The organism is Paenibacillus sp. FSL R5-0486 (assembly GCF_037975155.1).
GTDB lineage: Bacteria > Bacillota > Bacilli > Paenibacillales > Paenibacillaceae > Paenibacillus > Paenibacillus amylolyticus.
Window position 1 is genome coordinate 980,412 of sequence record NZ_CP150237.1, and the last position, 115,343, is coordinate 1,095,754.

The following is a 115,343-nucleotide window of genomic DNA, read 5'->3' on the forward strand; positions in this document are numbered from 1 at the left end:
TCTGGATACCACTAGCCGATTCATTGTAATAAATGGAAAGGGTAAGTGTACCATAGTTGTATTCGAAACCTTCCACACCAAGAATCAATGGATTCTGGTACATCACTTTCAAAACAACATCTGAGAGTGTCGTGAAATTTTGAGCTTCGGGGAAAGCTTTTAACGAAATTTTATCTTGTGCCGCAATCATGTTCTTGGCTAAAACTTCTTCCAATGCGGAATCTGCATTGATCATTGCATCGCCTGTAGCAGGCTGAGGCACGGTTTCCTCATTACCTTGTTCTACATTTTGCTGTGTATTCGATTTCTGTTCATCTACCAGGTTGTCTTCTTCAGCTTCGGGAGCTGGAGCAGGTGTTTCATTGGAAGTTTCTTCAGAAGCCATATCTGAAGAATTATCAGAAGTATCATCGGAAGCCTCAGTAGATAGAGGATCAGTTGCATCTTCTGACGTTCCAGTATCGGTTGTAGACTCTGTAGTTGAAGTTTCCGAAGCCGGTGCTTCCTCTGTTTCCGTTGCAGACTCAGGTGCATCATGATTGTTAATGATCGTTGGCACATCAGGTGCAGGAACGTAAGGTGTGTCATTCTTTGGTTCCACCAGTCCGTTGCTGGAATCGGCTACGGTTTGCTGAGCAAGTCTGTCCAGGTCTGCTTGGGTCACATTTTCTACGCGCACGTAACTTTTCAAAGCTGTTCCTTTAACGTGAAAAGGAATATTCGTTTCATTGAACTCTGAAATTTCTACGCTTTTGGTATCATAGACAATGGTTTCACGAGCTAGAGAGCCGTCATTGTACTCAACTGTTGCTTTCTGAGGAAGTACATCTATATTCTTTAATTTCTCCCTATACAATTGTTCTTTCAGAGATGTTGGCAACTGGGAAGCAAGCGGAGCTGTAGGGACACCTCTGCTAAAATTGGATTCTTTGCCTCCGCCGATTGCAGTGACGTAATATTCTCCTCGTATACCATGGTTCTGAGTGGTAGTTATCATTTCATTATAAGTGCCTAGCCCGCCTTTTCCGTCTCTCAAAAAATCATTGAAAGACGTCTCTGTCGTTACCGCAATATCTAAAGGCAGACTATTACTGAACGCGTCCTCTGCGCCAGTTAGAGGTACATTTGTATCGAAGTTGGTTAGGTCAGAACGTTTATAAATTTTATATTCTGTGGCACCTTCAACCTTGTCCCAGACCAACTTGAACCGTCTATCTTTGTCAATTTCGTATCTTAGGTTAGGTACGGGTAACTCCGATTTTACTGTAAACGGAATAATGATGGGCTGATCGAGTAGTGTTAGCTTCTCAGCATCTGGATCATAATTCAGACGAATGTAATAAATGGGGGCACCGCCCCAAGAACTTTGATCCTTGTTCATCATGGAATCTGAACTTAAAACGCCCCATCCAAGAGGTCTAATAGAAATACTATTGTCATGAATATCTGATAATAAAGGTACTTCACTTGCTTTGAGTGCTTTAATATCGGTATGTACGGATATGGTATCTCTCAGGGACCAATTAGATTTTCCTAAATCTGCTTTAAACTTGAACGTAAATTCTTCATCCTGAGCTACGTTGTACATCGGCATGATCGCTTGTTCCGATTCAGAGCCGTATTTCTGCTTCAAACTTAAAATGGTAGAACCTTCTACTACTTCTGTAGGGTTATTTTCGGACGGACTACTCTCCTGTTCAGTACTCTGGCATCCAGCCAGTAACAGGGTGAGTGCAAACATAATGAAAAATAGACGTTTCATGATACACCGCTTTCTTGTTTTTCTGAGTTGCTCTAATGCTACGTTTCTACACACCGAAAGACTATCAAAATTGGTTAAAACCCATACACGAACCTCTTAACAGCCAAACCTCCTATTAATTTCCTAATATCCTTTGCTAGTTTATGGTCATATTGACGCATTGTCAAGGTGAGAGGGTAGGTTTTAAGTCCTGTAGAACAATAGAACAGTTGTAATTCCATAGCGGGGGGACCATGTTAAAATACAAGAGTTACTACATATTTATATATATAACAGAAGAATAATTGAGGAGGCTGGATTGGCGTATGACAGCAGAACAGATTGTCAGAACCTTTTTTGAAGAAGTCCGATCAGGCCGGAATCCTGATTATGCAAGCAGCGTGATGGCGGAACAAGTACTGGCTCATCAAGTAATATCCGAAGCTGAGGTCACGGTCACCCGAACACCTTCCGATTATACGGATCATGTGCGAGAGATGATTGAAGCATACGGGGAGTTTTCACTCGAAATTCTGGAGTTGCTGACGCAAGGCGATAAAGTCTATGTGCGCTGGAGACAAACCGGTACCCATGTTGGCGAAGTGGACGGATACAGCCCAACCAAACTCCCGGTTATTGAAATTGCCAGTGCGGTATACCGAGTGGAAAACGAACGAATTGCAGAGTATTGGATACAGATCGACAGGTTGGGCATCGAGAAACAATTGGAACGTAATCGGAGCTGAGTTTCTCAGCTCTTTTTTAGTTTTCAGTTCTTTGTAAGCGTTCCCGTGTTATAATGGACAAAGTTGTATACAAGTTACCTAAAACGTTTTCTGTCTTTTAACTCCATAATCTGAAAGTGAGGTTCAGTGATGATTAAAGCAACGGAAGATAATCAATATGTTGAACTAACAAGCCCGACAAGTTTACCGAAGGCATCCGGATTCCTTTGGAATGAAAAGATGATGATTCATGTGAATTGCCGGGGGTACGCGGTGGCCCAATTCATGCAGCCCGAACCTGCTAAATACTCGTATGCGCCCAACCTGGAAGCCAAGACGTTTATGCAACCGGAGCAGCCATACTATGCCCACCATCCGGGACGGTTTGTCTACATTAAAGATGAAATAAGTGGCGAAATTTTCTCAGCCCCGTATGAACCGGTTCGCAAGCAGGCGGATAGCTATACGTTCGCTGTCGGTAAACACGATATTCATTGGAAAGTGATTCAGGACGACATTTGCATCGAGATGTCCCTGCGTCTGCCGAAGGAAGATGTCATGGAGCTATGGCGTGTGAAGGTAACCAATCTGTCTTCGAGAAAACGCAAGCTGAGTATCTACCCGTATTATACGGTCGGTTATATGTCCTGGATGAACCAATCCGGTTCATATGTGGAAGATTTGCAGGGCATTGTCTGCTCGGCGATTACGCCGTATCAGAAATATCAGGATTATAGCAAAATCAAAAATTACAGCGACAAAACCTATCTGCTTGCAGATCACCAACCGACTGGCTGGGAAGTAAATCATGAGACTTTTGAAGGCGAAGGTGGGCTACATAATCCTTCGGCCCTGCAGTCGGAGACACTGGCTGGTGGAGATGCACGGTACGAGACACCTGTAGCTGTATTGCAATATAGAGTCGAACTGGAAGCAGGAGCGGAGCAGGCGTATCGATTCATCTTTGGTCCGGCTCATGATGAGACAGAGATTGAGGGCATTCGTCAGCATTATTTTGTGAAGCAGAATAAGGATGGACAGGATGGTTTCGTCGCAGCCGAACAGGAGTATGCTGAGTATATTGCGGAAGGGCAAGGGAACATCCAGATTCAGACACCGGACAGCTGGTTAGATAATGTCGTGAATCACTGGCTACCTCGTCAGATGTACTATCATGGCAAAACCAATCGTCTGACAACCGATCCGCAGACGCGGAATTATTTGCAGGATAACATGGGTATGAGCTACATTCAGCCGCAGATTGCACGAGCTGCGTTCTTGACCGCTCTCTCTCAGCAGCATATAAGCGGCGCGATGCCAGACGGCATTATTTTGCACCCGGACGCAGAACTGAAATATATTAACCAGGTTCCTCATACCGATCACTGCATCTGGCTTCCGGTCTGTATGAAGACCTATTTGGATGAAACGAATGACTATAGCATTTTGGAGGAACAGGTTGCTTTTACAGACAGTGAACAAAAGGTTTCCGTACTGGAGCATATGAATCTTGCGATGCGCTGGTTGATCCATGAGCGTGATGCGCGTGGGTTGAACTATATCAATCAGGGTGACTGGTGTGATCCGATGAACATGGTGGGGTACAAAGGCAAAGGGGTATCCGGCTGGTTAACCATTGCGTCGGCATATGCGTTCAATGTGTGGGCAGAACTTGGTGAACAGGCAGGGCATGGCGAGGTTACAGCGGAATTCCGTCAGGAAGCCACTCAGACCAATGCGGTAGCCAATGAGTATCTGTGGGATGGGGACTGGTATGCCCGCGGAATTACGGATGATAACGTAGTGTTTGGTGTAAGCAAAGACGTGGAAGGGCGCATCTATATCAATCCTCAGAGCTGGGCACTTATGAGCGGTGCTGCGGATCAAGATAAACAGGAGAAGTTAATTCGTGCGGTAGAGGAGCAATTGGAGACGCCATATGGTGTCGAGAAGCTCGCGCCGTCTTTCACCGCCATGCGGGAGGATGTAGGTCGTGTCACGCAGAAACATCCGGGAAGTGCAGAGAATGGTGCCGTGTACAATCACGCGGCGGCGTTCTATATTTACGCGTTGTACCTGGTGGGCGAGAAGGAGAAGGCGTATCGTTTGCTACGTAAAATGATTCCTGGCCCCGATGGCGAGGATATTCTCCAGCGGGGTCAGCTACCCGTATTTATCCCGAATTATTATCGCGGAGCCTATCGTCAATTCCCACGTACAGCTGGGCGCTCCAGTCATCTGTTCAACACCGGCACGGTGCCGTGGGTGTATCGTTGCCTGATCGACGGATTGTTTGGACTGCAAGGTCATGCACAAGGACTTCAAGTGCGGCCGCAGTTACCAGAAGATTGGAACAAGGCATCAGTTACGCGGTTGTTCCGCGGGGCTGAGCTGAATGTAAACATGAAGAAGGATGCAACTGTCCAGACGATTGAAGTGCATGTTGACGGCCAAGGGATTGAAGGCGACATCATCAAGAACATACAAGCCGGTATGAAATATGAGGTGCTGGTGAAGCTGCCTCTGTAGAAAAGCGCAGGGGGTACTGCTGAACGATGTGAAGAGTTTTGGACAATCACTAAGAAAAATTAAAAACTGCCTTTCCTTCATAGGAGGAGGGCAGTTTTGCTTTCAAGATGTTGTTTTGAATTAATCTGTTTGTCAGACTGAATATGATAAAATCCACAAGCTAAGCTTGATTAGCAAACACTCTATTCTTTGACTCTGTACCAATAGCTATAAATCTCTGAATAACCCAGCTTGGCGTAAAGCTTCAAGGCAGGTGCATTATTCGCAACGACTTGCAGATAACTAGACGTAGCGCCATTCCTTTTTGCCCAATGCAGGAGATGCAAGATCATCTGTTCAGCAAGTCCCCGATTCCGGAAGTTAGCGTCTGTTATGATGTCATACAATCCAATGTAGCCACGTTCGATGACACCGAACCCACAAGCGACGACTTGCCCGTCAATCAACAGCGAAATGAAACCTACCTTTGTCCGGATGTTGTCCAACATTAATTCGGTCGTTTCCCGTTGCAGATCATTCACCTGATTCAACCGGCAAAAGTGATCCAGCCATGTTGTGGTCAACTGTTCGTCGATCTGTACAGATTGGTGCACAGGCTCTTTGATCTCTTCCAGACTCCGAGTCTGGATGCGGGTCAGATCGACAAAGCCATACCCTTTCTCTTGCAAAAGTTGGTCGAGATGATCCGGCTGAATAAACGGTGTGATTTTGAATATGGTATTTAACTGATTGGAAGCATAGATGCGCTCACATTCCTCAATCTTTTCATACACATCCAGAGTGGAGTAGTGGATCGGTTGAACGGAGTTGGCACGTTTGGTATATCCTTTGGCAAAACGCAGTACCCAGCCGTCATACAGTAAGGTGGACAAGGGTTGCCAGTGGTTAAGCGATAGTTCTTCAATGGTTTTGTGTTCTGAATCTATGGTATGCGTCATATCCAACCTCCGATTTTATGATTAAATAATAATACATAATTCTGTATAAAAATACAATATAAACATATATATCGTCGAACAGTATGCATTATGGTCGGAGATGGTATACAATTTGATTTGATTGAATGATTAACTTCAGGAGCGGAGCGCATTATGTTAACTATAGAATTAAATAATCACAGCATTAACTGTCATATCCAATACGGCAAACGCAAGAAAGTTTCCATCACGATGGACTTGCCTTATATGGTAACAATCAAAGCACCCAATGGTACCAGTGAAGACATGATCCGGCAACTTGTAGAGCAGCACGGGGATGTAATTTTGAAGAAATCTGCACTGATGCAGCGGGTGCTCGAAGGTCCTCAAGCCAAGGAATACGAAGATGAGGGCAAGGGGAAGTTTCTGCTTTTTGGCAAGGAGCATGCATTGCATGACTTAATCCCTGTAGAGGGTCTGACAGAAGAAGAGCTGCGAGCGAATCTGAAGAAGTTTTATTTTGCCGAGTGTAAACGTATGATTGGGGAGCGCATCGGTCGCTATCAGCAGGAGTTGAAGGTGAAGCCGAAGTCAGTAGAGATCGTAGATTCTCCCACCAAGTGGGGCAGTTGCAGCTGGGACAAAAAACTTACGTTCAATTATCGTCTGGCGATGGCGCCACTGGAAGTGATGGATTATGTCATCATTCATGAACTGTGCCATATTCACCACATGAATCATGATCGCTCCTTCTGGCGGCGGATCGGTAGCATCATGCCGGATTACAAAACAAAAGAAGATTACCTGATGCGCAATGGTCGGGCTATGACACTATAATTCCAGACCCAAGTTTGTACTTGATACGATAGATCCCTCCATTATAATTCGTAAAATCCGCGATGGTCCCACTGTTTGCAGTGAGCGGCTTCGCGGATTTTTTGTTATGTCTGGATCAGGAGTGGGTTACTTGAACGCCGTATTGTGTGAAAAAATGAGTAACCGCATCCATGTCCATTCGATCATCAAACAGATGCTCAGGATAATAGATGCCTGGAGCCAGAGGCTCATCCGTAGGCATCATCAGTATTTTCTCGGCTTGCACCGCAGCGCCGAGTGCAGTCATGTGGGTCTGACCGAGTGGGTCAGAGACCGTCATCGTTCGTTCAACCTGATTACCTTTCGCATCCAGCCCTTTCAATTGAATGACCAGATGATGTGCACTCCCGGTTCCCGGATTATAGAGCAATTTCCGCCGGAATGGCTGGAAACGTTCACCACTGATCATCTTCCATACTCCGGTTTTGACCAATCCGGCGAGAGCATATGTAGATACTTTACTATCGAATGAGATACGGAAACTGGCGGAATCAATATGGCTGGTATTAGGCAAAGTGACGTGATCGGGGGTGTCCAGTCTGTAACATGGGGTCGTATACCCGTTCGGGAAATGAACTTTAATCGGATCTGTCATGGGATAGACGAGTCGATGTGTATTGGCTTCGGTTATCTGAAAAGGAATACTCATCCGGTCCATGAAGGCTGCCGAATCAGGGCCGGCCTTATCCCGCAACGACCATAGGGCATGAATGTTTACTTCGACATGTTGCAGAGAGTTAGAAAGTATCATGGCAAAGAGTGACGCCGTTCCTGCCATCCATCCAGAGGACAGCACTACCGGAGCATGAAGCTCTTCCTGCTCTATTGTACGGATCGCTTGATTGAACACCTCAGTCCAGCGTGTTACATCGATAAGTGGTATTTTTCTCCGCACCGCCGATACCAGTAACCGATCATCCAGATCGTTCACTGCATTAATGATTAGCGATATATTCTCTCCTGCGTGAATCAGTGGATCGTCTGCATGGGTATCAACAACAACCGTTTGGACACGATTGGATGGAAAAGGTGCTGCTTTACCCGCAGAACGGCCTCCCAGTACCAATTCCAGATCAGGATGCCTGTCATGCAAAATGCGGGCAAGCTGTGCACCTACAGCACCATAACCTCCAGCGATAAGAACTCTTTTTCTATTCATTCGATATACCTCCGTTGATATGTTTATGTACTTATATGTTTAAACCATTAAACCGATAAGGGTGAAGAAAAGGAATGCAGTTCACCAGCGCGATATGCGCTAGCTCTGACATTCCACTTCTACGAGATGAACGAGCTGTTTGAGTAATTCGATCGCATCGTTGAACTCCAGCTTGTAATACATCTCCGTACCTTTTTTCTGAACCGATAACAGCCCGGATTGACGCAATATTTTCAAGTGATGAGAGACCGTAGGGCGTGACATGGGGACATGCTCTGCAATCTGCGATACGTTCATGCTCTCTTGATCAATGAGCAGCGATATGATTCGCTGGCGAACGGGATCTCCCAAACCTTGAAGATAAGGACTTAGATTCTCGAAAATATCAATAACTTTTTGGTTACCTATCGACTCGTTCATGGCTCACTCCGTTATAATGTTTAATTGTTTAAACGTATTATAAGGCTTAGTTCACTTAAAAATCAAATTTAACATTCCAAGTTGCAGGAAATAGCTGTTCCGCTTGTCCATTTGAAGTACAATATAAGCAAATATGCCCGTACCACGAATCCATTGATGTATCCGTGGTGGAAGGAGTCCAAGATGGCTGAGAGTAACCATTATTCGGTGCTGGTAGATGAATATATCTCGGAGTTTGCACCTGATGTACAGGTGAGATTACAGGCAATAAGACAGATTATTCGTGAAGCGGCTCCGAACGCCGAAGAGAAGATCAGTTACAAGATGCCTACGTATGCACAGCATGGGAATCTGGTTCATTTTGCCGCATACCAGCATCATATTGGATTTTACCCTGCTCCTAGGGGAATTCAAGCTTTCAAAGAGGAACTCTCCAAGTACAAAGGGGCTAAGGGATCTGTCCAGTTTCCGCTGGACCAGCCATTGCCGGAGGATCTGATCCGCCGGATTGTGGAGTTTCGGGTGAAAGAAAATGTGGAAAAAGCTCGGGAGAAGAAGCAGAAGAAGTAGTAAATGGTAAAAACCTGTTAGTCTACTGAAGGGGAAGTACAGATGAACAAAGCACTAATCGTGTTGGATGTGCAGTATGGGATCACGTCATTGAAGGATTTCACAGTTCAGTTGGGCAAGATTGAAGCGGTTATCGCTGATTTTGAACAGCAACATGAGCCAATCATATACATGAAACATGTAGATTACGATCAGGAGGGTTCTTCACTGTTCTATAAAAATGTTGAGAACCTGGAAATTATAATGGGTACGGGTCAGTATCCTGTTATGGAGAAAAGCAAACCAAGTGCCTTCAGCAATCCGGAGCTAAGAACTTGGCTACATGAGCATCAGGTAGAACATGTATTTATTGTTGGATTCAACATGGAATATTGTTGTCTGTTTACGGCAATTACTGCAGAATACGAAGGGTTTAAGGTAACCTTGATTGAGGACGCAACAGGTTCAGTGAACACAGCGGAGACGTATGAGATGCCGGGTCTGGACATTCAGGATTTTGTCGGTTCGATTCTGAATTGGTCGAATTGTATTGAAGTTTTATATGTGGATGAGTATAAAGAAATGTATCGTATCTAGCGTGGTTTACAAGTGACGCCGGAGATTTGAGTAGGGTATAATAAGAGCAGATGAGACGTAAAATGCAAAGAGAGCCGCGCTGGTAACACGACTCCTCCGAGCAATAGCCGCTTTTAAGGGCGGTGGGCTTCGCTTAGAAAGATGATCAACAATAGACCGCATCCTTTTGCGAGGGGGGCGGTCTATTTGTGTGTATTGGACAGAATAAGGCATCCTTTGTCAACATCACAGTGTGCATTTTAGTTTGGAGGGGAATTCGTATGATCAAGGTTCATTTATCTCGTATTATGGGTGAGAAAAGAATTAATATTGCTGATTTATCCCGACTAACCGGATTACATAGAAATGGGATTGCCAAGTTATATAATGAAGAAACCGATGGTGTGAAGTTCGATACGCTGAATCGAATATGTGAGGCTTTGGATTGTGACATCCAGGATATCATTGAGTTTATTAAGGACGAGAAGTGATCTTCAACATTTAGCTAAGGCCCTATACTTTTAAAAAATTGGACATATAGACCGTTACCTTATCGAAGGGACGGTTTTTTTTCTGTTTGTATACACATACTGATCCGCACCGATCGCAAGCGTTACTCCTTTTCAGCGATTTTTCAGCCAGAGCCATTATAATACTCACGGAATCCTGTAATCGAAAAGGAGTTTTTGCATGTCTAAGGTGCTGCATAAGTCGTTTTATCTCATTTTGCTCGTGTTTGTTGCGGTGTTTATTGCTTCGTCCTTGTTGGTACGGGCACAGTACAACTATGCCTTGTATGGGGACAATCCCATTTTGGGCATGCAGCAGTGGAGTATTTTTCTCCCGGTCATTCTTTTGCTTCTTGGTTCAGGTGTCGGGTTATATGCTCTATGTCTGAAGCTGGACAAATACAGCCCGAAGGTTGTCATTCCGATTGTGCTGTTATGTTCTCTCGTCATTCAGATCATCATCATTTTTGTATTTCCGAGAGTGCCCACCGATGATTCACAGACCGTTCTTTCACTTGCTATGAACATGCTGTATGACCAAGACTACTCTTCGTTTGAAACGGGTGGTTATCTGCACATGTTCCCGTTTAACTATTCGATCGTGTTGTATCTGAAGACATTGCTGTACCTGTTCCCGGACAACTATCTGGTCATCAAACTATTTAATATTTTGTTTTCAACGTTAACAACGTTCATGATTTATCTTATCTACAAACAAGTGAACGACAGATCCACGGAACGTGATTACGGTGTGTTGATCTTTGCAGCCACGTACCTGCCTTCCTTATTCCTGAACAACCTGATCTATAACGATGTGATTGCTACTGCATTTCTGACATCGTGCCTATACTTTGTTCTTCGTTTTGTACGTGAAAAGTCTTGGAAAACCATCGTCATTGCCGCCGTTTTTCTCGCGATGGGCAATTACTTCCGAAGCATTGGCGTGATCGTGCTGATCGCTGCCATCATATATATCCTGCTAAATTTACGGAGCATTGGAATGAAGAAAGTCATCATTTCCATCGGTGTGCTGGGTATGTTGTTTAATGTACCAACCTGGACTCAGAATGCGGTTCTTCAATCCTCCGGTGTTGTGAGCGAATCTGTCGGAGAGAATGCTGCACCGGTCTATATGTGGCTGAATATGGGCATTAATCTGGAGCGTTTTGGCTTCTGGGACAATATGGAGAGTTATCAGATCTATCAGAGGCAGGCCAACTACAATAAGGCTGAGAGCGCAACATTGTTCAAACAAGAGATCAGCAACAAGCTGTCTGAAGCAAGTGCAAGTGACTTGGTGCAGATGTATTACAAAAAGATTATATGGACCTGGACCGAAGGAACGTACCAAATGGACCGATACGGAATCGGCAATGAAAGTTCCTTGGGTGCCGGAAGAGGAAGGGGAGGTGGAATCGCAGGCTCCTACAGTTACACCAATGCGATAACAGAACTGTTGCAAGGGGATTCGGCTTATCGGACAGGTTTGCTCTGGATTGTATATGTGATGAATTTCTTGATGTACTGTTTTATTTTCATCCGGTTGGTCGGTGGAATTCGTCATAAACGGTATGATGAAGTCTCCTTAATCCTGGTCATTCTCGGATTCATCGGATTTTATATTCTGTGGGAGATTAAGTCCAGATACATCTACCCTGTATATCCGTTGTTGGTTGTGCTGTCCTATATGGGTTTCAAAGATACGTATGACTTCATATTGCATCGTAAAGGTACCTTGGAGAAATATTCCCTGAGAAAAAGGTGATCATATGCGAAAAAATAAATATTTCACATCGGTTACAATACTCCTTTTGCTAGGGTGCTCGGTTATGCTTACGGCCTGCGATGTGATAACCGCTCAGAATATTACCAAGACCGGTTCTGCACAAGGCATGAACGGTGGCGGTATGCCGAATGGTGGCGGACTGGGCATGAATGGAGGAACACCGAGAGGTGGAAGAGGCACCGCGGGCATGAATGATCGAACAGGCAGTCCTGGCATGACGCAGGGGATGATGAATGCCGACATTACTGGTAGAGTCATCTCCGTGAATGGAAACACAGTTACGCTGGCGTTACTTAAGGTGCAGGACAACTCATCCCCAAGCATGGAATGGAAGGATACCGGAATGGAGATGAGATTGAATTTAAGTGATGATGTTACTATCACTGAAGGCATGGGGACGCCGGGTTCGGGCAATCCCAGCCCACGTACGAATTCGTCCATTCAGGTGTCTGATCTTCAAAAAGAAAACATCGTGATGGTGTGGTATAAGGACAACACCAAGACGGTGGAACGGGTGATGGTTGTCCAGTAAAAAATGATGGGATTATCGTCATTTTGTAATTGCTTACATTTGGCTTATCGGCTATTATGGTAACAACTGGTTTTTTGAAGGGAGTGAGCGTCATGAAACGACGGTCTAAGATGGTATGTTCCATTACTACAATGAAGGTAAGCATAAACTGAATAATTCCGGCAGACCATTCAGATGCAGGGTGGAAACATCCAGTTTCCCAGTCCGGTCTGAGATCTGTCGATATATAGGGATGTAACTGCTCATTTTTTCTGGCGTATGCGAGGTTTATTTGCTTGTGCAAATTTCTCATACACTCAGAATTTTTAAAAGCCGCAGGCATAGCCTGCGGCTTTTTGCGCGCAAAAATAGACATTCGTTGCCTACAAGCAATGCACATAAAACGATAAAAAAGGAGAACTGCCCATGTTAAAATTAAAATATTTATTTCAACATAATGATCTTGCCGAGATGATTTTAAAGAATTGGAACTATGATCCTGAGTCGCTGGATATGTTTCAGTATTATCGCATATCCTCCAATGCCGTGTATCCGTTCAGAGATCAGGGGGAAGTGAGATTGCTTCGTTTTGCCCCGGTAGAGGAGAAAAATCAAATCAATCTTGGCGCTGAACTGGAGTTCCTGCGTTATCTTCAAACGAATCATTATGGAGCCATGGAGGCTGTACCTTCTCATTCAGGGACAGAACTCATAGAGGCTCACACCCCATGGGGAGTGTACTATGCTTCCGTATTCAAGCGAGTACCTGGATCGCAGTTAGGAAGCATTGATTTGAATGACTCCATCCTGTACAGCTATGGTCAGGCATTGGGTGAGCTGCATCATTTATCACGTACATTCATGCCTGAGCAAAAGGAGAAACGCTGGACCTATACGGATGTTTTGGATTGGATGCAGGAGATCCTGAAGGGTTTTCCTGGTGAAACGGTTGCTTTGAATGAGGTGGAGTTTCTTCGAACGTATTTTGCGACTTGGCCGATGACCCAGCAAAATTTCGGACTCATCCACTACGATTTTGAACTGGACAATGTTTTCTATGACGAAGGTAGCCAGTCTTGTTATGCCATTGATTTTGATGACGCGATGTATCACTGGTACGCAATGGACGTGGAACAGAGTCTGGATAGTTTACGTGAGGAGATCGAGCCTGAACAATGGGAGCAGAAGAAACAATTGTTCCTGAACGGGTACTGGTCCAAGGCAGGAGAACGTTATGATCTGGAGAGTATGTTCCCCGCTTGTCGCCGTTTTGCCAACTTGTACGGTTATGTGCGTATGCTTCGATCTGTTGCAGAGCAGTGGTCACATGAGCCGGAGTGGATGAGCGGACTAAGAGCGAGGTTAACGAGGATAATGACAGAAAAGGCAGAGCAATTCGGTCATCCGATTTAATTTCTAGTGCAGACCGACGCTCCTCCAATTCAATAAAAACATGTCATGTTCACACCAGAATAATATGTTTCGAGAAAAAACAAACCAGCTGGGAATTCAATGTAGAATTCCTAAGCTGGTTTTTACATGTTACTCGGTATAATCACTTATCGCAGTTCGCCCCGCCTCTACACTGATCCAGTAGGCATAATCTTCGCGCACGTCCACATAGAGGTTAAGTTCCTTTGCATCAAGGTTACTTACCGTGAGTTTAAAATTGCCATAAGCATCTGTTGTAACCTGCTGCGTTTGGATATGCTCTACAGCAGGCGAAGGACCATGGATTTTGATCGGCATCGTCTGGTTGGCATACGCCGGGAACGTACCTTGAAGGACCAGCGTGTGATCGGCAGAATATACAGCTTTCATGGTCTGATCCGGTAGTCCGCCGTTCTTTTCATTCTCGGTAGCTTCAGTGGCATTTTTCGGTCTGCTCCATAGTTCGAAGCCTTTTTCTTTCAGGTTCTGGAGAAAAACAACGGCCTCTGCCCGGGTCAAGGATTCTTGTCCCGCATAACCTTGCACCGTAGCTGCTGTTTTGCCTGAAGAGTATCCCATGTTCAGCAGATACCGGATGGCATCGTCATCATGGGTATAATTTTTACCGCCAAGCCCCGCCACGATTACGGCTACTTCTGTTCGGTTCAAGGCATGATTGCGCATCTTCGGATTCTGTTTGCTGGCATCCAGATTTAGATTCAACGCGGAAGCATAGGTATAATAACGATCACTCCAGATGTTTCCTTTGATAGCTTGTCCCTGTGCAGCATCGATGCTCTGAATGACATGGGAATTCGCATACAGCTTAAACACCATGGAGAGGAATTCGGCTTCACTCACCTGATTGTTGGGTTTGAACGTTCCATCCTCGTATCCACTGACCATCTCCTGTTGAACGGCCCATTGAATGGCATCTTTCGCCCAATGTGTACGGACATCAGTTAATTGGGGAATTCCCGTTACCGTAACAGAGACAACCGCTTCTTTCCCTTCAAAACGAATCCGAATTTCGGCTTTACCGGCCTGAAGTCCGACTATTTTTCCATCCTTGATGGCAATGCGATCTGACGTCGTGGTGAAGGAAACGTTAGACTGTGGAACATAGGATGTTCCGTTATCATTCACGGCAGTGATTGAAGGTAGATCAATCTGTTCTCCTGCTCGGACTTTCAGGTTTGGTTGTCCTGGCGTTATACGGGTAAGCGTTGCATCTTGTACACCGTCCACATGGAAGAAACGTGTGGAGTATGAGATTTCCGCTGCTGTACCGTTTTTCTTTTGCAGACCTGTAATTCGAATGTTGAACGTATCGCCGTTCTTTAACAATTGCACATCGTCGGGACGGAAGATAATGGCGTAGCCATATCCATATCCACCTGTCTCTACATTGAAATAGGCTTGATTAAACCATTGTTTATCCGCAGGGTCCACGTTGTAATAACCGGTTGGAAAGCCACTGTTCTGATTCTTGGCATTAAAGGTCCATGTACGTTGATCGGAAGTCCGAGTCATCTCGACCTGTACCTCAGACAGTGATGGCTTCGCGAATACATCTGTATTCAGTTGAACAGACCAGGCCTGTGTACTGCCAAAAGCTTCGATTGGAAAAGCTCCCTGATTCGGGAACAGGCTGTAGTTGAACGAAGTTCCCCCCGTTCTGCTTTTATCAAATACCTGCATGGCACTATAGTACTGATCATATGTCTTGCCTGCTTCACTACGAGTGGCGAGTCCAAATCCGATTCGTTGCAGTTGTGGACTCAAAATCCAGCGCCGATGACCGAGTCGATCAATATTGGAGGCGTCTGAATCATTCATGTAGGCCTGTATGCTTTTTGTCAGGACGTTATTCTTTGCACTGCTGGTAACGTACAGATTGGAGCTGCTGGCAGACTTTGAACCGGTGTCAAAGAAATCCTTTGGCATATCTCCTGGCTGTTTTGGAGAATGGGACAGGTATCCACCCGTGGAGACCACAACAGCCCCATGCTGGGCTTGACGATTCAATGCCGGATCAAGGACAAGATCGCCCTGTAGCCCCGTGATAAAACGATAAAAGTTGGCTGCATTCAGCCCTTGTTCCAGATAGGCGTCACTTACCACACCAGCAGAGTAGGGAGCACTTGTCGAAGGTGTCTTTGTATACAGGGGAGATGTATCATTGCCATTCATCCACTGATTCCACTTTTGGACAATCTCCTGCTGACTTCGCTCAGGTAACAAACTGTCGACCTGTTCCGCATGTGCCGCTTGAGCACCCCATAACAGAAACAGCAAACCTGCCAAGGGCAGAGTGAACAGTGAATGTATTTTATTTTTCCGGTAAACCATGTTTCCAACCCCTCTCATATCTGAACGTACGAAGAACATATGCATGTTCAGCATTATGGTATATTCATCGACATTACAGCTTGTTTTGCTTAGAGCCAGGCATGGGAGCATAAGGCCGAGCGTATGAAGGAGGGGGAAATTAGGCAGTTGGTGATTCATTTGTGAAAAAAAGAGCACAGGCTACCCCGCTGATTCGGGACAGCTTATGCTCTTTCTACATATGTATCTACTTTTTAGTCGAGACTCAGGTCGAAATCAGGCTCACACATATAATCTAATGGGTACAGATCATCTCGTGCCGAGATTAATGCACGGAAATGAAGATAAAGATTATTGGGTTGTACCACAATGCCACCAACACGATGGGGCATAAGTTCAGCCACGACGAAGACATCCTCGGCATTGTTACATTTAAAAAGAACATTTTTCGGATGAATGACTTCCTCCAGGTAACTATACGTCATCACGTGAAATGTTTGTCCGCGCCAGTTTGTCTTGATCACTTTATAGGATTGCGTTCGCACCAGATCCAAATAACGTTCCAGCTGGAACGTATGCTCGAATTGCGTAATATAACCTTTTTTATCTACATCAATCGTAAATTCGACATCATAGCTCACATGCATTTCATCTTTATAAGTTCCATTCATAACCTTCATGGTCTCAAAGTGTAATCCGAATTCCGGATCTTCTACATAGGGAATGGTAACGAGTTCGGGATCAACATATTCTGTGATCTTACTGTTCATGGAAGGTGGGGTGTAATACTTCGATGGCTGAAGATCAATCGATCCAATCATGCTTCCAGGAAAACCGGGGCTACAAGTTATTCGCATAGTCATCTCCTTAGTTGTTGGTCAGTAGTTAGACGAACGAGTAGGGAGAAAGTTGCACCAGAATAAGGAAATGAAGGATGAAGCCAGTAGTTCGCACGCCTGAGAAAATTTAAAACTGAGTCAATGTATCAATACTTCTTTTTTGGAATTTTGTTATATTCAGAAAAATATACTTCTATGCTTTTGATCTTTTACTATCCAAATTTCGTTAATTGTTTATAGAGGGGGTGAGGGAGCGTTGAATGATGAAGAGCTTATTCAAGAGATTCGCGAAGGTAGCCGTGCTGCCATGGAAGTACTGGTGAAGCGGCACTATCAGTCGATATTTGCTTATGTTTACCGGAAAACCGGAGAGTACCATACTGCTTATGATCTAACACAAGAGGTATTTGTAAAAATGATGAATTCCTTGGACAAGTATCAGAACACAGGTAAATTCAGTCACTGGCTACTGAAGATTGCAGTGAACCATTGTAGAGATTATTATCGTGGGCGGGAGTTCAAGCAGCAACAAAGAGAGAGTGAATTAACTGAGGATGCGTTCCCTGCCAGTGAACAACAGAATGTTTGGAATATTTTTCATAAGCGATTTCAGAATGAGCAAGTCAGGCGCGCAGTATTAAGTTTGCCTGATCACCAGCGAGATGCAGTCATTCTAAACTATTACAATGGATTGAAGATCAGGGAAGTTGCTGAACTTACGGGAACCAACGAATCGACCGTGAAGTCGCGCATTCGATTGGGGATAACGAAATTAAAGGAGATTATTGTGGGAGGTGAACGGGATGAAAAGCAGAGGAAACGGAGATGAACTGAATCCTGTAACAGAGTTGGAAATAGAAGAGTACAACGAAATTGCTTCATATCTGGATGAGTATCCGGTCGAATTTCCATCCGAGATGGAGATTGACAAGACAATTAGAATACTGGATACATATATGCCAGATCACATGAATGCTCACCTGAAACAAAAATCATCTGGGAATTCAGTCAAGGAATTGTTCCAGTTAGTTTATGGTGAGGTTGCTGTCTTCCACAAATCTTACTGGTTAGTTTGTTCAATGCTCTTGTTGTTCGGCTATTGGCTAGGTACTCACAGTACGACAGACCCGTACATGAGTGTGCTCTTTATAGTTCCTGTTCCATTTGTACTTGGTTTGCTAGAAGTTTTTAAAGGTCGAGATCAAGGATTAATGGAAATCGAACTGACCTGCAAAATCACGGCACAGCAACTGATGCTTACCCGTCTAATCGTAGTACTTATTGGGAATATGGCGTTTGTTGTTTTACTTAATTTACTTATATCAAGCGAAAAAGATGTTTCCATATCATGGAGTGCTATCGGCCTCTCGTATACACAGCTTATGATAGCAGCAGGTACAAGTCTATGGCTTGCGATGCGTGTCAGAGGTGGGACAGCCGTCAGTATCTTTTTAATTGTATGGTTCGCGCTGGTTTGGCTTGTACTAAGTAATCCCGAATTGAAGACTCTACTTCAATCGATCCAGCCCACAGTACTTATAGCGATGGCTCTATGCGGAGTTTTACTATTAATCAGTCAGATCTATGAGATGGCAAGGAAATATACATCACAGACAGAAAGAGGTTACTCCTTTGATACTGACCATGGATAACGTATCCAAGAAATACAGGAACAAGTTGGCTGTAAAAGAAGTCTCACTAGAACTATCCAGTGGTGGTGTTTACGGTCTTCTTGGGCCGAATGGAGCAGGGAAGACAACATTGCTTCGCATGATTGTAGACATTTCCAAGCCCACGTCTGGACAAATTTTGTTGAACGGGCAGTCTATCCAAAACATGGGAGACCGTTATCGAAGTTTGTTGGGCTACATGCCCCAGCGATTTGGATTTTATAACCGATTCAGTGCTTATAAATTTCTCATGTATATGTGCTCTTTGAAAGGGATCGGTATTAGTCAAGCTTCAGCACGTGTGCAGGAAACGCTAGTGACGGTGGGCCTTGAAAATCAAGCACAACATAAAATCCGCACATTCTCCGAAGGAATGAAGCAGCGATTGGGAATTGCCCAAGCTTTGTTGAATGATCCACAAATTTTGATTCTTGACGAACCTACAGCTGGATTGGACCCCAAAGAGCGCATTCGATTTCGTAACATTATCGGCGAGCTGGGAAGAGATCGTATTGTAATGTTATCTACGCATATCATTTCTGATTTGGAGTTTTCATGTAAGGAGATGATTTTGTTGAATGAAGGGCAACTCATCGCCCATAATACTCCGGAAGAGATTATGAACCGGATGAAAAATAACGTATGGAAAGCGAAATTAAATCCGCAGCAACTTGCTGATCTTACCTCTCATTTCAAAGTAAGTGGTTTGTCTTATGAGTCTGATGGAATCGTAGCCAGAATACTGGCCAAAGAACAGCCTGTCCCGCAAGCCGTACGAGAATCACCTCGGCTTGAAGATGTATATATGCACTATTTTGGAGAGGAGACGAAGTCTTGATTCGTTTAACTCAATTCGAGTTTTATAAAATTATAACGCGTAAAAGTATTGGCATAGCATTGTCTATTTTAATTGTTTTTCTAGTCGTATACTCATTTTGGAGGCATCCTGGGATAATGGATGGTTCCGCCTTTTACAAACCTTATGAAGGTCCTATTACAACAGAGAAGGTAAAAGTCGCACATAATCAATATGATTCCATTTGGGATAGTACCAAAGGTAGATACCAATATGGTGCATTGTACGATATTGTGTTTTTTTCTCCAGAGGCGATTAAGAACAGTACACGATATGATGATCATGGCAACATCATGGAGCGAACAGTGAATGTATCCGAAATTTATTATAATAAACCTTGGGGTTACCTACTGGAATACATTGATCAATTCGGTGTAGTTTTTATGATGATTATGATTCTGCTAGGGTTGGCTCCAGTATTTACCGAAGAATATGTACTAGGTACAGCATCATTACTGCGTAGCAGCAAAAGAGGCAAAAGCAAGCTTGTATCAGCAAAATGCATTGCTTCCATATTGTACGTTGTGATGTGTGCCGTTTTATTTACTGGGGTAAACTTGGTTTTATATTGGTTAAGGTTTGGTAATCTGGCTGGGGCGGATACTTCCATACAGAGCGTGGGCATGTATGTTTACAGCTTTGATTATGAGTTCTCACCATATACGTTTACTGCTTTTCAATATTATTTAGTTCAATTGTTTACTCATATAGCAGGTAGCTTGGTCTTTGCATCTATTGTTTTACTGGTATCGGTCCTCAGTTCTACATCCTTTATAGCTATAATTACGAATACTGTGATAGTAGGTCTGCCATACTTGGCCTTTGACGTATTAAATTTGAATTCCGGGTCATTAAATTGGGTCGAAAAATTTTCGATAAGTACCATGATACGGGTAACAGGGCTTTATCAAACACCAATAAACTATTCCTTATTCGGACTGAATATGTCTTATTTAACCTTATATATAGTTGTGATGGCTTTCATTACTGTTACGACTATACTTGCCACATATCGTATATTCCATAGCCGGGAAGTGTTTTCTTGAGTGAAGCTATGAGTGATTCCTTTTAGAGATATGGTTCGCAGTCACTGCGGACTTTTTTTATTTGCAGGAGTACTGGCACTATTTCCAATCTACTTACTCTTTTGATACAGTAACTGTAGGACATATCGGAGGTATATATCATGTATGGGACAATGTTTTCATGAATGGGTCATGGAGAACCGTGCCCCATATCGCTCTCGGAGAGGAGTCCATCTAATGAATGTGAATGAACATGTGATCGAACAACAGTCTCTTACCTTTGTGGGTATCAAACGAACGTTCTCTTGTGTGGATGGTGAGAATTTAATAGAAATTCCTAAGATGTGGCAGGATGCTTTGGCAGACGGCATTGAGGAACGTTTAAACGGGTTCAATAACGGAGCTATTCCCGGTCTGGTGGGCATCTGTGTAGATCAGAGAGAGCTGAAGGATAATCAAATGGAGTATTGGATTGCTACCTCTTACTCAGGTGAAGTGCCTGAAGGTTTGGTGTCCATCGAACTTCCTGCGTCCCATTGGGTCGTATTTGAAGCTGATGAACTAGAGCCGGAAGCGATACAACGGTTGTGGCACTATATTATGACAGAGTGGTTTCCTTCCACTTCATATCAGCATGCAGGGATTCCAGAACTTGAAGTGTACAAAGGTGATGGCACACCTCCCCAAGTCTGGATACCTGTAAAATCACTATAAGAGGTTGTTCAAAAAGTCCGCTTTTGATTACGAAGGATGCCTAGAGGCATCATCAGCATTGAATATGGAATTCAGCCGAAATGTCCGTTGCTCACGTAGTTTCCCTACGCTCCGCTACTCCATTTCTAGCTTCATCCCATCTTCTCGGTACTGAAAACCAATCTTTTTGAACAGGTATTATGAGCAAAATTGAATTAGGAGGTCTGCGATGTTATCCCATAAAGTGATTGATCATTGCCAGGAGCAAGGCTGGTGGCATGAAGATGTTCCAGCAGCCTACGAAGTAGCATTGCAAAAGCTGGAGATCGATCTTCAATCGGATTTTGCACAATTTTATTTACATGCAGAGGATGGACCAACTTTCTACAGCAGGCATCAGGAGTTGTATCAGATCTGCTGGTTTATGGAGAACACCGTATATATGGAAGACATGGATGTAGCACAGCTTACACTGGGACTTCCCGAGGCGTATATTCCACTGGACAGTTTTGAAGGTGAAGGTGGATTTTTCTACAACCGTCAGACGGGAGAAGTGGTACTGGTGGAACTGGGCGAATCGATTGAACGGTTTCTTAATGGCGAGAGTGAGCCGCAGTGGGCTGATTTCAATGCTTTTCTGGAGTGGTATTTCGTTCTGGAGGAGGATACGGTGCAATGAAAGATCTAACACCGGAACATGCCGAACTGGAGCGACAAATTGTAGAAACGGTAGAAGCCGGTAATGTGCTGGATGAGACGCAACAACATGAACAAGCACTTATCTATTATGATCAGGCATGGGGCATGTTGCCCGAGCCGAAGATGGAATGGGAGATTGCAAGCTGGATCGCATCCTGTCATGCGAATGCACATATCGATCTGAAGCAGTATGGACTGGCCAAGCCGTGGGCTGAGATATCGTTAAGTACGCGGAGTTCGGATAGAAGTACAAGTCCGTTGATCGATCTCGGCATGATCTGCATGAGACTTGAACAGCATGACGAGGCGTATTCGTATTTGCATCAGGCGTATGAGTTCGGCAGAGAGCGTGCATTTCAGGGAAGTCCGAGGGACGTGTTGAGTTATTACATTGATGAGCGGGCTAAGCGCAAATAGAATGATTCCGACCAGACCATGAAACAAAAAGGGTACCCCGGTTTGGCCAAAACATGACCACAGGAGTACCCTTTCGAGTTGAATATTCGTTTATTACAGGATGTTTGACTTCATTTAATCCGAAATGTTACGCGTATAGTATTCAATAATATCCTTACGACGGATAATACCGAGGAAGACACGATCGACATCCACCACGGGCACAAAATTTTGGTCTGCTGCAAGTGTCAGCATATCCTCCATTTCAGCCTCAATGAATACACATTCATTATATACCCGATTGTTAATCTCATGGACCTGAACCTGATCCATCGTATCAAAAGTCAATCCGGGTGTATTTCGCATTTTCCATAACAAATCGCCTTCGGACAGGGTAGCAACATATTTTCCATCCTGGTCAATCACGGGAACGGCGGTGTAGTGTTGCGATTCCAATTGCTCAATAGCATCTTTCATGGAAGCGGTAGACTTGATATAGGCCACTTCGGCTTTGGGGAGTAAAAAATAGCTGATTTCCATCATCGGGCTCCTTTTCAGCCTTTTGCATAGCAAAAAAGCTTTAGTATGTAATCTCACTCTCCTTATTTAAACATATTATGTGAGCTTTCGGCTATTTTTAATGATAAATTCGTCAGATTTGTTTCATTGTTTAAATGGCTCTGGAAATCTATAGTGTATATTAGAGGTGATGTAACCATGAAATCAAAACGTAAATTAATGTACGGACTGCTACCCATCTTGTTTGCAGGTGGAATCGGAATGTATCTATACATGCAGAATAACAAAGAAGCAGAGGCTAAGCCCCAGACTACCGTGAATCAATACATAGAGCATCTGCAAAAAAAAGAATTTGACCAGTTGTACACCTTGATGACACCTGCTTCGCTGCAAGAGTCGGGCATGAACAAGGAACAATTTGTTGAGAAATACAATGCGATCTATTCGGGTATGGAAGTATCCACCGTCAAGGCGGCGGTTAAACCTGTGGATGTTGCCGAAACGGCTTCCGATGGCAGTAAGACCGATGCAGAGAAACAAAACCCGGATACCTATGAGGTGGATTACAACCTGCAACTGACAACTTTTTTGGGTGAAGTCAGTGAGACGCATACATTAAAACTGGTCCGGCAGGAGCTTGAGGACGGGGGCAAAAACTGGAAAATTAACTGGCAGCCTTCACTGATCCTGAATGACATGGTTAAGGGCAGTAAGGTACGAGTGAGGACACTGTTCCCGGATCGTGGAGACATTGTGGATCGTGATGGTTTGCCGCTCGCTACCAAGGGCACGATGAATGAATGGGGCATTGTACCTGAGAAACTTGGGGATAACCCGGACCAGATGATTGCCCGAATCGCGAGCCATTATCAGGTTTCGGAAGATGCCATTCACAAGGCGCTTGCGCAGACATGGGTGAAGCCAGAGTATTTTGTCCCGATTGGTTCAACGGAGGAGTTTGACGTGGCAGAATCTTTAAGCGGGGTTACGATGCAAAGCAAGGAAATCCGCTATTATCCACTCGGCAATGCGGCTGCACACCTGATTGGATACGTGCGCAAAGCCACCAAGGAAGATCTGGATAAGGATACGGAAGGATATTATCGCGCAGAAGATTGGATTGGCAAAGCGGGTTTGGAGCAGTCCATGGAGAAGCAGCTGCGTGGTGAACGTGGTGGTCTGATTGAAATCACCGATGAATCCGGTAACTCCCGTTCTGAGCTTATTCGTAAGGATGCTGTAGATGGACAGAATGTTCAACTGACGATTAGCTCCAAACAACAAAAGAAATTGTATCAGACATTATCCAGTGGTGGAGATGCCGGTGCAATGGTTCTGATGGATCCGACGGACGGCAACCTGTTAGCGTTGGTCAGTGCGCCTTCCTATAACCCGAACAAGATGGTTACAGGACTTACTCAGGTAGAGTGGGATGCTTATTCGGCGAATGAGAAGCTTCCTTTTATCAACAGAGTCACTACCCGGTATGCACCAGGATCAACTTTCAAAGCGATTACAGCCGCAGCGGGACTGATGGAGAAGGTAACCACAGCGGACAAAACCCATGATATCTCTGGCTTGCAATGGCGCAAAGACGATAGCTGGGGCGGTTATTATGTTAAGCGTGTGAAGAGTTTATCCCCGGTTAATATGGTCGATGCTCTGGTGTACTCGGACAATATTTACTTTGCCATGGAAGCGATTGAGATGGGCAGCACCAAGTTTATTGATGGGATCCAGAAGTTTGGTTTTGGCGATAACTTTGGACTGGATGAACTGTATCTGAAGCCAAGCCAATATGCCAACGAAGCACATCTGGATCTGTCTTCTGAGGTGTTGCTCGCTGATACGTCCTACGGGCAAGGGGAGATGTTGATGTCCCCGATTCATCTGGCATCGTCATTTACACCTTTTATTAATGAAGGGAAGCTGGTGAAACCTGTTCTGATTGAGGGAAAAGAAAGCACTGAGCCTGAGGTAATTATTACTCCGGAAGCCGCAAATACGGTTAAGGATGCTTTGGGAGAAGTTGTTTCCCGGCAGGGAGGCACCGCCCACACCTTGAATTCAATTCCTGGAGGACTCGCGGGCAAGACGGGAACAGCGGAGCTGAAAGCAAAAAAGGGAGAGAAGGGGCAGGAAAACGGATTTTTCGTAGTATTTGATACTGATTCTCCGACCTTCCTGTTATCCGCTGTAATTGAAGAGGTGAACGGCCGAGGTGGAAGCCACTATGTCGTGGATAAATTGAAGCCTTTCTTGGAGAAGTTGGAGATTAGTAATAATTCTGAATTAGAAGAAGAGTAGTTTTTTACAGTTTATAAAAGCTAGTAAGAGTGACTAGTTATCATTAGAAGTTGACAACTAGTCACTCTTATCAAATTACTTTGGGGAATTTAATCTATATAAAGAAAGTGCGATGTCTACAGTTTATTTAAATTTTAATCTTCAAAAAATTCTTCATGCCTGATTATGCAGTATGAACCCTCGAAACTACAACCTTCCATAAACTTAACCTTCTCAAAGTCAACCTTTGTCAAGTCTGCTCCTTCAAAAATCACATTATTTAATACTGCATTATCAAAACAAGAATGTGATAAATTAGCTTTGTGAAATTTTGTGTTTTTCAATACTGCATTTGTAAAATTACAACCACGAAGTAAAGAATTTGAAAAATCTGTATATTCTAATTCTGTGCTTGAAAATATTATTCTATCAAATTTCAGATGACTTTTAGAATTGAGATTTTTCAAATTCGCCTGATAGAAGTTAGAATTGGATAAATCAGTTTTGTAAATAGTTGCATGCTCCAATTGTGCCCAACTAAAATAGGCATGTTGAGCGTAAGCTTGATATAATTGAACTCCCTTCATATTACAATTATTAAAATGAGTTCTTTCTAATTGAGAATAACTTAATTTGGCTTCTTTGAAGTTTGCCCCATCACAGATAGACCGAACTAAATTAGAGTAGTGCATTGCTCCAGACTCAAAGTTTATTGAGGATAAGTCAGCTCTATATAAATCTGCCATGTCAAGACATTGATAAGATATGTCTAAATGTCTTAAATTTGACATAACAATTGCGTTTGCTGCACCTGCACGCTGCCCAGTAATCATTTTTAATACAGTTCCAAAACTAGTCTCTAAATCCCAATTAATTTTCAGTAATTGGCCTATATGACTAGAAGTTAAACTAAGTAAAATAATTAAAGATTCAAAAGTATTGTTAGAGTATATCCTTTCTAAGGAGAAGGCTGGTCTTGGATCAAGTCTATCGACAGGTACGTCAAACTTAATACAGTAATTTAACAACTCTCCTAATGTCACTTGGAGTTTTTGTATTTCCTCCACACTTAAAAAATCAAGCTCTCCTTTTATAAAATTGATTAAATAAGTGTCAATCTTAGCTGACCCACATAAATTAATAAAGTAAACAGCTGCTGATTTAGCATCCCATCCATCATCAGGATCGTCTGCTCTTCTAGAAAGCATTTTATTTATATGTTTCAATGATAAGATAATTCTACGAGAAGCTAAATACTCTCCGAAACTCTTATGAGTGAATTCAAAAGTGTTATCGCCCATATTATTTGCGCCTGATTCTCTGAAATAGAATGCAGTTAGGAGCCTTGTGACTCCATTTGAGGCACCCTCTTGAAATCTATTTAGTAAATCTTTTAATCCATTATTTTGTGAGTAGTTTTCTATATCTCTTATAGTAGTAGTCCGACCTGAACCGTGCCAAACAGAGACGGCTATAACCTCTAAGATACGAATGAATTGTTCTAGGCTAGTATCTTTTATTGAGGGGTGCTTATTATTGGCCCAACCTCGATCGTACACTGCTTGCAATAAATCATTGTATATTGCGTTTAAATTATTGTTGTTATTGAAGTCGATCTTGTCTCTCATAAAACTTAACGCCACTAAATAATTTAGTAAGGGTTGGGAAGTTATTTCTTCGAGATTTTCTCCCTTTAAGGTTTCAGGTATAGAGGTATAGTTCTGTCCACTCGCTAATCCGTAAAGTTCCCACCAAGTCTCCCTCTGATCTATTTCTAGTAAACCCTTAGGATCATAGTAATCATTCTTATCTGTGCGGCTAACATAGTATGGAAGTATTTCAAATATTTGATTAGGTCTTCTAAACTGATCTTTACTTTGCTGAATGCTGAGTTCTCTACCTGTCATTATTACCTGAATTCTTATATCGTGCATGTTAAAGCGATCTACTTTACGCTGTACTTCCTCAACAAATTGTCTAGCTATCTCATTTGCTAACTTCCCTTGTCTTGATAATTCGTCTAAACCATCAAAAAAAACAATTATTCTGTCCTCTCCATTTTGTGGATCAAGGGGGTTATGACTAAGGTATTTATCAAATTTCACAAATCTTCCGACTGCTTCAACTAAGTCATCAGTCAACTCAAAATGATGCAATGGAATAAACAAAACAGGTATACTTTGATTTTCTGCTAATTTTGCTGAGTAAATTTTTGCGAAAGACGATTTTCCCGATCCAGGACCTCCACTTATAACTCGAATAGCATCATTCTTATCAGCAGTATGTAACCATTTGTCTAATTCTTCCTCTAAATTAATAACAACTTTCTGATTGTGTAAAGGTGAAAAATCAACATCGCCTAGCTTTGAATTTTCTTGATTTTTTTTATTATAGTAAGCCCGTAAAGGTACGTATATTTTCCTTAAACTGAAGGCTTCATCAAACATTCTTTTTTCAGTTTCTTTTCGTAAATATGTAGCGTAACGTAACCAAGAGAGTTGTCTTTCATTAGCCCTCATAAAAGGAGAATCAAAATATTCTGAGATGCACTTATACTCTTCGGGCCTTCTTTTCCACTCTTCATGGAGAGCAAAGACGAAAAACACAGGTAATCGATCAATTATTGACCTAATTTGACTTTCTGACAGTCCAAATCCATCTAACCATTGTGCAAAAGGTATTTTCACAGCAGTTAATATTTTCAAGGACTTAGGATTATGAAAAAAGTTTTTATCAAGCTCAAATATCTCATCCTCTAAAGAAAGATCAATTCTCATACTCAGACTTTCTATATCTATTTCTGTGACATCAAGTAATTCAATACTTTCTTCAACTATATTTTTGATTGCTTCTGTGAGAGATCTATATATTAGAAGCCACGTGACATGTGTTACTTCCTTCTCAAACCCAAGTGAAAGTAAAGCCTCGTAACTGTTGCCTATAACCTCTTTAGAATCTAAGAATACCCCTCCAATTGCTGCTCTCCCTAAAGACTGGAAGAATTTTTTTAAATCAACCTTCATTGATTGGTTCAGATGTTTAATTTTCTTTTTGACAACCAAAGTTTCCATATTCATGCCTCCACCAAGTAATTATAGAAATTATACCATTTAAAGTTTACAAGAACCTATGTAACAATATAACCGAATTTATAAATCGATTAAATTATCTTAATATCATAAGATATTATAAATTTTAGGATCTGTTGTTTTATTGAATAGTAGAAGTTCATGTTAAGATTATATTCAATTGACAGCGTATTCGCGAGGTGTTATTTTGAGGTGGAATGTATTCTATGAGTTCGAGGTGATCGATGGTGGCTATTCGTGCTAAGCAGATTTTTGTTAATTTACCTGTCCAAGATTTGAAGAAATCTGTTGAGTTTTTTACCAAGGTGGGATTTGAGTTTAATGCCAATTTTACGGACGAGTCTGCTACTTGTATGATCATCGGGGAAAATATTTACGCCATGCTTCTGGTGGAGGAACGTTTCCAATCCTTCATTTCAAAAAAAATCTCCAATGCCGCCGATACAACCGAAGTCATCGTTGCCCTGTCTGTAGATAGCCGTGAGCAGGTAGATGTGATTGTACAAGCTGCCCTCGATGCAGGAGGGAAGCCATCCAACGAACCACAGGATCACGGATTTATGTACGGATGGAGTTTTCAGGATCTGGATGATCACCTGTGGGAAGTTTCCTATATGGATCTCAGCGCTTTTCCTTCGGAGTAATAAAATGAAAATAACTAGAGCCTTCCTAGATTAATAGGAAGGCTTTTTTGCATCCAGTATGACTCGTTTAAACATGATATCTACAGAACATATGGTGTAATATTCCTTTTTGCTATATGATAATTATCGATTCATGTTGGTGTTTTTTAGCAATTGATGCGATAGGCGAACCCCGGGAAAGCGAAGTATACATATGTTCTTAAGTGGAGGGATCAGGGTGTATTGTCATGTATGTGGGACCAAAAACAGTCCGGCGGATAACACGTGCAGAAAGTGTAGAACCAAATTGAAAGAAACAAGCTCTACAGAGGAACAGATCTGGGCAGAAACAGCCATTGACTTGGATAAAGGAACGCAAAAAGCAATTGATTCGTTGTCCCGTCAGCAGCAACCAGCTTCCAAACAGGGAAATACGGGTCAAGGCCTTGCATTTAGCTGGATTATTCCCATACTTCTGGCAGTAGTTGTAGGAGCTTTGCTAACGTATTATTACAAGCAGGAAACAGGTATAAATGCAGAGGTTAAATCACTGCACCAACAGGCGGAACAGGCTGCACTAGAGGGAAAATATAAAGAGGCTCTCCAACTGCTGGACAGCGCTCTAACGAAACGACCGAACTATGATGCACTTATACAGGATCGGCAAATTACGGCGAAGGCGTTCAACTTGATGAATCAGTTGGATGAGGCGTCCACAAGTCTGAAGACAGGAAAGCTGTCCGCAGGAGACAAGACCATTCAGGCTGTAGCCAAAGCGTTGATGGAGCGGGAAGAACCTGTTTTTGCCAAAGTGCGTGCCGCATTCAACAACAGAAAGGTAACACTGGCCGTATTGAAGGTGAAAAAGGAAATCGACAGTTTGACAACAATTGAGGCACTAGCCGAGAAGTTGGACACCATATCAGACTTGAAAGGCAAGGAAGCTGAGACAGTAGAGAAGCAAATTGTCGACAAGCTCGCAAGCATAAGTTATAAAGAGGCGGAACAGCAAGTAAAGCAAAAGAATTTCACAATTGCGTTACAAACGGTCGACCAGGGATTGTCCTATGCGCCGGAAAATGAAAAACTGACTTCGTATCGTGAACGGGTTCTCAGTGAAAAAAAGGCATTTGAAAAAGCGGAAGCGGATCGGATTCAACTGGCGGAGCAACAGGCTGCAGAAGAAGATCTGATGAATCGAACGGCGGCAGTAAGTGTCGTGAACGTTGATGCGACGCTTGATATGTACGGGGATCTTTATATTAGCGGTTCATTGATCAATAATGCAACTCGTCCGATCTCTTCCATTACAGTGTTGATTGATATTTATAATATAGACGGTATATATCTGGGCCAAACTTATGCAGATGTGTATCCAAGCTGGCTGGATGTGGGGGAAGAAGGTTTTTTTGAAACCTATTATTATGGTGTGTACGAGGAAGCGGAAATCTCTGTTGTGAATGCAACGTGGTATCTCGAATAGGAGGACAGGTTGGAATGACCAAACGAACATGGAGTATGATCATATCCAGTGCTATTATCATTGGTGCTGGAGCAGGGGGCGTGTTCTGGATACACCAGCATTCAGCAGATCAGTTGCAGGATGGGCCCAGACTGGCAGTTGTTGCCGCGAAGGAAACGGAAAATGCGGCAGCCACGACTGCCTCCAAGCAACCTGTGAAGAAGACACGCAAACAGATTATAGAAGAAAGCCAGAAGAAAGTTGTAACGATCGAGAGTAGCAGCGGATTGGGCTCCGGTTTTCTCTACAATGATCAGGGAGATGTCGTGACCAATGCCCATGTAGTGGAGGGGGCGAATGAAGTAACTATTCGGACCTTGAACCATGAGGAATATAAGGGGACGGTTATTGGTATTGGTGATGAAACAGACGTAGCTGTAGTCAGAGTTCCTGATTTGAAAAAAGTTAAGCCGTTAATCATCGCCAAATCCAAAGCTGAGACCGGAGACGAGATTCTGGCATTGGGTAGTCCACTTGGGCTAGAGAACACCGTAACAACCGGAATCATCAGTGGGTTGGGGCGTAGCTTTGAAATAGCGCCTTACATCTATAGTAACCTCTATCAGATCTCGGCACCAATAACCCATGGCAACAGTGGTGGACCACTCATTAGTGCGGAGACTGGTGAAGTGATCGGCATTAATTCGGCGGTCGTGGAACAGGAGGGGGGAATAGGATTCAGTATTCCGATGACTAGTGTGCTCAAGCAGGTTCAGGCATGGTCCAAAAATCCTTCTGGCACAACGTCGGTGCGGACGGCTGGAGATACTCACTTGGGTTCAGCCACTAAGACATTGCAAGCAGAAGGAATTGTAACGGACTTTTATACAAGTCTTAATCTGAGTGATTATGTCACCGCTTATGCACTGCTCGGAAGCGAGTGGCAGAGTGCTACAACATATGCCAAGTTCAGAGAAGGATATCTGAATACAAGTGAGGTGACCATCAGTGAGGTATCCTCAGTCAATAAAGGCGATGACGAGATGGAAGTGAAGGCAATGATTACAGCAAATGAACGCAAAGATGGGGAATATATACTATCGCAATATCGGGTCGAGTATCAGTTGGGTTATGAGAATGGTCAACTGAAAATATTGCATGGTAAAGGTAAAAAAGTGAAATGATTGTTGAGGGAGAGTAGGCATGCGTGCCAATTCTCCTTTTTCATTGCTTATATTGGGTGCATCTGTTAAAATACAGAACGAATGTTCAGTATGTATGGGACGGAGTGAAATGGAATGAATATGAATAAAAAGCAACTTCAAACCGAGCAGACCAAGAAAAAACTTGCGGATGCTTCCAAAGCCCTTTTTGTACAAAAAGGTTATAAAGCAACGTCCATTGAGGATATTGTAGCTGCGACGGGCAGCAGCAAAGGCAATATATATTACCATTTTAAAAGTAAGGAAGGTCTGTTCCTCTATCTAATCGATGAGTGGGACCGGGAGTGGGAAGAGAGTTGGGCGGCCAAAGAACATCTCTATCGCACCTCCACGGAGAAAATTTATGGTTTGGCGGAACAACTCGTCATGGATGATATGAATCACCCGCTGACGAAGGCAGCTGATGAGTTCTTCACAGGGGAAAAGAAAGAAAATGATATTGAGGAGCGGATCTCCTTAATGTTTGAGCGGCATATTCAATTTAATAAACAAATGATAGAGCAAGGCATTGAGAGCGGTGAGTTCAAAGCAGACAATGTAGATAATCTCGCGCTCATATTGGAAAGTACCATTATTGGCCTTAGTCAGATGTCACGGGGGATGGAGCCTGATCAGGCTCTTGCGTTATACCGCCAGGCCGCTAGTGTATTCTTGCACGGGATTGCAAAAGATAAAGCTTAAGCAACATTTTGACAACTACGGAGGATGGAATCATGGCATTACTAACACGGAACAGGGGCGCACTGCTGCTGTTAATGTTTAATATTTTTCTCGTTTTTACGGGTATTGGTCTGGTTGTACCGATCATGCCTGCGTATATGGATCTACTGCATATCACCGGATTCACGGTTGGATTGCTGGTAGCGGCATTTTCCTTCACCCAGTTTCTGTTCTCCCCGCTTGCGGGTCGTTGGTCGGATACATGGGGACGTAAAAAAATTATCGTTGGCGGCATGCTGATCTTTGCCGTATCCGAGTTTATGTTTGGTGCGGTCAATGCACCAGTCTTGCTCTTCGCAGCCCGGATGTTAGGCGGTATTGGTGCGGCGATGATCTTCCCGGCGGTTATGGCTTACACCGCAGATATTACAACAGAGGAAGAACGCGGCAAAGGTATGGGCTTGATTAATGCAGCGATTACAACCGGATTTATCATCGGTCCGGGAATTGGTGGATACATTGCGGACTTTGGCATTCGAATTCCATTCTACGCCGCTGGGGTTGCCGGTTTGCTGGCATCCATCATTACATTGATTATTTTGCCGGAATCTGCACGAAGTACAGGAGAACAAAGTAAACCTATCCCTGGTTTAACGAAGGCCAAAGCTCCGGGTATGGTATCCCAATTGCTGAATTCATACCGTGAACCGTACTTTTTCAGTTTGATTATTGTATTTGTTATGGCATTTGGTCTAGCGAACTATGAGACGGTATTTTCACTATATGTGGATCACAAGTTTGGCTTCACGACCAAAGACATTGCATTTATTATTACATTTGGTTCCATCGCAGGTGCGGTTGTGCAAGTATCCCTGATCGGTTGGTTGCTCAATCGATTTGGTGAAAAGATGGTCATTTCAGTCTGTCTGTTATTTGTAGCCGTATTTGTACTGTTGACCTTGTTTGTAAGTACGTACTGGATGATTCTTGTCGTAACGTTTATCGTCTTTCTGGGTATGGATATTTTACGTCCGGCGATCAGTACACAGATGTCCAAACTGGCACAAGAACAACAGGGCTTTGTGGCCGGACTGAACTCGGCGTATACCAGTTTGGGGAATATCGCAGGTCCAATCGTAGCTGGAGCGCTGTTCGATGTGAATATTAACTATCCTTATGTTTCGGCAGCTGCCGTTCTGGCGATCTGTTTCCTGTTATCCCTACGAGTACTCAGAGGGGCCAAAGCGGTAAAACAACCGAAGGCTGAAATGTAATTTTATAATTGGAAAAGAAAGCTTCCATATCAATGCATCAACACCAAAAAAGTCGAGTACACATGTTTCATGTGCAGTCGACTTTTTTATTAGTGCGTGTATTAACGAATTTCTCCATTCGTTTCAATCAGTTTTTGATACCAGTGGAAACTCTGTTTGCGGATACGTCTCAATTCCTTGATATCGAATTCCTCACGATCCACATAGATGAATCCATAACGTTTGCTCGACCCTTGATGTGTGCTGACCAGATCGATCGCAGACCAAGGGCAGAAGCCAAATACATCCACGCCGTCCGTAATCGCCAGTTGAATCTGTTCGATATGTTTATTGAAGAATTCAATACGATATGGATCGTTAACCACGTCGCCTTCCTCCAGTTTATCAAAGGCACCCAGACCATTTTCCGTAACAATCAATGGCAGGTGATAACGGGAGTAGATCTGGCGCAGGGTAGAGCGGAAGCCCACGGGATCAATTTCCCAACCAAACTCCGTTTTTTGCAAATTGGGATTCACAGATCCTCTATATGCGCCCGGTTCACCTACGATTTCATGCTGGTCTCCTGTATGGGAGAAGTCATTACCATCGTTCAGACTTTCACCAACCGTTTGGGAAGTATAATAGTTAAACGCAATAAAGTCAGGGTTTCCTTGAGCCAGGATGTCCATATCTCCGTCTTCAATGACAGGCGTATATCCTTTCTCTTCGAGATAACTCCAGGCAATATGGTTATAACGTCCATATACCGCCATATCGAGATAGAGCCAGTTACGAATGGCAGCATAGTTATCAGCCGCGAGTGTGTCTTCTGGTTTGGAACTCGCCGGGTAAATTACACCGATATTGGGAGCTGGGCCAATCTTGGCTTCAGGCAGCATTTCATGACACAGTACCATAGCTTTAGCTTGAGCAACCAGCATGTGGTGATTTTGCTGATACAGTGTTTTTTGCGGATCAACAAGTGTTGTATCCAGTGTACCCAGAGAGCCAGGATGCAGGATTAGCATATTTTGTTCGTTGATGGTCAGCCAATATTTAACCCGATCTCCGTAGTTCTCATATAGGGTCTTGGCATATTGTTCAAAAGCATCAATCGTTGCTCGGTTGGACCAGCCGCCTTTTTCTTCAAGCACATAAGGAAGATCGAAGTGATACATCGTCACAATGGGTTCAATACCGTATTTAATTAACTCATTAATGAGAGAATCGTAAAAGGCGAGTCCCTTCGGATTCACCTCACCCGCTCCTTGCGGATAGATGCGTGTCCATGCGATGGAGAAACGGTAGGCTTTGAAGCCCATTTCGGCGAGCAACGCCACATCTTCTTTGTACATATGATAGTGATCACTGGTTACCTTGAAGTCGGTTACGCCTTCCACATGATTCCCCATGTCGATGACAGAAGGGCCTTTACCATCTTCATTCCAGGCTCCCTCAATCTGATAGGCAGAGGTTGAACCTCCCCAGAAAAAATCTTTAGGAAATGGTTTCAGTTGAGTATGTTTCATAGTTAGTTCCTCCTAAATTAAATTCGTATAATATAAGTTGGGTCAGACTACGAGAGTCAGCAGGACATCATTTTTCTGTACCTGTTCCTGAGTTGTTTCGAACACATCCACTTCTTGTTGCGTTAGAGTGACAATGACAGGTGTTACGGTTTCGTATCCGGCTTCCTTGATCTTATCGATGTCAAACTGGATCAACAGATCGCCCTGTCTTACGATATCACCTTCTTGAACGACAGGAGAGAAGTGTTTTCCCTTCAGCGCTACTGTGTTGATGCCAACATGAATCAGGATTTCCGTTCCTGCGTTGGTGGTTAGTCCAATGGCATGTCCAGTCGGGAAGAGGGAAGTGACAACACCGTCTACCGGAGCGACAACTTCACCAATCTCAGGGACAATCGCCAAACCTTTGCCCATAGCACCAGTTGAAAAGGCTGGGTCGTTAATGGTACTCAGTGCTACGGCTTTACCTGTGAGCGGGCTATAAATTTGTTCTTTCTTGATCTCCGTTGTTTTGGTCTCAGGTACGACAGGAAGTTCTGCTGGTGTACTTTCAGCCGATGTGGAGACAGATTCGTTTGTCTCGGTAACTGTATCTTTGGTTTTGCTTTCATAACCAAACATCACCGTTAATACTGCTGCTACCGCAAAGGAGCAGGCAATCGCAATCACGTAGACAACCGTTGGTGTATAGACAGGAATGGCAAATATATTGTGGAACACATAAGCAGTCATTTTAACACCAAAGTGACCATTGATGGCACCGCCGATCGCACCTGCGATAACCACGATAGGAATCACACGTTTATAACGCAGGATCAAACCGTATACAATTGGTTCAGTGACTCCTGCAAGTAAACCTGTAAGGCTGGTTGAGCCAGCAAGAGTGCGCAGGGTTTTGTTCTTTTTGGCTTTCAGGAAAATACCGAAGGCTACACCGATTTGTGCAAATACAGCTGCAGCAGCCATGGCTTCAATCGGATCGCCGCCAACCCCGATATTCTGTATCGTGATTGGAGTGAAGCCCCAGTGGAGTCCGAACACAACCATGAAGGTCATGAATCCACCGAGTACAACCCCTGATAATATACCGCTGACCCCAATGAGCCAAGTTACGCCGGAGGAGATCCAGTCACCTACCGTGGTACCGAATGGTCCAAAGGCCATTGCGGACAGCGGAACCATAATCATCAAAGCAATCATTGGTACAAGGAACAATTGCAGGTCTTTCAAAATGATTTTTTTGAGTAACTTATCGAGAACAGCGTAGATACTAATGGATATGAAGATTGGGAATACGCTGGCTGAATAATTCATCATGACAACCGGTATACCCAGGAACGATACATCTGAGCCCTTATCCATCAGCCCGGTGAAGCTCGGTTCCATCAGAGCGGCACCAATTACGCCAGCTACATAAGGATTGGCTTTCAGCTTCATACCCAGTGTGATGCCAAGGAAGATAGGCAAGAAATAAAATACAGCGTTGCCGGCAGCGGATAAAATCAGGTATGTGTCACTTGTATCCGACATCCATCCGAGCATGGTCAGGACAGTCAGCAAAGCTTTTAACATACCTGATCCTGCCATAGCCGGGATTAACGGTGAGAAACTTCCGGATATAATTTCAAAAACTTTGGATAATAGCGAGGTTTTTTCCCCTGTGGACTCAGCCGATGAGGAGGAATCTCCTCCGAAATCTCGGTTTTTCATGATCTCCGCATATACATGAGCCACGTTACTACCGATGACAACCTGGAACTGGCCGCCGCTTTCGACAACGGTAATAATACCATCGTGTTTTTCCAGCGTTTCGCGTTCGGCCTTTTTCGAATCTTTCAGGTCGAATCTCAGCCGGGTCGCACAGTGGACAAGACCGTTGATATTGGCTTCTCCGCCGACGAGACGAACGATGTCATCCCCCATTTTTTTATGATCCATGTTCATTCTCCTTTGTTGTTAAGATTGCCTGAAAACAAAAAAATACCTAAACGAATGGCTATGATCATCGGAAAGATGACCTGTTGCCAATCATTTAGGTATCGCCTGCTTGAGCAGTAACAATCCTTGTCGTTAAGTTGTGAGACCTACTATATATGACGCCGAAATCGTTTGCAAGCTTTTTTTATTCCGTGTCCAGCAACTCGTTACGGGAAGTGACACGTTGAATATGGATCGTCAAATACACCTTTTCATCAATGGACATGGCACTTTCAAACTTGTCTTCAAGGTACTGATTGATCCGTTGTGTGCATTCAAATGCCTTGCTATATTTGTCCTTCACCTGTTCATACAGAAAGTTATCTCCAGAAGCAAATTGCTCCTGTTCATTACTCAACATTCGCTGCACAAAGTATTGCAGGTGGGTAATAAACCGGGAATAATTAAATGAATTCTCATCCAGGGCGATGTGGTAATGGTTGGTCACAATGTTGAAGATATCATCAATAACTTCTGTAATTTCAACGGTTTGTTTCATGCCTTGAGCATCTTGACGAGCGTTTACAAAATGCATCGCAATAAAGCTGGCTTCATGTTCATCCATTTGGATGCCGAATTGTTCCTGGATCAGCTCCACAGCGTTCATGCCAATCCCAAACTCCTTCTTGTAAAACTTCTTGATCTGCCACAAAAGGGAATTCTTCAGCCCGACGGATTTACGGTACCGGGTAATGGCAAACTGAATATGATCGATCAATGATATATAGATATTATCACTAAAAATATCGCCCATTTCCTTTTTGGCATGGCCCACAATTTCGTCCGCTAACTTCAAATATTCGACCGATGTTTCCCCAATCAGATCGATTAATTTTTGTGGTATTTTATCCGATTTCAGCACAAAGGTTTTTTCGATTTTATCCTCATCCACGGGCTGTCCGTTTTTCTTTTTGAAGCCAAGACCGTTGCCAATGACAACAAATTCGTGACCAACCTGGTTCTCAGCCCGGATGACATTGTTGTTAAAAATCTGACGGATGATCATATATGTGTTTCACCTCAATTGGTCGTAATAAAAACAAAAAACCCAAACTAAGGCTTAATAGACAGCCTTGGTTTGGGTATCGCCTGCTTACCAGTAACAATCCCGAAGAAGACGTAGCTTCCTCTTTCAATTATGTCCACTATACCGCTTTCATAACAGAATAACAATACAATGATTTATGGAAATGGACGTAAAGACGTGGATTTTTGGTATAATAAGAAATGCTGGAAGTGAATTAGATGGGCTGGGTTGCATAATAAGTTACCGAGGACGGTCATTTTTAAGCATATACAGGATTATTGGAGTGATAACATGAGCAATGCAAAAGGAAAAGGCGGCACCGGCCGTGGTACAGGTAAAAAAGGCTGGAACCGTTGGCAAGCCGCTGCTAACCGGGCGAAAAGTGCACCGAAGCCTTATAAAAGTAAAGGCACAAAGAAGAAGGACGATACCGAAACTTCAAGTGGCAAGCCCGAGTAAGTATGGCTTGACGATGCCAGAGGAGAGAGCTGCCTGACTAACGGGTGGGTCTCTTTTTGCTTGAAAAGATAAAAAATTAAATTGACAGTAATGTAAATATGGTAATAATATAGAGCTTACGCAAATTAGATGGTAGTGCTACTATATAGAGAAAGGAGCAACAGCATGCCTGTTAATATGGATGAAAATCCACTTGGACTGATTCTGTCACGGACGTATCTGGCATACAAAAAAACAACAACCAGAAATCTGAGTGAACAGGATATTACTCCGGAACAATTTGCAGTCTTGAATGAATTGAGCAAGGCTGGAAGTCATATATCACAGAAAAAACTGGCTGAATTAACAGTGCGGGACCAGACAACGGTAGGCAAAATTATAGACAAGTTGATTCGCAAAGGTCTGGTGACAAGAGAAGAAGATCCACAGGATCGCAGAGCGGTTTTGCTTTGTTTGACGGCGGAAGGACTGGAAATGAATAACGTTCTGACACCAAAGGCAAAACAGCAAGAGCAAGAGGCACTCGCCGAATGTTCTCCTGAAGAGCTTGAAGCATTCATGAATGTGATGAATCGTATCTATGAAAAGATGAAATAAATTTTTTTGAGCAATTATGTGCATGTGCATATATATGTAGTGCAATTATTTTAATTTTAACTAATGGGAGTCGTGAACGAATGAGAAGCTTCAAAGATTTTCTTAAAGTGCCACAGACAAAAATAGGGTTGGTTTTTGCATTGATTGTTCCGCTGTTATTTGTTGTGATCTGGATGACGGGTTATCATCAAGCCACGGAGAGAGTGGATCAACTTCAAGTTGCTCTGGTGAACGAAGACGGGACACAGGGAAAAGAGGTGCAGAAGCAGATTGAAACGCTCGCGCCTTTCCATGTCAATGTACTGGGTTCTGCCGAGGAAGCTGAGCAACAGATGAATGCAGGTAACTATGCGATGGTTATTGTTATTCCGGAAGGATTCACTGACCAGATTGCAGGAGGCACAGAGGCGAGCTTACCCTTTTATATCAATCAGGGAAATGCCGATGTAGCCAAATCCATTGTGGAACATGCTGCGACCGGAATGACTGCACAAATGGGTCAAGGGATTCTGGAATCCAAGGTTCAAGTGACACTCAATAACGATAGTATAAATAGCGATGAACTGAGTGCAGCTATTGGACAAGCGATGGCGAAGATGAATGAAGGGCCTGTGAAGGCTGAAATTAATAAAACGAACAGCGTGAGTGATTTTGCAACATCGATGCTGCCCATGATTCTGGGTTTTATCACCTATATTGCTTCGATGACTATGAATATTCAGTTTAATATTACGTCGAATATCATGAAGCGTACCCATTCCAAATGGGAAATCTTCTGGGGACGGCAATTGCTGTTATTGTGTATAGCTTTGATTGTTCCCCTAATTGTGGATACAGTAGCTCTTCAGTTCACAGATGTTGCGAGCTCCTTCGGCGCTTTGTATCTGTATCATGTGCTGGTGAGTCTGGCTTGTATCTGTTTTACACAAATGAGTTTTGCCCTGTTTGGCAATGCAGGTCCTCTATTTAATGTAGCGATGGTTCCGCTCCAGTTGATGACAGCAGGAAATATCATTCCAGCCGAGATGCTGGCGCCATTCTACCGTTACATCGGAAACTTTCTACCCGCTTCCAATGGGGTACAGGGATTTATGCGTTTGATCTATAGTGGAGAAGCTGTGGGTGGATTCATGGTTCATCTTCTGTTGATCTCGATTATTACGTGGGGAATTACGTTGCTGCGAGTTGGCATGCAAAAAGCAGGTAATGGACAAATGACGATGACGCCTCCAGCATCAGCACAGGCACAACATTAAGAGTTTCCTTCTATATATAATGTAATAACACACAAGGAAGTGGTTCACGTATAGTTATATGCGTGCATCACTTTTTTTGTTTTCTTCAATAATACCTCTACTTATACTCGTGGTAACTTAAAGTGCCCTCAGTAATCTTGCATGACCTTGATAAAAGGACAACCTAAATTGAGCATATTAATGAAGCTAAAATATAAGAGAGGAGATGTAGGCTAATAAGTTTAAAATCAATTAGACATGTATTGCGATGTATGAATGGAAAAAATGTCATTTAAGCTATAATAAACTTTACACTGGGATAGAGGAGAGCAACACAGTAAGAGTAGTTTATTTGTAGTAAATGAATTTTATTAAATTAAGTATTGTAATTAATATCTATACGTGATATATTATTAATCCGGCCAAGAAAACACGGTTTACACGGTGCGGCAAGCGATTGAAATAAGCTTCGAAAGAAACTTAAAAAAAAGAGCTTGCAAAGTTGGTTCGGACATGATATTATATAAGAGTTGCTGAAGAGAACAACATTCGGTAACGAAACGAGTTTGATCTTTGAAAACTGAACAACGAGTGAGTAAACATTCTGCTTGCAGAATGAACGCAAAAGTTTGAGACAAGCCTTGGCTTGGATCGACTGGAGCACAAATGAGATTTTTAATCTCGTCAGATTCAAAATGAGCTTATCGCTCTTTTCAATACTTTATTGGAGAGTTTGATCCTGGCTCAGGACGAACGCTGGCGGCATGCCTAATACATGCAAGTCGAGCGGAGTTGATAGGAAGCTTGCTTTCTTGATACTTAGCGGCGGACGGGTGAGTAACACGTAGGCAACCTGCCCTCAAGTTTGGGACAACTACCGGAAACGGTAGCTAATACCGAATAGTTGTTTTCTTCGCCTGAAGGAAACTGGAAAGACGGAGCAATCTGTCACTTGGGGATGGGCCTGCGGCGCATTAGCTAGTTGGTGAGGTAACGGCTCACCAAGGCGACGATGCGTAGCCGACCTGAGAGGGTGATCGGCCACACTGGGACTGAGACACGGCCCAGACTCCTACGGGAGGCAGCAGTAGGGAATCTTCCGCAATGGGCGAAAGCCTGACGGAGCAATGCCGCGTGAGTGATGAAGGTTTTCGGATCGTAAAGCTCTGTTGCCAGGGAAGAACGCTTGGGAGAGTAACTGCTCTCAAGGTGACGGTACCTGAGAAGAAAGCCCCGGCTAACTACGTGCCAGCAGCCGCGGTAATACGTAGGGGGCAAGCGTTGTCCGGAATTATTGGGCGTAAAGCGCGCGCAGGCGGTCATTTAAGTCTGGTGTTTAATCCCGGGGCTCAACCCCGGATCGCACTGGAAACTGGGTGACTTGAGTGCAGAAGAGGAGAGTGGAATTCCACGTGTAGCGGTGAAATGCGTAGATATGTGGAGGAACACCAGTGGCGAAGGCGACTCTCTGGGCTGTAACTGACGCTGAGGCGCGAAAGCGTGGGGAGCAAACAGGATTAGATACCCTGGTAGTCCACGCCGTAAACGATGAGTGCTAGGTGTTAGGGGTTTCGATACCCTTGGTGCCGAAGTTAACACATTAAGCACTCCGCCTGGGGAGTACGGTCGCAAGACTGAAACTCAAAGGAATTGACGGGGACCCGCACAAGCAGTGGAGTATGTGGTTTAATTCGAAGCAACGCGAAGAACCTTACCAGGTCTTGACATCCCTCTGATCGATGCAGAGATGTATCTTTCCTTCGGGACAGAGGAGACAGGTGGTGCATGGTTGTCGTCAGCTCGTGTCGTGAGATGTTGGGTTAAGTCCCGCAACGAGCGCAACCCTTATATTTAGTTGCCAGCATTTCGGATGGGCACTCTAGATAGACTGCCGGTGACAAACCGGAGGAAGGTGGGGATGACGTCAAATCATCATGCCCCTTATGACCTGGGCTACACACGTACTACAATGGCCGGTACAACGGGCTGCGAAATCGCGAGATGGAGCCAATCCCAACAAAGCCGGTCTCAGTTCGGATTGCAGGCTGCAACTCGCCTGCATGAAGTCGGAATTGCTAGTAATCGCGGATCAGCATGCCGCGGTGAATACGTTCCCGGGTCTTGTACACACCGCCCGTCACACCACGAGAGTTTATAACACCCGAAGTCGGTGGGGTAACCGCAAGGAGCCAGCCGCCGAAGGTGGGATAGATGATTGGGGTGAAGTCGTAACAAGGTAGCCGTATCGGAAGGTGCGGCTGGATCACCTCCTTTCTATGGAGAATCGTTTCCTGCAACGGAAACATTCAAATATGCAGCTTAGCTGCAAAACACTCACTCGTTGTTCGGTTTTGAGAGCTCAAACTCTCAAAACAGCTTGCTTTTGCATGGAGCTTGTTCTTTGAAAACTAGATATCGAAACGAAACAAACGCGAATTAGAACATTCCTTTAAGCTGAACTTGTGCAAACAAGTCAAGTGTATAAAGGTAGTTAAATTGCTTTTGTGAGGGTATCGGGTGAGAGCGACTTTTGGCTTTGCGCAAGCAAAACAAGGGAAGCGAGCGACCGAAACCGGAACAAAATGGTTAAGCTACTAAGAGCACACGGAGGATGCCTAGGCGCTAGGAGCCGATGAAGGACGTGGCGAACAACGAAACTGCCTCGGGGAGCTGTAAGCAAGCTTTGATCCGGGGGTGTCCGAATGGGGAAACCCAGCTGGGGTAATTTCCAGTTACTCATAACTGAATACATAGGTTATGCAGAGGCATACCAGGGGAACTGAAACATCTAAGTACCCTGAGGAAGAGAAAACAATAGTGATTCCGTCAGTAGCGGCGAGCGAACGCGGAGAAGCCCAAACCAGAGAGCTTGCTCTTTGGGGTTGTGGGACGTCTCACATGGAGTTACAAAGGAACCGGTTAAGCGAAGAGGTCTGGAAAGGCCCGCCAAAGAAGGTAAAAGCCCTGTAGTTGAAAGTCTGTTCCCTCCGAGACGGATCCCGAGTAGTGCGGGGCACGTGAAACCCCGTATGAATCCGGCAGGACCATCTGCCAAGGCTAAATACTTCCTAGCGACCGATAGTGAAGCAGTACCGTGAGGGAAAGGTGAAAAGCACCCCGGAAGGGGAGTGAAATAGAACCTGAAACCGTGTGCTTACAAAAAGTCAGAGCCCGTTTTAGGGGTGATGGCGTGCCTTTTGTAGAATGAACCGGCGAGTTACGTTCCCGTGCAAGGTTAAGGTGAAGAGCCGGAGCCGCAGCGAAAGCGAGTCTGAATAGGGCGACTTAGTACGTGGACGTAGACCCGAAACCGGGTGATCTACCCCTGTCCAGGGTGAAGGTGCGGTAACACGCACTGGAGGCCCGAACCCACGCATGTTGAAAAATGCGGGGATGAGGTGGGGGTAGCGGAGAAATTCCAATCGAACTCGGAGATAGCTGGTTCTCCCCGAAATAGCTTTAGGGCTAGCCTCGGAAAACAGAGTCGTGGAGGTAGAGCACTGATTGGGTGCGGGGCCCGCAAGGGTTACCAAGCTCAGTCAAACTCCGAATGCCATAGACTTACTTCCGGGAGTCAGACAGTGAGTGCTAAGATCCATTGTCAAAAGGGAAACAGCCCAGACCATCAGCTAAGGTCCCCAAGTGTGTGTTAAGTGGGAAAGGATGTGGAGTTGCACAGACAACCAGGATGTTGGCTTAGAAGCAGCCATCATTGAAAGAGTGCGTAATAGCTCACTGGTCGAGTGACTCTGCGCCGAAAATGTAACGGGGCTAAACACACCACCGAAGCTATGGCTTGATGCTTTGCATCAGGGGTAGGGGAGCGTTGTATAAGGGTTGAAGGTGTACCGTAAGGAGCGCTGGACATTATACAAGTGAGAATGCCGGTATGAGTAACGAAAAGATCAGTGAGAATCTGATCCGCCGAAAGCCTAAGGGTTCCTGAGGAAGGCTCGTCCGCTCAGGGTAAGTCGGGACCTAAGGCGAGGCCGAAAGGCGTAGTCGAAGGACAACAGGTCGAAATTCCTGTACCACCGTAAGCCGTTATGAGCAATGGGGGGACGCAGTAGGGTAGTGACGCGGACTGATGGATGTCCGTCTAAGCAGTAAGGCTGATGTGTAGGCAAATCCGCACATTGTAAGGCTGAGCTGTGATGGGGAGCGAAAATTATAGTAGCGAAGGTCATGATCTCACACTGCCAAGAAAAGCCTCTAGCCAGGTGATGGTGCCCGTACCGCAAACCGACACAGGTAGGCGAGAAGAGTATTCTAAGGCGCGCGGAAGAACTCTCGTTAAGGAACTCGGCAAAATGACCCCGTAACTTCGGGAGAAGGGGTGCCCCGGTAGTGTGAATAGCACGAGGGGGCCGCAGTGAAAAGGCCCAAGCGACTGTTTAGCAAAAACACAGGTCTGTGCGAAGCCGTAAGGCGAAGTATACGGGCTGACGCCTGCCCGGTGCTGGAAGGTTAAGGGGAGTGGTTAGGAGCAATCCGAAGCTGTGAACCGAAGCCCCAGTAAACGGCGGCCGTAACTATAACGGTCCTAAGGTAGCGAAATTCCTTGTCAGGTAAATTCTGACCCGCACGAATGGCGTAACGACTTGGGCGCTGTCTCAACGAGAGATCCGGTGAAATTTTAATACCTGTGAAGATGCAGGTTACCCGCGACAAGACGGAAAGACCCCATGGAGCTTTACTGCAGCTTGATATTGAATTTGGGTACGATCTGTACAGGATAGGTGGGAGCCTTTGAAGCATGAGCGCCAGCTTGTGTGGAGGCAACGTTGGGATACCACCCTGATCGTATCTAGGTTCTAACCTGGTACCGTAATCCGGTGCGGGGACAGTGTCAGGTGGGCAGTTTGACTGGGGCGGTCGCCTCCTAAAGAGTAACGGAGGCGCCCAAAGGTTCCCTCAGAATGGTTGGAAATCATTCGAAGAGTGCAAAGGCATAAGGGAGCTTGACTGCGAGACCTACAAGTCGAGCAGGGACGAAAGTCGGGCTTAGTGATCCGGTGGTACCGCATGGAAGGGCCATCGCTCAACGGATAAAAGCTACCCTGGGGATAACAGGCTTATCTCCCCCAAGAGTCCACATCGACGGGGAGGTTTGGCACCTCGATGTCGGCTCATCGCATCCTGGGGCTGAAGTAGGTCCCAAGGGTTGGGCTGTTCGCCCATTAAAGCGGTACGCGAGCTGGGTTCAGAACGTCGTGAGACAGTTCGGTCCCTATCTGTCGTGGGCGTAGGAAATTTGAGAGGAGCTGTCCTTAGTACGAGAGGACCGGGATGGACGTACCGCTGGTGTACCAGTTGTTCCGCCAGGAGCACCGCTGGGTAGCTATGTACGGACGGGATAAACGCTGAAAGCATCTAAGCGTGAAGCCCCCCTCAAGATGAGATTTCCCAGTATGTAAGACCCCTTGAAGACGACGAGGTAGATAGGCTGGGGGTGGAAGTGCAGCAATGCATGGAGCTGACCAGTACTAATCGGTCGAGGGCTTATCCAATAGCAAGTTGTAATTCGCATGTCTCGTTTCGAATCTAGTTTTCAGAGAACAACAACTCTGAAATGTAAGCTAAGCTATGCGTTTGGTGGCGATGGCGGAGGGGTTCCACACGTACCCATCCCGAACACGACCGTTAAGCCCTCTAGCGCCGATGGTACTTGGACCGCAGGGTCCTGGGAGAGTAGGACGCCGCCAAGCAACAGGAAGACACACTTGATGATATCGAGTGTGTCTTTTTTATTTTAATGTAAATCATTTTATGTAATTCATTAGTTCTGATTTGACTTGTTATATACATAAAATACTGGCGTTCCAATCCTTAAAGCTGTGATACAATAGGTGAGGTCTATATAGAAAACGGAAACACGCATAAGTACGAGGAGGAACAGTGAACACGATGAAATCAGCCCCGTTTATTGCCGTGGAAGGTCCGATCGGAGCGGGGAAAACAACGCTGGCAACGATGCTTTCCCATGAATTGAATCTTCCGTTAGTTAAAGAAATCGTAGAAGAGAATCCATTTCTGGCTTCCTTTTATCAGGATATCGACGAGTGGAGTTTCCAATTGGAAATGTTTTTTCTGTGTAATCGGTTTAAACAGCTGGAAGACACGGGCGCTCATTATGTAGAGCAGAATACCCCAGTCATTTCAGACTATCATATCTATAAAAACATGATTTTTGCCGATCGTACCTTAAAGGGAACGAAACGGGATAAATATCGTCAAATCTATCATCTGTTAACAGATGATCTGCCAAAGCCCAACCTGGTGCTCTATATTGAAGCTGAACTCGATACGTTGATGTACCGCATTAACAAGCGTGGACGCTCATTTGAGCAGGATATGGACCCGGCATATATGGAACAACTGATCGCCGATTACAAAACAGGCATGGACTATCTGGCAAATAGCTCAAATCCGCCAGTAATCATTAAGGTCAATGCAGAGCAACTCGACTTTGTGGAACATCCTGAACACTTCAGGCAAATTGTTAATCAGGTAAAGGAGTATATCATATGAATAACTATGGCATTCCAACGAATGCATTAATTACGGTAGCAGGTACGGTTGGGGTGGGCAAATCCACGTTAACGGCTGCACTTGCGCAGCGTTTGAACTTCAAGACCTCTCTAGAGCAAGTTGATCATAATCCATATTTGGAGAAGTTCTATCATGACTTTGAGCGTTGGAGCTTCCATCTGCAGATTTATTTCCTGGCAGAGCGATTCAAGGAACAGAAAAAGATTTTTGAACTGGGTGGCGGATTCGTACAGGATCGTTCTATCTATGAAGATACGGGCATTTTTGCACAAATGCATGCAGATCAAGGAACCATGTCTGCTACAGATTTCGAGACATACAGCAGTTTATTTGAAGCGATGGTAATGACACCGTATTTCCCACATCCAGACGTGCTGATCTATCTGGAAGGCAGTCTGCCTTCGATTTTAAACCGTATTACGGAACGCGGACGCGAGATGGAGATTCAGACGGACCGTTCGTACTGGGAACACATGCACGAGCGCTATTCCGTGTGGATTGATCAGTTTACAGCTTGCCCTGTGCTGCGTCTGAACATTGATGAGTATGATGTGCATGATCCGGCATCGGTGGATGCCATTTTGGCACAGATTGCAGCTGTCATTCAGCCTTCCAAGGAAGTGCAAAGGTAAGATAGAGAGAGCTTTTCAATGTAGTTTTCTCGGTTACATTGGTTATATCTATGATACAGATATGGACAACATCCCTTCTACGGCTATTATGCTGTTGGAGGGGTGTTTTTTTATGTACCAAGGGAATGATTATGAGAGGTTTGTGGACAAAACTAAAATGATATTCGAGCGAATAAGGAAATGGATGCTTAATATATCTTTTCTATTATGTAAATACATGGCACCAAAAGTAGAAAAATGTTGAATAATAAGTCTTTTTGTGGTTTCATAGGAAAGGTGAATTCTGGAAAAGAAGCATATGCATGACTCAGGAGGGAAAGACAACGTGGAAGAGAAACAAGGAGTTAAAATCGGTATGCCGATCATTGGTGGCTTAATTGCAGCCATTCTGGGAGGCATCGTATGGGCAGCTATTGCTGCAATGACCGATTATGAGGTGGGATTAATTGCGATTCTGATTGGAGCGCTCACAGGTTACGCAGTTGTGTTGTTCTCCAATAAACAAATTGCGACGGTACATAAGATTATTGCCGTACTGTTTGCACTTGTCGGCATTTTGTTGGGGAAATATCTGACGGTGGTTTATTTTACTTCTGAACTGTTTGGTGATGTCGGCGTGATGGAACTTGTGTTTGATAGCGAGATGATCAGTGCGTTTGTGGAAACCTTCCAGGAGTACTTCAGTCAACCGATTGATTTGTTATTCATCGTGCTTGCGATTGTGTCTGCATGGCAGATTCCTGGCCGGATGGCGAGAACCAGTCTAGCTACGGATGCATCTTCATCGGATCACGCACCAAGAGCTTAATCGGATAGACGGTGGACGCTTGGCAGTAAAATGAAGAACGTTTGACAGAAGAAACTTAATGCTCATCATCCTAAGCACTTGTGAAAAGGTTATATCGAAGGACTGGGAGCAGAAGAAAAACGTAGTAAAGAGCATCTACTTTAAAAGATATTTATAAAGTACTCAGAGTGAGCAGCAGTTAGGCTTGTTCACATTGCGGCTGAGATACTTACATACATAGGGACGATACGCCTGAGGGTGTACGTCCCTTTTGTGTATACACCAGGTAGGGGGATATTGCTCATAACTTTTGCAACAATTCGGATCGATTTAAATTACTTACCACATAACCCTAGTAAATATCCAGCATGTTCATAAGGTTAATTACAAGAAAGATATGTTCACCCCAAAAGGTAGGTTCAGTTATCCGAAGGGTCATTTACTGTGAATAAAGCTGATGACGAGGGATTACTTTTATCACTAGAGGACAGAGCTCTAAGTTCAAGACTATCGTTTACAGTACACATCTGACGACAATGAGAATTAAATAAAACTGTATGTGGTTGAATACAGGGTTATATTATTTGTTTTGGTCAGCAAATACAGCCATAGCATCTCTCATAAATACTGCCAAACCATCGCCAAACTGATCAATATTACGCGTGAAGCGATCATCGTCCACGTACATCTGACCAAGTCCTCTGAAGGCTTCAGGCGAGTAGCTTCCCATCTGATTCAGCCAGGTGTACCATTCTTGAATACCGGCCTGTGCCTCGGCAGATGCTGGTTCTGTGTGACGAAGTGCGGCTAGACGCTTGTAGATTTCGTTCATTTGATTGGATAGAGCCTTCTGATCTGTGGTTGATTTACTGTGCAGCTTCTGATTTGCGTGATCGACGGCATGGTCTCCCCAACGTTCCCGCGCTTCTTGTTCATACGGATTCTGGCTAAAATCAAATCCTTCGAATTGTTCTTTGGCTGTCATTTTAATTTCTCCTCTCACGTGTAAAACCGTTCTATCAATGGTAGCAATCATCTGGTCCAAGCGTTGGCGCTTCTCCAGCAGTATAAGTCGATGCATTTTAAGTGCTTCTTCCGGATTGAAGGAGGGGTTGGTTATAATGTTTTTGATCTCCTTCAGAGAGAAGTCGAGTTCCTTGAAAAACAATATTTGCTGCAACCGTTCCAGGTTGGCATCTGAATATAATCGATATCCGGCAGAAGTTACTTCGTCCGGTGTTAACAATCCGATCTCATCATAGTGATGCAGTGTGCGCACACTGATCGAGGCAAGTTCGGCAACTTCTTTTACCTTCATGGCCATGTGTGAAACCTCCTTACAACACCGATTGTACAGTGTCACGTTACGTGAGAGTCAACCGTTGAAAATGAAAAAACAAGATGCGAGCATGGAAGCTGCATCTTGATCATGGATTGATGACAGGATGTGACTGGATATGACTGAATTATTATAACATTCAGTCACTGTAGGGGAGCGGCTGTGCTTCTATGTCGAAGACATGGGTTGCTGCCGCGCCGCGGGGGTGTTTTGAGGCTCCTCTGTTATGGAGAGGAGCGTGAGCAGTTGTGGGTTGCACCATGTATGCGGTGCAGCCCACGGGGCTGGCAGTGCAGGGAGAGCAGGGCTACGCCTGCATCCCGCGAACTGCCGCAGCGAACTGCGCAGCCGCTGCGCGCACGTCGGCCGCGCCCGCGATGGCGGAGATGACGGCTACGCCGTCGGCTCCAGCCGCCATCACGGCGGCCGTGGTATCGGGCGTAATGCCGCCGATACCCACAATCGGAACTGCGATGCCTGCGGCGCGCAGTTCCGCCACCCCTGCGGGGCCCAGCACAGCATGGGCATCCGCTTTGGAGCGCGTCGGGTACATGGGCCCGACGCCAAGGTAGTCGGCGCCCGCCTGCAACGCACGGCGCGCCTCATCCACAGAGTGGGCGGATACGCCAAGCATCCGCCCATCTCCAATGCGGGCGCGTACTAGCGCCGCGTCCGCATCATCCTGGCCGACATGCATGCCGTCGGCCTCCACCGCTACAGCCAGCTCCACATCATCGTTCACGATGAACGGGACCCCGTGCTGGCTGCACACCTCGCGAAGCCGCATTGCAAGCGTGATGCAAGCTTCGCCGACCAGGGCGCCAGTTCCCTTTTCACGGAACTGGAACAGCGTAATGCCGCCAGCAATGGCCTGGCGCAGCACTTCCACAGGGTCTTGCTTTGTATTGACGCTGCCCATCACTAAATATACCTGCATCGCGCGTCGTACCGCTTCTGCATCCCAAGGGCGCATCACTGCTCACCCCGCTGTCTGCGCTGATACGCAAAATGATTTGTCGGCCCATGTCCGGCCCCAATCCCCAGCTCATCTTCGATGGCTGCCTGAATGAATGCTCGCGCGGTCGTAACGGCAGCCAGAACAGGTGAACCCTTGGCTAACTCTGCGGTGATGGCAGCAGAGTATGTGCACCCCGTTCCGTGTGTATGACGGGTTACCACACGAACATTCTCCAGATAATGAAAAGACTGCCCATCGTAGAGCACATCCACGATCATGCCACTTCCTTCATCATGACCACCTTTGACCAAAGCATACGTTGAGCCCATCTGTACAATCCGTCTTGCGGCTTCTTCCCGCTGGCTCAGATTGGTGATAGACATCCCGGTAAGCAGTTCCACTTCCGGGATATTGGGTGTTGTGATCAGGGCATGGGGCAACAGATCCGTAACCAACGCCTTTACAGCTTCCTGCTGGAGAAGGGGGGCGCCACCTTTGGCTACCATCACAGGGTCGATGACCAGATTAGCCCAACGGTATTGCTGCCATTTCTCAGCGACTAGACGAATAATCTCGGCACTATATAACATGCCGGTCTTCGTTGCGGTTGGTTGAAAGTCTTCGCCGGTCGAGTCCAATTGCTGGGCAATGCCATCGTAAGGGATGGGAAAAACGCCCTGCACACCAGTTGTATTTTGGGCAGCAATAGCGGTGATAACGGTCATGCCGTATACACCAAGTTCTTGGAATGTTTTCAGATCGGCCTGAATGCCTGCGCCGCCCCCGTTATCGGAGCCTGCAATGGTTAGCGCTTGAGCAATACTCATACTGCACCTCCACGGATCTGACGGATCTGTGCGCGTTCTGCCAAGAGGTCTGGTGTTACTTGTGCCAGTTGATTCAACAATTCAATCTGGAAGCTACCCGGCCCCTGATGAGCTGTCCGCTCTGCCGCCAGTTCAGCTGCTACACCATAAAACGCTAGCGCTTCAACAACACTGCCTAGAAGATCGGCTCCTGATTCCGCTATGGCTGTAAAAGCGCCAATCACTGAACTGAGCAGACAGCCAGCACCTGTGACCTGAGTGAGCAGGGCATGACCATTACTCGTGAGGAATGTGGATTGTCCATCAGTAATAATATCTTCTTTTCCGGTAATGACCACGACACAGCCAAGTTTATGCGCTGCCCGCTCCGCAATGCCGATTCGGTCGCCCTCACCTGATCCTGCGTCCACACCTTTAATACTCCAACTCTCACCGATGACATTAGCGACCTCTGCCACATTGCCGCGCAGTACCGTGAGACGAAGTTCACGAATGAGCATCTGCACGGTTTCCGTGCGATAGGTGGTTGCGCCAGCTCCAACCGGATCAAGCACCACAGGCACGTGATGCGCATTAGCCGATTGGCCTGCCAGACGGATTGCCTGAACGACTTTGTCATCGAGTGTACCGATGTTGAGTACCACGGCTCCTGACATCTTGGCGACATCAGCGACCTCTTCATGAGCATAGGCCATAAAAGGGGACGCACCGAGTGCAAGCAGACCATTGGCTGTGAAGGGAGCCACGACAAGGTTAGTGATATTGTGTACCAGCGGATTTTGCGTACGAACACGTTCCAGATAAGACATATAATTTCCTCCTTGTTTTGAAGTAACCCGATCGGCGGAAGTCCGATATCTGGAGTCACTCAACAGAATAATTGGATATGAGTTCCCTTGTTGAGTTGGGGCGCAGAGTCTAACAACAGCCAGATGCATTAATGCGGGAAAAGCAGAAACGTAAAATCTAAATCAATTTCATAACTCACTAAAATGGATTTTTGGAACTGGATATAGACAAATTGAATCATTCTGATCGATATCTAGCGAAACAGTAAAAAACGAAACGATACAAAATACAGAAAGTGAACCCAGGGTATTTCTCCAAACTCAGGCAAGCAATACTGTGATGGATGTTAGCATCCAACCAGTGTCTTGAAGTCCAGGCTGGTCGATACCCAACTGATTGGGGCACGATCGATCGGGGCACGACTGGTCAGACGATGTTTCTAAAGAACACAGGACGTCTTATTTGGCTGTCAGGTCCTCCTTTTGAAATGTAAGGAACATCAGACACGTTATTCCCAGAATCTCCTGACCAAAACGCTGCAAACAGCTATTTATTCTGATATAACATGTTTCAGGTTCTTTAGATTTCTGCAACCGCTCCAAATCCCTGAATAGGACGCCTCAGATTCGTTAGCGGTCGTAGCATGCTCTGTTTCGATCAAGTTAAGGAGCGTTTCAGCTCCCAGTAGGCTTGAAGATAAGCGCTAATTACATTACCAAATACATATCAACAAGCCACCCAAACGCATATCAATCTGCCCAGATGCACATCAAGCCACTTAGGATTGTTATAAATTCTGATCCTCCGATGCTTGCTTCAGGCCAATTCCATTTCGCAAAACTTCATGCATTCGATCCTACGTTTTGCTAACTTTGCTTTTAATCACATTGCTTTCATTCCCTTTATGTTCAATCACTTTTCCTTTATTCGCGTTGCTCTCCTTTATTTACTCTCCTTGCAGAGTAATAAAAGTATCCTCGGCTTTCACCGATTCAGGAATCAAATCCTGTTCAACGAGCCATGTACGTACATTTTCCCACGATTCCATTTCCTGCCGACCAAATGGTTGGCCTTCTTCATTCATGAGTGGTAGCAGAATTGCCAGGCTTTTGGTTTCGATCTCCGGGTCAAGCGGTGATGTTTCATTCTCATGAGCGAGCAGAATACTCAAGGCTTCTTCTGGATGCTCAGTCACATATTTCTGTCCTTCCTGGACCGCTTTGACGAACCGGGTAAGTTGGTCTTTTTTTGCTTCAATGCCAGCTTCACTTGCAGTCAGGACCAATTCATAATAATCAGGCACACCATAATCGACGGGGTTAATCGATTTCATGGCATGTCCTTCTTTCTCCAAAATCAATTGTTCATGGTTAATAAAACCACCCATAATCGCATCCGCTTGTCCGGAAGCCAGCGAAGGAATCAGATCGAACCCAACGTCGACCAGATTTATGTTGTCGGGATTGCCGCCATCCTTACTGATCATCGTGCGTACCATCGCTTCGTACAGAGGAATGGAGGAATAACCAACAGTCTTTTCTTCAAGATCTTTGGGTGAACTTACGTTGCCATTCGCTTCGGTCAACAGATGCACAAGCGGGTGCCGAACAACAGCAGCAATGGAACGTACAGGAATGTTCTCGCCACGCGCGAGCAAGATTTGGGGCTGGTAACTTAGGGCCAGATCAATTTTTCCGGCAGCAACAAGTTTGAGCGAATCATTGGTATCCGCAGGCATCTGAATATCGAGATCCAGACCTTGGTCTGCAAAGTATCCTTTTTCCTGAGCCACATAGATGAAGGAGTGTACTGCATTCGGGTACCAGTCGAGCATGATAGACAGTTTATCTTTGGCGTCTGATGCAGGTTCGGTTGCAGACGGATCTGTTTGCTGTGTATTGGTTGCCGAATCTGTTGTTGGCGTATTTTGGCTATTGTCTGTGGTGCTGCATCCGCTAACGATCAGCAAAAGGCTAATGAGTATGATGGGAAGCAGGGAGTATATACCTTTGTTATTCATAAATGAAGTTCCTCATTTCATCGTTTTGATTTGTAGAAAATGGGCAACAGCATGTTAACGATAATGTGACAATGAACTGATTGAAGATGTTGCTGAAATTGTGCATAAGATATGTTTTGTTTTGAAGATTGTAACTACTGTATTTACATCTAATTTCTGTCTAAGTATTATCCAACCTTTCTTTTGCCTCCATGACGATGACGCCGTATGCTAAACCGTTTCTCCAGCCAGGTAATCAGTACAAACAAAACGATCCCAAGCAGGGATAACAGCAAAATGGCGGCAAACATCGCATCCGTGTTCATGTTGCTGGACATACGACGGCTGAAGTACCCTAGACCTTTGCTACCACCGAGCCATTCGCCAATCGTTGCCCCAACCACGCAGTACACCACAGACATCTTTAGCCCCGAGAAAAAAGAGGGAAGTGCCAGCGGAACCTGGAGTTTGCAAAAAATATCCCACTTGCTGGCGCCCATGGTGAGCAACAGTTCACGCTGCTCTGGATCGCCTTGGCGGAGTCCATCGTAGGTACTGACCACAATGGGGAAGAATGCGATTAAAAATACCACGGCGACTTTGCTCCACAACGTGTAACCAAACCACAGGATAAATACGGGGGACAAGGCAATCAACGGTATGGTCTGACTGATCACGATGAAGGGATACAATGCCCTTTCAATCGATCGGTTCATATGCATGCCTGTTGCCAGCGTAATTCCAGTCACTATGGACAAGACAAAACCAACAACAACCTCCATAAAGGTAGCAGGCAGATGGATGGTCAACAGCAGACGGCGATGCTCAACCAGTGAGCTTACGATGGCCGTGGGTGCAGGAATGATGAAGGAGGGCACCCATCCCATACGCACAATCACTTCCCAGATCGCCAGTAATAAGAACATGAGCATAATGAACAGACCATATTGGGAAAACGACCTCGAGAGCCACTTTAAACACCACGTCCAGACGCTAACCTCAGCTCTATCGTGCATGCAATTGTTCCTCCAGTTGTTGCCTCATCTGCACGAGAGCCGGTTCGTAGATCATGTCCGAATGCCTTGGGCGTGGTAAAGGAACCGTCATCTCCTGCAACTGCTGACCTTGCCCTCCTGGAGTTAACAGAATGATACGGTCACTTAACAGCAGGGCTTCTTCGATGTCATGTGTAATGAACATCACGGTTTGGCCAAAGCTCTCCCACAGCTCCAGCAACCAGCGATGCATTTCTCGTTTGGTTAATGCGTCGAGTGCACCGAAGGGTTCATCCAGCAACATGAGCTGCCCGCCTGTAAGCAAGGTACGAAGCAATGCCACCCGCTGCCGCATGCCGCCGGATAACTCATCCGGATAGGAATGTTCATAACCGGACAAGCCGAACCTTGCCAATCCTGCGATGATATCGGCTCGTAGTTTGTCCTTATCCTGTCGGCCTGGTGCAAGCTCGGCAGGTAGCATGCAGTTCTCCATGACGGTACGCCAGGATAACAGCAGATCTTTCTGCGGCATATAGGCGACTCGTCCGAGCCGTTGTCCTTGCGGGACATCAGCTATATCGATGGTGCCAACGGTTGGTTCATGCAAGCCTGCGAGCAGCTTGAAGAGCGTGCTTTTACCTGATCCGCTGGAGCCGATGAGCGAGACAAATTCTCCTTGTTGAACCTGAAGCGACACATTGGAGAGCACAGGGGAACCCTTTTTTTCGGGAAAAGCAAAGCTTACGTTGTGAATGGTTACATGGTTATCCATCTGATCCTCACCCCCTTGATGTCAGACTACTGCAATAACAACGGCATCCTATACTCTGCAAAAGGAACAAAAAAGACCCACCCATTTCCGGAGAAATGAGTGGGTCTGTAAGTTAAATCCGCAATTTATCTTCACATACATGAAAAAATTCCGCTTACTAAAAGGCCGCTCCACTTCCCTCCGCTGGTATGATCCAGATCAGGTTCAAAGGGTCCGAATAGTCATATTCGTCTCAGCCGCAAGGCTCCCCTAGTGCAAAAGTTCAAGATATGCAGTTGTGTGTTCAGCATATATCAATCGAACATGAACTGTAAAGAGGCAGCATGATAGAATTCTTGAGATGAACTTGGAGTCATACCCGAACAACTGAACAATTTACCTGGGCTCCCTAACCCGATATAATAGTGGTGGCGCATATTGGCCGGATCACAAATGCAGGTGGGATTGTTCTCCCTCCTAGGCAGAATGGGGACCCGAGTTGAAAACGTTCAAAAAAGTATATATTGAGATCACGAGTATCTGCAATCTGGCATGCAGCTTCTGTCCGCAGACACAGCGTGCCAAAGGATTCATTGACCCTGAAGTCTTCAACAATATACTGGATCAAGTTAAACCACACACCAATCATATTTACTTACATGTCAAAGGTGAACCCTTGTTGCATCCCAAAATAGATCTGTTGCTCGATTCCGCACATGAGAAGGGACTCAAGGTGAACATTACAACGAATGGTACACTGCTGCCCAAGACTCAGCATAAATTGCTTGGCAAACCGGCGCTGCGGCAGATGAATTTCTCCCTGCACAGCTTCGATGGGCATGAAGGTTCAACAGATCGTGACGGGTATCTGCGTCATATTTTGTCCTTTGTACACGAGGCCGTTAAGCACAATGTCATCATTTCATTCCGGTTGTGGAATCTGACACAGGATAACTTCACAAATGCTCAGATGAATCGAAATCGGGAGACCCTTGAAGTATTGGAACGTGAGTTTAATCTGGACTTCCGCATTGAGGAAAAAGTAGTTCCAGGCAGCGGGGTCAAAATTGCCCCGAATGTATACCTGAATCAGGACCATGAGTTCCAGTGGCCAAGTCTGGATGCACCTGAAGATGACGGTAAAGGCTTTTGCCATGCACTTCGCGGTCAGGCAGCTGTGCTTGTAGATGGAACGGTGGTTCCATGCTGTCTCGATGGCGAGGGTGTGATTAACCTTGGTAATGTGCACGAGAAGTCATTCTCGGAGATTATTGAGGGTGAGCGAGCGAACAATCTGGTATATGGCTTCTCCAAACGCGAAGCTGTAGAAGAGTTGTGTAGAAAGTGCGGTTATCGTCAGAGATTTGGAGCCTGATATCTTATATCAGCAAGCCAGAAGCCATTCAAGATCACACATTTGGAGACAAATGCAGTGGTCTTTCTTTGTTATCGGGGATTAAGTGAGGGGTATATACGTTACAAATGAGCATACCAGAGGTTGATATGAGCATATTGCTTGAGAGACCTAGCATGCAAAAAATGCCGATATGACAGGGATTGTACGATGTCATGATATATCTGATCTAATGATTATTCTAGTTACCTCCCTTATTTGGTAAGATTAGGTTGTAGATCGGACAGAGGTGCACCTCTGAAGATCTTCCAGTACAAGCCCAGGCTGTACACTACCAAAAAACGAGAGAATAAGGGAGGAATAAAGTTATGAAAAAAATGTTGACGTTGTTACTGTCCGCTGGTTTGGTTGCTTCTATATTTGGTGCAGTTCCGGCTGCGGCTGCGCCTACGGTTGTAAATTCAACCATTGTGGTTCCAAAGGGCACGACCTATGACGGCCAAGGTAAAACATTTGTAGCCAATCCTTCCACACTGGGCGACGGATCTCAAGCAGAAAATCAGAAGCCAGTCTTCCGTCTGGAGGCAGGGGCCACGCTCAAAAACGTAAACATTGGATCACCAGCTGCTGATGGTGTTCACTGTTATGGCAACTGTAATATATCGAATGTGGTCTGGCAGGACGTGGGCGAGGATGCACTGACATTGAAGTCTGCCGGAACGGTTAACATTACCGGTGGGGCAGCGTATAAGGCTTATGATAAAGTGTTCCAGATGAATGCAGCTGGAACAATTAACATCAAAAATTTCCGTGCAGATGATATTGGCAAACTGGTTCGCCAAAATGGTGGAACTTCCTTTGCAGTTAACATGACGCTGGATAACTCCAACATTTCCAATGTAAAAGATTCGATTATGCGTACAGACAGCAGCACATCACAAGGGAAAATTACGAATACCCGTTATTCCAAAGTACCAACGTTGTTCAAGGGGTTTGCTTCAGGGAAAACGAGCCAGTCTGGGAACACGCAATATTAGACAGAAGATTGAATCGCTGGAGTTGGTAAAAGTTTAAGCTCTGCTTGTAATTTGAAGTTAAAATATAACGCCAAAAAGAGCGTTCCAAGGTCATTGTTACAATGACTTTGTGGGACGCTCTTTGTAATGCAGATGTCATAGTATAGTTCTGCTGAGCAATGTTTTATAGAGGATGCTCAAATTATTGCTCTCCCGGAACTTCAACGATGACTTTGCCTTTCTCGGGGACAACAGAACCGGTATCAATAGAGTCCAATTTGTTCATGATTTCGTAAGAGGTTTCTTCAAGCATGCGAGAGTACTTAAATGATACGAGTGTTTGACCTGTTACGGAAGGACGAGTCCCTGCTTCAGCAACGGCTTTGTTTTTAATAAAGAACAGGTCACCGATGGTTCCGGCATTTTTGCTGATGTTAGCCTGCCATTGTAGCAGTGCACTTCCATTTTTAAGGATATAATAACTGATCAGATCGTTATCCTCAACAACGAAGAAACGATCTTTTTTGTCTTGTTCAAAAATGTATTCAATGGATGAATCCACTGGACCCAAAGGGTTGCGAATGTCCAGACGTGCTTGTCCCAGTTCAGAGAAGCGTGGCAGATGCAGTGCGGCTTCACGCGCCACAGTCAGATCGGAACTGTTATATTCTTTTACAATCGTAGCATCGGTAGTGTAAATGTAGGCTTCCTTGGCCTTCTGGTTCCACTGCACCTTGGCACCAAAAGCTTCACCGATGGCACGGAGCGGAAGCATCGCTTTACCATTCACCAGAATCGGCGCTGAGGATAATGTCGCATTCTGACCGTTTTTCTTCATTGTTTTGCTGTTAGGTGTAAGGACATACTTATCGCTGCCTGTGCTAATGCTGATCTCTTTTGTTTTGTTATTGTAACCAAACGTATAGTTGCCGAGGAATTGAAGCTCCGTCAATGCCACGTACGTAATACCCTGCCGTATGACAACATCATATTGAGCTTGAACATTGTTAATATAAGCTGTCGGTTTAGGTTTAGTTGTTGCGGCTTCCGCCACAGTGGATGAGAGTAAGGCAGGTGCCGTGCCTGCGGTGAGTATCGAAGCGGCAAGGACCATTTTCCATGTTTTAAGCTGCCAAACAGAATTGTAATCTTTCATCACTATCAATCTCCCTTCTAATGTTTAAGACGGACTACATAACCTAAATGTTTCATATTATGGAAAGTGAACCATCAGATTCTTTCCCCTGTTACCCCAAATGAAGCATGATGATTTTTCTAGGGATTGCCACAAATACCCATCTGATGTACATTAGAAGCAATGAAATAAGTGAACCGGGAGCTCAATGAAGTTGGGCTGAGAGAGCGGCCTTGTGCCGCTGACCGTACATCTGATCTGGGTAATGCCAGCGTAGAGAACATGGATTTGCGATATGTAAGGGTGAATTGTGGGAATGAACGTGGATGAACAACAGACCTCTTTGAACTGTGGTGGTGTATCTGCCATGACGGAGGGGGGCTGGTTGATATTCCGTATTTTCGACATCCATCCAATACATCATTGTGAGGATTGTACACTGTACGTAAGGCCTGCCCGGAACCGGGGAGGCTTTTTCGTTTATTTTGATAACCCCCACAGGGAACAAAGGAAGGACGTAGAGAAAATGGCAACAAAAGCAGGCAACAAGCGATTGAAACTAACGGATATTCTGGTAACCATCGTGATCGCAGTAGTGTTTGGGGTGATTTACAAGATATGGGGACCTACATATGACTTGATGAAACCATTTGGCGTTCATGCGGAGCAGATGATCTACGGCATGTGGTTTATGGCGGGCACGTTTGCTTTTGTTATCATTCGTAAACCAGGCGTGGCTATTCTTGCCGAAGTTGCGGCATCAACGGTAAGTGCTTTTCTGGGTAGTGAATGGGGCATGTCCACACTTGTATACGGTCTGTTGCAAGGATTGGGAGCCGAGATATTCTTCGCCGCATTTTTGTATCGCAAAACCAATCTGTTTGTCACCTGTCTTGCAGCCATAGGAGCCGCAGCGGCTTCGCTTTTGCTGGATTACCAGTACGGGTATATTGATTCACTCTCGGCCTGGAACTACACGTTATTTATCGGATTCCGCTTCATTGGAAGCATCTTGATTGCTGGAGTGTTCGCTTATTATCTCGCCAAAGCATTGGAACTGACTGGTGTAACGCGCTCACTTAGACCGGTATCCAAACAAGATTATGAGGCGCTGGATTAGATGAGCGGAGAGGAAAATTCGCAAGCGGTAAGTGTGACAAATCTAAGATGCAAGTTCCCGGGAGAGGAAGCCTTGATATTTCAAGGCTTGTCTCTTTCTGTGCGTCAAGGGGAGAAAGTGCTGTTGCTTGGCCCAAGTGGCTCCGGTAAATCGACGTTATTGCAAATTCTGAGCGGTCTGATACCCCGTTCGGTTGAGATTCCGATGAAATGTGATGATATTCAGGTTCCCGCCCAAGCAGGAGTGGTCTTTCAAGATCCGGATACCCAGTTCTGTATGTCCTTTACGGATGAAGAGATCGCATTTGTTCTGGAAAACCGAAATATTCCGCGTGAAGAGATGCCTGCTCTGATTGAATATTATCTGAAACAAGTGGGGTTATCCTTTGAACAGAATCGTGTATTGATCCAGTCCATGTCTCAGGGGATGAAGCAGCGTCTTGCGATTGCTTCGATGCTTGCCATGGACCCGGAGGTATTGTTTTTGGATGAACCCACTGCACTTCTGGATGATGAGGGGACTTCCCAGGTATGGGATACCGTCAAACGGATCGCCAGTGACAAAACGATCATCATCGTTGAACACAAAATAAACAAGATTGTGGATATGGTCGACCGCATCATTGTATTATCACCTGAAGGAAAGATTGTGGCGGATGGGCCAGCACAGCAGGTATTTACAGATGAACGGGGCAAGCTGAAGGCTTATGGAATCTGGTATCCGGGTGTGTGGGATGAGCACGAGCAGGCAACTAAGGAAGAAGAGGGAAGTACTTCTGGAGAGCTTCAAGTGTGTGTGGACCACGGCATCTCAAGTTTGGAAGCACAGCAATCGTCTGGCTTATCCGATACACCGGGTATATCCCTCATCTCTCACGTCTCATCCTTATCACCTGTATCACCCGGCTATCTGCCTGCACTGGACTTGCAACAGTTCACCGGATGGCGTGGGAAAACACCCTTCATTCAGGTAGAACAGGCCAAAGTATGGCATGGGGATTGGATTGGTATTGTCGGAGCTAATGGAGCTGGCAAGAGTTCATTGTTGTTATCTCTGATGAGTATCCTGAAAACAACAGGTCATTATGAGGTGGACGGTCAGCCTTCTGGCAAAACGGAGCAGCTTGCAGATCGAATTGCGTTTGTATTTCAGAACCCGGAGTTTCAATTTGTGACCAACACGGTCGCGGAAGAAGTGGAATTCTCATTGCTGGGGGGCAGGCTGACAACGGAAGAAAGACTTGTCAGGACTGATCATATGTTGAATCAATTTGGGCTAATAGCCCTCTCCGAGCGCCATCCCTACCAATTATCGATGGGGCAGAAACGACGCTTGAGCGTTGCCTCTGCACTGGTGAGAGAGCAGCGAATACTGCTGTTGGATGAACCTACTTTTGGACAGGATGCCCGCAATACGTTTGCCATGTTAGCACAGCTGGAGCAATTGCGGAGAGAGGGAACAGCCATTGTTATGGTTACCCATGATCGTGAAATCGTAAAAAGATATTGCACCCGAATCTGGATGGTAGATGAGGGGAGGTTATCTGATGCAACTGTCGTTTCCTCACCGTGAAACCTGGCTTCATAACGTCAATCCGGGATTAAAGATGATCATTCTGACGATGATGTTTGTCATCGTTATCCTCATTCACAATCTGAATGTAATGACCAACGTTGCGATGGCGATGATGTTATTACTGTGCTGGACAGGTCATCCGTGGTACAGATTGATACTGTACGCATCACCATTCATTCTGGTGTTTATCTCGACGTCTACAGGTATGATGATGTTTGGTAAGGGCGAGACCACATGGTATAAGTGGGGACTGATCCACATAACCGAAGAGAGTTTCTATCGCGGTCTACACTTGGGTTTTCGCTCGTTGACTATGGCCGCGGCTGGGTTACTCTTTGGTCTTACGACCAAGCCTGTCAGACTGTTTTATTCTCTGATGCAGCAGTGGAAGCTTCCGGCGAAATACGCCTATAGCTTTCTGGCCGCGATGCGCATGATCCCCATTTTGCTGGATGAATTCCAGACGCTCCGTTACGCGATTCGTATTCGTGGAACACAGCAACGTGGCTCTCGCTGGAATGTGTATCGTACACTCAAGCGTTACGCTATTCCGCTGCTGGCACAGAGTATTCGCCGTGCACAGCGAATGGCGGTAGCGATGGAAGCGAAAGGGTTCACAGATGGCGCGAGCCGCACGTATTACATTCAGATTGGCTATTCGCGAGCTGATCTGTGGTTTGTATTTTATTATATGCTCACCTTAACAGCGGCTTATTACATCGGGATTACCTTTCCTTATCATGCTACGATGGTGGATGTAAGGTAATACGGGCAGATAGATAGAAATATATTGAGGTAAACGGTAACTTTTTCCTTTTTACTGCGTCTCTATTGGAAATAACTTCTAATGAATGGGGATGAACGAGAGTGAAGACGGGTCCTGACTGGCAGAGAACGGGGTACAAATGGATTACCATGACTGGATTATCAGCTGTGCTGTTGACGGGCTGGATGCTGCTGGATTCCAAAATGGTCGCCCTTGAAGGACAAGCTTTGGCTACAACGCCACAAGCATTGGGGGCAAGTTCCCAAGTCTTAACTGCAAAGTTAGCTTACAAACAAGGAGACACCGTTACGCTTATTAATGACATCCCTCTGTTCAAAAACAGAAGGGACGGCAGTGTGGCTGCTGACAAGCTGGGGATTGAATACTATACAACAAAAAACGAAAAGTATACGTTGGCCTCGGTTCGAGGTGAGTGGGTGCAGCTTAAGTCAACCGATTATGGAAACTTTTGGCTGCCAAGTTGGTATGCACTGAAGGAGAGCAGAAGTATGACGGAAACAGCTCCCCAAAGCTTCACACTCCAATCAGGCAGCAAGTTGTATCTGGTTCCAGATAGTTCTACAACTTGGTCTAGTGAGAAAGCGCTAACAGATAAGGCTGTTATTGTTGCAAAGTGGAAAGGCTGGTATGGGGTCTCCATTGCCCCACGAGTCTGGAATAAAGAATCTTTCACGTATCGGCCAGGACTCTTCTGGATCAAGGCACAGGCTATAGAACAGCGGATGAATGTGGCTGATGGCTGGTTCATTCAGGAGGCATCGCTGCCAACTTCGGTTATACGCCATCTGACAGATATGAAGCTGAACAATGCAATCACCTCCAAACAAGTGGCTGGGTGGTTAGGCGAACCGGATTGGAAAGAGAGTTCAAGCAATTTGAATGATACTGGTTATGCAATGAGTATTGGGCAGACCTGGAGATATGAGCGGGAAGATGCACAATTTCTGGTCACATTCAACAAGAATGGCAAGGTGGTCAGGACACGCTGGAATCTACCACAGGATAATCGAAATGCTGTCGTTTCCGATTGGAACATCAGTCGGGCGGATGAATATGGGTTCACAACAAAAATCTATGGCACAACACTGCCAACGACAATCCCTTGGAAACCGGTATGGACCAACCAGGGGGATATTAACTACACTTTTTTACAAGCAGCCACGGATGACGTGCTCCTGATGAAAGGCGATGACGGTGGATTTAGCGGAGGTTACTACGAAGGTTCCATATATGCCCTTGACCGACATTCCGGCCAGCAATTATGGGGGATTAACGGGGGTTTTGGAAGACAGCAGGCAGAGGTGGATGCAGAGCGCAAATACGTTACAATCTACACCGATTATGACCCTGATAAGAAAAAATACGTGGATCGTATTCGTCATCTGAACTTGAAGAACGGAAAGGTCATGTGGACGTACACTCCTAAGCAAAATTTTAGACTAAATGGCATCACCGCTGCTAAGAACGTTGTGGTTGTGGATAACCCGGTTGTTGAGAGCTCAAGCAACAGTTGGTTAACGGTTCTGGACAGTGCAAACGGAAAAACATTGTGGACGCGAAAACTGGCTACAGGTTATGAATTATTGAACAAGAGTGCAGATGACCCCTATGTGTTGTATTGGGAAAAGAATAAGCTGGTTGCAGCCGATCCGCAATCAGGGCGAACCGTATGGAGCTTAAAGGGCAAACGATCCACCATAGAACAATTTTGGAATGATCCATATACTGGTGGAATTGAACGTCTTGATCCCTTTGCAACCACGAATGCTGAAAGATGGCTATCACTAGATAATCAGTGGCTTCTGCTTGATCTGAACACGGGGAAAAAGCTTGCCCAATTCCCTGCTCGGGTAGGACAGAGATTTGAGGAGCTGAATGATGGCATGTTGTTGATCCGTGAGAACAAGAATGGCAATCATTACGGAGAATATGAAGATTTTACAACCACCCTGTATGATGCCAAGACAGGCATAACACGCTGGACGCACAAGGGCAAGATTGAACGAGGACTGGTGGAAGAGGATCAGTTGTATGTGATTAAGAATGGCTACCCGGCGGCTGTGGATTATAAAACGGGGGAGACGCGCTGGGATACCAAAGATACGATTGCAACACTAAGGCATCCGACGAATCAGGGAAGTTATCTGGTCATTGATGATCAGTTGCTGTTGCCCATGGACGAGAATTTGCTCGTAATGAACAAAAAGAATGGAGCACTGTTAGGTCGTGTACATGACGTTGTGATGGGAAACCCGGAGCACCGGGACCGGGATGCGAAGAATGGAATGATTAACCGGATCGGTAATGAAGTGTATGTGGGTTCGTCCAACGGACGTTTTCGTGTATATGAAGCCAGCCGCCTGCAGGAGGCAATCTCACCTTAAAAGCTTGTCTCGTAAGGGATGTTGATTTATTATAAATGAACAGGCTTGCTCGCGCTCCGGTTATCGGCTGTGCGGGCTTTCTTCATGTGTTCTTGAAGAACCATGCATGATCATTCACGGGAGGACTCTCCATGATCTCATTATATGGTGTAAGCAAACGTTATAACGAGCGCGGTTCCCGTGCAGATCAGGGATTCGAAGCATTAAGCTCGGTGTCCCTCGAAGTGGGACAAGGAGAAATACATGGCATCATTGGATCGAGTGGTGCAGGCAAATCCACACTTCTGCGGATGCTCAACGGGTTGGAAAAGCCGGATGATGGTGAGGTTGTTGTGAATGGGCAGCACCTGACCCAGATGAATGAACAGAGTCTGCGTCAGGCACGAAGATCCATTGGCATGATCTTTCAACACTTCAATCTTGTCAGTAACCGAACGGTGAGTGGCAATGTCTGCATGCCATTGGAGCTTGCGGGTATGCCCCGTGCGCAGCGAGTTGAACGTGGACTTGAGGTGCTGCGGTTTGTTGGACTGGAAGACAAGACGGGGCAATATCCTGCTCAGCTTAGCGGAGGACAGAAGCAGCGTGTGGCGATTGCACGAGCGCTGGCCAGTCGTCCGGATGTGCTGCTCTGTGATGAACCGACCTCTTCGCTTGATCCACAGACCACGAACGGTATTCTGGATGTGCTGCGACATATCAATGAAACGCTGGGCGTGACCATTGTTGTAGTAACGCATGAGATGGAAGTGGCTCGCAGACTATGTCACAGGATATCCGTCATGAAGGATGGGCGACTCGTTCGTACGTTGTCTAAAGCGGAAGTGAGCAGTATCCCTGCTCCGCAGCCTGATCTGTTGACCTCCTTGCTTGCGGGTGACGAATACGGGATGACAGGTTCGTCTCTGTTCCGTCAGGCAGAAAAGGAGGACAAGTCATGAGGTTACCTGAGTCTGTGCTGAAATATCAGCATGAGATATGGCAGGCGATCGGAGAGACTTTTGTTATGGTGGGTATCTCCATTGCGGCAGCTGTTCTGATTGGGTTACCTCTGGGTACACTGCTGTACTTATTCCGGAGAGGACAACGGTATCAGAATCAAACGCTGTCCTTTGTACTCGGCAGTGTCGTTAACATCGTTCGTTCGTTTCCGTTCTTACTGCTGGTTGTATTCATGATTCCATTCACACGGATTGTTGTGGGAACGTCCATAGGTACGCTGGCGGCAACCGTGCCACTCTCAGTTATTGCCATTGCCTACTACGCCAGACTGGTGGAACAAGCGTTGCTGGATGTACCGAGGGGAGTGGTTGAAGCTGCTTCTTCCATGGGGGCATCGACGATGCAACTTGTGGTGAAGTTTTTGTACGTGGAGGCACGATCTGGTCTTGTACTGGGACTCACAACAGCTACGATTAGCTTCATCTCCTACTCGACGGTGATGGGTATTGTAGGTGGCGGCGGTGTTGGTGATTTTGCCATTCGCTACGGTTATCAGCGCTTCGAAACGGAGATTATGGTATTTACGATCATCATTATGATTATCCTGGTACAGATGATCCAATTCACAGGTAGCAGACTGTCCCACTGGCTGGATCGCAGATCCTGAACGGTTGGACCGTGCATTGCATTATTAAGAATAACCAATACAGATTATACGATGAGGGGTAGACATGAAATGAAAGTGAAAATGATGCTTATGTTGCTTGCAGTAATGCTGGTTGTAGCTGCTTGTGGCAAAAAAGAAGAAACACCTGCGGCTGAAGGAACAAAAGAAGATACACAAGCTGCACAAGAAGTTACGCTGAAAGTAGCCACGTTGATTCCACCGATGACAGACGTACTGGATATTGTTAAACCGCTTTTGAAGGAAGATGGCGTCAACCTGGAAGTTGTTGTGCTGTCAGATAACGTTCAACCAAATACGGCACTCGCGAACAAGGAAGTGGATGCAAACTTCTTCCAACACGTGCCTTACATGACCCAGTATAATGAGGCGAACAATGCCAATCTGGTGGCTGTACAGCCTATCTATAATGCCATCTATGGCGGCTACTCCAAAAAATACAAAACGATTGAGGAATTGCCAGAAGGTGCAACGATTGCAATTGCAAACGATCCTTCCAACATTGGTCGCTCTCTTGTAATGCTGGAGCAGAACGGGTTGATTAAGCTGAAAGAGGGCGCAGGTTTTAACGCCACCCAGGCAGACATCACCGAGAATACAAAGAACTTCAAGTTTGAGGAAGTGGACTTGTTGATGCTGGCTCGCATGGTGGATGATGCTGATCTGGTAGCCATGACACCGGCATATGCCAGTCCGCTCGGTCTTACACCGAAGAAGGATGCATTGTTAACCGAGAAGGATGATTCCCATTTTGCAATCACCATGGTTGCCCGTGAGGATAATAAGGACTCCGAAGCGATCCAGAAGCTGGCTAAACGCATGGCGGGTCCAGAGGTCAAAGCCTTCTTCGAAGAGAAATATGCAGATATCGCGATCCCGGCATTTAAATAGAGAATACGTTGGTCCAATGTAAATAACCTTTAGATCTGAGCGATAACGCTTGGATCTTTTTTTTTGTCGTCCGCTCGCTTATTAACAAGTATTTAGAAAGTTAACAATTTGGTCATATCCCCGGAACACTTTATTTAATAGTTTTTTCGTATAATTTGTTTGAAAATAGTTCTTTTGGATTATAAATTAAGAGATTTGTTCGAGTTTTGTAGTGTAAAGAGTGTTTTTCACAAGAAGTGAGACCTAGTTTTTTGAAAAGATGGTTTACAATCTATGAGAGCTATACAAGAGCTATATAAGTTGTATGAATCATTCAGCAATTGGCGGTTGTTCTGTCATCGGAGTGGCAAGTGTAAATAATCACTAGTTCAACTTATAAGTAGATCAAGTAAAACTAAAATTTATCTGGAAGAGGTAGAGAAATTTGTCCCGAAAAAATAGCAAATCGACCTGGTTCAACAAGATGCATAAGAACTTTAAGACCAAGCTGGTGGTGTCCTTTATTGCTTTCCTGGCCATACCTTCGTTAAGTATTGGAGTTTTATCGTATAACAGTGCAAAAGATGAAGTGGAGAAGCAAATTTTACATAGTGCGATGGAAAATGTGAACCTTGCCAGTGCAACGATAGATCTTTCAGTCAATGCCAAGCGGAACCACATTGAATATTATGCGAGTACACTCGCGGAGCAATTGCGTCAAGAAGATGCCGAGGTTCGGGTTGTGAACGAATTGAAGGGGTATGCCGCACAGAACAAAGATATCATCACCATAGGTGTAGGCACAGAGGCAGGTGTGTATCTGATGTCCTCTGATGCGGAGATGCCTGAAGATTACGATCCGCGAACAAGACCATGGTACACAGAAGCGATGGGTACTCCACAGCAGGTCATTGTTACAGACCCTTATATTTCTGCCGAGACAAAAGAGATTACCATTACGATTGCGAAGGCACTGGAAGACCAATCTGGTGTGGTCCAACTGGATCTCAATCTGGCGGACATTAGTCAATTAGTTAGCGGAATTAAAGTTGGAGAAAAGGGACATCTGATTCTGCTGGATGCCAGCGAAAAGTATATCTATCATCCGACGATGCAACCTGGAACAGATGCAACAGAAGATTTTTGGACACAAGTGTATACGAATGAATCCGGTAATTTCAACTATACCTTTGATCAGGTTGATAAGGTCATGTATTACGCCACGAATGCATCCACGGGATGGAAGGTCGCTGGCACCATGTTCTCCTCTGAAGTTGAGGATGCCGCTGCACCTATTCTGAATCGAACGATTATGGTCATCGTTTCTTGTCTTGTCATCGGAATTTTGATCATCTGGCTGGTGATGCGATCGATTGTTAAACCGATCCGTCAGTTGAAGGATCAGGCGATTCAGGTGAGCGAAGGGGATCTAACCCAGACCATAATAAGTACAAGCCATGATGAAATAGGTGAACTGAGTGAGGCTTTTGGCAAAATGCAGCACAATCTGCGTGTGTTGATTCAAAATGTGGAGAACAGCGCCAGTCAGGTAGTCATCTCATCGGATGAAATGACTCAGAGTGCGGAATCAACCAGTGCAGCCAGTGAGCAGGTAGCGCGAGCCATTCAAGAAATTGCGAGTGGTGCGGAGAAACAGACCGAAGGTATTGAACATAACCATCAGGCCATGAATGAAATTACGATTGGTATTACAAGAATCGCCGAACGTTCCATACATGTCGCTGATTTGGCGAAACATACAACCGTACAAGCAGAAGAAGGCGGCAACACCGTCAAGCAGACGGTGAGTCAGATGCAATCGATTCAAGAGACAGTAGAACAGACAAACCAATTGATTCAGGCGTTATATGAACGATCACACCAAATTTCAGCGATCACGGAGTTAATCGGAAATATAGCCAAACAGACAAACCTGCTCGCGCTGAACGCATCCATTGAAGCTGCTCGTGCAGGTACACATGGCAATGGATTCGCCGTTGTAGCAGCAGAGGTTCGCAAGTTGGCAGAGCAATCCGGGCAGTCCGTCAATGAAATCACCGTGCTGACTACGGCGGTACAGGAAGATATGGCTGCTTCCGTTCGCATGATGGAGAAGGTGACTTCAGAGGTTGGAGAGGGCATGGACATCTCTACAGAAGCGATTCGGAAGTTTGAACGTATTCTGGATAGCATGCGGGAAACGACACCTCAGATTGAAGAGATTGCTGCCACATCGCAAGAGATCACAGCAGGTGTGCAGGAAGTATCTGCTGTATCCAATGAGTTGGCAGGCATTGCGTCAGGCAACGCCGCAACTTCCGAAGAAGTGGCCGCTTCCTCAGAGGAGCAACTGGCAGCGATGGAGCAGATTTCTTCCTCGGCTCGTGGCTTGTCTACCCTGGCTGAAGAGCTGCAGCGTCTGATTAGACAGTTTAAGTATTAAACGGGATCGTAGAAGAGAGTATCATACAGGGACAGCATCACATCATGTTTCATTAGAGGGAGTGGACAACCATGCAACTGGAACTCAAAGCCTTCTTACTGCTAACGGATGCGGTCATGATTACAGATGAGGAGGGTGTGATTCTGGATGTGAATTCCGTTTATGTAACCAAAACAGGATTCTCACGGGAGAGCACCATAGGTCAGCCTGCCCGATTGTTAATGGATACCCACTGGAGAGGAAATCAGACCTGGTCCGGCGTAGCCAAACTGATGAAGGCTGATCAGGAAGTGTGGGAAGCCCAAGTTACGATTACATCGGTTCATTTGGATGATTCTCTTTTTTATATCAGCATATTTAATGATGAATTTTCATGAAAAAAAACGTTGTTTGGTGATAAGGGGATGTTAGCTGAAAGTAGTAATTATTTTCAAAAAAATGGTCAATATCGTCAATTGAATAAGGGAGCACGGCATACTATGATTTGTGTACTGAGGAACTGCGACCATGAATCTGACAACATTCATTGAATGCATGAAATCCTGAAGTCGTAATGTGGACGGTGACCATTTGCTACGCGATCTTGTATTAAATTTCACGCTAATTTTGATCTTTGTTTTCCTAATTCATCACTATCTGAACCATACAAATGCTACCCGTTCAACATCCATCACGACTCGGATCATTATTGGTATTACGCTGAGCATGTTGGGCACGGCGCTCTATTATTTCTCTATTGTGCTTGAGGATGGTACATTGTTGAATTTCCGGGCCATTGTGTATCTGCTTGCTGCTTATTTTGGTGGGAGTGGCTCTGCTTTCGTTACTTTTGCATTCATGTGGATGTTTCGGATTAATATGGGGCGTAATCCCTTGTTGGAGAACTGGCAGTATGCGTTGACAGAGTTATTATTTGTTGTAGCCATATGTCTGATCTTTAAGTATATCAGGGGATTTATACAGAAGTGGTTGTCCGGAGCGTTGCTGTTGATTACTGTGTATGAGTTTTCTGCACTAAAGACCAATTCCCCTTCTCTGCTAATGATGGGGCAGATTCTCTTTTTTCAATGTATCTGCCTGCTCTCCGTTATATTATTCCTGTATTATCTGAACCAAAATCATCGATATAGGAGATTGGTCATTCAGAGGGATCAGGAAATGCTAGAGATGCTTCGTATGCAGCCGGGTTTTACTTTTAAAATCCGAAAACACAACGGAAAATTCGAGTATCTTGTGCTTGAGGGAGAGATGCTCTCCCGACTGGGCTTGGATATGAGTAGTCTGAAGCAAGATTACAAACTGGGCACATTGGATATTTTACCTCAGGAAAAGGTAGAATTTCTGCGAAAGCAGTTTAACCGGGCATGGGAAGGGGAATCTTTTTTTTACGAGATTGAGCATGGAGGTTACTATTCGCTGGTGAACGTTCGCCCTCTGCGAGAAGAGGGTGTGGTGAAATATGTCGTGGGATATGGACTTGATATTACGGAGCACAGAGCGGTTAAACGAAGGATTCAAGAAAGTGAAGAGCGATATCGAACACTTGAGCGAGTGTCGGCAGACTGGTTTGTCGGTTTGGATAACAACAGATGTATTGTGTCAGTGAATCAGAAATTTCTGGATGTTCTCGGTCTCGGCAGGCAGGAAGTGATTGGGCGTCAGCTTGAAGAATTGTTGTTCATTGAGCAGCTGGAGACCTGGTTGTTCGTTTTCCAAAAAGCCTTACATCACAAAATAGCACAGGATACGGAACTGAGTTTTATTGTTGGAGAAGGTCATGAGCAGCATGTTCGGGTTCACCTATCCCCTGTTAAAGTATTAAACTCGAGTGAGAAAATTAAGGCAGTTATTCATGACATTTCGGATCACTATAGACGTGTTAAGGCTGACAAAGCAAGCCAGGCAAAGAGTGAGTTTCTCGCATTCATGAGCCACGAGATTCGTACCCCACTGAGCGGTATTATCAACTTTTCGTTGTTGCTTCAACGGACAGATCTATCTCCACAACAAAAGGATTATTTGAGTAAAATCAATGCGTCCTCCCAAACCTTGCTTTCCCTCGTAAATGATATTCTTGATTTTTCGAAAATTGAGGCAGGCAAGCTGATGTTGGAGAAGGTCTCTTTTTCACCAGAGGATGTGATCAAACGTGTGGCAGATCAGATCGGTGTGGCCATCGGGCACAAAGATATCGAAGTGATTTTTACAACCGATCCCGATCTGCCATTAACGGTGATTGGTGATCCGTTCCGACTTGAACAGGTGTTATTGAATCTGCTCAGTAATGCGATTAAATTTACGGAGCATGGATATGTAACGTTGCAGGCAGAGGTTCTTTCATTGGAGGCGGAGCGAGTTCATGTCCGTTTTGAGGTACAGGACACGGGAATCGGAATGTCACCCGAACAATTGGAACGGCTCTTTGTCCCGTTTACTCAAGCGGAACCCTCGACGTATCGAACATATGGTGGCTCTGGTCTTGGGCTGGTCATCTGTTACCTTCTGGTCACCGCTTTGGGAGGAAGCTTGCGGGTGGATAGTGTTTTGGGAGAGTACAGTCTGTTTTCATTCGACTTGATATTTGAACTTGCAGATTCGGAAGAAGAAGAGAGTTTCTCCCTGCAGACACACCCTCTCCTATATGGTGCGAATGATGTGGTTATCATTGAAGATGATGAACGGATGGGCGCAAATCTGAAGCAACTGCTCTATTCATTCGGGATGAATTCGACGCTGTATACTTCCTTGAACCATATGATGGAAAGTGATTGGTATGTCCATCATGTAGATGGGACAAGTTCGATGTTGATCATGTTGGATATGGATGCAGAGGAGACCGTCAACGGATCGTCATGGGATAGTTTCATGAAGCGAATGAATCAAACCAAATTTCAAATGGTGGGTTATACCCATGCTTTTAGTGAAAATGCCCTGTGGAGTGAGGAGAGATCCTTTCGCCCCGATCTCTTGATGATCAAACCGATTACACGTCTGGGATTGTTCGAAGTATTACTTGCACTTCAGGGTGAAGGGCCATTGGAGAAAAACCGGATGATAGAAGGTGATGAATCCTACTTGCTTAAATCCAAAGGGCACATTCTGATCGCTGAAGATCATGAAATCAATCAACTGGCCATTAGGGCCATGCTGGAACATAACGGATTCAAGGTGACGCTGGCAGACAGTGGCACAGAGGTTTTGAAGAAATTGGACGAACAAACATGGGAACTGATTCTGATGGATCTCTATATGCCAGCTATGAACGGAATTGATGCAGCAAGGCACATTCGCAAGATGAGGAAATATGATCGTACACCTATTATTGCGATTACAGCGAATGGTTTAAAAAGGGACCATGAATTATATCTTGAAGCAGGTATGAATGCCATCCTGACTAAGCCCATACATGAACAACAGCTCGCAGACATTTTGGAAATATGGATTGATCTAAAAGGCATAAGGGAGATCAATGGAATTGATGCAGATAAGGCGATCAGACAGATGGACGGCAAGCCGCATATTCTGCAATATGCGCTCACGAAATTCAGAATGGAGTATGGCTCGTTTCAGAAAAAACTGGCGATTCAACATCAGCAACAACAGATTGCTGATGTCATTCGTAGTGTTCATTCTCTTCGAGGCGTAGCTGCGAATCTGCATGCAGTGGACCTGATGTGTGCAGTTCTCCAATTGGAATCGCTCTTGTTCCGTCCGGTGTTCAAAGAAGAGGAACTGCGTTTGGTATTGGAGAAGGTACAACAGGAAATTGATAAAATTACCAAGTCCCTGCCATGGTGATCGGAATGAAGCTGTGTTGTTTTAAGGTGTGAACTTATATCCGACCCCCCAGATGGTTTGAATGTATTGGGGGTTTTTTGGATTGTCCTCAATTTTTTTGCGAAGCTTGGTAATGTGCACATCGATGGTGCGATCATTAATGTACGCATCAATACCACGAATGGCTTCGATCAGGGCATACCGACTGTAGACTTTGCCAGGATTGAGGATAAACAGCTTCATGATCTCAAATTCGGAAAACGTCATCTCCACGCGCTGGTTATTCAACAAAACAGTTCTTCGGGCCAGATCGAGAGATATTCCGGATTCCTGTTCAGTGACAACAGAGCTGTTCAATATAGAGTAACGACGCAATACGGCCTCAATACGTGCCTTCAGCTCCTGCATGCTGAAAGGCTTACATACATAGTCATCAGCCCCGTCTGTTAATGATCGAATACGCTCAGAAACCTCGGTTAAGGAAGAGATGACAATGATGGGGATTGCCGTATGTTGGCGCATGAGAGAACTAGGATTCTTATTACCTGAATCAGGGAGCATCAAGTCAAGAAGCAGGATATCAGGCCGCGCTTGAAGCTGTAGAAGACCATCTCTTGCGTTATCGACACGGATAACATCATACCCTTCACCTTGCAAATACAAGGATAATGTATCGCCTAACATGTTGTCGTCCTCTATGATAAGCACTTTCGTCATGATATTCCTTTCTGAACCCCCTTCTTGTAGAAGGACTAAGATCCATGGATTACTTAATATACCTGATATTTAAAACATGCAACATGAGGATGTCAAGGCTCTAACATGACTCCGAGAAGGTGAGAGACTCCGATTTAATGCTTGCCAAGATGTGGATCAGCTTCACGCTCGATCAGGCGCATCAATTTGCGCTCGGTAGCGCTCTCTGGCGCAGGGGTGTAGACACTGCAACGCAGATCGGAACTACCCTGAACCTGCAACGAAGTCAGATCAAACAACATTTTGCCTGCTTTGGAATGCCTGAACTCGATTAATACGTCCGGGGCACTACTGACGCTGCTTTGTTTCCAAAGGGTATGAAAATCGGGATGTCTGTTCATCATGTCATCCAAAAATAAATTATACCATTCATCATCAACATACTGGCCATAGTAAGCACGAAAAATTGCCAGAAATCCGCTAACAAAATCCTCCCAGTTCACCGCGAGCCTGCGAAACTCCTTTCGATCAAATAACAGACTGATCATATTCCGCTGTTCGGGGGCAATCTGTTCAAAATCAATAAAAACATGCCGGGCTGCATCATTCCAGCCGACAATGTAACAACGCCGATCCGAGATCACGGTAGGACAGTGGTGAAGTTCTTGCAAAATTTTCTGCAAGGAAGGGTGAAGTTGAACCGGTTCTTCTTCCAGTGTGGGTAGCTCCGTATGATGCTCCATGGCGAGCGAAAACAGATATTTTCGTTCATCTGTAGTAAGCCTCAGTGCCGAAGCAATGTTATCCAACACGGAATGGGATACCTGAATATCCCGACCTTGTTCAAGCCAGGTATACCATGTTGTACTCACTCCTGCCAGTTGGGAAACCTCTTCTCTCCTCAGCCCAGGCGTTCTTCTCCGACTTCCAGTGGGTAAACCGACCGATTCGGGGGAAATTTTGGAACGCTGTGTTTTCAGAAAAGTGGACAATGCCTGTAACCTGACATCGTAGTTCAATCCATCACCTTCAATCCTCGTTATCATGGTAGTCATTATACTATTATAATTGACAACTTGTAATAGGATATTCAAAAGTGCACTATTAGTGGCAGAGCGTAAGAGTAAGGTAGACAACAGCGCTGAAGGAGGATGGACATGGAACGAGTCGTGATTACAGGTATGGGAGTTATCTCTCCTCTGGGAAATGATGTAGATACATTCTGGAACGGATTGATTGAGGGTAGATCAGGTGTATCACCTATAGTACATTTTGATACAGCTTCGTACAAAACCAGAATCGCAGGAGTGGTCCGTGATTTTGATGGTGAAGAGCGTTTTGGACGCAAGGAAGCAAGGCGTATGGATCGATTCGTTCAATTTGCTGTTGCTGCTACGGATCAGGCTGTATCACAATCGGGTCTTGTGATGGATGAACTGGACCGTGAACGGGTAGGTGTATATATTGGTTCAGGCATAGGTGGCATCCAGACATTGATGGAACAAGGCAAGATCCTGTCAGAACGGGGACCTGCGAGAGTCAGCCCAACACTGGTACCTATGATGATCTCCAATATGGCGGCAGCTATGGTCAGTATGAGGTTTGGTTGCTGGGGACCGACATTGTCGCCAGTAACAGCTTGTTCCATTGGCAATACAGCCATTGGAGAGGCTTTCCGGTTAATTCGTCATGGCGGAGCCGATGTCATTATTGCTGGAGGAACAGAAGCGGCTGTAACGGAAGTGTCACTGGCAAGCTTCGGTAATGCGACAGCGTTGTCTACACGAAATGAAGCGTTCCAAGCAGCCAGCCGTCCATTTGATGCAGGGAGAGACGGTTTTGTCATGGCGGAGGGTGCTGGAATTCTGGTTGTGGAATCACTGTCTCATGCTCTAGCAAGAGGGGCGAATATTCTTGCCGAAGTGATTGGATATGGTGCCAGTTCAGATGCGTATCATATGGTAGCTACCCACCCGGAAGGACGGGGTGCATATCTGGCGATGAAAGCATCACTGAAAGAAGCTCAGATTGGACCTGAGGACATTGATGTAATTAACGCCCATGCCACCAGTACGGAGGCAGGTGATCTGTCTGAGACGAGAGCCATTAAACAACTTTTCGGGACAGGTGCCTATGATATTCCGGTCACAGCGAATAAGTCCATGACGGGACATATGCTTGGTGCAGCAGGCGGTGCGGAGGCGATCTCACTTATTCAAAGTCTGCGGCATGGCATCATTCCTCCAACCATCAATCAGGAGCAGAGGGACCCCGAATGTGATCTGGATTATGTGCCAAACGAGGCAAGAAAAGCAGAGTTGCGGATTGGGATGTCTAATTCCTTTGGTTTTGGCGGTCATAATGCGGTTATTGTTCTTCAAAAGTATTCATCTTAAGCAAAAAAGCAGCTTTAAGCAGAAAAAACAGCGTAGCCCCATCGGGCTGCGCTGTTCTTTGCTTACTTCGACTTCGGGATCATCCACATACACCGTACCATTGGTTAACGGCCGAGTGGTTGCTCAGGAAGAAAGGGATGTCGATTCCGCCATGCCTTTGTTACCTCGGCTCAACCAGCTCACACGCCAGCGGGATTGCATGAAGAGAACCAGGAACAGGGAAGCTGCTGCAATCAGGCTAAGAATGACAAAACCTGGTGTATAGGATTGATAGCTGCTATACAGTTGACCGAGAATCAGCGGCAGTGCATACCCCCCCAATCCGCCAGCGGCACCCACAATACCTGTCATCAGGCCAATCTCATTGCCGAAACGTTGGGGAACCAGTTGGAACACGGAGCCATTTCCGGCTCCCAGACACATCATACCGAGGAACAACATGACTACTACAACAGGAAGCGGTGGCATGAAGGATACTCCGATTAACATGACACAAGCCCCTGTGTACAGGAATGTTAGCATGCGGGTTCCACCAATTTTGTCCGCCAGATAACCCCCTACAGGCCGGAAGAAACTGCCTGCGATTACACAGAAGGTGGTAATGTCAGCGGCACGAACTGGAGAGAGCCCATACTGGGTGTTGAAGAAGATGGTGAGATAGTTACATAATCCAACGAAGCCACCAAAGGTCACACAATAGAAGGCACAGAATACCCAAGCATCTTTTTGTTTAAGCAGACTTCCATATTGGGACAATTTCTTGGGTTCAGGCCGGTTAGGGCTATTCTTGGCAAAGATTGAAAAGAGGATGAATACAATAACGATCGGTATAATAGCAAGTCCGAACACAACTTCCCAGCTGCCAAAATGCGTAGCCAAGCGATTAGCAAACAACGTCGCGAGTACGGTTCCGCTGTTACCCGCCCCGGCAATACCCATGGCCAGACCCTGATGCTCCTTGCCATACCATTGGCCTGCCAGAGGTAGCGCAGCAGCAAAGGAGGCGCCTGCGACACCAAGCAAGAGTGCCACCACGTACAGTTGGCTTAAGGAGTCAACCCATAACCAGCCGAGTAATAAAGGAACTAAGGTGACGAGCATCCCGATCTGTGCGGTCAGTTTCGGACCAATATAATCAGACATGAAGCCAAGCACAAGGCGCAGGATGGAGCCGCCGAGAATAGGCAATGCGACCAGATTGGCCTTTTCCAGCGGAGTCATCGGATAATCCAACGCTATGACAACTGCGAGTGGACCAAGCATCCCCCATATCATAAAACTGATGTCAAAATACATAAACGCCCCGAAGAGGGTGGGCTTATGCCCGCTTTTCCAAAAACTTTTGCTCTCCATCATCCATCATCGCTCCTCATCCAATTGAGATCTTCGTGATTTGTCTATGTGCTTGTTAAGGCAGAAAAAGGCCGCAATTCGTCCAGATCTGAACGATTTGCGGCCCCGTTGCCGACAGGCGGTACACGTCATTGTGTTCCCGCATCTGAGTTGATCACAGCACTGTGATTTTGATTCAAATTATAATCAAGAGAAAATGTGTATGTCAATAAAAATTACATGATATTTTTAATAATTCATTTTTTAATCGTTATTCGCACTTTTAATGTTAATTTAGTTGACATTAGATTGAGATTCCCTTAATCTGAATCTAATATGAATCCACACAAAGGCGTGTGGATTCCGGAGGCAACGGTGCCCTTTTCCGAATCATGGAGAAGGGATTTTTCTGTTTATTTTCAGGTGAGAGAGAGATAGGGGGGCAGCCCATGAGTAGAAGCAAACTGGTGATTATCGGGAATGGCATGGCTGGAGTGAAGTGTGTCGAAGAGATTATAGCACTGGAGCCTGATACGTATGAGATTGTAATCTACGGCAATGAACCCCGTCCCAACTACAATCGGATCATGTTATCAAAAGTATTGCAGGGTGAGCATTCGTTACAGGATATCATTATCAATGATTGGACTTGGTATGCCGAGCATCATATACGGCTATGTACAGGTGAAACGGTACACCGCATTGATACCCGTGGAAAATATATAGAGACGGAATCCGGACTAAAAGAAACCTATGATGTCCTGATTCTGGCGACAGGGTCTTCACCTTTTATCCCACCGATTCCGGGAATTGATAAAGAGCGGGTCATGTCCTTCCGAACGATTGACGATTGTACGCGCATGTCTGATTATTCTAAAACCTATCGCAAGGCCGCCGTCATTGGTGGTGGATTGCTTGGGCTGGAGGCTGCGCGCGGGTTACTGCATCTGGGCATGGAAGCTGTGGTGGTCCATAACGCACCTTACATTATGAACCGGCAGTTGGATCAGAAGGCTGCCGTGATGCTTCAGGAGGAACTTGAAGGGCAAGGTATGTCCTTTCTTTTGGCCAGAAATACGCAAAAAATCACCGGACGATCGCAGGCGCAGGGGCTGCTCTTCACAGATGGTTCCAAGCTTGAAGCTCAGGTTGTCATTGTCGCTGTAGGGATTCGGCCAAATGTGGATCTGGCCAGACGAAGTGGAATCGCAACCAATCGGGCAATTATGGTAGATGACTATATGCGCACCAGTGTACCGGATATCTACGCAGTTGGGGAATGTGCTGAACATCGGGGAATCAGTTATGGTCTGGTGGCCCCCTTATACGAACAGGGGAAGGTGCTCGCACGTACGCTCTGTGGACAGGAAACACCTGAATACAAAGGATCTATTCCCTACTCACAGTTGAAGGTATCGGGGGTTGATGTTTTCTCAGCGGGTGAGATCAGTGGGGAAGGCATGCAGACCGCAATTCAACATCTGGATGGCATTCAAGGCACATATAAAAAAGTGCTGATGCAGGCTGGAAAAGTGCGTGGAGCCATTTTATTTGGAGATACAACCGAAGGAACGGCATTGCTTGGACTTGTGCAACGGGACGCAGATGTGGCGGAATTGGCTCCGCGTGAAGGGGCTCCGGACCCGGCTGAGATGGCTGCTGCGGCATTACCCGCTCAGGAAACCGTATGTGCCTGCAACAATGTGACCAAGGCTACCATTATGAAAGCTATTCAGGAACAGGGTCTCGAGACGGTAGATCAGGTGAAGGAGCAGACCAAGGCGTCAGGTTCATGCGGTGGCTGTCGCCCGATGGTGGCTGCTCTGTTGAAACATACGCATAACCTGAAAAATAACGGGGGTACTGGCGTGGTAGCCACACCAGATAAACCTGCTCCAATGCCTGTGTGCAGTTGTACGGCGCTTGGGCATGCAGAACTGAAGGAAATACTGGCTAACATTGATGTTCTGGAGACAGAGCTACCAGACATATCTTTGATCTTTCAGAAGCTGGGTTGGGGTTCGGAGCTTGGTTGCACGGTATGTCGTCCCGTAATTCATTATTACTTACAGGTATCCGGTGGAACGATGGTTGTTCGAGAGATCGAAGCTCACTCAGAGGTTCAGGTGCGCTGGGATGATCAGATCCCGCTTTCATCCTATGCAAGAGATGCCAAGGGGTTGGCTGCACAACTTCGTGAGAGTTGGATCGGCGCTGCGATGCCGTCGCCGGTGAATATGGGAGTTGCACCAGGGCCCGGTTCGTTGGTGAGCGCACTGGTGCAGGATATTGGCTTGCTGGCTTCACCAGCTGGATGGGAGATCTACGCAGGCGGTCATGCAGAGCATCCGGTCAAACAAGGTGGCTTGATTGGGGTGGCTGAAACAGAGGTGCAAGCGGCCATACTCGCATCAGCCTGTCTTCAATGGTATCGCCAAACCGCTTGGTATGATGAGCCGTTATGGGCATGGACGGAACGATTGGGATTCATGTCGATTCGGGAAACGCTGCTGGATGACCAGTTACAGAAGGAACTTGCAGCTACACTTCAAGCTGATATATAGATGAAAGGCGGGGATGGAAAGATGGGATTATCCGTGAGTTCAGAACCAACAGCCTCCAAGCTGTATGTAAAGGAAACCCAGTGTCCGTATTGCAGTGTGCAGTGCAAGATGACTGTTGAAGAACTGGCTGCACCTGTTGCAGGCCAGCGTCGTGGTGAGTATACGGTTCAAGGTGTTCCGAATGAAGCCTCTCAGGGCAGGTTGTGTGTGAAGGGCATGAATGCTCATCAACATGCGCTCAGTGGTCAACGATTAATGCATCCGCTCATTCGTCGTAATGGCGAGCTTGAACCCTGTTCCTGGAAGGAGGCCATTCAGACCATCGCAGAGCGGTTTCAGGACTTGAGGGATTTATACGGAGCAGATACGGTCGGAGTATACGGAGGCGGATCTCTGACCAATGAAACAGCCTATCTGCTCGGTAAGTTCGCCAGAGTTGCATTGGGGACAAAATATATCGACTATAATGGACGGTTCTGTATGTCAGCTGCGGCTTCAGCTGGAAGTAAAGTGTTCGGGATGGATCGTGGGTTGACGTTCCGACTGTCTGATATTCCCAAGGCGGGCTGTATTGTACTCGCAGGCACCAATATTGCAGAATGCCAACCTACCCTGTTGCCCTACTTCAATCAGGCCAAGGAGAACGGGGCGTTCATTATCGTTATTGATCCACGCAAGACGGCAACCGCTGCCATTGCCGACCTTCATTTACAGGTGAAGCCTGGCATGGATGCTCTGCTGGCGGACAGCATGTTGAAGGTGATTATGGATGCCGGATTGGTGAAGCCTCATTTTATAGACAAACGAACGCATGGTTACGATCAATTGATACAAGGGTTGGCTGATCTGCAACTCGAACAGGCGGCACAAGCGTGCGGGGTTGATCTGGCGCTGATTCGTCAGGCGGCGATGGCATACGGTGAGGCAGAGACAGGCATGATCATGACAGCACGTGGTGTGGAGCAGCAGACGGATGGACATATGGCAGTGAGACACTTTTTGAACCTGGTGCTGGCAACTGGCAAAATTGGTAGAGAAGGCTGCGGATATGGTGCCATCACAGGTCAAGGCAATGGGCAGGGCGGACGGGAGCATGGTCAGAAGGCTGACCAGTTACCGGGTTATCGATCCATTGAAAATGAAGCCGATCGTGCCTATGTGGCATCCGTCTGGGGTGTGGACCCTGCAAGTTTGCCAGGCAAAGGGGTATCCGCCTACGAGATGATGGAGAAGGCCCATGATCAGGAGATTCGGGCGTTGCTTGTAATGGGCTCCAACCCGGTCGTATCCAACCCCAATGTGCGTTTGGTGGAAGAAGGTCTGCGCAAGCTGGACTTTCTGATCGTGGCAGACATGTTTCTGTCCGAGACAGCGCGAATGGCTGATCTGGTTCTGCCGGTTACATCTTATATGGAGAATGAAGGTACATTGACCAATCTGGAGGGGCGTGTTCTGCTCCGTGAACAGGGGCGGCCTGCGCCGGGAGAAACGCTCGATGATTGGGATATATTATGCCGGATTGCCGCAAAATTGGGTAAAGCTTCTTATTTTAAGTATGACACTGCTGAGGAAATCTTTAATGAGCTTCGGGTGGCGAGTCGTGGCGGAGTCGCTGATTACTATGGCATTACCTATGAGCGTTTGCGTAACGAGAAAGGCGTATACTGGCCGTGTTCTGCCCTGGAGGATCAGGGAGAAGGACTGCTGTTCGGTGAACGATTCGCTCACCCGGACGGCAAAGCGGCATTCACATTTGAATCCAGCCCGGGCTGGAATGATATATCTTCGGAGTTCCCCTTAATTCTCACCAATGGGCGTGTGCTGCCTCATTATCTTACAGGGGTGCAGACACATCGAAGTCCGGCACTGACAGCTCGTGAATTGGAGAACTTTGTTGAACTTCACCCGGCTACCGCTGCCCGTTATCGTATTCACGATGGAGAGTGGGTAGAGATTCAATCGACGTACGGAAGCTTCACGGTTCGTTCGCGCATCAAGGATTCCATTCGGGAGGATACCTTGTTCGTGCCGATGCATTGGGGCGGCATTCAGAATGTGAATCGGGCCACCAGACCAGAGCTAGATCCGTTCTGTCGGATGCCTGGGTTCAAGACAGCAGCTGTAACCATTCGACCGTTGCGTCTGGCGAGATGACTCATAAAATTACAGGTTACCGGCGACATAAACTGTTCTGATGTTAGCTTAGCGGCTGCGCAGTCCATATTTATATGAGACTGTGCGGCTTTTTTTGCGTATATGTACGCAAGTAGGCCCTAGTTCCGTGGTTCCACGTAAACATGAGGATTGGCTCATGAATATGGATTGAATTTTAGTTATGATGTTCATTAGGGGTACATATGTACGTATTTTATATTTTATTTAGAGACAGATAGTCATTTCGAGTTTAGGTTATTCCGCATCGTGGTATAGATATCGGGGCTTATGGAAGCTTCTTCAAATAGAGTAGGACAAGGGAGGGAATGCGGTGAACGTATGGATAACGGTAAAAAGTCTGGGCAAGCGCAAGCCGGTACTTGCCAAGCAAGCTGCCGAACTTCCGGAAACAACTCATACGTTAAGGCAGCTCATTGAGAACATTGTGGCTCTACAAGTAAAAGCTCTTCAGGACAAGAAACAACAGGCAGAATTGTTCGCCTACCTGATGCCGAATGATATTGAGGCGCAAGGAGCGGTGGGGAAAGTCGGGTTTGGCGCAGTATACAATGAGGGTGTTCCTGATCTGGAAGTTGCGATGGAGACAGCTATAACCGCATATGAGGATGGGTTATATAAAGTATTTCTCAACGATGAAGAATTGCAGGAGCTGGATGAGTCACTTGTTGTAGTAGACGGAGATAACGTGGTGTTTATTCGTTTTACAATGCTAGCCGGACGTCTGTGGTAGAGAACGATGAAGGAGGAGAACAGGATGAATCAGGAAGAGCAAGTACAGGTGTATATGGATGGATTGCAGGAAAGAGCCAAGTCGTTAACAGGGGTACAGCTTGAGCTGGCAGGCTATGTTGTGGAGATCGCCGGGTCTACGTATTTACGTGGAGACGAAAAGATGTTTTTGAATACTGATAAGTTGCTTGGAAGGTTGGCTGCAGAAACGCAGAAACCATTATTCGAGCCACTACTGGATGTGCTCCAGCATCTGGCGAGCGAGTCATTGGTTGCACGATTCCGTTATATCGCACAGCGTGCGACTCGTTTCCCATACAGTAACAACTATGAACGCCGCCCTTTCCGCACATCCGATCCGGAGCAGCATGTAGAACAAGTCATCCGTAAACTGATGGGATTGTTCCGTATGGAAATGAAAAATTTCTCGCTGGAAGAATATGTGTCACTTCGTGAGTACAAGCTGGATTATTTGCATGAGATCCGTTGGGTCCTGGCGGATTGTATCGCTTATGAACTGGATCATCAGGGCGGAGATATGAAGCAGGCGCTACATGATATTATCTATGGTGACAATCAGACGGCGCTGTTAACCCATGAAATGATCAAAGGTATATTCATGAGCGATCAGGCGGATGCCTATCAGATGGTGGGTGAGCTACTCGTTGCAGCAAGGTTGCAGGAAGGGCTTCGCCAAAGCATTGTGGAGCGGATGGATGAAGGGACACTGGAAGCCTATATTTACATATTAAAAATCATTATCGACAACAACCTGATTCGTTTCAGTTCCGTGGTAAGAGCGCTTGCCGTATGGACGGGGATCGGTATAGAAGCAGCCAACCAACGTGTTGCGGCACAGTTGATTGAACAGGCCTATCAGGCGCTTGTGCAACCAGAAGTACGCGAGGCCTGGCAACAGGAAGCTAACGCCAACAAACTCTTTATCAGTCTTTGGGCGACAGCGGTCATTGAAGAGAATGAATTGAAGAGCAAGATAATCGAGATTATGGATCAAGGTCAGTTATATCAGAAGATTGTTGCTCAATATGTACTGGCTAACAGCCAGAACAGGGAGCTTCGTTTGGACATTGCACGTCGTTATCTGGAGGCGCAGGATACCGAGTTGATGCACTGGATTGTGACCAACTATGATGCGATGTATATGTACAACTGGAGTTTCGAGAATGGAGAGAATCAGCGTAGCGTCTACGTGTGGCCATTGCCTGCTCTTGGAGATAAGGGCTTGCGGCGTCAGGATTTTGATCGGTTCAAACAGATGCTGGCTGCCATTCCAAAAGGCGGGTCAGGTGGACCATCGGGTGTACTTGAGTATGTTCACTACCGGATTGATACGGATGATGTAGTCAAGAAAATGTTATATTTGGCCGCTTATGATATGGACCCGGAATGGATCGGGGAGGTCATCGCAATCAAGGACCGTTTAAGCCCGGAACTGCGCGGAGAACTGTTGTCCCAGTTTGTTCAGCATCCCGATAATGAGGTGCAAAGACAGTTTGTGTTTGAGAGTTTGTCTGATAAAAGCATCAGTAATCGGGAGAGTGCACTCGCCAAAGCGAAGCTGCTCACATTGACGGTTGATGAGATGAAACAGATGGAGGCGTTGATAAAGCTCAAAACAGGCTCACTTCGTCAGAAGGTCATCCATGTATTGTTACTGCAACCCGTGGACCAATTGGAGGTCTCGCTGAAGCGACTTTTGCAGGCCAAGAGTGAACTGCAGCGCTTGGGTGCGCTAGAATTATTGACCGAGATTGCGGCAGATCCAGAGCGGATAGATCAGCAGGAGCAATTGCAGCCATTGGCGCAGCTGATTGAGACACCCACTGCCAAGGAACAGAAACTACTGGATAAGCTGACTGATCAGGGGAGACGTTACACAGTTTCTAATGGATTTGGTCTATTTGATCCGAAGCGACGTGAGCCATTGCTGGATGAGAAGCGTGATCTCAAGGGCCATAATCCGAAGGATATCTTTACACTCTCTCTGGATAAGACCAGACCATTTCTGGAGGGACTTAGTGAATTGGTGCATGAACACAGGGATTATGAGTATCAAGTGGAATACTACGCTGGCTATAAAGACACATTGTTAGTCGGAGCGAGTCTTCGCTCCAAGGTTCCGTATGGAGAGCGGAATGAAATGAAGCAGATGGAACAGTTCCCGCTTCATGACGTATGGGAGAACTATATTCAACATGCCGAGTTCAACAGTGTGGAACTGATGCAGCTATACATGGCTATACAGCTCGGGGAGTTCAATGGCAATTTGAGCGACCATTACAGTTATTTCCGTGAGCAGTATGACTATGACGAATTGCAGAAGATTCCGTTATTGGAAGGCTGGCGCAAGTCGTTTGCCGAACGGATCTATCCTCTGGATGACATCGAAAAGCTGCAGCAGATGCTGGATTTGTTAACGTATAAGGATCAGGTAGTGGCACTGATATCGGCGGCATTTCAGGATAGCGATCCGATCGACACGTTTGAAATAGCTGAGAAAACCTGGGCCTCCATCATCGCAAGTATGCCTGCTGATCGACTCGAAAAAGAGTCAGGCATGCTTCATATTCTGACTGGACCTTGGAATTATGTAGTTCGTGGCAAAATCCATGATGATAACAGCTTCAAACGTTTCTTCCAGACAGCTTACCAGTTCACCAGTCTTGTAGAGAGTAGTCAACCGCTGTCTTTACTGTCACTTGAAGATTTCCTGCGTGCGTACCAGTTGAACCTGATTGATGATCAAGAGATATATCGACAGGTGCTGGTTGGTGGGAATCGTCTGTTGTTTATTCGGGACTTAACATCCACTCGTACAGAAATGATCGCGAGTGATCCGAAGCTTGTTCAATTGCGAGATGCGGTGGTCGATCGCATTCTGGAGATTGAGCTGACCCGGGGAGAACTCTCTACAGAAGTAAGCACACTTGCCATGAAACTGGATCGAATTGAAGGCATGGAACACTGGGTACATCTAGTCTCGGCGATGGATCAGGATACATTTGTCCGTGGATATATCTATAGCTATGGAGACAACACAACACGTAAAGAGACGTTTAGCTATTTAATTCAGAATTGTCATCCACGGAATGGAGAAGATGATAAGCGTCTTGGGGAGTTGCTCCATAAGTATCCGGTGAATGAGAAAAAATTGCTGGAAGCAGCCATGTACGCCCCGCAGTGGATGGAGATTGTAGCGAAACATCTGGGATGGGAAGGTCTTCGCAGTGCAGCCTGGTACTTCCATGCCCATATTAATGAACGCTTTACTGCCGAGAAAGAAACCATCGTGGCCCACTATTCTCCAATCTCACCACAGGACTTTAATGAAGGTGCGTTTGATATCGCTTGGTTTGAAGAAGCCTATGCTGCTGTCGGGGAGGAACGGTTCAATCTGTTATACGATTGTGCCAAGTACATTTCCGGGGGATCTAATCACCGCAGATCCCAATTGTTCGCAGATGCTGCACTGGGCAAGCTTCGATTGGACGATATGCGTGAGTCCGTGTCAGACAAGCGAAACAAGGATCATTTGTTAACCTACAGTTTGATTCCATTCGCTGTAAATCGCGAACAGGATCTGCGTGAGCGATACGACTTCATTCAGAAGTTCCTGATGCAGAGCAAACAATTCGGTGCGCAACGCCGTGCCAGTGAAGGTGTGGCATCGCAGATTGCACTGGGCAATCTTGCTCGTAATGCAGGTTATGCCGATGTTACGCGGCTGATGTGGGACATGGAAGCACGTAAGTTGGATGAGATGAAATCCTTCTTTGAACCTCATGCATTGGATGCTGACACGACGGCACAATTGGTCATTGATGAGGAAGGCCAACCCGAGATGGTTATCGTTAGCAAAGGTAAGACACTCAAATCTGTACCTGCCCGGTTCAAAAAAGATGGATATATCGCTGAACTGAAAGAGCTGAAATCGGATCTGGTGGATCAGTATCGCCGGGCACGGCAGGAGCTGGAACGTTCGATGACTGCTGGAACGTCATTTACACGTGAGGAAATTGCCAGTCTGATGCAAAATCCGGTTATACAACCGCTGGTAAGAACACTTGTCTTCCAGTCAGGTGACAAGACTGGAAGATTCGATGTATCGTCCAGTGGTTTGGTTGCTCCAGGGCCGGAGGGTACGATCCAGGCACTATCGGAACAGGATCAACTGTTGATTGCTCATCCGCTTCATCTGTATCAGAGAGGAAGCTGGAGTGAATTCCAGCGGGATCTGTTCACCCGTCAGGAGCGTCAGCCGTTCAAGCAGGTATTCCGTGAGCTGTATCTTCCTAACGAGGACGAATTGGCTAATGGTACGGTGTCTCGCCGATATGCCGGGTATCAGATTCAACCGAAAAAAGCAGTAGCTCTGCTGAAAGGACGCCAATGGACTGTCAGTTATGAAGAAGGTCTGCAGAAGGTAAGTTATGAGCATAATCTGATTGCGAATCTCTATGCTATGGCAGATTGGTTCTCACCAGCAGATACCGAGGCACCTACCTTGGAGACGGTGCAGTTCTACGATCGCAAGAGCTACAAACCTGTAGCGCTGCAAGATGTGCCGCTGACGTTCTTCTCCGAAGTTATGCGTGATATCGATCTGGTGGTCAGCGTTGCACATGTGGGGGGCGTAGATCCGGAAGCTAGCCTGACAACAATCGAGATGCGCCACGTCATTGTGAACGAATCGTTGCGTCTGCTGAAGATCGACAATGTACGTTTGGACGGGAATTACGCACGAATTGATGGTGAATTAGGTGAGTATGCTGTTCATCTGGGGAGTGGTAATGTGTTCAAACAAGCCACAGGTGCACTTCATATCGTACCGGTGCACAGTCAGCATCGGGGTCGAATCTTCCTGCCATTCCTCGATGAAGATCCGAGAACAGCTGAGATTCTGTCCAAGGTGATGTTGCTCGCCGAAGATAAAAAGATCAAGGACCCGCAGATTCTTGCACAGTTACAGAACTAGAAGTGATTGAACAGAAGTGAGCCGCCCCTCTTGGGGCGGTTTTTTATTTGCTACTCCGATTTCAATGTAACTTCGAATCTCAATATAACGAGTGTAGAACAAGAATCATGGATGGAAAGTGAACAATATGGAGCAATTCCAACATAAAGGCAGCTGAAGAACCTGTTAAAAGGGACCTCAGCTGCTTTTATATTTTTGGATATTTCAATGGACCGGATTGGTTCCGTTTACAAATAGACTTAGGACCCAGAGTGTGTCGATATATTCCTTAATCTGATAATTAATTGCATTAATTGGTTGATCGGGAGTGGGTCGAACCGACTGTTTTTAAAAGTAAAGAATTTGTTCGAAAGTAGTTACGGAAATGTAAATAATTCGTTTTCTTGTTATGTTATCTGAATTGTTAACATGGTGATTCCAAAGAACTAGGCTTGTTTTAATCGGTCATTTACCAAATTTAAGGGGATGTAATTCATGATCATGTCGGCTATCGTTAGGAAGCGAAATCTGCTGACTTGCTTGCAGGCTGCAGTTTCAGAAGCCATGTGCAGGACGACCTGAATGCTTGAAAGACTGGGATCAAGCCAGTTCGCATTCCCTTGTATACATGTATTCAATATGTGCACAAGAAAAATGATCAAGAGAGAAGGAGAACTTACAACATGAACAGAAGACTCAATCTGATTTTCCTCAAACGATGGTTTATGTTATTAATCATCGTGGCGGTTGCGGCTATGCCGCTGCACGCCTTCGCCGCGGAGGCGGAATCTGGGGCCAATCGGCCTTGGATGAACAAATCTCTATCAGCGGAGGAACGTACCGAGCTGCTACTCAAGGAGATGACGCTGGAGGAGAAAGTTGGATTCGTAACCGGTAAAGTAAATAACTATTATGGTTTCTATAATGATGGATTGGAGCGCCTCGGCATTCCGGCATTACAGATGGCAGATGGACCCGCAGGAGTACGTGTGGCTAACCCGGATGTGCAGGACAAAAAGTCCACGGCATTGCCTGCACCCATCGCGCTTGCCGCTTCCTGGGATACCAATCTTGCCAAGAAATATGGCGATCTGATCGGTCAGGAAGCACATGATACAACACATAATGTAGTGCTCGGCCCTGGGCTGGATATTGCACGTACACCATGGGGTTCCCGGAACTTCGAATCTCTCGGGGAAGATCCGCTACTGGCTTCCGGCATGGGTGCAGCGTATGTGAACGGGATTCAAAGTAATCCAGTTATCGCTACAGCGAAACACTATATCCTGAACAACCAGGAGACGGAACGTTTCACGACCAATGCAACAGCCAGCGAACGTGCCATTCAGGAAGTCTATGCACGTCCGTTTCAGGCGATGGTCGAAAAAGCGGAGCTTGGTTCAGCAATGTGTTCATTTAACCAGGTGAACGGTACATATGCTTGTGAGAACAAGGAGATGCTGACCAATGTCCTTCGGGATCAGTTTGGCTTCGAAGGGTTTGTCATGAGTGACTACGGTGCAAACTTCAGCACAGCCAAATCCGCCAATGCGGGTCTTGATCTGGAGACACCGGGAGAGCCTTACGGCAAATGGGGAGACAAATTGCTGGAAGCCGTGAACAATGGCGAAGTCAGCGAGCAAACCATTGATGAGAAGGTTAGACGCATTTTGCTTCAAATGTTCGATAAAGGGCTGTTCGATAACCCTGTAACGAATACACAAATCAATGCCAAGAAAGACGGCAAACAGGCACGTGAAATTGCAGAAGAGAGCATGGTTCTTTTGCAAAACAACGATAATGTGCTGCCGCTGTCCAAGAAAAACGTGAAATCCATCGCTGTCATCGGTCCGGATGCAGATAACGCATCTGCTGCTGGTGGAGGTAGCAGTCTGGTTAATCCGACGTATACCGTAAGTCCACTTCAAGGCATTCGTAACCGTGCCGGTAACGGTGTGGATGTAAAATATGCTACCGGAACCGATCCTATCTCCGCAGGAGATGCATTTAATGGACCATCCGCCGTACCTTCTACTCTTTTATCACCAGCGGATGCTCAGGAAAGTGAAAGAGACTATGGTACAGATCGTGCGGAATACGGTCTGCGTGCTGAATACTGGACGAATAAAGATATGGAGGGTAATCCTTCTTTGGTCCGTACAGATCATCAGGTCAACATGAATCTTGGATTCTACAACTATGAAGGTTTTAACGCACAGTCTTCCAAGCTTCCAGTGACACCTACGAAATTCAATGCCAAAATGTCTGCTCGTTGGACAGGGGCGATCACAGCACCTCAAACGGGTGAATATAAACTGTCCCTGACCAGTCTAGGTTCTGCGAAACTATATGTGGATGATAAGTTACTCGTAGACAATCAAGGTGAAACATTGAGTACAACGAAGAAAGAAATCACATTCAAAGAAGGTGAGTCCCACAATATTCGAATTGAGTATCGTACGGATTTCCCGGTACAGACTAATCATGATATGGGTGCACAGGTTCGTTTTGGCTGGGAAGCTCCAGACGACGCTGTGGATATTAAAATGCAAAAAGCAGTTGAGGTGGCGAAAAAATCCGATGTTGCCGTCGTGGTAACTCGTACGTATGACAGTGAAGGTTACGTCGACCGTTCCGACCTGGAGCTGCCGAATAACCAGGAGCAGCTGATCCGCAAGGTAGCAGCAGCCAATCCCAAAACGATCGTGGTGCAAATGAGTGGTCGCGCTGTTGAAATGGATTCCTGGCAAAAAGAAGTGCCATCCATCGTTCAGGCTTGGTATGCAGGTCAGGAACAAGGTAATGCAGTGGCACGTGTGCTGTTTGGTGATGTGAATCCATCCGGTAAGTTGCCGGTGACGTTCCCATCAGATGATTCCCAGACCCCGGTATCCACTGCGGAACAATTCCCGGGTGTGAACGGGGTGGGCAACTATTCCGAGGGTATTTTTGTAGGGTACAAAGGATATGACAAAGAAGGCATGACACCGGCGTTTGCTTTTGGACACGGACTGTCGTATACCGATTTTAATTATCGTAATCTACATGTGAAGAACACTAGTAAAGGCGATAAGGAAACCGTAGAAGTATCCCTCAACCTGCGTAATACCGGTAAAGTTGACGGTGCAGAAGTTGTACAGGTCTATGTTGGCAATCTGCCAACCAAAGTCGAGACCCCGGAGAAACAACTTGCTGGCTGGGCGAAGGTAGATCTGAAAGCAGGCAAGCAACAACGGGTCAACATTCAACTGGATCGCAGCGCATTGTCCTACTGGGATGAAACATCCCATGAATGGGTAATGCCTAAGGGTAAAGTCCAAGTGTATGTTGGCAGTGCATCTGATGATATCCGTCTGACAGGCAGTGTGAATATCGGAAGCAAGTCCGGTAAATAAAAGTTCAATCAGGGAGATTGGAAGGTTGTTCTCCCAGTGAAGTTATTTCGTTAAATGCAGTTTGTTCTACTTCATATAGATTAGGAAAATGAGTCGTGGCCTAGTGGCCGCGGCTTTTTCCACAATGGAAGGAGAGTGAAGCATGATAAACATAGGTTGGCGAGAATATCTCAAACGATGGATGATCCTGTTGATCGCTGCTGTTTGTTTTGTCGGTATAGGAATCTGGCTTATCTTCAACCGAAGTGAACAACCCGCTCCGCCACCGGTTGTGGACAAACAGAGAACGGCCGAAGTTTGGTTAACCACGGGAGATCAGCAAAATCTGCTTGCACGACAGAAGCCCATTCCAATTACCGATCACCATGATGCAGACACAATTTCTTCAGTTTCTTCAACGCAGGAGCCAGACATTTCTTCGTCGGCGTTCACCATACAGATTGACCCGGACAAGACGTATCAGACCATGGATGGTTTTGGCGCAGCGATGACGGGTTCATCGGCACATCTGATCAACGAGCTCCCAGAGGAACAACAAGAGCGACTGCTGAAAGAACTGTTTACAACAGAAGGGCTGAACATGGATATGGTGCGTCATACGATTGGTGCCTCCGATTATTCGGTAGATGAATCAGGTGTAGCTTCGAGTTATACCTATGATGATATCGAGTCTGGCAAGGACTATGACATGGAATCCTTTTCGATCGAAAAGGATCAGGAAGTTGTGAACATGCTGGAGCGTGTAGCTGATTTGAAACCGGATCTTAACGTACTGGGCACACCGTGGACGGCCCCGGCCTGGATGAAGTATGGGGAGAAGACCACTAACGGTTGGTATCTGGATTACAATGATCCTCAGGTGTACGAAGCGTACGCAAGATATTTTGTGAAATATATCAAAGCTTATCAGACAAAGGACATTCCCATCTACGGGATCACGTTGCAAAATGAACCGGAGTTCACCTCGGACAAATATCCGAGTATGAGTATGGGAGCTGAAGAACAAGCGATGTTCATTCAGGATTATCTCGGCCCGGCTCTACAGGATGCGGGACTGGACACGCGAATCATCGCGTATGATCATAACTGGGATCAGGCGGTTGAATATACCGACAAGGTGCTTGGTGATGAGCAGGCTGCTGCTTATATCGATGGATCTGCTTTCCACTGTTATGCAGGTGATCCATCTGCCATGTCGGAAGTGCATGAGCGCTTCCCGGACAAAAATATTTATTTTACCGAATGTAGTGGTGGGGAGTGGAGTCCTGATTTTGGCGAGAATCTGAGCTGGCAGATGTCCAATCTCATCATTGGTGCACCTCGCAACTGGGCAAAAAATGTGCTGCTCTGGAACATCGCACTCGATCCGCAAGGTGGACCTACGAATGGTGGCTGTGAGAACTGTCGTGGGGTTGTGACGATTGACTCGGAGAATAATGAAATCATTAGAAATGTCGAGTATTATGCGTTAGGCCACATCAGCCGTTATGTACGTCCGGGAGCTTTGAGAGTTGCTTCCACGCAAGAACAGGGCAAGATCGAGAACGTAACCTTCCGCAATCCGGATGGAACGATGGTGCTGGTTGCAGCTAACACGGGTGAGGCAGAAGTTTCCTTTGATGTAGTCATAGATGGAGATTCATTTCGATATATACTGCCTTCCCAATCGGCAGCAACCTTCCGTTGGAAGCCAAAAACGGGGGTAGAACGTTGACTCAAGATTGGAAATTATGGGTACAGATTGAATGATGGACATGGTAAAATAAACGTAGAGTTATTTCAAATTTGATGTATTAAACAAGTCCGATCCCAGGATCGGGCTTTTACATAACCTTTACTTTTAATAGAAAAGGAGCATACGTTGGACATGTTAGTCGCTGCATATCGGGAACAGGATCATGACAAGTTGGTCGAGATTTGGGAGAGTTCTGTTCGGGCAACCCATACGTTTTTGGAAGAGCATCACATTCAGTTCTACAAAAAAGTGGTGAGTGATGTGTTGCAACAAAGACAAGTCGAGGTTTGGGAAGCGCTGAATACGGAGCAACAACCCGTGGGTTTTATTGGTGTGGATGATAACTTTATCGAGATGTTGTTTGTAGATCCGAGCCAACACGGACAGGGTCTGGGACGTCTGCTAATAAACCATACCTTCAAAATAAAAGGTCGTCACCTCAAGGTGGATGTTAATGAGCAGAATACTGGGGCAGCCCGATTCTATGAAAAGATGGGATTTGTACAGACAGGTCGTTCCGAATTGGATAGTTCCGGTAATCCGTTTCCGCTGTTGCATCTGGAGATCAGACAGGAAGAGGCCGAGAGATTGTCGTAATGGATAGACCATGAGTTATAAATGACCAGGATGAGGAGTGTGCAGGATGACACAGATCAAGGTGACACCGGAACAACTGGAGACGGTCAGTGGGCAGTTCGCTCAGGCACATCAGCAATTATCGGGCTTCATGTCCACATTGGACGGCAAGATGAGTGTCATGCGGAGCAACTGGGATGGCATGGAGCGTGAGCGTTTTTATAACGATTATTCAACGGCTCAAGGCACGATGAAATCTGTTCTGGAACTGGTTCTGTCCATTCAGTCGGAGCTTAAGAAGATTGCCGAGCGTTTCCGCACGACAGATGAAGAGGCGGTGAGCCAGGCAATCTTGACGGCGCTGACCGCAGCGCGGGCGCTATCAACCATGGGCAAAAATAAAGGCGATGATCTGGACAAAACGCCAGGTCCACCAAAGAACATGGATGAATGGGATGAGAAGGATGCCGAGAAATACCAGAACTATGAGGAAATGCTGAAGAAAGCCAAAGAGATGGGTGACGAAGAACTGGCGCAACAGATTCAGGCCAGCATGAACATCATTCGGCTTCAGTATGAAGATGTAATCTATCAGACTGACCCCAATACGGGCAAGACGGTGAAAATTACCGAGGATTCCATCGTAGGTACGTATCAGGTGAAAAGCGACAAGGGCGAAACAACCACCATCAGTCTGGATAAACAGGGCAATGTGGTGGACTATAGCAAGGATACGGAAAAGTATAGGTATTCGGAGCAAACGCACACGACCAGTCAAGGCGAGCATCTCTTTGGCAAAGCAGCACAAACCGCTACAGCCTACGGGATTGGTCTGCTGCTCACAAGCAAGACGGGCTCTGCCTTTACAGAACATGCCACTGGACTTGGTTCTTCCTTCGTTGCGGACAAGTTCCTGTTCTCTGTGCCGGAAGAAGGCGAGACACGTACGATGATTTACCGTACCAATAAGGAGACGGGCAAAATTGAGAATATGATCGTGGTCACGCGCGGCGACAACGATATTGAATATACTCCGTGGCGGGAGTACTTCTAACCCACTGCATGGAGCCATGTGATTGTGTATCACATGGCTATGCGTGTGGAGGGCAGGCGGCTTATCCGTGAGCCTGCCTATAGAGAAACACCCCGGCAACCTTTTCCCTGAGATGGAAAGGATGCCGGGGTGTTTTGGATTCTTCTTACCGATTCGCCACGGTCGAAGGACCGGGCCGGAAGGATGGATTTTTTTGCCAGAGATTAATGTGTCTCTTCATCCAGAAACGGTTTGTTCACCGCATAATACATAAAGCCCATCAGCAGCACACCACCCACCAGATTACCCAATGTCACGGGAACCAGGTTGTGAATCACACCTTCAATTGAGATCGTCCCCGGATGGTTCAGCACGAGTGCAATCGCGAACGTACACATATTGGCGATGCTGTGCTCGTATCCCGAGATGAAGAAGCAGAACACAAAGAGCATCATGGCAAACATTTTGGCTCCATTCTCCTTCATGAACATCGGGACAAAGAACGCCATACATACAAGCCAGTTACACAGAATTCCGCGGAAAAAGAGTTGCATGGTTGGAACTTCCATTTTGTGTTCTACCACGCTTAACAGAAAACCATTCACCTGAGACGAGTCGAACAATCCGGTCAGGTAGATTAACAGGGCAAACACAGCTGCGCCCATCAGGTTACCGCTATAACTCGCAATCCACAGCTTGATCACTTCGAACCAGCGCAGTTTCTTGCGCAACGCCGCATACGTGTAATAAAACGTATTGCCCGTGAACAGGTCACCCCCGCCATAGGCGATCAGAATGATGGCCGCGCCAAACGTAATTGCCGCCATCGGATAGGTAAACGGGGACTGCTCCATATAAAAGAAGTTACCTGTCTTAAACGCCACGATGACGCCGAATCCGATAAACATACTGGCCAGCATGGAGCGTGCGAGGTACCTGATTAAACTTTGTTTGTAAATCTTGTGTTTCTTCAGAGCTAGTTGTTCCACGTTGCGTAAAGCTTCCGTTTCCATAATTCTCCTCCAATAGCATGGTGTCTTGCTTACCATTATAACGAAATTATGGAAATTGGGGAGGGTAAACTTGGTTTATTGATTATTACTTCGTTGTTTCGAATGCAGTACCCGTATTGCAGAAGAGCCAAAATCAGGATCGGATTGAAGCGATTCTAACGCGGATGCTGCACCATTAACTTGTTGATGTGCAACAAGAATAGCAAAGGCCGCTCCTCTGACCAATATGTTTTCTTCACCACTGATTTCGTTAAAATCAGGGTGTTCATTGTTGTTATTATGATTCATATCAGACATGTCAGACATATCCTATCGTTCATCTCCTGAAGAATATTAAGATTGGGGTGGAAGAATGATTGGACGGGAAGCCAAGGCTTCTTCCACAATCTGTTCAGGCGTCAGGTCTCGATCATCCCAGAAAATCAGATTACTGATCTCCGCATGTGGTACCTGCTGCTGTAGCTCCGTCAACATGTCATCCAACTCGGCTTCCGTTCCTTCAGAGTCCATCAGTTTGCGAACCAATTCTACCCAATGTAATCTATTGTCCATATCGATACCTCCTGAATGATTCATAGTGTGAACAAATTAGTCATTTCATGGGTTGATTCAATGGATCATACGTAATGAGCGCCGGAAAAAAATTGGGCTCAAGCATCAGACTAATGCGTTGTTCGTCTTGATCAGTATAAGAAATGATATAGTTTCCGAAATGAGACTCGTAGATGAAGTCTTGGAATTGAAAGGAATGTTCGGGATACTTTATCTTCACATATAACGTAGTAACTCCTCGGGCTAAGGTTTCTTTTAACATAGGAATTTGGGCCACAATGATAATAGCAATAAGGACAATTAGTATACGTTTAGCGAGACGGGTCAGATGGATTCACCCCATTATCTAAATCAATTTTCAACAATTCATGAAGGCCCATCTCAAAATAGATATCACTCCATAAGGATAGCCAGATTACCAAATTGCTCGCCTTTTTCCATACGTTCGAACGCTTTCGCTGCGTCCTGTAACGGATATACGCCATCAATTACAGGATGTATGTCATGTTGCTCCACGAATTGCAGCATCTGGATAAACTCCTCACGGCTGCCCATAGAGGTGCCGATCAGACTGATCTGCGGGAAGAAGATAGAGCGAATCGGTAGGGTCAGATCATCCCCCGAGCTTGCACCATACATCACGATACTTCCACCTGGTCTGATTATATCAAAATATTTGGGGAACATGGCTTGTCCGATGCTATCCAAGATGATGTCCACAGGTTCCAGATCGTTCTGCGTACTCCAATCGGCATGACTATCCAATGCATGGGTAGCACCCAAGCGCAGTGCCTCATTTCTTTTGGCTTCACTTCTGGATGTGACGGTCACCTTGGCACCAGCCGCAACCGCCATGAGCAGGGCATAGGTTGCAACACCACCGCCAATACCGGGAATGAGCACATGTTCACCTTTCTTCAATACACCGCGAGTAAATAAGGCGCGATAGGCCGTCAGCGCTGAAAGGGACAGCACACCTGCTTCCTCCCAGGATAGGTGGGCTGGCTTAGGCAGGGCATTTTCAGCAGGCAACGTTATATATTGCGCGAGTGTTCCATCCGTAGGGCCACCAACAATATCGGGTACGGTCGGCACTTCAGATGCATGTTCCCAACCGAGTGTAGGATGGATAATGACTTCATCTCCTATCGCGAACCCTCTTACGCTTTCGCCAATCGCTACGACAATACCTGCTCCATCGGAACCGGGAACGAGTGGGATGTCCTGAGGGCCGCGTCCTGCCATGATGAATAGATCCCGATGATTGATACCAGCGGATTTTAATTGAATCTGCACTTCCCCGGCTTCTGGTGCCCGAGAGATTGACTCTGTATATTGAAGACCTGCAAGGCCGCTCTGGGCCGAATGGACAATAGCTTTCATGTTCAATATTCCTCCTGTCTATGTAGCCAGACTTCACTACTGAGCCTCATTGTACAGACGGAGCAGATTCACGTAAAATGAACAAAAATGATTGTCAGTATCATTAAAAATAATAGATAAGCACTTTGCATGAATCGGATGATGCAGAATGCCGATATAACGACGAGCAGGTGATCAGGGTATGGATGCAGGTGATTTGAAAATATTTCAGGCGGTTGCCCGCGAAGGTAGTATCAGTAAAGCTGCGCTCTCACTTAATTATGTGCAGTCCAATGTAACAGCACGGATTAAACAGTTGGAGAACCAACTGCAAGTACCGCTATTTCATCGTTCCAATCGGGGGATGTCGCTTACACCAGCAGGCGAGAATCTGCTTGGGTATGCGGATAGAATATTAGAATTATTATATGAAGCAGAGCATGCCACGCAAGTGGGTAACCCACCAGCTGGCATGCTTCGTCTGGGTGCCATAGAGACAGCAACTTCTACTTTTCTGACGCCGCTCTTGGCTGAATATACTTCATGCTACCCGGAAGTACAGCATTCGCTTGTCACGGGTGGGACCCATGAACTGAACCAGAAGGTTATCCAACATGAATTGCATGGAGCCTTAATATATGGGCCGATTGATCATCCTGAGCTGAATTATATGAAGATGTATGACGAGGAATTGGTGTTGATCGCTGAACCTGGAGTACATGAGATGTACACGTTATTGTCCAGGCCGATGTTGTTTTTTGAGATCGGATGCACTCATCGCACTCAGGCGGAATCCTTTTTGAACGATCAGGGTATCCACACGCTTAACATCATGGAATATGGAACACTGGACACGATTCTGAATGGTGTATCTGCCGGGCTCGGCGTATCATTGCTGCCACGTTCTTCGGTTACCAAAGCAGAATTAAGAGGTGAGATCGCGGTGATGTCTTTGCCTGATCCCTATTGTCGGTTGGAAGTAGGATTTGTGTATTCCCGTGGTGAACATATATCTAGTGCACTCAGCGCTTTGGTTGAGATTATTACAGAACCAGACCTATAAGAGGTTGTTCAAAAGTCCGTTTATGAACATGCACTATAAAGGAGTGAGTGATCTTGAAAGAAACTGCGTTAACGTTGGGTGATGCATTTAATCAGGCAGACTTTATTGTAGGTGGTCATGGCAGTCGCCAAGTGAAGGTACTTCAGAACGTACTGGACCAGATCGATGGGGAGTTGTTCAGTGACCACTACGGGAACGGCCCACTCATTGAAGAATTTCAGCAACAGATGGCTGACGTTCTTGGCAAGGAATCGGCGGTATTTTTTCCAAGTGGAACGATGGCGCAGCAGATTGCATTACGGATCTGGTGTGACCGCAAAGATGTAAAACGAGTAGCTTACCACCCTCTGTGTCATCTTGAAATCCATGAGGAAGACGGACTGAAAGAGTTGCATCAGATTGAATCAATTTTACTTGCGGACAAGGATCGTTTGATTCGTTTGGAAGATGTACAAGCGCTTGATCAGGACATTGCCTGTCTGCTGTTGGAACTTCCGCAACGCGAGATTGGTGGGCAATTACCGGCGTATGAAGAACTGGAAGCGATCTCGGCCTATTGCCGTGAACGCGGGATTAAGCTGCATCTGGACGGGGCACGCCTGTTTGAGATTACTCCCTATTATCAGAAAACACCTGCGGAGATTTGCAGTTTGTTTGATACGGTGTATGTATCCTTTTATAAAGGCATTGGAGGTATTGCGGGGGCTATATTGGCGGGTGATCCGGATGTGATGCAAGAATCGAAAGTATGGAAACGTCGGCACGGTGGAGATCTGATCGGCCTGTATCCGTATATTCTGAGTTCTCAGTATTATTACAATGAACGGATTGGCAAAATGGAGTTGTATTACGAGCAGGCTCAAGAACTCGCCTCCCTACTGAATGCGTGTCACGGGATACATACCTTACCCGAGGTACCGGTATCCAATATGTTTCATGTGCACTTTGCGCTCGCTGCTGCCGAAGTTGAACCAATTCTTGTGCAAATGGCTCAACAGTATGGCATAGGATTGACTTCATATCTGAACAAAACAAGTGGGAACAGCTGTGCCTTTGAATTGTCTACGGGTGATCGTTATGAGAAAGTTCCTCAGGACAAGCTGCGTGCAGCACTGGAATGGCTGGATGAAGAGTTGCGTAAACAGGTGAGATAAAAAGTTAATTTTAATGTTCGACTCTTTTTTGGGTAAGGTGTTGCGCTTCAAGGAGAACTATTGAATTCACAACGGCTGATCAGTGGAGAAAAGTACCTTAAGGGGGAGTTCAAGTGACGTCGATAGAATTGGAACCGATTCGTGATCTTTTGGTGAAGGCCTACGATACAACAATGGGAGATGGGTGTACTCCTGAGAAACAACAGAGCATTGAGGATTTTGAGCAAAAGCATAATGTAAAACTGCCCGCAGCGTATCGCGCACTTTTACTTGAGTTCGGTGCATGTAACTTCGGCGACCCTGCCTTGTATTCGGTGAAAGAACTGAGCTGGGCTTATCCGGATTTTTTGGAAGTATACCGTGAATATGAGAAAGAATACGAGCTGCCAGCTGACCTCCAGCCTTTCCCGATTGGTGGATTTGGTGAAGGAAGTATGGCTATACTGGATCAAAATTCAGGCAAGGTGCTGATGTTGATCCACGATGCAGGGGAAACTCCTCTGCGGGAGATTGCTGTGGACTTTAATGAATTGATGACGATGCTGGCTGAGTCGGCAATCTGGGTTCAGGAACAGATGAATTAACAAGGTAGACGGAAGGATGCGCAATCGGCTTATGGATATTCGGAAGTTAAGATACTTTATCACGGTGGCAGAAGAACTTCATTTTCACCGTGCAGCGGAAAAATTAAATATGACGCAACCACCGCTGAGCCAGCAGATTCAGAATTTAGAGGATGAGCTTGGCGTGAAGTTGTTGGAGCGCACCAGAAAAATGGTTCGTCTCACCCCGGCAGGTGCGGTATTTCTGGAACAGGCCAGGCTAATTATGGCCCAGCTCGAACGATCCATTCAGCTTACGCAAAAAGCAGATCAGGGCATCATCGGGCATATAACCATAGCCTTTGTGGATTCGGCTTCGGGGAGCATTATGGTGGATGTTCTTAGGAAATTTCGCGCTGCGTATCCTCAGATTGAATTGACGCTGCGTGAGATGACTTCATCCCAACAATTGCAGGCACTGGAAGACGGACAGATCCATATTGGATTTTTGCGATATGAGGAAGATACTCGTCATGTTTCGTTCCGCCCCTGCCAGATGGAAACGTTGATTGCCGTATTGCCAGATCATCACCCGATGGCTTCTCAGACTCAAGTTTCAATTCGAGAACTGGCGGACGAAGATTTTATTTTATTCCCACGGCATCTGGGTTCTCCGTTCCATCGTCTCGTTCTGGATTATTGCAGGGAGCATGGCGTAGATCCTCGAATTACGCAGGAAGCGATCCAAATGTATACGATTGTGAATCTCGTTGCGGCTGGCATGGGCATTTCCATTGTTCCGTCCTCGGTGGATGTGTTCCAGCGTAAGGGTGTAGTCTTTCTCCCATTACAAGAAAATCCGCCCTCCGTACCGTTGTATACGGCATGGCGGACGGATATGAATCAGGAAGTAGTGTCCCGCTTTATGGGCATTGTTGATGAATGTGTTTAACCCGTCTTGGCTGGATCACGCTCAATCCACGGATTCAGTATTTCATCAATACGAGACATGATCGCAGAGTCCAGTTTCACACCAGAAGCTTTTACATTTTCAAGTACCTGCTCCGGCCGGGATGCACCGATAATAACGGAACTGACATACGAATGTTGTAGAACCCACGCCACAGCGAGTTGGGGGAGAGTTAGACCAATCTCTTTAGCGAGTGGAACAAGCTGTTGCACAGCGGTAAGAACATCTTCACGTAGCCACTGACCAGCCAGTTTATTGAAAAAGGGTGCTCCTGCCTCAGCAGTTGCACGTGATCCGGTGGGCAATGCTTCGTTAGGCGCATATTTGCCTGATAGTATACCCTGAGCCAGAGGAGACCATGTAATCTGTCCAAGTCCTGCTTGGTCGCTTGCAGGTACCACTTCTTGCTCAATCACACGCCACAACATCGAATATTGGGGCTGACTTGCAATGAAGGGTATATGAAGTTCCTTCGCCAAAGCGGCTCCTCGTGCAATCTGATCCGCGTTCCATTCACTTACGCCAATGTAATGGACTTTGCCCTGACGCACCAAATCGGAGAATGCCAGAAACGTCTCTTCCAGCGGAGTGTTGTAATCATAACGGTGAGCGTAATAGACATCGATATAATCCGTCTGTAACCGCCGTAATGAACCATTGCAGGCTTCCATGATGTGTTTACGTGAAAGTCCGCGGTCATTATGACCTGTGCCGGTTGGGTGACAGACTTTGGTGCATAGTTCAATACTTTCTCTTCGTACATCCTTAAGAGCCTGTCCTAACACAGATTCTGCCTTGGTATTGGAGTACACATCTGCGGTATCAAATGTGGTAATACCTGCATCCAATGCGGTTCGCACACAAGCTTCTGCTATTCCATCCTCGACTTGAGCTCCATGCGTAATCCAGTTGCCGAGTGAAATCTCACTGACGGTTAATCCACTGTTTCCTAATTTGCGATATTCCATTCATGTCGCCTCCCTAAGTCATCTGGACTCCATTGTAACAATGGCAGATTAATAGGTGAAATATCTTTTAACCTCATCTTTGATACGAAAAAAGTATCAGTGAATCTATATTTTCTCCTGGAGGTATTTGCGATAGAGAGCAGGCGTAATTTCCTCGAACTTTTTGAATATTTTGATAAAATATCCCGATTCATTAAATCCCAGCTCATCACTGATCTGTGAGACAGGCATGTCGGTGACCTCCAGCAATTGTTTGGCCCACTTAATTTTGAGTTTAGCCAGGTAGGTAGTAAAGTTCTCACCCGTTTCCTTGGCAAATAGTCTGCTGAAATAACTCGGACTCAGGTGGCATAGATCGGCCATTTGTTTGAGTGAAACTTGTTCACTCTTGTGACTGTGAATGTATTCAAAAGCAGGCTGAAGCACCGGGCTGGAGCTTTCCGTGTCACTTGGGCTGTTCTTCAGATAAGCATCCGCTATCGCATTGGTCATCTCTTTTTTGATCGACTCGATATTACGAATGGAGTAACCCGGCAGAATGGTGGAGAGGTTTAGAGTCTCCTGACTGCCTGAAGCTTTTTCGAACATTTCAACTAACAGATTTTTGCTTAGCGCTTCTTCCACAATGTAGTTGCAGAGCAGGGATAACATGTTAGAGATTTTCACAATCTCTTCATAGGTCATCACAGGTAGCTGGGCGTAATCATCCTTTAATTCCTCCAGCTTGGCTGCATGCATGGGTACGTTTTTGGACGTGACAATTTGCTCCAAGTCGCTACCCTTTTCAGGATCGGCGAGTTTTACTTGTCCTGCCATGACGGCGCCGATATATTTGCCATCAATCGTGATCGGAATCGCGATATCTATAATATTGAAATGGCATAAATACACATAAGGTTCATTCAATCGGACCGCTTCCAGACCACCGCGTGAATCACATTTTTGACAGTAGGGGAGAAGCTCCGGGTCTTTACGGACATTCTGGCAGAAAGCCTGACAGCTACTGTGACTGGTTACGGGAATGCCTTTATAATCAACGGTGAGGATCGCCAGTTTGGTTACTGTTGCGAGAGAATCTTGTAGACGCTTCCATTTATTAAGGTCCAGAATTTTATTGATATGCAGATATTCTTTGATCATTGGTGCAACCTCCATAGGCTAACCAGATTCATAATTTAGGCCGTTAAAAGTTAGCAAGTTGTACATATTAAGATGTAATGATGACGGGTAATGTATAATGGGAGGTCAAAATTCAACCATCTCATGACAATAAGATACCATGATTGTGCCAAAAAGCAAAAAAATACGATTGTAAATTATAATAATTTGTTATCAAAGTCCACTGCAAACCTGTTGCTCATGCGTTATATTAAGGTCAATTGTAAGAAATTAAAATTTGATGTAATCACTACACTATTTCATATCCTTAGGAGGCATATAATATTATGAGAAAAGCATTTATCAGCCCAACTAAATATGTACAAGGCGAAGACGAGTTGTTGAACCTGGGGTACTTTGTTAAATCCTTCGGAGAATCTGCTTTGCTGATTGCACATCCCGATGATGTACAGCGTGTCAAAGCTAAGCTGGATGCAACAGCCGAGAAATTTAATATTACGTTTGTTGAAAGCGGTTTTAAAGGGGAATGTTCCCGTGAGGAAGTTGCTCGTCTGCAAGCGATCGCGAAGGAAAAAGGATGTGACTCTACCATCGGTCTTGGTGGTGGTAAAGCCATTGATGCGGCTAAATGTGTAGCTGAAGGCGAAGCACTGATCATCTGCCCAACGATTGCGGCAACAGACGCACCGACAAGTCACTCCGCTGTATTGTACACACCGGATGGTTCTTTTGATGACTATGCTTACTTCAAACAAAGCCCAAGTGTGGTACTCGTTGATACAACGGTAATTGCTAATGCACCAACCCGTTTCCTCGTATCCGGTATGGGAGATGCGCTCTCTACATACTTCGAAGCAAGAGCAACAGCGAAATCTTATTCCCGTGTAAACGCAAGTCTGCCAATGGGTTCCCGCGAAGGATATACACCTTCTGCTGTGGGTACCAATGCGGCGCTTGCACTGGCAAAATTGTGTTATGAAATGCTGCTGACTGATGGTGCAAAAGCAAAAGTAGCGAGTGACAGCAACGTTGTGACACAAGCGCTGGAAAATATCGTTGAGACCAACATTCTGTTATCTGGTCTTGGATTCGAAAGTGGCGGACTGGCCGCAGCACATGCAATTCACAACGGTTTGACTGTTCTGGAAGGCACACATCATTTCTTCCATGGTGAAAAAGTATCCTTCGGTACAATCGCACAGCTCGTCCTTGAAAATGCACCAACTGAAGAGCTGCATGAAGTCATGGACTTCTGTCTCGAAGTGGGACTGCCGATCAGCTTGGCGGATATCGGTGTAGATACGATTAGTCAGGAAGAACTGTTGAAAGTGGCAGAGATCGCTTGTATTCCGGAAGAATCCATTCACGCCATGCCGTTCCCAATCACCGTTCCTGAAGTAGCTGCTGCCATTGCAGCGGCTGACCGCATGGGCCGTGAGTACAAATCAGCTCGCCGGGAGGTAAAATAATGAAGAAAATTATTAACCAGGCCGAACATGTTGTTATGGAAATGTGCAACGGGATTGCGCTTGCACACCCGGAGCTTGAATTTCTGAAAAAATATAAAGTCATCAAGCGCAGAGAGATTCAGGCCGATAAAGTCAGCCTGATCAGTGGCGGAGGCAGCGGACATGAACCGGCTCACGCTGGTTATGTCGGTAAAGGCATGCTGGATGCAGCGGTGTGTGGAGATGTATTCGCATCTCCTTCCCAAATCCAGGTGTATCAAGCGATCAAGGCAACAGCCAGCAACAAGGGGACACTCCTGATCATCAAGAACTACAGCGGCGACATGATGAATTTCAAGAATGCAGCACATCTGGCTGAAGAAGATGGCATCAACGTACAGTATGTACGTGTTGAGGATGACATCGCTGTACAAGACAGTTTGTATACCGTTGGGCGTCGCGGCGTTGCCGGAACTGTACTGGTTCACAAGATCGCCGGAGCAGCAGCCGAAGAAGGCCGCAGTCTGGCAGATGTGAAATCCGTTGCTGAGAAAGCAGCTCAGAGCGTGCGCAGTATTGGTTTTGGATTCACATCCTGTACCGTGCCAGCCAAAGGCACGCCTACATTCGAAATTGCTGAAGATGAGATGGAATTCGGCGTAGGGATACATGGTGAGCCAGGGATTCGCCGTGAGAAATTGGTATCAGCGGATGAGTTGGCAGGACGTATGGTCGAAGCATTGCTCGCAGATATGAAGCTGGATAAGGATGCATCCGCTGAGATTGCGGTGCTGGTGAATGGTTTTGGTGCAACGCCACTGCAAGAACTATACCTGCTCAACAATTCCGTTCAGCGTGAGCTTGCTGGACATGCAGGTCTGAAGGTCGCTACTACGTTTGTAGGCAACTACATGACAAGTATCGATATGGCGGGTGCGTCGGTTACGATCCTGAAACTGGATGATGAACTAAAAACGCTGTTGTTCAAGGAAAGTGATACACCTGCATTTAAAGTATCCGGCCCTCCAGCAGCACAAGTGGCGTATTCCGAAGCGCTGGAAGCTGTTGTGGGTGAAGACGCTCCTGTATCTTACGAAGTGGAGACGGATGCATCAGCTGCGGTCATCAAAGGCAATCAATTTTCACTGGACAATGTCGTCTATCTGATCGATAAAATGGGTGAGATCATCATCAAGAATGAAGTACCATTCTGTGAATTGGATTCCCATGCCGGTGATGGCGATTTCGGTATGAGTGTGGCAAAAGGCTTCCGCCAGTTGAAACGCGAATGGAATCACATCATTAACGAAGATAAAAAAGACATTGGATCATTCCTCGATGCATGTTCCTTGGTCATCATGGAATATTGTGGTGGCGCATCTGGCCCGATCTGGGGTTCAGCATTCCGTGCAGCTGGCAAAGCTGTAGGGGATAAACAGCAATTAAACGTTGCTGAATTTGCTGAGATGATCCATGCAGCCGTACAAGGGATTCAGTCTACAGGAGAACGTTCCTTCGGACGTGGCGCCGTTGTAGGTGATAAAACCTTGATCGATGCACTCGTTCCGTGTGCCGATTCCTGGACTCAAAGTGCGGAGTCTGGCGATGACTTCAAAACAACATTTGCCAAAGGTGCAGCAGCAGCCGTTGAAGGTGCGAAGAAAACCGAAGACATCGTGGCACGTATGGGACGTGCAGGTGCCGTCGGTGATCGTAGTCTGGGCTACCCGGATGCTGGTGCGTATGCGCTGGGTGTTATTTTCACAGAATTATCTGAGTCGATGAAATAAGAATGTTGGTGAAAAATCAGATCATTTCGATGAGAAATATAAAAATATAAAGTGTTCTTACCGCAAAAGAAGTATCACACAGTGATGCTTCTTTTTTTGTATTGAAATGTCGATTTTTATGCATATAAATACATACAATGGAATATTTGGTTCATAATTTCGCCATGAATTAAAACAATTAGGTTGTTGAAAATGCCTTCTAACTTGTTATAATATAACCTATTGATATTGATAATCACTATCATTTGTTGTTTTGTTGCTCAGCACTACAGTGAAAAGGGGTTAAGTTTTTCTCTAAAATTTACGTCTGAGGAGGTATATGATACTGAGTTTATCCAACACAGTACGCTGCGTTGGAATCCAAATTTTCTAAATCTAGGGGGATATAAATTAAATGAGAAAGTCTATTTATTCAAAATTAATGTTTATCATGGTTGCAGCTTTAACTTTGGTGTTGGCAGCTTGTTCAAGTAATGAACCTGCTTCGACGGATACTGCTAATACAGAGGCTGCAACTTCCGATGCTGTTACTACAGCTACAGCCACAACAGTTGAAATTACGGATGCTCATGGAACGGTAACTGTGCCTGTAAATCCAACGAAGGTCGTTGCTCTGGATAACAGAACATTTGAGACTCTGTCCACTTGGGGCGTCAAATTGGCAGCAGCGCCGAAGGATGTAATGCCTGCGGATTCACCATATGTGGCGGATGAATCGGTACAAAATATTGGGAATCACCGCGAACCAAACCTTGAACTATTGGCATCAATACAGCCTGACCTTGTCATTGTTGGTCAACGGTTTGCTAGCTACTATGAAGACATCAAAAAATTAGTACCTAATGCAGCAGTGATCGACCTTAATATTGAGCTTGAAGAAACAGCATCACCTGGAGAAAACTTTGTTAATGGACTTAAAGATGCAACAACCAATTTGGGAAAAGTTTTTGAGAAGCAAGAAGAAGCTGCCCAACTGATTGCTGATTTTGATAAAGCTATTGAAGAAGCTAAGGCCGCTTATAACGGTGAAGGTAAAATTATGAGTGTTGTCGTTTCTGGTGGAAACATCGGTTTCTCGGCTCCTCTTACTGGACGTGTGTGGGGACCATTGTATGATATTTTCGGCTGGGTTCCGGCACTAGAAGTGGACAAATCTTCTTCTGATCATCAAGGTGATGATATTTCTGTTGAAGCGATTGCTCAAAGTAATCCGGATTGGATTTTCGTACTGGATCGGGATGCAGCTGTATCTGCTGAAGAAGGTGCCGTTCCGGCTCAAGACGTTATTGATAACTCACCTGCTCTGAAAAACACCACTGCTATTACTCAAAAACAAATCGTTTATGCTCCAAACGATACGTACACCAATGAATCCATCCAAACTTTCTTGGAGTTGATTAACAACCTTACGAAAGCTTTAGCTAAACAGTAAAAAGGAGTATGCTGCAGTGCAGAAAAATTTAATACCAAAATTAGCTGGGGTTGAGAATTCTCAACCCCAGCGTCATAATCCCAAAAAGCTATGGACCATACCTTTTATCATTGCGATTATAGCCACTATTATTTTAGGCATTACATCACTGCTTATTGGAGTCTATGACATACGAGGACAAGCGGATGGAATGGAGATGTTCTTCATTACTCGTGTCCCAAGAACTGTTGCATTAATGCTTACCGGTGCCGCCATGGCAATGGCAGGACTGGTCATGCAGCTTATTACACAGAATCGCTTGGTGGAACCTACGACAACAGGAACAATGGAATGGTCAGGACTGGGGATCATGTTTATTTATCTGGTCTTTCCTGCTCCGAGCTTAACGCTAAGAATGACTGGTGCAATCATTTTTTCTTTTATAGGAACGATGATTTTTTTTATGTTTCTGAAGAAAGTTAAACTCCGTTCGTCTTTAGTTGTCCCGATTATTGGGATGATGCTTGGAGCTGTCATTTCTGCATTTTCAACTTTCGTTGGGCTTGTGTTCCAAATGACTCAAAATATCGAAAGCTGGTTTGCAGGCTCCTTCTCATCTGTGCAAATTGGCAGGTATGAATATTTATGGCTTATTGTATTGGTGACTATTCTTATATTTGTTTTTGCTGATCGGCTGACACTAGCCGGACTAGGGGAAGATGTCGCTACCAGTCTTGGCGTAAATTATGACAGGATCATTCTTTTGGGTACTGCGCTTATTTCACTAGCCGTTGGAATCGTTGCAGCGGTCATTGGGAACTTGCCTTTTCTAGGGTTAATTGTCCCCAATATTGTCTCCATGTTTAGGGGTGACGATCTCAGGAGCAATTTGCCATGGGTGTGCTTATTAGGGATGGGCAGCATCATTGTGTGTGATATCCTGTCTCGTGTCATTATTATGCCTTTTGAAATACCTGTCTCGATGATCCTTGGAACAGTGGGAGCCGTCGTATTCATTGTCATTTTGTTAAGACAAAGGCGGTCAACAAGGAGGGTAAGATGAGCGACTTAGCAAGTAGAAATCCACTAAATATCGAAATCGATTCTAGCCGTCGTCCTAAAAAAAGATCAGCTAGAGCCTTCCGTACCAAGAAAGAAGAAAAGCGTTATTGGATTCTGCTGATAACATTAATTATTCTGGGCGTTTTTGCATCAGTTGGGCTACTGATTTATAACAATCCAGTCCCGGTGTCTTCTCCTTCTTTTATACCCGTTGTTACAAGAAGAGTAGTTGCTCTGATTTCAATGCTGATCGCTGCAATTTGCCAAAGTTTATCTACGGTTGCTTTTCAATCGATTACGAATAACAGAATTATAACTCCGTCCCTTTTAGGTTTTGATGCTATTTATTCAACCATTCATACGAGTACTATATTTTTCCTTGGTGCTACGGTATTTGTGAATTTTAGCGGTGTTGATTCCTTTTTATATCAAGTTGCTGCAATGGTCATCATGTGTTTAATCCTTTATGGATGGCTGCTTTCCGGAAAATACGGAAATTTACAACTTCTGCTTCTAGTCGGTATTATCATTGGGACCGGGCTGAGATCCGTATCTTCATTTATGAGAAGACTTCTTGCACCGTCCGAGTTTGATATTTTGCAGGCAAGAATGTTTGCTTCCGTGAATAATGCGGATTCTGCCTATTTCCCGATTGCGATTCCTATCGTCATCATTGCAGCGATCCTGCTACTTGCTAATGCAAAGAGGTTAAATGTGTTATCGCTGGGTAAGGATGTCTCGACTTCCTTGGGAACTAAACATCAAAGTAGTGTGATTTATACGCTGGTCCTGGTTTCCATATTGATGGCCATTTCGACGGCTTTGGTTGGACCACTTACATTCTATGGATTTTTAGTTGCGATTTTGAGTTATCAGGCCGCGCAAACCTATGATCACAGATATGTTTTCCCAATGGCACTGGCGATAGGGTTTGTGATCTTAACCGGTGCATACTTTGTTATGAATCATGTTTTCAATGCCCAAGGTGTTGTTTCCATTATTATAGAATTGGTTGGCGGACTAACATTTTTAATTGTGATTTTAAGGAAGGGTTCTTTATGATACAGATCAATAATGTCAAAAAAACCTATGCAGCCGAGGTAGAGATAGGCCCTTTGAATATTCATATACCCAAAGCCGGTCTTACTTCTTTAATTGGACCCAACGGTGCGGGGAAATCGACGACACTTCTGATGATCGGAAGACTTTTGGATTTGGACGAAGGTCAGATCAAGGTTGCCAATATGGATGTTTCCACATCCAAATCAAGGGATCTGGCCAAGATTATAACGGTTTTACGACAAGAAAATCATTTTGTCACAAGGCTTACCGTTAGACAACTTGCCGGATTCGGACGTTTTCCTTATTCTAAGGGAAGATTAACGGATGAGGATGAAGCTATTATTTCTAAATATATTGATTTTCTAGACTTAACTGCTCTGGAAAATAGATATCTAGATGAGCTTTCTGGTGGCCAAAGGCAAAGAGCCTATGTAGCTATGGTGTTGTGTCAGGAGACGGAATATGTACTTTTGGACGAGCCTTTGAACAATCTGGATGTTGCGCGTTCTGTTCGGATGATGGAGCATTTGAGATATGCCGCTAATGAATTTGGAAGAACCATTCTGACGGTTATGCATGATATCAATTTTGCCGCCAAATATTCGGATCGAATATGTGCCATGAAAGATGGTCAAATCGCCGCTTTTGGAACCGTAGATGAAGTGATGGACCCCGAAATTTTAACAGATATTTTTGAAACGAAAATTGAAATTATTGATGGTCCTTACGGGCCGATAGCGATCTATTAGCTACAAGATTTAATGAAAAGTTGTTTGTTAAAATGGTTTTCAAAAAGTAGAGTGATTATTCACTCTTCTTTTTTTTATTAAAGTCGAACAAGACAGTTTGAAAGTTTATCTTAAAAACATCATAGAATGATAAGCCTTTACCAGAAGCATCTTCCTGCAAACGTTCCTTTCTCGATTAATAGCTATTTTCGCTCACAGAGTAATCTTTTGGATAGAGAAAGGGGATACTCTATGCCATAAATTGGCTTGAGGGTTCCAGATAGTGTAATCTGGAGATTATGAAAACCCATTTGAACGAGAAGGGATCGGGATGATTCAATGACGCAAAAAATCTATTATGACTCTGCTTATACAAGAGAGTGGCATACAACGATTACAGGCAGAGTAGACAAGGAAGACGGCGTATATGTCACGCTGGCGGAGACTGCTTTTTACCCGCATGGGGGCGGACAACCTTGTGATCTGGGACAAATTGGTGGCATCGCTGTTCTGGATGTGAACATTGAAGATGGCGAAGTATGGCATAAGCTGGAACGCACCCCTGAAGAGACTGAGGTACATTGTGAGATTGACTGGGAGCGCAGATTCGATCATATGCAGCAGCATACGGGTCAGCATTTGTTATCGGCAATCACTCTAAAGCTGACTGAAGCGATGACCCTCAGTTTCCATCTCGGTACGGAGTATGACACGATTGATGTGGCTACGGCTGAACTGGGAGCGAATCAATTAACCGCCATTGAACAAGAAGTGAATCGTCAGATCTATCGTAACGCTCGCATCAACACGTCTTGGGTTACAGCAGAAGAGGCTGCACAGTTACCATTGGTGAAGCAACCTACGGTAACGGAAGACATTCGCATCGTCGAGATCGAGGGTGTGGAGTATAACGCCTGCGGTGGAACGCATGTGTCGGCGACAGGTGAGATTGGGATCATCAAACTGTTGAAAACTGAAAAAGTGAAGGGCGGTACCCGCATTTATTTCAAATGTGGAACAAGGGCCCTGAATGAATTCACATCCACACAAAACGTGCTCAATAGCATCATGGTTAAATTAAAGACCAGCAAGGACGAATTGTTGGAGCGTATTGAGAAAATGGAACTGGAGCAAAAGCAGTTGCAAACTGAGCTGAATGCAGTGAAAACAACCAATGATGCCTATTATGCGGAGGAACTTCTGGCCGCTCGGCAAGGGCTGGTAATTGCTCAGGTCTTTGAAGACAAATCGCTCAAGGATATGCAGAGTCTTGCTACCAAGCTGACGGCAGACCATGAAGGCCTTGTTCTGTTCGCCAGCATCTCAGAGGCCAAAGTGGTTCTTGCACAGAACGGACAGCCGCCTGAATGGGCTTGTGGACCTTTCTTCAAAGGTAATCTTGGAGCCTATCAAGGCAAAGGTGGAGGTAGTGAAAAGATGGCTCAGGCAGGCTTTGCCAGCAGTGAAGATGCGCTTGCCTTTTACGAATTTACCAAGGACCAGTTGGGACATCACTGATTCGTATTTTCCTTTATGGTACACGCAGGTATTTAAATATGGAGTAAGGGACAAGCACGTCACGTTGTGGCGTGTTTGTCATGGCATGATGAAGCGAGCAGATAGTAGAGGGGGTGGAGGGATGACAGAACGAATTCCGTGTATACGGGAAGGGTGTGCAAATACCATTTTACCAGCAACAGCGTTGAAAACGGGTGGTTATTGTATGCCTTGCAAGCAGGAGATGGAACGCGAGGAGCGTCAGAGATACATTGAAGCGAATCGACGTGACGTGAACTTGTATGCAGGTATTACAGACCCAGTCGAAATTTTGAAAATCATGCACAAACCTCAGGTTCGCGATCCACTAATTCGTTATACGCCCTATGAACAATCCGAGGAACAGGTATATCTATCTTTGTCTGTAGAGCAACAAGATCAGATGAAGGATTACGCGATGCAACGGATTTGTACAGGTGATGAAGATACGGGCAAAGACATTCTGGTATATCTGTTCTGCTACCATGATATATCGTTGACTGCCGAAATTCCTGAGGTGCTGGAACAAGAGATCTATTATCCTGCCATTTTGTATAAAAGTGCCTCGGGTGAGGTTCGTGATCATCTCTTACAGCAGGTGAATACCGATGATGAGAATCGGAACCACATATTGCTCATGCTGGCCCATATCGGAGATGATGTTGTCGTGCGGCAGTTCCGGCAGTGGAGACAATCTCCTCCATCTTGGGCGAACGAATTATACGTGGCACCTGAGCATTACACCACTGAAGCTGGTTGGGAGCTTACAAAAGACGGGCAGCGCAGGGAATTATTCATCACCCCAAGTTATTCACTCTATAAAGTAAAAGAGAATGAAGGACCTAACGTGGAGTTAACCGGAAGTTCACTATCGATGCTGAACCCTAGCACCAATTGCTGTCCATGGTGTGGCAATGCGTTAACCACCTTAATTAGTCTGGATGTTAAGCATCCAGCATTGAATGACGTTTCTTGGCATGCTCAGCAACTTCAGATACGGACTTGCGTGATATGCAGCAGTTACGGTGTGGTTTACATGGAGATGGACGCGGCAGGGGAACCGTTATGGAGTTCACATAATGTCATGCCTATGGGAATGGACGAGATTGACCTGGACGACTATGGTAAACTTGCACCGGATGTTGGCCAGCAGTTTCGGATTGCGAATGCATCGCGTCATGCATTCCATGCCAGTGAGTGGGCGATGGAGCCATCGTTATCTCAGGTCGGCGGCCATCCGGGATGGGTTCAAGATGCGGAGTACCCAACATGTCCACGCTGTTCCACGAGAATGAAGGCTGTCGCACAACTGGACTGGGGCGAGGTTGAGAAATATGGTGAGGGTATGTATTACATGTTCATATGTGAGCCATGTCAGATGACCGCCGTATCGTACCAGCAATCTTGATGGTGGAAGCTAGTATATAACATTATAAGCAATTATAAGCAGTCATCTTATTATGATATTACACCGCTTTTAAGGTTGGAATGACAGTAGTAGACAGACTATAACCAAGGGGCATCCCGAAGTTCTTGGAACTTCATGGGATGCCCCTTTGCCCTGCGCAGGATGGATGTGAGATATTTTTGCTACAGCCAGTCGTTTATGCTATTTATTTAGCCGCCAGAGTGAGAATGGGTTGTTTTTTCTACGTGCAGAGGCCGCTTGTCGTACTCACACAGTCTAACGAACCTAGCACGTCTTATTGGGTGAATTTGCAGCAGTATAGAATTCTAACGAATCATAGCCACTCTATTTCTCCAATTGTCATGGTTTTTCGAAGAAAATCGAAGGGGTTTCTGTAATAAGAATGCTGAGATTCGTTAGAATTTCATATGTTTTTAAAACTGCGATATAAGGTATGTCCGATTCGTTAGCGCTTGCCACAAACCTAAACCTAACCCTAAACTCACCCCATACATACCACCCGCACATTACGGCCCACACCATACGTTTCGCACATTACTACCTAAGTTACTACTTCGGCGTATGTGCCTCTTCACTACACCCGTCTACAATTCCGCAGATGCCTGCTTTAACAAATCAGCCAACCATT

The 115,343-nt window shown here is 45.7% G+C and carries 90 protein-coding genes, 3 rRNA genes and 2 riboswitches (2 of these 95 cut by a window edge); of the genes, 64 read left to right on the top strand and 29 right to left on the bottom strand.

Going from position 1 to position 115,343, the window contains the following annotated elements; all coding sequences use genetic code 11:
- On the bottom strand, window positions 1-1,762 hold the 5' portion of the coding sequence (locus MKY01_RS04430; RefSeq protein WP_339285550.1) for a transglutaminase-like domain-containing protein. Its footprint begins 761 nt before the window's first position; only the first 1,762 of its 2,523 coding nucleotides appear in the window; it begins with the start codon at window positions 1,760-1,762; its stop codon lies beyond the left edge, outside the window.
- 305 nt (window positions 1,763-2,067) lie between these two features.
- Between MKY01_RS04430 and MKY01_RS04435 the strand changes: the two genes are divergently transcribed.
- Both MKY01_RS04435 and MKY01_RS04440 read left to right on the top strand, forming a co-directional pair.
- Window positions 2,068-2,487, top strand: coding sequence for an ester cyclase (locus MKY01_RS04435; RefSeq protein WP_339285552.1), 420 nt, complete (start codon window positions 2,068-2,070; stop codon window positions 2,485-2,487).
- A 129-nt stretch (window positions 2,488-2,616) separates the two neighbouring features.
- Window positions 2,617-4,995, top strand: coding sequence for an amylo-alpha-1,6-glucosidase (locus tag MKY01_RS04440; protein ID WP_339285553.1), 2,379 nt, complete (start codon window positions 2,617-2,619; stop codon window positions 4,993-4,995).
- A gap of 182 nt (window positions 4,996-5,177) precedes the next feature.
- Here the strand turns inward: MKY01_RS04440 and MKY01_RS04445 are convergent, their stop codons facing one another.
- A complete protein-coding gene (locus MKY01_RS04445) occupies window positions 5,178-5,933 on the bottom strand; it encodes a GNAT family N-acetyltransferase (protein WP_339285554.1) in 756 nt (251 codons plus the stop codon).
- Window positions 5,934-6,086: 153 nt separating this feature from the next.
- On the opposite strand from MKY01_RS04445, the gene MKY01_RS04450 reads away from it, so the two are divergent.
- Entirely contained in the window at window positions 6,087-6,749 is a 663-nt protein-coding gene (locus MKY01_RS04450; protein WP_339285555.1) for a SprT family zinc-dependent metalloprotease, read from the top strand.
- 115 nt (window positions 6,750-6,864) lie between these two features.
- On the opposite strand, the gene MKY01_RS04455 is transcribed toward MKY01_RS04450, so the two are convergent.
- Both MKY01_RS04455 and MKY01_RS04460 read right to left on the bottom strand, forming a co-directional pair.
- A complete protein-coding gene (locus MKY01_RS04455; protein WP_339285557.1) occupies window positions 6,865-7,947 on the bottom strand; it encodes a saccharopine dehydrogenase in 1,083 nt (360 codons plus the stop codon).
- 99 nt (window positions 7,948-8,046) lie between these two features.
- A complete protein-coding gene (locus MKY01_RS04460; protein WP_127546760.1) occupies window positions 8,047-8,367 on the bottom strand; it encodes a metalloregulator ArsR/SmtB family transcription factor in 321 nt (106 codons plus the stop codon).
- A gap of 183 nt (window positions 8,368-8,550) precedes the next feature.
- On the opposite strand from MKY01_RS04460, the gene MKY01_RS04465 reads away from it, so the two are divergent.
- The 6 genes from MKY01_RS04465 to MKY01_RS04490 all read left to right on the top strand — a co-directional run bounded on the left by MKY01_RS04465 (window position 8,551) and on the right by MKY01_RS04490 (window position 13,711).
- Window positions 8,551-8,937: a DUF1801 domain-containing protein gene (locus MKY01_RS04465; protein WP_339285558.1), complete on the top strand. Its 387-nt coding sequence runs from the start codon at window positions 8,551-8,553 to the stop codon at window positions 8,935-8,937.
- A 42-nt stretch (window positions 8,938-8,979) separates the two neighbouring features.
- Window positions 8,980-9,513 carry an isochorismatase family protein gene (locus MKY01_RS04470; protein WP_339285560.1) on the top strand — a complete coding sequence of 178 codons (534 nt, stop codon included), beginning with the start codon at window positions 8,980-8,982 and terminating at the stop codon, window positions 9,511-9,513.
- A 260-nt stretch (window positions 9,514-9,773) separates the two neighbouring features.
- On the top strand, window positions 9,774-9,983 hold the full coding sequence (locus MKY01_RS04475) for a helix-turn-helix transcriptional regulator (RefSeq protein WP_036605982.1): 210 nt from the start codon (window positions 9,774-9,776) through the stop codon (window positions 9,981-9,983).
- A 199-nt stretch (window positions 9,984-10,182) separates the two neighbouring features.
- Window positions 10,183-11,766 (top strand): glycosyltransferase family 39 protein, encoded by a 1,584-nt coding sequence (locus MKY01_RS04480; RefSeq protein WP_339285561.1) that lies wholly within the window; start codon window positions 10,183-10,185, stop codon window positions 11,764-11,766.
- A 64-nt stretch (window positions 11,767-11,830) separates the two neighbouring features.
- Window positions 11,831-12,319: a hypothetical protein gene (locus MKY01_RS04485; RefSeq protein WP_339285562.1), complete on the top strand. Its 489-nt coding sequence runs from the start codon at window positions 11,831-11,833 to the stop codon at window positions 12,317-12,319.
- A gap of 405 nt (window positions 12,320-12,724) precedes the next feature.
- Window positions 12,725-13,711 carry a phosphotransferase gene (locus MKY01_RS04490; protein ID WP_339285564.1) on the top strand — a complete coding sequence of 329 codons (987 nt, stop codon included), beginning with the start codon at window positions 12,725-12,727 and terminating at the stop codon, window positions 13,709-13,711.
- A 129-nt stretch (window positions 13,712-13,840) separates the two neighbouring features.
- Here MKY01_RS04490 and MKY01_RS04495 read toward each other — a convergent pair whose 3' ends face one another.
- Together MKY01_RS04495 and MKY01_RS04500 are read right to left on the bottom strand one after the other, a co-directional pair.
- Window positions 13,841-16,081, bottom strand: coding sequence for an S-layer homology domain-containing protein (locus MKY01_RS04495; protein ID WP_339285566.1), 2,241 nt, complete (start codon window positions 16,079-16,081; stop codon window positions 13,841-13,843).
- 233 nt (window positions 16,082-16,314) lie between these two features.
- A complete protein-coding gene (locus MKY01_RS04500) occupies window positions 16,315-16,917 on the bottom strand; it encodes a hypothetical protein (RefSeq protein ID WP_076319969.1) in 603 nt (200 codons plus the stop codon).
- 238 nt (window positions 16,918-17,155) lie between these two features.
- Here MKY01_RS04500 and MKY01_RS04505 point away from each other — a divergent pair, with 238 nt between their 5' ends.
- The 7 genes from MKY01_RS04505 (at window position 17,156) to MKY01_RS04535 (ending at window position 22,259) form a co-directional block, all read left to right on the top strand.
- Complete coding sequence (locus MKY01_RS04505) at window positions 17,156-17,728, top strand: RNA polymerase sigma factor (RefSeq protein ID WP_036668294.1); 573 nt, start codon at window positions 17,156-17,158, stop codon at window positions 17,726-17,728.
- Window positions 17,703-18,551: a hypothetical protein gene (locus MKY01_RS04510; protein WP_036668293.1), complete on the top strand. Its 849-nt coding sequence runs from the start codon at window positions 17,703-17,705 to the stop codon at window positions 18,549-18,551. The genes MKY01_RS04505 and MKY01_RS04510 overlap by 26 nt, the downstream gene beginning before the upstream one ends.
- Complete coding sequence (locus tag MKY01_RS04515; protein WP_036668291.1) at window positions 18,532-19,407, top strand: ABC transporter ATP-binding protein; 876 nt, start codon at window positions 18,532-18,534, stop codon at window positions 19,405-19,407. The genes MKY01_RS04510 and MKY01_RS04515 overlap by 20 nt, the downstream gene beginning before the upstream one ends.
- On the top strand, window positions 19,404-20,471 hold the full coding sequence (locus MKY01_RS04520) for a hypothetical protein (protein ID WP_339285568.1): 1,068 nt from the start codon (window positions 19,404-19,406) through the stop codon (window positions 20,469-20,471). Before MKY01_RS04515 ends, MKY01_RS04520 begins: the two co-directional genes overlap by 4 nt.
- 216 nt (window positions 20,472-20,687) lie before the next feature.
- Complete coding sequence (locus tag MKY01_RS04525) at window positions 20,688-21,164, top strand: GyrI-like domain-containing protein (protein WP_339197124.1); 477 nt, start codon at window positions 20,688-20,690, stop codon at window positions 21,162-21,164.
- Window positions 21,165-21,372: 208 nt separating this feature from the next.
- Window positions 21,373-21,822: a hypothetical protein gene (locus MKY01_RS04530; protein WP_339285570.1), complete on the top strand. Its 450-nt coding sequence runs from the start codon at window positions 21,373-21,375 to the stop codon at window positions 21,820-21,822.
- Window positions 21,819-22,259: a hypothetical protein gene (locus MKY01_RS04535; protein ID WP_339285571.1), complete on the top strand. Its 441-nt coding sequence runs from the start codon at window positions 21,819-21,821 to the stop codon at window positions 22,257-22,259. Before MKY01_RS04530 ends, MKY01_RS04535 begins: the two co-directional genes overlap by 4 nt.
- Before the next feature lie 114 nt (window positions 22,260-22,373).
- Here the strand turns inward: MKY01_RS04535 and MKY01_RS04540 are convergent, their stop codons facing one another.
- Complete coding sequence (locus MKY01_RS04540; RefSeq protein ID WP_036605969.1) at window positions 22,374-22,778, bottom strand: CBS domain-containing protein; 405 nt, start codon at window positions 22,776-22,778, stop codon at window positions 22,374-22,376.
- 177 nt (window positions 22,779-22,955) lie between these two features.
- Between MKY01_RS04540 and MKY01_RS04545 the strand changes: the two genes are divergently transcribed.
- Window positions 22,956-25,064 carry a penicillin-binding transpeptidase domain-containing protein gene (locus MKY01_RS04545; RefSeq protein WP_339285572.1) on the top strand — a complete coding sequence of 703 codons (2,109 nt, stop codon included), beginning with the start codon at window positions 22,956-22,958 and terminating at the stop codon, window positions 25,062-25,064.
- Window positions 25,065-25,198: 134 nt separating this feature from the next.
- Here MKY01_RS04545 and MKY01_RS04550 read toward each other — a convergent pair whose 3' ends face one another.
- Window positions 25,199-28,114, bottom strand: a complete 2,916-nt coding sequence (locus MKY01_RS04550; protein WP_339285574.1) for a pentapeptide repeat-containing protein — start codon at window positions 28,112-28,114, stop codon at window positions 25,199-25,201.
- Between the two features lie 245 nt (window positions 28,115-28,359).
- Between MKY01_RS04550 and MKY01_RS04555 the strand changes: the two genes are divergently transcribed.
- The 5 genes from MKY01_RS04555 (at window position 28,360) to MKY01_RS04575 (ending at window position 33,374) form a co-directional block, all read left to right on the top strand.
- Window positions 28,360-28,776: a VOC family protein gene (locus MKY01_RS04555; protein WP_101314792.1), complete on the top strand. Its 417-nt coding sequence runs from the start codon at window positions 28,360-28,362 to the stop codon at window positions 28,774-28,776.
- 286 nt (window positions 28,777-29,062) lie between these two features.
- Complete coding sequence (locus MKY01_RS04560; protein WP_180361870.1) at window positions 29,063-30,238, top strand: FxLYD domain-containing protein; 1,176 nt, start codon at window positions 29,063-29,065, stop codon at window positions 30,236-30,238.
- Window positions 30,239-30,252: 14 nt separating this feature from the next.
- On the top strand, window positions 30,253-31,401 hold the full coding sequence (locus MKY01_RS04565) for a trypsin-like peptidase domain-containing protein (RefSeq protein WP_339285576.1): 1,149 nt from the start codon (window positions 30,253-30,255) through the stop codon (window positions 31,399-31,401).
- 120 nt (window positions 31,402-31,521) lie between these two features.
- The gene (locus MKY01_RS04570) at window positions 31,522-32,121 is read left to right on the top strand and encodes a TetR/AcrR family transcriptional regulator (protein WP_036606079.1); all 600 of its coding nucleotides are present in this window, start codon (window positions 31,522-31,524) and stop codon (window positions 32,119-32,121) included.
- 32 nt (window positions 32,122-32,153) lie between these two features.
- Window positions 32,154-33,374: an MFS transporter gene (locus tag MKY01_RS04575; protein WP_339285578.1), complete on the top strand. Its 1,221-nt coding sequence runs from the start codon at window positions 32,154-32,156 to the stop codon at window positions 33,372-33,374.
- Between the two features lie 101 nt (window positions 33,375-33,475).
- On the opposite strand, the gene MKY01_RS04580 is transcribed toward MKY01_RS04575, so the two are convergent.
- The 3 genes from MKY01_RS04580 to MKY01_RS04590 form a co-directional block, all read right to left on the bottom strand.
- On the bottom strand, window positions 33,476-34,885 hold the full coding sequence (locus MKY01_RS04580; RefSeq protein ID WP_339285580.1) for a glycoside hydrolase family 1 protein: 1,410 nt from the start codon (window positions 34,883-34,885) through the stop codon (window positions 33,476-33,478).
- 42 nt (window positions 34,886-34,927) lie between these two features.
- A complete protein-coding gene (locus tag MKY01_RS04585) occupies window positions 34,928-36,823 on the bottom strand; it encodes a beta-glucoside-specific PTS transporter subunit IIABC (protein ID WP_339285581.1) in 1,896 nt (631 codons plus the stop codon).
- Between the two features lie 184 nt (window positions 36,824-37,007).
- Window positions 37,008-37,868, bottom strand: coding sequence for a PRD domain-containing protein (locus MKY01_RS04590; protein ID WP_253505737.1), 861 nt, complete (start codon window positions 37,866-37,868; stop codon window positions 37,008-37,010).
- A 312-nt stretch (window positions 37,869-38,180) separates the two neighbouring features.
- Here MKY01_RS04590 and MKY01_RS04595 point away from each other — a divergent pair, with 312 nt between their 5' ends.
- From MKY01_RS04595 to MKY01_RS04635, 9 genes are all read left to right on the top strand, one after another.
- Window positions 38,181-38,348, top strand: coding sequence for a DUF3934 family protein (locus MKY01_RS04595; RefSeq protein ID WP_074093608.1), 168 nt, complete (start codon window positions 38,181-38,183; stop codon window positions 38,346-38,348).
- 165 nt (window positions 38,349-38,513) lie between these two features.
- The gene (locus tag MKY01_RS04600; RefSeq protein ID WP_036605963.1) at window positions 38,514-38,945 is read left to right on the top strand and encodes a MarR family transcriptional regulator; all 432 of its coding nucleotides are present in this window, start codon (window positions 38,514-38,516) and stop codon (window positions 38,943-38,945) included.
- Between the two features lie 80 nt (window positions 38,946-39,025).
- A complete protein-coding gene (locus tag MKY01_RS04605; RefSeq protein ID WP_101314788.1) occupies window positions 39,026-40,201 on the top strand; it encodes an ABC transporter permease in 1,176 nt (391 codons plus the stop codon).
- Between the two features lie 700 nt (window positions 40,202-40,901).
- A 16S ribosomal RNA gene (locus MKY01_RS04610) occupies window positions 40,902-42,454 on the top strand.
- Between the two features lie 310 nt (window positions 42,455-42,764).
- Window positions 42,765-45,690 (top strand): 23S ribosomal RNA (locus tag MKY01_RS04615).
- 81 nt (window positions 45,691-45,771) lie between these two features.
- Window positions 45,772-45,888, top strand: a 5S ribosomal RNA gene (gene rrf, locus MKY01_RS04620).
- Together the 16S, 23S and 5S rRNA genes form the textbook arrangement of a ribosomal RNA operon.
- A 199-nt stretch (window positions 45,889-46,087) precedes the next feature.
- A complete protein-coding gene (locus MKY01_RS04625; RefSeq protein ID WP_017690540.1) occupies window positions 46,088-46,711 on the top strand; it encodes a deoxynucleoside kinase in 624 nt (207 codons plus the stop codon).
- Window positions 46,708-47,364, top strand: a complete 657-nt coding sequence (locus MKY01_RS04630) for a deoxynucleoside kinase (RefSeq protein ID WP_036672670.1) — start codon at window positions 46,708-46,710, stop codon at window positions 47,362-47,364. Before MKY01_RS04625 ends, MKY01_RS04630 begins: the two co-directional genes overlap by 4 nt.
- 325 nt (window positions 47,365-47,689) lie before the next feature.
- Window positions 47,690-48,172, top strand: a complete 483-nt coding sequence (locus MKY01_RS04635) for a hypothetical protein (RefSeq protein ID WP_053061447.1) — start codon at window positions 47,690-47,692, stop codon at window positions 48,170-48,172.
- A gap of 559 nt (window positions 48,173-48,731) precedes the next feature.
- Here MKY01_RS04635 and MKY01_RS04640 read toward each other — a convergent pair.
- From MKY01_RS04640 to MKY01_RS04670, 7 genes are all read right to left on the bottom strand, one after another.
- Window positions 48,732-49,475 (bottom strand): MerR family transcriptional regulator, encoded by a 744-nt coding sequence (locus MKY01_RS04640; protein WP_315372078.1) that lies wholly within the window; start codon window positions 49,473-49,475, stop codon window positions 48,732-48,734.
- Between the two features lie 322 nt (window positions 49,476-49,797).
- Entirely contained in the window at window positions 49,798-50,463 is a 666-nt protein-coding gene (gene thiE, locus MKY01_RS04645) for a thiamine phosphate synthase (RefSeq protein ID WP_315372077.1), read from the bottom strand.
- Entirely contained in the window at window positions 50,463-51,275 is an 813-nt protein-coding gene (thiD, locus tag MKY01_RS04650; RefSeq protein WP_339285588.1) for a bifunctional hydroxymethylpyrimidine kinase/phosphomethylpyrimidine kinase, read from the bottom strand. The genes thiE and thiD overlap by 1 nt, the downstream gene beginning before the upstream one ends.
- The gene (gene thiM / locus MKY01_RS04655; RefSeq protein ID WP_036672665.1) at window positions 51,272-52,084 is read right to left on the bottom strand and encodes a hydroxyethylthiazole kinase; all 813 of its coding nucleotides are present in this window, start codon (window positions 52,082-52,084) and stop codon (window positions 51,272-51,274) included. Before thiM ends, thiD begins: the two co-directional genes overlap by 4 nt.
- Window positions 52,085-53,010: 926 nt before the next feature.
- A complete protein-coding gene (locus MKY01_RS04660; protein WP_076253491.1) occupies window positions 53,011-54,084 on the bottom strand; it encodes an ABC transporter substrate-binding protein in 1,074 nt (357 codons plus the stop codon).
- Window positions 54,085-54,251: 167 nt separating this feature from the next.
- Complete coding sequence (locus tag MKY01_RS04665; RefSeq protein WP_076253490.1) at window positions 54,252-55,079, bottom strand: ABC transporter permease; 828 nt, start codon at window positions 55,077-55,079, stop codon at window positions 54,252-54,254.
- Window positions 55,069-55,833 carry an ABC transporter ATP-binding protein gene (locus tag MKY01_RS04670; protein ID WP_076253489.1) on the bottom strand — a complete coding sequence of 255 codons (765 nt, stop codon included), beginning with the start codon at window positions 55,831-55,833 and terminating at the stop codon, window positions 55,069-55,071. Before MKY01_RS04670 ends, MKY01_RS04665 begins: the two co-directional genes overlap by 11 nt.
- Window positions 55,834-55,991: 158 nt before the next feature.
- Window positions 55,992-56,094, bottom strand: a riboswitch (TPP riboswitch).
- 217 nt (window positions 56,095-56,311) lie between these two features.
- Between MKY01_RS04670 and MKY01_RS04675 the strand changes: the two genes are divergently transcribed.
- Window positions 56,312-57,187 (top strand): radical SAM/SPASM domain-containing protein, encoded by an 876-nt coding sequence (locus MKY01_RS04675; protein ID WP_036606150.1) that lies wholly within the window; start codon window positions 56,312-56,314, stop codon window positions 57,185-57,187.
- A gap of 347 nt (window positions 57,188-57,534) precedes the next feature.
- Window positions 57,535-58,203: a pectate lyase gene (locus tag MKY01_RS04680; RefSeq protein WP_036606151.1), complete on the top strand. Its 669-nt coding sequence runs from the start codon at window positions 57,535-57,537 to the stop codon at window positions 58,201-58,203.
- Window positions 58,204-58,384: 181 nt separating this feature from the next.
- Here MKY01_RS04680 and MKY01_RS04685 read toward each other — a convergent pair whose 3' ends face one another.
- Window positions 58,385-59,338 carry a copper amine oxidase N-terminal domain-containing protein gene (locus MKY01_RS04685; protein ID WP_315371098.1) on the bottom strand — a complete coding sequence of 318 codons (954 nt, stop codon included), beginning with the start codon at window positions 59,336-59,338 and terminating at the stop codon, window positions 58,385-58,387.
- Between the two features lie 165 nt (window positions 59,339-59,503).
- Window positions 59,504-59,614: riboswitch (TPP riboswitch) on the top strand.
- A 229-nt stretch (window positions 59,615-59,843) separates the two neighbouring features.
- Here MKY01_RS04685 and MKY01_RS04690 point away from each other — a divergent pair.
- The 10 genes from MKY01_RS04690 to MKY01_RS04735 all read left to right on the top strand — a co-directional run bounded on the left by MKY01_RS04690 (window position 59,844) and on the right by MKY01_RS04735 (window position 73,921).
- A complete protein-coding gene (locus MKY01_RS04690) occupies window positions 59,844-60,437 on the top strand; it encodes an ECF transporter S component (RefSeq protein ID WP_315371099.1) in 594 nt (197 codons plus the stop codon).
- Window positions 60,438-62,009, top strand: coding sequence for an ABC transporter ATP-binding protein (locus MKY01_RS04695; RefSeq protein ID WP_339285593.1), 1,572 nt, complete (start codon window positions 60,438-60,440; stop codon window positions 62,007-62,009).
- On the top strand, window positions 61,984-62,778 hold the full coding sequence (locus MKY01_RS04700) for an energy-coupling factor transporter transmembrane component T (RefSeq protein WP_315371101.1): 795 nt from the start codon (window positions 61,984-61,986) through the stop codon (window positions 62,776-62,778). Before MKY01_RS04695 ends, MKY01_RS04700 begins: the two co-directional genes overlap by 26 nt.
- Before the next feature lie 101 nt (window positions 62,779-62,879).
- Window positions 62,880-65,183: a PQQ-binding-like beta-propeller repeat protein gene (locus tag MKY01_RS04705; protein ID WP_339285595.1), complete on the top strand. Its 2,304-nt coding sequence runs from the start codon at window positions 62,880-62,882 to the stop codon at window positions 65,181-65,183.
- A gap of 131 nt (window positions 65,184-65,314) precedes the next feature.
- Window positions 65,315-66,124 carry a methionine ABC transporter ATP-binding protein gene (locus MKY01_RS04710; protein WP_339285597.1) on the top strand — a complete coding sequence of 270 codons (810 nt, stop codon included), beginning with the start codon at window positions 65,315-65,317 and terminating at the stop codon, window positions 66,122-66,124.
- Entirely contained in the window at window positions 66,121-66,792 is a 672-nt protein-coding gene (locus MKY01_RS04715) for a methionine ABC transporter permease (RefSeq protein WP_339285599.1), read from the top strand. The genes MKY01_RS04710 and MKY01_RS04715 overlap by 4 nt, the downstream gene beginning before the upstream one ends.
- Before the next feature lie 51 nt (window positions 66,793-66,843).
- Window positions 66,844-67,701 carry a MetQ/NlpA family ABC transporter substrate-binding protein gene (locus MKY01_RS04720; RefSeq protein WP_339285600.1) on the top strand — a complete coding sequence of 286 codons (858 nt, stop codon included), beginning with the start codon at window positions 66,844-66,846 and terminating at the stop codon, window positions 67,699-67,701.
- Between the two features lie 463 nt (window positions 67,702-68,164).
- Window positions 68,165-70,123: a methyl-accepting chemotaxis protein gene (locus MKY01_RS04725; RefSeq protein ID WP_339287084.1), complete on the top strand. Its 1,959-nt coding sequence runs from the start codon at window positions 68,165-68,167 to the stop codon at window positions 70,121-70,123.
- A gap of 71 nt (window positions 70,124-70,194) precedes the next feature.
- Window positions 70,195-70,500: a PAS domain-containing protein gene (locus MKY01_RS04730; RefSeq protein ID WP_036672654.1), complete on the top strand. Its 306-nt coding sequence runs from the start codon at window positions 70,195-70,197 to the stop codon at window positions 70,498-70,500.
- 178 nt (window positions 70,501-70,678) lie between these two features.
- Window positions 70,679-73,921 carry a response regulator gene (locus tag MKY01_RS04735; protein ID WP_339285603.1) on the top strand — a complete coding sequence of 1,081 codons (3,243 nt, stop codon included), beginning with the start codon at window positions 70,679-70,681 and terminating at the stop codon, window positions 73,919-73,921.
- 21 nt (window positions 73,922-73,942) lie between these two features.
- On the opposite strand, the gene MKY01_RS04740 is transcribed toward MKY01_RS04735, so the two are convergent.
- Both MKY01_RS04740 and MKY01_RS04745 read right to left on the bottom strand, forming a co-directional pair.
- Window positions 73,943-74,617 carry a response regulator transcription factor gene (locus MKY01_RS04740; protein ID WP_076253483.1) on the bottom strand — a complete coding sequence of 225 codons (675 nt, stop codon included), beginning with the start codon at window positions 74,615-74,617 and terminating at the stop codon, window positions 73,943-73,945.
- Window positions 74,618-74,751: 134 nt separating this feature from the next.
- Window positions 74,752-75,615 carry a helix-turn-helix transcriptional regulator gene (locus tag MKY01_RS04745; protein WP_036672651.1) on the bottom strand — a complete coding sequence of 288 codons (864 nt, stop codon included), beginning with the start codon at window positions 75,613-75,615 and terminating at the stop codon, window positions 74,752-74,754.
- A gap of 138 nt (window positions 75,616-75,753) precedes the next feature.
- On the opposite strand from MKY01_RS04745, the gene fabF reads away from it, so the two are divergent.
- Window positions 75,754-76,992 carry a beta-ketoacyl-ACP synthase II gene (gene fabF, locus MKY01_RS04750; RefSeq protein ID WP_076253482.1) on the top strand — a complete coding sequence of 413 codons (1,239 nt, stop codon included), beginning with the start codon at window positions 75,754-75,756 and terminating at the stop codon, window positions 76,990-76,992.
- 123 nt (window positions 76,993-77,115) lie between these two features.
- On the opposite strand, the gene MKY01_RS04755 is transcribed toward fabF, so the two are convergent.
- On the bottom strand, window positions 77,116-78,345 hold the full coding sequence (locus MKY01_RS04755) for a nitrate/nitrite transporter (RefSeq protein WP_076253512.1): 1,230 nt from the start codon (window positions 78,343-78,345) through the stop codon (window positions 77,116-77,118).
- 428 nt (window positions 78,346-78,773) lie between these two features.
- Between MKY01_RS04755 and nirB the strand changes: the two genes are divergently transcribed.
- The 8 genes from nirB to MKY01_RS04795 all read left to right on the top strand — a co-directional run bounded on the left by nirB (window position 78,774) and on the right by MKY01_RS04795 (window position 95,527).
- Window positions 78,774-80,888, top strand: coding sequence for a nitrite reductase large subunit NirB (nirB, locus tag MKY01_RS04760; RefSeq protein ID WP_315372094.1), 2,115 nt, complete (start codon window positions 78,774-78,776; stop codon window positions 80,886-80,888).
- 21 nt (window positions 80,889-80,909) lie between these two features.
- Window positions 80,910-83,042 carry a molybdopterin oxidoreductase family protein gene (locus tag MKY01_RS04765; protein WP_339285607.1) on the top strand — a complete coding sequence of 711 codons (2,133 nt, stop codon included), beginning with the start codon at window positions 80,910-80,912 and terminating at the stop codon, window positions 83,040-83,042.
- 331 nt (window positions 83,043-83,373) lie between these two features.
- The gene (locus MKY01_RS04770) at window positions 83,374-83,793 is read left to right on the top strand and encodes a hypothetical protein (protein WP_339285609.1); all 420 of its coding nucleotides are present in this window, start codon (window positions 83,374-83,376) and stop codon (window positions 83,791-83,793) included.
- Between the two features lie 24 nt (window positions 83,794-83,817).
- Complete coding sequence (locus MKY01_RS04775; protein WP_339285611.1) at window positions 83,818-88,788, top strand: DUF4132 domain-containing protein; 4,971 nt, start codon at window positions 83,818-83,820, stop codon at window positions 88,786-88,788.
- Window positions 88,789-89,450: 662 nt separating this feature from the next.
- Window positions 89,451-92,162 carry a glycoside hydrolase family 3 C-terminal domain-containing protein gene (locus tag MKY01_RS04780; RefSeq protein ID WP_339285613.1) on the top strand — a complete coding sequence of 904 codons (2,712 nt, stop codon included), beginning with the start codon at window positions 89,451-89,453 and terminating at the stop codon, window positions 92,160-92,162.
- Window positions 92,163-92,304: 142 nt separating this feature from the next.
- Window positions 92,305-93,876: a glycoside hydrolase family 30 beta sandwich domain-containing protein gene (locus MKY01_RS04785; protein ID WP_282319344.1), complete on the top strand. Its 1,572-nt coding sequence runs from the start codon at window positions 92,305-92,307 to the stop codon at window positions 93,874-93,876.
- A gap of 147 nt (window positions 93,877-94,023) precedes the next feature.
- A complete protein-coding gene (locus MKY01_RS04790; protein ID WP_339285616.1) occupies window positions 94,024-94,494 on the top strand; it encodes an acetyltransferase in 471 nt (156 codons plus the stop codon).
- 46 nt (window positions 94,495-94,540) lie between these two features.
- A complete protein-coding gene (locus MKY01_RS04795; RefSeq protein WP_282319342.1) occupies window positions 94,541-95,527 on the top strand; it encodes a WXG100 family type VII secretion target in 987 nt (328 codons plus the stop codon).
- Window positions 95,528-95,730: 203 nt separating this feature from the next.
- On the opposite strand, the gene MKY01_RS04800 is transcribed toward MKY01_RS04795, so the two are convergent.
- The 4 genes from MKY01_RS04800 to MKY01_RS04815 form a co-directional block, all read right to left on the bottom strand.
- On the bottom strand, window positions 95,731-96,519 hold the full coding sequence (locus MKY01_RS04800) for a formate/nitrite transporter family protein (RefSeq protein ID WP_036606169.1): 789 nt from the start codon (window positions 96,517-96,519) through the stop codon (window positions 95,731-95,733).
- A gap of 75 nt (window positions 96,520-96,594) precedes the next feature.
- Window positions 96,595-96,816 (bottom strand): hypothetical protein, encoded by a 222-nt coding sequence (locus MKY01_RS04805; protein WP_339285619.1) that lies wholly within the window; start codon window positions 96,814-96,816, stop codon window positions 96,595-96,597.
- A 36-nt stretch (window positions 96,817-96,852) separates the two neighbouring features.
- On the bottom strand, window positions 96,853-97,071 hold the full coding sequence (locus MKY01_RS04810; protein ID WP_339285620.1) for a hypothetical protein: 219 nt from the start codon (window positions 97,069-97,071) through the stop codon (window positions 96,853-96,855).
- Between the two features lie 393 nt (window positions 97,072-97,464).
- Window positions 97,465-98,454, bottom strand: a complete 990-nt coding sequence (locus MKY01_RS04815; protein ID WP_339285623.1) for an NAD(P)-dependent alcohol dehydrogenase — start codon at window positions 98,452-98,454, stop codon at window positions 97,465-97,467.
- Window positions 98,455-98,635: 181 nt separating this feature from the next.
- Here MKY01_RS04815 and MKY01_RS04820 point away from each other — a divergent pair, with 181 nt between their 5' ends.
- The 4 genes from MKY01_RS04820 (at window position 98,636) to MKY01_RS04835 (ending at window position 102,144) form a co-directional block, all read left to right on the top strand.
- Window positions 98,636-99,496 (top strand): LysR family transcriptional regulator, encoded by an 861-nt coding sequence (locus MKY01_RS04820; RefSeq protein ID WP_339285625.1) that lies wholly within the window; start codon window positions 98,636-98,638, stop codon window positions 99,494-99,496.
- Window positions 99,497-99,549: 53 nt separating this feature from the next.
- Window positions 99,550-100,650, top strand: a complete 1,101-nt coding sequence (locus MKY01_RS04825; protein WP_339285627.1) for a beta-eliminating lyase-related protein — start codon at window positions 99,550-99,552, stop codon at window positions 100,648-100,650.
- A 113-nt stretch (window positions 100,651-100,763) separates the two neighbouring features.
- Window positions 100,764-101,234, top strand: coding sequence for an SMI1/KNR4 family protein (locus MKY01_RS04830; RefSeq protein ID WP_127550479.1), 471 nt, complete (start codon window positions 100,764-100,766; stop codon window positions 101,232-101,234).
- 16 nt (window positions 101,235-101,250) lie between these two features.
- Window positions 101,251-102,144 (top strand): LysR family transcriptional regulator, encoded by an 894-nt coding sequence (locus MKY01_RS04835; protein WP_339285629.1) that lies wholly within the window; start codon window positions 101,251-101,253, stop codon window positions 102,142-102,144.
- Here the strand turns inward: MKY01_RS04835 and MKY01_RS04840 are convergent.
- Both MKY01_RS04840 and MKY01_RS04845 read right to left on the bottom strand, forming a co-directional pair.
- Complete coding sequence (locus MKY01_RS04840; RefSeq protein ID WP_339285630.1) at window positions 102,141-103,130, bottom strand: aldo/keto reductase family protein; 990 nt, start codon at window positions 103,128-103,130, stop codon at window positions 102,141-102,143. The two genes, MKY01_RS04835 and MKY01_RS04840, sit on opposite strands and share 4 nt — an antisense overlap.
- A 105-nt stretch (window positions 103,131-103,235) precedes the next feature.
- Window positions 103,236-104,270, bottom strand: coding sequence for a PocR ligand-binding domain-containing protein (locus tag MKY01_RS04845; protein WP_339285632.1), 1,035 nt, complete (start codon window positions 104,268-104,270; stop codon window positions 103,236-103,238).
- A gap of 305 nt (window positions 104,271-104,575) precedes the next feature.
- Between MKY01_RS04845 and MKY01_RS04850 the strand changes: the two genes are divergently transcribed.
- The 8 genes from MKY01_RS04850 to MKY01_RS04885 all read left to right on the top strand — a co-directional run bounded on the left by MKY01_RS04850 (window position 104,576) and on the right by MKY01_RS04885 (window position 114,694).
- Complete coding sequence (locus tag MKY01_RS04850) at window positions 104,576-105,718, top strand: glycerol dehydrogenase (protein WP_036606179.1); 1,143 nt, start codon at window positions 104,576-104,578, stop codon at window positions 105,716-105,718.
- Window positions 105,718-107,487 carry a dihydroxyacetone kinase subunit DhaK gene (gene dhaK / locus MKY01_RS04855; protein ID WP_339285634.1) on the top strand — a complete coding sequence of 590 codons (1,770 nt, stop codon included), beginning with the start codon at window positions 105,718-105,720 and terminating at the stop codon, window positions 107,485-107,487. The genes MKY01_RS04850 and dhaK overlap by 1 nt, the downstream gene beginning before the upstream one ends.
- Before the next feature lie 394 nt (window positions 107,488-107,881).
- Window positions 107,882-108,919 (top strand): siderophore ABC transporter substrate-binding protein, encoded by a 1,038-nt coding sequence (locus tag MKY01_RS04860; protein WP_339285636.1) that lies wholly within the window; start codon window positions 107,882-107,884, stop codon window positions 108,917-108,919.
- A 16-nt stretch (window positions 108,920-108,935) separates the two neighbouring features.
- Entirely contained in the window at window positions 108,936-109,961 is a 1,026-nt protein-coding gene (locus MKY01_RS04865) for an iron chelate uptake ABC transporter family permease subunit (RefSeq protein WP_076213211.1), read from the top strand.
- On the top strand, window positions 109,958-111,022 hold the full coding sequence (locus MKY01_RS04870; protein WP_127550469.1) for an iron chelate uptake ABC transporter family permease subunit: 1,065 nt from the start codon (window positions 109,958-109,960) through the stop codon (window positions 111,020-111,022). Before MKY01_RS04865 ends, MKY01_RS04870 begins: the two co-directional genes overlap by 4 nt.
- On the top strand, window positions 111,019-111,771 hold the full coding sequence (locus MKY01_RS04875; protein WP_101314621.1) for an ATP-binding cassette domain-containing protein: 753 nt from the start codon (window positions 111,019-111,021) through the stop codon (window positions 111,769-111,771). The genes MKY01_RS04870 and MKY01_RS04875 overlap by 4 nt, the downstream gene beginning before the upstream one ends.
- Before the next feature lie 318 nt (window positions 111,772-112,089).
- A complete protein-coding gene (locus MKY01_RS04880) occupies window positions 112,090-113,268 on the top strand; it encodes an alanyl-tRNA editing protein (protein ID WP_282319332.1) in 1,179 nt (392 codons plus the stop codon).
- A gap of 121 nt (window positions 113,269-113,389) precedes the next feature.
- Window positions 113,390-114,694 carry a DUF1963 domain-containing protein gene (locus MKY01_RS04885; protein ID WP_339285638.1) on the top strand — a complete coding sequence of 435 codons (1,305 nt, stop codon included), beginning with the start codon at window positions 113,390-113,392 and terminating at the stop codon, window positions 114,692-114,694.
- A 605-nt stretch (window positions 114,695-115,299) separates the two neighbouring features.
- On the opposite strand, the gene MKY01_RS04890 is transcribed toward MKY01_RS04885, so the two are convergent.
- Window positions 115,300-115,343 carry the 3' portion of a DUF1801 domain-containing protein gene (locus MKY01_RS04890; protein WP_047841734.1) on the bottom strand. It continues 304 nt past the right edge of the window, so the window shows 44 of its 348 coding nt (coding positions 305-348); its start codon lies beyond the right edge, outside the window; the stop codon is at window positions 115,300-115,302.

What these genes read in the sequence shown, in the direction of transcription:
- MKY01_RS04480 (WP_339285561.1), top strand. Translation starts at nt 10,183, where the DNA reads ATGTCTAAGGTGCTGCATAAGTCGTTTTATCTCATTTTGCTCGTGTTT.
- MKY01_RS04630 (WP_036672670.1), top strand. Translation starts at nt 46,708, where the DNA reads ATGAATAACTATGGCATTCCAACGAATGCATTAATTACGGTAGCAGGT.
- MKY01_RS04840 (WP_339285630.1), bottom strand. Translation starts at nt 103,130, where the DNA reads ATGGAATATCGCAAATTAGGAAACAGTGGATTAACCGTCAGTGAGATT.
- MKY01_RS04535 (WP_339285571.1), top strand. Translation starts at nt 21,819, where the DNA reads ATGAAAGATCTAACACCGGAACATGCCGAACTGGAGCGACAAATTGTA.
- MKY01_RS04440 (WP_339285553.1), top strand. Translation starts at nt 2,617, where the DNA reads ATGATTAAAGCAACGGAAGATAATCAATATGTTGAACTAACAAGCCCG.
- MKY01_RS04685 (WP_315371098.1), bottom strand. Translation starts at nt 59,338, where the DNA reads ATGAAAGATTACAATTCTGTTTGGCAGCTTAAAACATGGAAAATGGTC.
- MKY01_RS04730 (WP_036672654.1), top strand. Translation starts at nt 70,195, where the DNA reads ATGCAACTGGAACTCAAAGCCTTCTTACTGCTAACGGATGCGGTCATG.
- MKY01_RS04470 (WP_339285560.1), top strand. Translation starts at nt 8,980, where the DNA reads ATGAACAAAGCACTAATCGTGTTGGATGTGCAGTATGGGATCACGTCA.
- MKY01_RS04785 (WP_282319344.1), top strand. Translation starts at nt 92,305, where the DNA reads ATGATAAACATAGGTTGGCGAGAATATCTCAAACGATGGATGATCCTG.
- MKY01_RS04465 (WP_339285558.1), top strand. Translation starts at nt 8,551, where the DNA reads ATGGCTGAGAGTAACCATTATTCGGTGCTGGTAGATGAATATATCTCG.
- MKY01_RS04565 (WP_339285576.1), top strand. Translation starts at nt 30,253, where the DNA reads ATGACCAAACGAACATGGAGTATGATCATATCCAGTGCTATTATCATT.
- MKY01_RS04715 (WP_339285599.1), top strand. Translation starts at nt 66,121, where the DNA reads ATGAGGTTACCTGAGTCTGTGCTGAAATATCAGCATGAGATATGGCAG.
- MKY01_RS04845 (WP_339285632.1), bottom strand. Translation starts at nt 104,270, where the DNA reads ATGATCAAAGAATATCTGCATATCAATAAAATTCTGGACCTTAATAAA.
- thiE (WP_315372077.1), bottom strand. Translation starts at nt 50,463, where the DNA reads ATGCGCCCTTGGGATGCAGAAGCGGTACGACGCGCGATGCAGGTATAT.
- MKY01_RS04600 (WP_036605963.1), top strand. Translation starts at nt 38,514, where the DNA reads ATGCCTGTTAATATGGATGAAAATCCACTTGGACTGATTCTGTCACGG.
- MKY01_RS04740 (WP_076253483.1), bottom strand. Translation starts at nt 74,617, where the DNA reads ATGACGAAAGTGCTTATCATAGAGGACGACAACATGTTAGGCGATACA.
- MKY01_RS04795 (WP_282319342.1), top strand. Translation starts at nt 94,541, where the DNA reads ATGACACAGATCAAGGTGACACCGGAACAACTGGAGACGGTCAGTGGG.
- MKY01_RS04800 (WP_036606169.1), bottom strand. Translation starts at nt 96,519, where the DNA reads ATGGAAACGGAAGCTTTACGCAACGTGGAACAACTAGCTCTGAAGAAA.
- thiM (WP_036672665.1), bottom strand. Translation starts at nt 52,084, where the DNA reads ATGTCTTATCTGGAACGTGTTCGTACGCAAAATCCGCTGGTACACAAT.
- MKY01_RS04595 (WP_074093608.1), top strand. Translation starts at nt 38,181, where the DNA reads ATGAGCAATGCAAAAGGAAAAGGCGGCACCGGCCGTGGTACAGGTAAA.
- MKY01_RS04475 (WP_036605982.1), top strand. Translation starts at nt 9,774, where the DNA reads ATGATCAAGGTTCATTTATCTCGTATTATGGGTGAGAAAAGAATTAAT.
- MKY01_RS04485 (WP_339285562.1), top strand. Translation starts at nt 11,831, where the DNA reads ATGCTTACGGCCTGCGATGTGATAACCGCTCAGAATATTACCAAGACC.
- MKY01_RS04850 (WP_036606179.1), top strand. Translation starts at nt 104,576, where the DNA reads ATGAGAAAAGCATTTATCAGCCCAACTAAATATGTACAAGGCGAAGAC.
- MKY01_RS04815 (WP_339285623.1), bottom strand. Translation starts at nt 98,454, where the DNA reads ATGAAAGCTATTGTCCATTCGGCCCAGAGCGGCCTTGCAGGTCTTCAA.
- MKY01_RS04820 (WP_339285625.1), top strand. Translation starts at nt 98,636, where the DNA reads ATGGATGCAGGTGATTTGAAAATATTTCAGGCGGTTGCCCGCGAAGGT.
- MKY01_RS04460 (WP_127546760.1), bottom strand. Translation starts at nt 8,367, where the DNA reads ATGAACGAGTCGATAGGTAACCAAAAAGTTATTGATATTTTCGAGAAT.
- MKY01_RS04780 (WP_339285613.1), top strand. Translation starts at nt 89,451, where the DNA reads ATGAACAGAAGACTCAATCTGATTTTCCTCAAACGATGGTTTATGTTA.
- MKY01_RS04590 (WP_253505737.1), bottom strand. Translation starts at nt 37,868, where the DNA reads ATGATCATCCGTCAGATTTTTAACAACAATGTCATCCGGGCTGAGAAC.
- MKY01_RS04810 (WP_339285620.1), bottom strand. Translation starts at nt 97,071, where the DNA reads ATGGACAATAGATTACATTGGGTAGAATTGGTTCGCAAACTGATGGAC.
- MKY01_RS04665 (WP_076253490.1), bottom strand. Translation starts at nt 55,079, where the DNA reads ATGCACGATAGAGCTGAGGTTAGCGTCTGGACGTGGTGTTTAAAGTGG.
- MKY01_RS04530 (WP_339285570.1), top strand. Translation starts at nt 21,373, where the DNA reads ATGTTATCCCATAAAGTGATTGATCATTGCCAGGAGCAAGGCTGGTGG.
- dhaK (WP_339285634.1), top strand. Translation starts at nt 105,718, where the DNA reads ATGAAGAAAATTATTAACCAGGCCGAACATGTTGTTATGGAAATGTGC.
- MKY01_RS04540 (WP_036605969.1), bottom strand. Translation starts at nt 22,778, where the DNA reads ATGGAAATCAGCTATTTTTTACTCCCCAAAGCCGAAGTGGCCTATATC.
- MKY01_RS04695 (WP_339285593.1), top strand. Translation starts at nt 60,438, where the DNA reads ATGAGCGGAGAGGAAAATTCGCAAGCGGTAAGTGTGACAAATCTAAGA.
- MKY01_RS04495 (WP_339285566.1), bottom strand. Translation starts at nt 16,081, where the DNA reads ATGGTTTACCGGAAAAATAAAATACATTCACTGTTCACTCTGCCCTTG.
- MKY01_RS04550 (WP_339285574.1), bottom strand. Translation starts at nt 28,114, where the DNA reads ATGGAAACTTTGGTTGTCAAAAAGAAAATTAAACATCTGAACCAATCA.
- MKY01_RS04860 (WP_339285636.1), top strand. Translation starts at nt 107,882, where the DNA reads ATGAGAAAGTCTATTTATTCAAAATTAATGTTTATCATGGTTGCAGCT.
- MKY01_RS04575 (WP_339285578.1), top strand. Translation starts at nt 32,154, where the DNA reads ATGGCATTACTAACACGGAACAGGGGCGCACTGCTGCTGTTAATGTTT.
- MKY01_RS04445 (WP_339285554.1), bottom strand. Translation starts at nt 5,933, where the DNA reads ATGACGCATACCATAGATTCAGAACACAAAACCATTGAAGAACTATCG.
- MKY01_RS04775 (WP_339285611.1), top strand. Translation starts at nt 83,818, where the DNA reads ATGAATCAGGAAGAGCAAGTACAGGTGTATATGGATGGATTGCAGGAA.
- nirB (WP_315372094.1), top strand. Translation starts at nt 78,774, where the DNA reads ATGAGTAGAAGCAAACTGGTGATTATCGGGAATGGCATGGCTGGAGTG.
- MKY01_RS04880 (WP_282319332.1), top strand. Translation starts at nt 112,090, where the DNA reads ATGACGCAAAAAATCTATTATGACTCTGCTTATACAAGAGAGTGGCAT.
- MKY01_RS04450 (WP_339285555.1), top strand. Translation starts at nt 6,087, where the DNA reads ATGTTAACTATAGAATTAAATAATCACAGCATTAACTGTCATATCCAA.
- MKY01_RS04720 (WP_339285600.1), top strand. Translation starts at nt 66,844, where the DNA reads ATGAGGGGTAGACATGAAATGAAAGTGAAAATGATGCTTATGTTGCTT.
- MKY01_RS04835 (WP_339285629.1), top strand. Translation starts at nt 101,251, where the DNA reads ATGCGCAATCGGCTTATGGATATTCGGAAGTTAAGATACTTTATCACG.
- MKY01_RS04490 (WP_339285564.1), top strand. Translation starts at nt 12,725, where the DNA reads ATGTTAAAATTAAAATATTTATTTCAACATAATGATCTTGCCGAGATG.
- MKY01_RS04580 (WP_339285580.1), bottom strand. Translation starts at nt 34,885, where the DNA reads ATGAAACATACTCAACTGAAACCATTTCCTAAAGATTTTTTCTGGGGA.
- MKY01_RS04680 (WP_036606151.1), top strand. Translation starts at nt 57,535, where the DNA reads ATGAAAAAAATGTTGACGTTGTTACTGTCCGCTGGTTTGGTTGCTTCT.
- MKY01_RS04605 (WP_101314788.1), top strand. Translation starts at nt 39,026, where the DNA reads ATGAGAAGCTTCAAAGATTTTCTTAAAGTGCCACAGACAAAAATAGGG.
- MKY01_RS04500 (WP_076319969.1), bottom strand. Translation starts at nt 16,917, where the DNA reads ATGCGAATAACTTGTAGCCCCGGTTTTCCTGGAAGCATGATTGGATCG.
- MKY01_RS04435 (WP_339285552.1), top strand. Translation starts at nt 2,068, where the DNA reads ATGACAGCAGAACAGATTGTCAGAACCTTTTTTGAAGAAGTCCGATCA.
- MKY01_RS04700 (WP_315371101.1), top strand. Translation starts at nt 61,984, where the DNA reads ATGCAACTGTCGTTTCCTCACCGTGAAACCTGGCTTCATAACGTCAAT.
- MKY01_RS04725 (WP_339287084.1), top strand. Translation starts at nt 68,165, where the DNA reads ATGCATAAGAACTTTAAGACCAAGCTGGTGGTGTCCTTTATTGCTTTC.
- MKY01_RS04875 (WP_101314621.1), top strand. Translation starts at nt 111,019, where the DNA reads ATGATACAGATCAATAATGTCAAAAAAACCTATGCAGCCGAGGTAGAG.
- MKY01_RS04455 (WP_339285557.1), bottom strand. Translation starts at nt 7,947, where the DNA reads ATGAATAGAAAAAGAGTTCTTATCGCTGGAGGTTATGGTGCTGTAGGT.
- MKY01_RS04625 (WP_017690540.1), top strand. Translation starts at nt 46,088, where the DNA reads ATGAAATCAGCCCCGTTTATTGCCGTGGAAGGTCCGATCGGAGCGGGG.
- MKY01_RS04755 (WP_076253512.1), bottom strand. Translation starts at nt 78,345, where the DNA reads ATGGAGAGCAAAAGTTTTTGGAAAAGCGGGCATAAGCCCACCCTCTTC.
- MKY01_RS04525 (WP_339197124.1), top strand. Translation starts at nt 20,688, where the DNA reads ATGAATGTGAATGAACATGTGATCGAACAACAGTCTCTTACCTTTGTG.
- MKY01_RS04510 (WP_036668293.1), top strand. Translation starts at nt 17,703, where the DNA reads ATGAAAAGCAGAGGAAACGGAGATGAACTGAATCCTGTAACAGAGTTG.
- MKY01_RS04660 (WP_076253491.1), bottom strand. Translation starts at nt 54,084, where the DNA reads ATGAATAACAAAGGTATATACTCCCTGCTTCCCATCATACTCATTAGC.
- MKY01_RS04545 (WP_339285572.1), top strand. Translation starts at nt 22,956, where the DNA reads ATGAAATCAAAACGTAAATTAATGTACGGACTGCTACCCATCTTGTTT.
- thiD (WP_339285588.1), bottom strand. Translation starts at nt 51,275, where the DNA reads ATGAGTATTGCTCAAGCGCTAACCATTGCAGGCTCCGATAACGGGGGC.
- MKY01_RS04640 (WP_315372078.1), bottom strand. Translation starts at nt 49,475, where the DNA reads ATGGCCATGAAGGTAAAAGAAGTTGCCGAACTTGCCTCGATCAGTGTG.
- MKY01_RS04670 (WP_076253489.1), bottom strand. Translation starts at nt 55,833, where the DNA reads ATGGATAACCATGTAACCATTCACAACGTAAGCTTTGCTTTTCCCGAA.
- MKY01_RS04805 (WP_339285619.1), bottom strand. Translation starts at nt 96,816, where the DNA reads ATGTCTGATATGAATCATAATAACAACAATGAACACCCTGATTTTAAC.
- MKY01_RS04585 (WP_339285581.1), bottom strand. Translation starts at nt 36,823, where the DNA reads ATGGATCATAAAAAAATGGGGGATGACATCGTTCGTCTCGTCGGCGGA.
- MKY01_RS04570 (WP_036606079.1), top strand. Translation starts at nt 31,522, where the DNA reads ATGAATAAAAAGCAACTTCAAACCGAGCAGACCAAGAAAAAACTTGCG.
- MKY01_RS04710 (WP_339285597.1), top strand. Translation starts at nt 65,315, where the DNA reads ATGATCTCATTATATGGTGTAAGCAAACGTTATAACGAGCGCGGTTCC.
- MKY01_RS04885 (WP_339285638.1), top strand. Translation starts at nt 113,390, where the DNA reads ATGACAGAACGAATTCCGTGTATACGGGAAGGGTGTGCAAATACCATT.
- MKY01_RS04690 (WP_315371099.1), top strand. Translation starts at nt 59,844, where the DNA reads ATGGCAACAAAAGCAGGCAACAAGCGATTGAAACTAACGGATATTCTG.
- MKY01_RS04870 (WP_127550469.1), top strand. Translation starts at nt 109,958, where the DNA reads ATGAGCGACTTAGCAAGTAGAAATCCACTAAATATCGAAATCGATTCT.
- MKY01_RS04765 (WP_339285607.1), top strand. Translation starts at nt 80,910, where the DNA reads ATGGGATTATCCGTGAGTTCAGAACCAACAGCCTCCAAGCTGTATGTA.
- fabF (WP_076253482.1), top strand. Translation starts at nt 75,754, where the DNA reads ATGGAACGAGTCGTGATTACAGGTATGGGAGTTATCTCTCCTCTGGGA.